The sequence below is a fragment of the Microbulbifer sp. Q7 genome (assembly GCF_001639145.1).
GTDB lineage: Bacteria > Pseudomonadota > Gammaproteobacteria > Pseudomonadales > Cellvibrionaceae > Microbulbifer.
In genome coordinates this window covers 2,303,331-2,416,768 of record NZ_LROY01000002.1, presented here as the reverse complement: position 1 = coordinate 2,416,768, position 113,438 = coordinate 2,303,331, and the positions used below count along the sequence as shown (strand labels likewise).

Below are 113,438 nucleotides of genomic sequence, written 5' to 3'. Positions count from 1 at the left end.
CTATTTCTGCCCTGAGGCTTCCATTCTAGTGTAGATGCTTGGGGTCATGGTGCAGCAAGAAAAGGCCGCGGGAATTCGCCGAAACCACCGCGCAGGAAAATATACCGCCAGCGGTTCCTGTACCGTCAGGCCGGCGCCGGTCTCACGAGGAGCAGCTGATCGGCAGGTGCTTGCCGGATTCCGCCGGTGCGGCAGCCCAGTCATCAAACCCGGGATGTTCCTCGAATGGGGACTGCAATAGCGTAAAGAAGGTGGCCAGGGGCTGGTAGTCGCCGGCCTGCGCTGCCTCAATCACGCGTTGCGCAAGATAGTTGCGCAGGATGAACTTGGGGTTGGTGCCCAGCATGGCGTGCCGGCGCGCTTCGGCGGGCCGGGTTTCTTTCTGCAGCCGCTGGTCGTAATGGTGCAGCCAGTCGGACAGGGCCTGGTGTTGTGCCGGAGCCACCAGTGCCGCCAGTGCGTCGGCCGGCCGCTCGCCGGTATAGCGGCTCAGCGCGCGAAAAAACAGCGAATAGTCTGCCTGTCCCTGCTCCAGTAACTGCAGCAGATCGGCGCACAGTTGCTGGTCGTTTTCGTCGTGTATTGCCAGGCCCAGCTTCGCGCGCATCAAGTTCGCATAGTGTGTGATCAGCAGAGGCTGGTACTCGCCGAGGCAATCTTTCAGTGTCTCGGTGTCCAGCAGAGAGGAAAACGCGTGCGCCAGCGCGTTCAGGTTCCACAGCACCACGCCGGGCTGCGCATCAAATGCGTAACGCCCGGTGTGATCTGAATGGTTGCAGATGAAGCCCGGCTCGTAGTCGTCGAGGAATCCGTAGGGGCCGAAGTCAAACGTATCACCGATGATCGACATATTGTCGGTGTTCAGTACGCCGTGGGCGAAGCCCACCGATTGCCAGCCCGCGGCCAGCTCGGCGCTGCGCTTTACGGTGAAGCGCAACAGGGCCTCGGCCTGCGCCGCCGTGGGCTGGTCACTCACCTCCGGCAAAAACTGTGCGCAGACGAACTGCACCAGCTGCTTCTGGGCTTCCAGCTGGCGCGTGTAGAACAGGTATTCAAAATGGCCGAAGCGGATATGGGTGCGGGCGACGCGAATCAGTGCGGCGCCGGTCTCCATGGTTTCCCGGGCCACAGGTTCGTCACTGCCTACGATGCACAGCGCACGGGTACTGCGGATCCCGAGCGCGGTTAACGCCTCGCCGGCCAGATACTCGCGAATGGTGGAGCGCAATACGGCGCGGCCATCGCCGAAGCGGGAGTAGGGCGTTTTACCGGCGCCTTTCAGGTGCAGGTCCCAGTGCTTGCCGTGATACTCGATTTCCCCGAGCAAAAGTGCACGGCCGTCGCCGAGGTCGGGGTTATAGCCGCCGAACTGGTGACCGGTATATTTCATGGCGAAGGGGGCGCTGCCCGCAAATAGTTGCGCGCCACTGGCGAGCTGCGCCCACTGGGCACTGTCTGCCTCGCGCGGGTCGATGCCCAGCAGTGCCAGTACCGACGGGTTCACGTGGATGGTGTGCGGCGCGCGCAGCGGGGTGGGCGCGGTGGGGGTGCCGAAGACCGCACCCAGGTCGGCGAAGCGGTGCTGCAGGTGCACTTTGTCGAGGGAGCGTGCATTGAGGGAAAGTGCATCGGGGTAAGTTGCGCTGGGGTCGGTTTTGCTCACGGGTCGCCTAAGTCTGTTTTACCGTCAGTTTGATTTGTTTGTCTTCCCAGCATTCCACCTCCAGCTCCAGCAGGTCCTCGATGGCGGGATACTGATACATCCAGTCTTCGGGAACGTGCAGGCGATAGCCGGGGCCGTCTGCCGACAGGCTAAGGCCTTCGATGCTGCGGTCTACATGGTCCCGGTGCACGATACAGGCCAGACGCAGGCACAGTAGCAGCTCTGTTCCGGGGTGGAAACCGTAGTGCTCTTTGACTTCTTTGATGTCGCCGCGCTGGTTGCGCACCAGGTACGCCAGGTTTTCCTGTTCGCTTTTACTGAACCCGGCCATGTCCGCATGCTCGATCATGTAGGCGCCGAGCTTGCGGAAGCTGCTGTGGGACAGCGCCAGGCCGAGTTCGTGCAGGTCGGCGGCCCAGCGCAGCAGGCGCCGCTGGGAAACCGGGGCATAGGGGTTTAACTGGCCGAGAAATTGCAACGCCGTATTGGCGACCCGCCTGGCCTGTTCGGGATCGACGGCACCGTGCTCCATCAGGGCCAGCACCGTATCGGCGCGACGATCGCCACCGGCGGCGCGACCCGCCAGGTCATGCACAATGCCCTCGCGGATGGCGTAAGGCGAAACCTGCATCTGCTGGATATCCAGCTCGCGAAAAATGCCGTGCAGAATTGCCAGCCCGGCGGCAAACACCGGGCGTCTTTCCGGGTTGAGATGGGGCAGGCCGATGGCGTCGACGGTTTTACAGCTCGCCACCTTGTCCGCGAGTCGATCGAGCGCGTCGCGCTGAATGGGCAGTAGCTCGCCGTCATTCAGTACCCGCGCTACGGATTTGACCGTGCCAGAGGCGCCCATAACCAGGGCATCGTCGGCCATATGCCGTAGCTCCTGCAGCTCCGCCTGCGCGGCGCGGCGCGCGCGGATAAAATTGTTGCGCTTGCCCGCATCGATTTTTCCGCTGTCGAAAAAGCGTCGGTTGAAGCCTACGCAGCCCATGTTCACGCTGTGCAGCTGGCGGGGATGTTCCACCCCGCGCACCAGTTCCGTCGAGCCGCCGCCAATATCCACCACACAGCGCAGCTGGGGGGCGCCCTCTGCCGCGGCCATGACCCCGGAATAGATCAGCCGCGCTTCTTCGATACCCGAGATGATTTCGATGGGGGCGCCCAGGATGGACTCGGCGGCTTCCAGAAACCCGTCCGCCCGGGAACTCGCAGCCCGCAGCGTATTGGTGCCCACCGCCCGCACGTTTTCCAGTGGCAGGTCCTGGATCACGGGCGCGAAACGGCGCAGGGCTTCCAGCGCGCGCTCCGCCACCGCCGGCGCCAGGTTGCACTCGCGATCAAGGCCTTCGGCGAGACGCACCATGGCGCGGTCGGTGTGCAGGCGCACCATGCGCTGCTCGCGAAATTCTGCCAGCAACAGATGAAAACTGTTGGAACCCAGGTCGAGGGCGGCGTAACGTTCGTGCGTGGCTTCGGTATCGGCGGTCATGGTTATGGTTGTCAAATTCTCGTAACAAAAATGTAGCAAACTATGCAGTCATCACCTATGGCTTTCTAAAGCACCGATGCCTTCGCAAGCGGCGACATGCTCTGCCAGCAGGCAACTGCCACCACGGCGTGAATCGCGCGGAATCCCTTTCCATGGAGAATGCAGTAGAGAGTATGGCAAACGACATTCCCCTGTACCCCAAGGAGCTCAGCTGGCTCTCCTTCAACGCCCGTGTCCTGCAGGAAGTTGAAGACGACAGCGTGCCCATTATTGAGCGGGTACGCTTTCTTGGCATCTTCTCCAACAATCTCGATGAGTTTTACCGGGTGCGGGTGGCCGATGTTCGCCGACTGGCCACGTTCACCAAGGGCAGCAAGAGGAAAGACCAATTCTCCGACCTGCTGGGGCAGATCAATGAAAAGGTGCTGCGCCTGCAGGCGCGCTTTGGCAATGCCTACAACAAGGTGCTGGAAGACCTGGGCCGAAACGACATTCATGTGATCAACGAACGCCAGCTTACCGACAATCAGCGCGCCTATGTAGAGGAATATTTCCACCGCGAGGTGTTGCCGGAGCTGGAGCCGTTTTTCATCGATGACCGGGATACCATGCCGCTGCTGAATGAAGCGAGTATTTACTTCGGGATCTATCTGGAGCTGGAAGACGGCAGTCTGCGCTTTGCCGGACTGGAGTTGCCTACGGATATCCTGCCGCGCTTCGTGGCCATCCCGCATCGGGACAAGCACCGCGAGAAGGTGTATATCGTCCTCGATAATGTGATCCGCGCGTGTCTGGTGGATGTGTTCCGCTATGTGCTGCCGATCGACAAGGCCGCCGCTTATACGTTCAAAATCAGTCGGGATGCAGAGCTCGAGCTGGGTGAGCACGTTACCCAGAATATTGTCGATCGGGTGGCGAAGTCCCTGAAGAAGCGCAGGCAGGCAGAGCCGGTACGCCTGGTTTACGACTCCACCATGCCGGAAGTACTGCTGCAGCTGATCAAGAAAAAGCTGAAAATGGGGCGCTACGACAGCTATACGCCCGGGGGGCGCTACCACAACTCCAAGGATTTCATGCGTTTCCCGGCCGACAGTCGGCAGCACACCTACCGCAAGATCAAACCACTGCCCACACTTCCGGATAGTGCCAACATTTTTGACTGGCTGCGTGAGGGCGACAGGCTGTGCTATTACCCGTACCACGACTTCCGTGTCATCACCAAGTTACTGGCGTCTGCGGCCATCGACCCCAGGGTGCGGGAAATCCGTATCAACCTGTACCGGGTTGCGCAGAATTCGCGCGTGGTAGCGGCGCTGGTCAATGCGGTGCGCAACCAGAAGCAGGTCACGGCGGTGGTGGAACTGCAGGCGCGGTTTGATGAGCAGGCCAACATTCACTGGTCCAACGAATTGAGCGATGCGGGCGTCGAGGTCATTTATGGGGTGCCGGGCCTGAAGGTGCACTGCAAGCTGATTTCTATCCTGCGTGAAGAGGGCGGGCGCGATCGCTATTACAGCCACTTTGGCACCGGTAATTTTAACGAGAGCACCGCGCGTTTTTACTGCGACTTCAGCCTGCTGACGAGCGATGACAAGCTGGGTGAAGATGCCTACCGGGTATTCGATTTCATCAAGCAGCCACATTTACAGCCGGACTATCACCACGTGTGGATGTCGCCCCATAGCAACCGGCCCAATATTCTGGCGTGTATCGAGCGGGAGATTACCGCGGCCGTAGCGGGTGAGCCCGCGGAAATTATTATCAAGTGCAATAACCTGGTGGATTCTGAGGTGATCGAGCACCTGTACCGCGCCGATGCGGCGGGGGTGCGTGTGAGAATCATTGTGCGCAGTATGTGCGCCCTGCTGTGCCAGACCCGGGGGCTGTCTGACAACATCCAGGTGTTGAGCCTGGTGGATAAATACCTGGAGCACGCGCGGGTCTATGCCTTTCACAACGGTGGGGATACCCAGGTGTATCTGTCATCGGCAGACCTGATGACCCGGAACCTGGACCACCGGGTGGAAGTCACTTTTCCTCTGTTGTGCGCAGCGCACCGGAAAACCGTGCTGGATATTCTCGAGCTGCAGTGGCAGGACAACCAGAAAGCGCGGGTACTGGATGCGGACCAGAGCAACAGCCGCATCGCCAATTCAAAAGCGAAGCGCAGCGTGCGTTCGCAGGATGCGATTTACCGATACCTGAAAAAAGCAGACGTGTGAGGCGCTCAGTTTCGGCTGAGCCCGACCAGCTTGCCGTTTTTGATGGACAGCCGATAGCGCTTGCCGATTTTCAGCTGGTCCTTGCAGCGGGATTCGATGGTAATGCGGGGGAACTGCGGTGTGACCACCCAGGTGGAAAAATCGTCTTCCGGCCCGCGTTTGATCATCCAGTAGTGGTCGCCGTGCTGGCAGTTGCCTTTTTGCAGGCAATTGTCGTAGCCCCACAGGTAGGCTTGCACGTCGTATGTATCCGGCAGGTTCTGCGCGGGGCGGAACGGCTCGCGGGGGTCCCCGGTGACCGTATAAAGGTCGTCAAAGTTGAGCAGCTTGAAGCCCTTGGCGCGGGTTTCGCAGTTGGCGGTGTGTACAACAACACCCGCGGCGGCCCCCGGTTCTGGTGACTTGCTGGTTTTGGCTCCTGCATCCATTTCACTGGGCAGGTAGCCGCAGCCACTCAGGGACAGGCTCCACATCGTCACGACGACGCTCAGGGCGCCACAGCCGAAATACCGCACTTCTTACCTCCATCGGTACCAAACCGCTCTTGTAACTATAGCCGGTGATTAGCTGCCGGCAGCAGGCGTGCCGCCCTCGTTGCCCCCGGGCGGCCTTTGCGTGTGCCCGCGTTTGATGGGAATGCGGTGAAAACGCACCTTGCGGCGGTAGGGGAAGGTGCTCTCCACGCGGCCTGCGCGAATCCGTTCCTGCAGGCGTTGCCAGTAGCGGTAGTCGTAAAGGTCGCTGTGCTGGGCTTCAAAGGCGTTGCGGGCCACCGGGTTGCCGGAGAAAAACAGGCGGAACTCCTCCGGGAAGACATCCGCCTCCGCTACCGTATACCAGGGGCGGTCGGCCAGTTCCTGCTCTGCCGTACGGGGCTCGGGAATCTTGCGAAAATTGCATTCGGTGAGCGGGCAGAGTTCATCGTAATCGTAAAACACCACGCGGCCGTGGCGCGTGACGCCGAAGTTCTTCAGCAGCATATCGCCGGGAAAGATATCCGCCGCGGCCAGCTGTTTGATGGCGTTGCCGTACTCTTCCATGGCATCGATGGTCTGCTGCTCATCCGCCTGGTCCAGATACAGGTTGAGGGGCTCCATGCGCCGCTCCACATACAGGTGCTTGATGATGACCCATTTGTCATCCATGTGGAGCTTGGAAGGCGCCAGCGTCTGTAGCTCGTGCAACAGCTCGTCACTGAAGCGGTTGCGGTAAAAAATGAAGTTGGTGTACTCCTGGGTATCGGCCATGCGCCCAACCCGGTCGGCACGGGATACAAATTTGTACTTTTCCCGGACGATTTCTTCGGTGACTGTCTTGGGGTTATCGAACTTGTCCTTGATGACCTTGAATACCACCGGGTAGGAGGGGAGGGTAAACACGCTCATCACCATGCCCTTGATCCCGGGTGCAATGATGAATTTGTCGTTACTCACCTTCATGTGCGCCAGAATATGGCGATAGAACTCGGTTTTGCCGTGCTTGTGGAAGCCGATGGAATTGTACAGCTCGGATTTTTCCTTCAGCGGCATGATGGTGGAAAGGAAGCGCACGAACCGCGAAGGGATGGGCGCATCCACCATAAAGTAGGAGCGCGTAAAACTGAAAATGATGCTGGCGGAATCGTTGTCGTGGATCAGCGTATCCACAAAAATGTTGCCGCGGCCATTGTTGAGGCAGGGCAGGATCAGCGGAATGACCTCCCCGGCGAACATAAGGCGTCCCACCAGGTAGGCGGCCTTGTTGCGATAAAAAACCGATTCCAGCATATCCACCCGCAGCCGCTGCTCGTCGTCTTCCTCGGTCAGTTTGTCGGCCAGTGGACCTTCGCGGAGGCTTGTGCAGATATTGGCTACATCCCGCGCCATATCTTCCCAGGGGATGGAAAAGCTGTAGTCGGCGAGGATGTCTTCGATCATCGCCGCCAGCCCATCGCGACCGCTGTAGCTGATGTAGATGCTGTAATCTCGCAGGGGTTTGTCGTCCAGTGCGCGAGAGGACTTCACAAAAATGTGGCTATCGTGAATATGTGCGTGCTGGAACTGGCTGCAGAACACCGAATTGAAAAATGTCTCGGCAATTTCGTAATTATTGTTGTTGGCGATCAATTGTGCGTAGGTGGCCTTGGCCTGCCCCCACAGCTCCAGCTGGGTCGTATCCTTGCTGGTCACCGAGTGCACCAGCTTCAGCACCTGGTTGACCTTGACCTTGTACAGGTCGATGCGCTCCTTGTTGGTTTCGCGCACCGCTGCCCAGGCGGCGGTTTCAAAGCGCGCCTTGGCACCGAGGGTAATGTTCTGGAAATCGGCAAAATAGGCATCAAAGCCATTGAGAATTGTTTTTGCGATACGCCGGGCCGTCGGGGAATGGTTTGTCATGCACTAGACTCTTGTGGATTCCTCTCCTTGCATATTGCCGATACTAGCACGGGCTTACAGGTTACCCATTGAACGATTGGATCAGTAGCTTTGTCTTTTTCTTTGCGGTGATTGACCCGGTGGGCACCCTGCCGGTGTTCATTGCGGTGACCAGCCGCCACAGCGAATGGCAGCGGCGCAAGATTGCATTTCTGGCGGTGATCGTTGCCACCGTGATTCTGATGCTGTTCCTGCTGGCGGGGCAGTATCTGCTCGAGGCCATCGGGGTGCCGCTCTCTGCCTTCCAGGTGGCGGGCGGGATTGTGCTGTTCCTGTTCGCGCTCACCATGATCTTTGGCGAAGGCAAACCCGAGCACGAGGTGGAGATTATTCGCGGCGGGCATGAGACCGCCATTTTTCCCTTGGCGGTGCCGTCGATCGCTTCCCCCGGCGCCATGCTGGCGGCGGTGGTGCTCACCGACAACCACCGGTTTGATCCGATTCACCAGGTGAATACCGCCACCGCCATGCTCGCGGTGCTGGGGATCGTTTTGGCGCTATTGCTGACTGCCAACTGGATTCACCGCTGGATTGGCGACGCCGGTGCCAGTATCGTCAGCCGGGTTATGGGGCTGATTCTCGCTTCCGTAGCAACCACCAATGTGCTCGTAGGGCTGCAGCAGTTTTTTATGACCTGACAACACTTTTTCATTGCGCTCATCGTGATTGGATCGCGCCTGCCGGTTCCCGATCGCGCATAAAAAAACGCCGGCAGTCCGGCGTTTTTCAGGGTACCCCGGGTTCCGGGGTGCGGCATATCGCTATGGTCCGCGGCCCCGTACCAGGCGCACAATCAGCAGTATTACCGCAATCACCAGCAATACGTGCAGAAAGCCACCCATGGTGTAAGAGCTCACGAGCCCTAGCAGCCAGAGCACGACGAGAATGACAATGATTGTCTCAAGCATGTTCGCTACCTCACTAGGCCAGTTGGGGGGTTGGCCGTGTTGGGCCAGGGACCACTGCTTCACGAAGAAGTGGCGGTGGAGTTAAAACATTAGCCTGCGAATGCCGATCCCACCAAGAAAAATGTTCCCCATTACAATTGGCAATAATCGTGAACGAACCTATCTAGAAAGGTTCTTAGAACCGCCAGTTAGCGTCTTGCCGGGCTAGTATCCGGCGAGCGTCGCGCGTGCCCTCGCCATGAATAATCCAGCGATGTGGGCTTTACGATGTGCGATGCGCGAAACCAAATACACCGCGCGGCCGTAGCAAGTGTAAGTCTGGTCCGGTTTCCGCGACTATAAATGCTATACCCCCCGTCTGGAGAGAACACGTGCTGATCAAGTCACCCAAGTCGCACACGCTGCGCGAAGCGCACATCACCCCTGAAACGGCGTATGTCTCCCGTCGCCGTGTCCTGGCCGGGCTGGGTGCCGGCATTGGCAGCCTGCTGCTGGCGCGTCACGCTCACGCCCTGGACCTGCTTGGCGGGGAGTCCCGGCAGGCAGCACCGCGCAAGCCGTTGACGTTTACCGCGGACAAACCGGCGCCGGAGCTGATCCTGACGCCGGAACCCAAGGTAATTACCTACAACAATTTTTACGAGTTTGGCACCGGCAAAACGGACCCGGCGGAAAACAGCCAGCACCTGAAAACAGAACCCTGGACCCTGCGCGTCGAGGGTGAGGTTGAAAAGCCCGCCACCGTAGACGTATGGAAACTGATGAATGAGATCGGGCTGGAAGAGCGCATCTATCGCATGCGCTGTGTCGAGGCCTGGTCCATGGTGATCCCTTGGGTGGGGTTTGAGTTGGGCAAGTTCCTGCAGCGGTTCGCCCCCACAAGCCGCGCCAAATACGTGGCATTTGAAACCCTGTACGATCCGGAACAAATGCCGGGCCAGCGCAATCGCTATGTGGGGGGCGGCGTGGATTATCCCTATGTTGAGGGGTTGCGTATGGACGAGGCGATGCATCCGCTGACCATTCTTTCTGTGGGGCTGTATGGCAAAACCCTGCCCCCCCAGAATGGCGCGCCCATTCGTCTTGTGGTGCCGTGGAAATACGGCTTCAAGGGCATCAAGTCCATCGTCAAAATCAAGCTGGTGGAGCGCATGCCGCCCACCAGCTGGAACAAGCTGGCGCCCCAGGAATACGGCTTTTATGCCAATGTAAACCCCGCCGTGGATCACCCGCGCTGGTCCCAGGCCAGCGAGCGCTTTATCGGCCCCGGCGGTCTGTTTTCGGTGAAGCGTCAGCCAACCCTGCCATTCAATGGCTACGGTGAAGAGGTCGCCGGCCTGTACTCGGGAATGAACCTGAAAAAGTTTTACTGATGACCCGCTCAGTACCGGGCGCCGGCTGGCGCAAACCACTGGCGACCACCTTACAGATAGGCGTGCACCTCGGGGCGCTGCTGCCCCTGCTGTGGCTGTTCGTGGCGATCAGTCAGGGGCGCCTCGGCGGCGACCCGGTGAAGGAGCTGATTCATTACCTCGGCATGGGTGCCATCCGTCTGCTGCTGCTTACCCTGCTGGTCTCTCCCCTGGCAAAGTCGCTGCACTTTGGCCAGCTAAACCGTCTGCGTAGGCCACTGGGGCTCTGGTGCTTCGCCTGGGCCACGCTGCATTTTCTTACCTGGCTGGCGCTGGATCTCGGTCTCGACTGGTCGCTGATCGGCGGTGAGCTGGTAAAGCGCACTTATATACTGCTGGGTTTTTCCGCCTGGCTGATGCTGCTGGCTCTGGCAATCACCTCATTTCCCGCCTTGCTCAAAAAAATGGGGCGCAACTGGAAGAAGTTGCACGGGCTGCTGTATATCGTGGTACTGCTCGCCTGCTGGCATTTCTGGTGGTCGGTGAAAAGCGGCTGGATAGAGCCCGCGGTTTACTTTGGTGTGGCGATTATTTTATTGGCGTGGCGCAGAGATTCGGTCCGTCGATGGCTCAAGTCCTGGTGAGGCTGGTAGCCACTACCGCAAGACATTTCTATCCGGCCCAACGACTTAACTACCCACGGCGCCGCCATCGGTACGACGGATGGCCAATACCGATGGCCGTGGCGGCAGCCGTGGGTCGTTGTCCGGCCAACGGTGCAGCGGGCTGTCAAACGTTGAGTTGTCTGCGTCCGCCGGGTGCTGTACCGAGACAAACAGGGTGTTGCCGTCCGGGGTGAATTCCGGGCCGCACAGCTCTCCGCCTTCGGGGCAACCAAAGAAGTGTTTGGGGGCCGCGCGCTGCTCTCCCTCGGTGGCCATCGCCCACAGTCCGTCGTGAAAGCCGAAGCGCTCGCAGCCATCGGTGGCAATCCACATATTGCCGCGCTGGTCGAAGGCTACATTGTCCGGGTTGGCAAACCAGCCGTGGGGCGAAATCGTGCCGCGCTGCGACTGGCCGTAAGCGCCGCGCTCCGCCGGGTCTTCCGCATTGGGATTACCACCGAGTAAAAAGGTATTCCAGCGAAAGGTGTCACTGACATGATCGCGGGCGCCGTTGCGACCCGGCGGCACGATTTCCAGTACGTGGCCCGCGGTATTGCGCGCGCGGGGATTGGCCGCGTTGACGTCCTCCGGTTTGCGCTGCTTGTTTTTGGTCAGCATCACATAGGTGCAGTCATTGACCGGATTGGTTTCCACATCCTCCGGACGATCCATCGGCGTCGCGCCCAGCAGTTTAGCCGCGCGGCGGGCATCCACCAGCACGTCTGCCTGATTGTGAAATCCGTTCTCTCCAGTGAGCGGCCCCTGGCCGTGTACCAGCGGTAACCAGCGTCCGCTGCCGCCTTCGGAAAACTGCGCGGCGTACAGGGTGCCCTCGCGCAACAGGGTGCGGTTGTGCCGGTTGTTCCCCGGGCGGTAAATATCGTGCGATACAAAGCGGTAGACAAACTGGTGTTCATCGTCGTCGCCGCCGTAGGCGACAACCGGCTGTCCCGGCTTGCTCACCAGGGTGAAGCCCTCGTGCTCGAAGCGTCCGAGGGCGGTGAGCTTGCGTGGCTCGGATTGCGGGTCGTAAGGGTCGTATTCCACCATCCAGCCAAACCGGTTGGGTTCGTTGGGCTCCACGGTGATGTCGAAGCGCTGATCGAAATCGCCCCAGTTGCGGTTGCCGGGCGAAATGCCAAAGGCATGGTGATTGCGGGCTTCGGTTTCATCCGCCACATTGTCCGGATCCCCCTGAAACGCGCCGCCAAAACCTTCCTCCGCAATCAGCACCGTGCCCCAGGGTGTCTTGCCTCCGGCGCAGTTACCCACAGTACCGAATACCCGTGTGCCACTGGGGTCGGCACCGGTCTGCAGGCGGCGGTCGCCGGCGGCGGGACCGACGATCGTCATCGGCGTGGTGAGCGACAGGCGACGGTTGTAGGGGCTGCCCGGTATCGGCTGCCAGCCGTGCCCGGTTTTTTCCACTTCCACAACCGTGTGACCACACGCCTGTTGCTCGATGGCCACATGCTCGTCTCGAGTGCCGCGATGGGCGCTGTCTTCGCTGTAGCCACTGAACATCAGGTGCGGCTGGGTGTATTCGTGATTGACGCACAACAGGCCGCGCTCGCTGTTGCGGCTCAGGCAGTGCTTGTCGCCCTCGCCGGGTCCGGCATTTTCGGCCAGGGGCATAAAGGCAATGAAATCATTGTTGTAGCCAAAGCGACGTGCCTGTTCCCGGGCGTCCAATTTCTCCGGAATAAAATCTCCGCCAAATGCATCCAGCGGGTCTCCCCAGCTCAATACCCGGTCGGCTACGTAGCCCTGCGGCACATGGTGGGTGAAATCAAGGCGGTGTGGTATTTCGGCGAAGCCCAGGTTCTCTTGCGCGCCTGACGCGGTTTTCCGCGTGCAGCCGGGCAACAGCGTGGCACCGGCGGTGGCCGCGGTGACTGCGCCGATTGCTTTGAACAGGGTGCGTCGTTCGGGGCTGCATGGTGATTGTGGCGATTGCGGCGAATGTGGTGAACGATCGGATGGTTTGTGGTCTGTCATAAGCATTCACCAATTATTCATTGTTGTAAGCGGCCTGCATCGGGTGTTTGGCGGTAGGCCGTTACCCATCAAGCCTAGCGCGGCAATGTGACAAATTTAAAAAAAGCGTAACCCAAGCTTCATATCCCAAGACTAGCCTGCGTCCACATAAACAGGTCGGGCGTGGCGTTTGATTTATCTCCGCGGTCCATCGGTCGGCCAATGGCGTTTGCCAGCAAAACCTCTGCTCAAACAGCACTACTCAAACAGCACTACTCAAAGGGAACGGGGATTTATGATGAAGTCAGGATTCAGCTTGAAAATGATGGCACCGCTTGCCGCCGCAATCATCAGCGTCAATAGCGCGGCACAACAGCCATCGGAACAGCATCGCGAGGCGATAGAGACCATCGAGGTCACGGCCCAGGCGGCCAATGCCCGCAGTGATATCCAGCGCCAGCGGGCATCGAATAAAGTGGTGGCGGTGCAAACCTCCGAGGCCATCGGCGAATTGCCCGACGCCAATGTGACCGAAGCCCTGCAGCGCATGCCCGGTGTGTTTATTGCCCGCGACCAGGGCGAGGGCCGCTTCGTCGGCGTGCGCGGTATCGATCCCAACCTGAATGCCGCCACCATCAATGGTGTGAGCCTGCCGGCACCGGAAACCGACAGTCGCGCGGTGGCCCTGGATGTGATTCCTTCCGATCTGTTGGCCAGTCTGGAGGTATTCAAGACCCTGACTCCGGACATGAGCGCCGATTCCATCGGCGGCGCCATCGAGATCAAGAGCATTAATGGACTGGATCACGACGGCCAGACCTACAAGGTGACCGTGGAAAACGGCTACGGCGAACTGCAGGGTGAGAACAGCCCGAAACTTGCCGCTACCTACACCAACCAATTTTCGCTCGCTGGCCGCACCCTGGGCGTCGCCGTTGCGGCGTCCCATCAGCAGCGCAACTTCGGTTCCGAAAATATCGAAACCGACGGTGTTTGGGAGCAATACACGGCGCTTGATGGCAGCGTCGGTGTCACCGCTGCGGAGATCGAGCAGCGCGACTACACCGTAACCCGCGAGCGCACCGGGCTGGCAGCGAATTTCGACCTGGAGCTTGTCGATGGCAGCCAACTCTATTTGCACACCCTGTACTCGGATTTTGCCGATGATGAAGAACGCCAGCGCAATTCCTTCAAGCTGGACGAGGAAAACGACAGCCCGGACACTATTTCTGCGAGCGGCGTGACCTGGTCTGACGCAGCGCTGGAAAAAGAGTTGAAAGATCGCTTCGAGGAACAGCAGGTCCTGTCGGTAGTGGCCGGTGGTTCCCACGACCTGGAAAGCTGGGGTGTGGAATACGCACTGGGTTTCTCTCGCGCGGAAGAGACCGAGCCTGATCGTCGCGACACTACATTCGTGCAGGAGGGGCTAGAGCTGGGCTATACCCGCGCGGGCAAGATCCCGAAGATGTTTGCCGCCGATGCCCGCGCAATGGATGCCGCCAGCTATGCGCTGGACGAACTGGTCGTCGAAAACAACTTCACCGACGACGAGGAGGTCAGCGTGCGTATCGACTTCCGCCGCGATATCGATGTGGCGGGCTACCCGTCTGAACTGAAATTTGGTGTGCACGAGCGTCGTCGGGAAAAGACCGGCGACCTGAATGCCACCGTATACGATGGCTTCGGCAGCGACTTCACCCTCGCCGACTTTGCCAATGGCGGGATTGACTACGGCCTGGGTGATTTCGGCCCGGGCGTGAACAAGGGCGCCCTGAATGCCTTTATCAACGCCAATCTGGACAGCTTCGACATCGACCAAACCAGCACCGCGCTGGACTCGGCGCGCGATTACGTGATGCACGAAGATATCTCCGCGCTCTACCTGATGAACGACATTGATTTCGGCCGCACTAACCTGACCTACGGTATGCGCTACGAGGCCACGGATTTCACTGCTGCGGGCTACCGCGTGGCGGAGTCGGGCGAAGCGATTCCGGGTTCTGAAGAAATCGCCGACGACGTGTATGTCTCAGCGGTGTCGTACCAGCGCGACTACCGCAACCTGTTCCCGAGCGTGAACGTCAAGTACGACTACAGCGACAACATCGTACTGCGGGCGGCGTACACCGAGTCCCTGTCCCGGCCTTCGTTCGGCGACCTGAATCCGTCAGCCGCCGAAATTGAATACGACGAGGGAGAGTTGGAGGTGGCCGCGGGCAATCCGGCGCTGGATCCGTACGAAGCGCGCAACTTCGATGTGTCCTTCGAGTACTACACCGACGCCCTGGGTATTCTCTCCCTGGGTGCTTTCCACAAGCAGATCGAAAACTTTGTGGTGACCGCAGACGTGGCCAGCACCGCCGACTACCGCCAGTATGTGGGCAGCCTGGCGGTGCAAGAGGCGGAAATTTTCCAGCCGATCAACGGCGACAACGCCTCCCTGAGCGGTGCCGAGCTGGCCTGGACCCGCGGTTTCGATAATGGCTTCCTGCTGCGTGCCAACGCCACCATGACGGACTCGGAAGCGGACCTGGGCCTGGGCGCAGACGCCGGGCGCGGCAACAAAATTTCCCTGCCGTCCCAGGCGGACCTGGTGGCCAATGTTGTTGTCGGCTACGAGCGCGACGCCCTGAGCCTGCGCCTGTCCGCCGCCTACAAGGGCGAGAGACTGCTGGAGGTAGACCTGGAAGATGACGTGTTTGACCTGTACGAAGACGCACACATGCAGCTGGATTTTTCCGCCAGATACCGTTTCGAAAATGGCATGCAAATGTTCTTCAGCGGGGTAAACCTTACCGACGAGCCGTTTTACGCCAACCGCCGCGGCTACAACGGCCAGTACGAAACGTACGGCCCGGCCTACGTGCTGGGCGTGACTTACTCGTCCTTCTGAGTGCGGGCCGGCCGCGCAAGCGATTCAGGAAAAAAGTAGGAGCGGATGGCCTGGCGCCGGTGGCAACCCAGGCTTTCTGCTATTTTTTAAAGAGGATTCATTGGTCATCGGTGTACCACTTTGCTGACCCGGGTGGCGGGTTTTTGCTCCCGCGTGCCGGCCGAGTGACAACAGATCAGTCAAAGAACGAACGTACTATGACGTATAAAACTTTTTTGTATGGCGCGCTGGTGTCGTCCCTTGTGGGGCTGATGAGCGCCTGTGGCCCCCAGATCGAGCAGGCGGCTGCCCCCAAACCCATCACCCCGCAGAATGCACTGGCGTTGCAGGATGTGGTCTCCAGCCAGCTGGCGCCATTGCAGTTGGGCGGTGGCGATTATCTGCTGCTGGCCAGCGAGAAGCGCGGCCTGGTTCTGGTCGATGACAGCGGTCGCGAGCGGCTTGCGCTGGACGGCGGCACGGTGGAGCGTTTTGCCCTGCAGCAGCTGGCGCAGGACAACTGGCTGATTGCGGTCTACGACGAAGACAATGGTGAGCTGCAATTGCGCCTGCTGGACCTGGAAGAGGGCAGCCCGCGTATTCGTTACCTGGCGGCCATGGCCACCAGCGCGCCACAGGTGGCCCTGTGCTTCTCCCGACAGGCGGGCCGCACTCATCTGTTTGCCATCGATGAAAGTGGCCTCGGCCACGAGTATGTGGTGCACCCCCGTGAGCAGGCGTGGCAGTTCACCGAGGTGCGTCCACTGTATTTCGGTGAGCAGGTCTCGTCCTGCGTGGTCGACGATCGCAGCGGCAAGTTGCTTGTGGCCCAGCCACCGCTGGGCATCTGGAGTCTGAATGCCGATGCGGAAATGGATGAGGCGCGGGAAGTCTTTGTTGCCGCCAGTGCGCTGCCTGGAGCAAGCTTTGGCGGTTTATGGCTGGATGCCGGCAGCAGCAACCTGTGGTTGACCGCGGACGACAAGGTTCTGGCATTTAACATCCATGCACCGGAGCAGGGGCCGCATTTTGTCGAGGCTCTGGCCGAGATCAAGCCTGTATCGGCTGCGGTGCAGCAGGGCGCCCTGCTGGCACTGGAAGAAGAGAGCGACCGCGTGCATCGCTTTGCGGTGACGCTGCCCGAGCCCGCCGCCGAGCTGCAGGCATTCCGCGGCCTGCTGGAAATCCCGCGGGTGCGTGCCAGCGCACAGACCGCACCGGTGACCTCCGGTGGCGACGCCGCGGATGACCCGGCGATCTGGGTCAATCCGGTCAATCCGTCCGCGAGTCTGATTCTCGGCACGGACAAGAAAAGCGGTCTCAATGTGTATGACCTGAACGGCAAACTGCTGGAGCACTTCGCCGTGGGCCGGGTCAACAATGTGGACCTGCGCCCGATGCAGCACGGCAAGTTTGTCGCCATCGCCGCCGCCACCAACCGCACGGACCCCGGCGTCAGCCTGTTCGGTATCAGCGCGGCCGGTGAGGTGGAGTACCTTGGCCTGCGGAATCTGGCCATGGAAGATCCCTATGGCCTGTGCGTCTACCGCAAGGGGGCCGACCTGATGGCCTGGGTGTCGGACAAGGAGGGCGCGGTGCAGCTGCTGCAGATTGTGCCCGGTGCCGGCAATGTGGACTGGAGCCTGCGGCAACTGGCGACCCTGGAGGTGGAAAGCCAGGTGGAAGGCTGTGTGGTAGATGACGAAATGCAGCTGCTGTTCTTTGGCGAGGAAGACGGCGGCATCTGGCGTCTGGATATTGCCGCCTTCCTCGGCGGCGAAGCCGGGCCACAGCTGATTGCGGCGGTGGACGGCGAACGCCTGGCGGCGGATGTGGAAGGCATGGGCTTCTACCACGCCGGTGACAAAAGTTATCTGGTGGTATCGAGCCAGGGCAACAACAGCTATGCGCTGTTCAGTCGCGATGGCAGCCAGTTTGTGGGGCACTTCAGGGTAGACATCAATCTGGACAAGAGCCTGGACGGCAGCTCGGAAACCGACGGCCTGGAAGTGTCCAGCGCGGCGCTGGGCAGTCAGTATCCGCAGGGTCTGCTGGTGGTGCAGGACGGTCGCAACCGCATGCCCAGCCAGTCGCAGAACTTCAAGCTGGTGTCCTGGGCCGATATTGCCGAGACACTGAATCTGCCGTAAGCCTGCTGCGGGGGAGGAGCACTGGACTCCCCGGCCGTGCGAGAATCCGCTGGTATCGTCTGAACCAGCGGATTTTTTTATGCAGCGCATCACTTCCCCTCTCGTCCCCGAACTGTCGCTTTCGCGTATTGCCTTTGGCCTGTGGCGATTGACCGACTGGGGCTACACCCCCGCCGAACGTCTGTCGCTGTTCGAGCAGATGCTGGACCTGGGGGTGACGACCTTTGATCTTGCAGATATATACGGCGACTACCGCTGCGAGCAGTTTTTTGGCGAGGCCCTGAAGCTGAAACCGCAGTTGCGCGCGCGCATGGAAATTGTCAGTAAGTGCAGCATCCGCCTTGCCGGCGAAGCGTCTGGTGCGCGGATCAATCACTACGATACCGGTGCGGCGCATGTACGCTCGGCGGTGGAGACCAGCCTGCGGGACATGGGTATTGAGCAGATGGACCTGCTGTTACTGCACCGCCCGGATCCGTTGATGGATGCGGACGCGCTGGCTGGTGTTCTTGAGACCCTGGTGCAGGAAGGCAAGGTAAAACACCTGGGCGTTTCCAATTTCCTCCCGCACCAGTTTGACCTGTTGCAGTCCCGCCTGTCTTCGCCGTTGGTTGCCAATCAGATCGAAGTTTCCCTGCTACATTCCCTGCCCATGTTTGATGGCCAGCTGGATCACTGTCAGCAACACAAGGTGATCCCCATGGCCTGGTCACCGTTTGCCGGAGGACGCCTGTTCAGTGGCGACGACGCAGATGCGATGCGGGTACAACAGGGGTTAGCTCGCTTGAGTAAATCCTTCGGGCTGGATTCTGAAAACGGGCCCATGCAGTTGGCGCTGGCATGGTTACTGAAACATCCCTCGCAAATGCTTCCGGTACTGGGAAGTGGTAATCCCAAGCGGCTGGTTGCTGCTCTGGCCGCGCTGGAAATGGAACTGGATCGAGAAACGTGGTTTGAGTTGCTACGTGCTGGGCGTGGCAGAGACGTGGATTAGTTTGAGTTTGGTGGTATTTCTTCTTACGGCCCCTCAGTGGCGCTGGAGCACTGGGGTGTTGTATTTGGAACCGCTGTGAATACATCCCTGTACGCTGCGTCGCAAACGTCCCTGTTTGCGACGCTTCCAAATACAACACCCCAGCACTCCAGCTTCAATTTGAACTGGTGTGCTTCGTAAGCGAATGTTGATTCGGGGTAATTTAGTCAGATGTGAAGGTGTCGACGGTGGGGGAAGTTCGCGAGACCTTCAAAAACAGGATGTTTTTGCAGAGCCCCCAGGGATGGGTTCACGGCGTGTCTCGCGAACTTTCACCGCCGGCGGCGCCGCCACTGGAAGTGCTACGAAGTAACGTAGCAAAAACCTCAGAGGGTTAAATCATCCTGCGTAAGCGTTATCTGGTACCAGATCGTAATTCACGTCGCCAAGGTCAAACTGCTCGAGCGGCGCCAGTTGCATGGGGACGCGGTAGCAGCGCAGTACGTCGCCGTTGCGGCAATCCATCACATCGAGGTCTTCCCCAGCAATGCTGTGCAGCAGGCGGTCGAATTCGGTGACCGCCGAGGCGATGACCGATTTGTATTCGAGCTCATCCCCCAGCTTGATGTAGCGGGCGTCGCCGTCGGCGGTCTCAATGCGCAGCCAACCGGGGCCGCGCTCTGCGCCGGCAACACCCAGTACCAGCGCACCCTGCTGATCCTGGCACAGGGGTGTCAGGTCGTGCACGCACGGCTCTGGGCTCACCTCATTGCCAACCCACACCCAGCCCGGCAGGCCAATACGGGTCAGGTGCCACTCGGAGAGCCATACCGTCTGGTCGTCGTCCACCCGGAACTCGCTGTACTCCTTCTGCCCGCCGCGGCTGGCGAGATTTACATTCGCATCCGGATTTTCCTTGCGGAAAATGTGCAGCTGCTGGGTCATTTCGTAATTCACTTCCCAGTGCTTGCACAGCCGCCATTGCATCGGGTAATCCCCCCATTCCACCAGGTACTCCTCGCGCTCGCGAATCGTCTCCGCAACGCGCCAGAAGGCACCATCAATCAGGATGCAGGTATCGCCCGGCTTGCTGCCGGGGGCAATGATGCTGTGTTCGGGGGAGGCCTCGGAGGCATTGACCACGTGCTCACTGCGGCCCTCGATCACCTCGTACCAGGGGAAGCCATGGCGCAGGGGTGGGGGGAAGGCGAGGGGAGGACGGCCGGCCAGCAGGCGGCGAAACAGCACCGACTTTTCTATTTCCAGGTCGGACAGGGTGTAGCCTTCCTTCTGGGTAATTTGTCCCCAGGCAAAAGCAGCCCGTACCAGTTGTTTTTCTCTATCTGAAAAGCTCATGCGGTGGTGTGTATTAATTATTCAAAAGCGCAGCGACCGCAAACCTTACCACTGTGTGGCACAGTGTGCTATCGCAATTCACGGGCGCGCAGCCGCGGAGCGGGGGCTGGCTAGAGCGGTGGCGTAAAAAGTTCGGTAGACTGCCGGGGATTGACGGAAAAATTCAGGAGTAGATTCGTGGAAGTAAGGAAACATCCAGGACGTGCACACTGGCGCCGACTGGCCGCCGTGCTGGCCCTGCCACTGGGGATGGTTGGCGCAGGCCTGGCGCAGGCGCAGTCGCCGCAGCCCACCCTGTCCGGAGGGGGCAGCGACATACCCGCGTCGAGCCCCTGCTATCTCGATGGCTGGTCGGAATCCCTGCACTGCTACCAGATTGCGGTGGAAGGCAATACCCGGCTCTCGGTCAGAGTTGCGTCGGCGCTGAGCGGCGGCCAGCGCGAGCCTCTGTACATGCTTGCTGGTGGGCCGGGGCAAGCGGCCAGCCAGCTGGCAAAACTGCTGAACCCCCTGCGCAAGCTCAATCGCGAGCGGGACATCGTGTTTGTGGATCGCCGGGGAGCCGGCTATTCCAACCCGTTCGATTGCGGTATGGACGAAGATATGCCAGCGCAGCTGCAGGACTTTGTCGAGCAGCTGGCCAGCTGTTACCAGGCGCACCCGGAGCGCCCCAAAACCCTCAACAGTCGCCAGACGGTGGAAGACCTGGAGGTGGTGCGCAAGGCGCTGGGGCACGGCCGCATTTCCCTGTGGGGTGGTTCCTGGGGCACGCGTACGGCGCTGCTGTATCAGCAGTGGTATCCGCAATCCCTGCAGAGCCTGGTGCTGGATGGTGTCGCCCCCATCGATACCAAGGTGTTCCTGACTGCGCAGGCGGCAGAGGCATCGCTGCAACAACTGGTGGAGGCCTGTGCGGTCGACCCGGTCTGCGCCGATTTCGGTGACTGGCGCGGCGAACTCGATGCGCTGCTCACGGAGTGGACGCCAGAGCAGGCGGCGCGCTTTCCGGATCCATTTACCGGGGTTCCGGGCGAGGAGCCCGTCGAGGCCTGGATGCTGGCCAGCGCGGTACGCACCGCACTGTACGATCCCGGGGCGGCTGCGCAGCTACCTTTTGCCGTACATGAAGCACGCCGCGGCAATCTGTTGCCGTTGTCGGGTATCTTTGGCCTGTTTGCGCAGCTCGAAGGCAGTATGTCCATGGGGCTCACGTTCTCGGTTGCCTGTGCGGAGGAAATGCACCGGGTGTCTGCGGATGAGATTGCCTCAGACAGTGCCGGGACCTTTATCGGTGAGGCCTTTGTGCGCACCTTTATTGAGGGCTGCAAGCGCTGGCCGGTGGCGCCACGCCCCTATGCCGAACCCGCGCCGCGGGATCACCCGGTGCTGCTGATTTCTGGTAGTGCCGATCCGATTACGCCCCCGGTTTATGCCGATACCCAGCTTGAATACCTCCCGCACAAGCAGCACCTGGTAGTTGCGGGTGGAGGGCATATCAATTCTGCGCGTGGCTGTATTCCGGACCTGATCCGTACGTTCCTCGATACGCCGGACACCACACTGGATGCATCCTGTGTGGCGGACATCGAGCGGCCGCCGTTTATGGCCGCCGCCTACGGTCCAGCCATTTCCCCGCCCACACTTACGGCTCAACAGGGAGGGGCAGAGCAATGATTCGAGTAGACAATGTGTGTAAGTCTTTCGCCGGTAAGCCAGTGCTACAGGCGCTGAGCTTCGACGTGCCGGATGGCAAAATTACCGCGCTGCTGGGGGCGAACGGCGCCGGTAAAACCAGCTGCCTGCGTATCATCTGTGGTCTGTTGCAGCCGGCATCCGGCCGCGTTCTCGTAGGCGGCATTGATCCTGCCGTGGACCCGCAGGGGGCGCGGCGTCAGCTCGGCGTTGTGGGAGACCGCGAGGGTCTGTACGAACGCCTTACCGTGGCGGAATACCTGAAGATTTTTTCTCAGATGCAGGGCCTCGGGGGGAAAGACCTGCAGGATGCCCTGACCTCGGTGCGCGAGGAGCTGGAGCTGGGGGCACTGTGGGATCGACGCATGGGCGGCTTTTCCCAGGGTGAGCGCATGAAGGTGTCCCTCGCCCGCGCTCTGGTGCATCGCCCGCCGCACCTGATACTGGATGAGCCCACCCGCGGACTGGATGTGCTGGCGGTACGCCTGTTGCGCAAGACCCTGCTGCGGCTGCGGGCGGCCGGCACCACCATCCTGTTTTCCAGCCATGTGATGCCGGAAGTGGCCGAACTGTCGGATACGGTACTGGTGATGTCGGCTGGGCGCATTGTCGGCCGCGGCACACCGGCGGAGCTCGGCCGTACCACCGGGTGTGAATCACTGGAAGACAGTTTTGTCGCCCTGGCCTATGGCCGCCAGCAGGCGCAACAGGAGATGGAACCCGCATGAATCAGTCTTCGTGGATAGGTAACCTGGGGCAAATATTGCCGCTGCTGAAAAAAGAATTTCTGGAGGCCTGGCGCGATCGCCGCGCGTTGCTGACGGCGGTGAGTTTCTCCCTGCTGTTCCCGGTGATGTTGGCCGGCGGGACGGTGATGATGGTCAAGAAACAGACCGAGGAAACCGCGCGGGTTGCCCTGATCGGTGCTGAAGCGGCGCCGCTGCTGGCGGAAAAGCTGGTGGCGCCGTCGCTGGAAGTGGAGCAGCGCGCGGAGGGGGATCCCAAGGTGCTGCTGCAGGAGGGCTTTGATCTGGTGCTGGTGGTGCCGGAAGATTTTGCCCGACGCTACCAGGATTTCCGTGCCCCGCGGCTCTATCTGTATGTGGACAGCTCGGATACCGGCGCCAGGCGCGCCGAGCGTCAGGTGCAGCAGCGCCTCGCGGCCATGCAGCAATTGGTGGTCAATCAGCGACTGGCGGCGCGTGGTGTGGCGCCGCAACTGTTGGCCCCGTGGCAGGTGGAGATGCGCGACGTGAGTACACCGTCCATGCGCGGTGCGCTGATTCTCGCCGCGGTGCCCGGTCTGCTGATCCTGACGTTGTTTGTGGCCAGCCTGGCCACCTCGGTGGATACGTCTGCCGGTGAGCGGGAGCGGCTGAGCCTGGAGACGTTACTGGTGCAGCCGTTGCCCGCATGGCAGGTCATCACCGCGAAAATGCTGGCGGTGGCCAGTCTTGGCTGGTTGGGTTCCCTGCTGGCGGTCACCGCGCTGGTGTTGATGATGCCGTTCATGCCACTGGCGGAGCTGGGCATACAGCAGGCCACCACGCTGGGTGGCGTGATTGCCATGGGGTTGGTGCTGTTGCCCCTGGCGCTGCTGGTGGCGGTGTTGCAGATCCTGTTGGCGCTGCGCTCGCAGTCGTTCAAGGATGCACAGACGCAGCTCAGTATTTTTCAGATCGCGCCACTGGCGTTGCTGGTGATCCTGGATGCCGCTCAGATCGAGCTGGCCGATACCTGGCAGCTGTTGCCGTTGATCGGCCAGCAGCAGTGGCTCAAGGGCTTACTGGTGGGCAGTGCGGTGTCACCGGCCTGGATGCTGGCGGGATCGCTGGTCACCCTGGGGCTGGTCGCGGCGGCGGTCCTGGTCGGTGCGCGGGCATTGCGCCGCGAAACTCTGCTTTCAGCGGCCTGAGGGAGTGAGACCCGTGGATGAAAGTGGTACCCCTTTGGCCCATGATGCGAGCGAAGGCCTGCTGATCATCGATACCGGTGCGCTGGTGGACAACTATCGTGTGTTGCGCGGGCGCCTGCGCGCTGGCAGCCGCTGTGGTGCGGTGGTCAAGGCGGATGCCTATGGCCTCGGTGTCGTCCGGGTGGTGCCGGCGCTCTACGCTGCAGGATGCCGAGACTTTTTCGTTGCCACCCTGGCCGAGGGGAAGGTTGTGCGGCCCCTGTTACCGGGCGATGCCCGTATCGTCTTGCTGACCGGCGTACGTCCCGGCTTGGAGCGCGCCTGTGCTGAGGCTGGGCTCGTGCCGGTGCTGGTGACCACCGCGCAGATTCAGTCCTGGGTGGAGGCTACTGCGCGTGACGGTGTGGCGGCGCCCTGTGCGCTCAAGTTGGATTCCGGAATGACCCGCTTGGGCATGGAGCCCGCTGAGTTTCGGCGGTTATTGCAGCTGCCACCGCTATTGCAGTCGGCGAATATTCAGTTGTTTCTCAGCCACCTGGCCTGCGCGGATGATGCACGACACCCGCAGAATCGGCAGCAGTTGCAGCACTTTAGCGACGCCTGCAGTGCGCTGCGGCAGGTCTGCCCGGAGGTGGAAACCAGTCTCGCCAACTCCTCCGGGATCTATCTCGGTGAGTCCTATCATTTCGATGTGGCGCGACCGGGCGCGGCGCTGTACGGCGTCAACCCTACTCCGGAGTTGCCCAACCCCATGCGCGCGGTGGTACGGCTGCAGCTGCCAGTGTTGCAGGTGCGGCAGGTAGAGTGTGATAGCGCGGTGGGCTACGGTGCTACTCAGCAGGCTCGCGCCGGCAGCTGGCTGGCGGTGGCCCGTGGTGGTTATGCGGATGGCGTTCTGCGTACCCAGAGCGGCCGCGGGCGCGGTGCCGCGGTGATCGGAGGGGCGGCTTGTGAGTCGGAGCAACGCGTCGTGGTGCCGATGATCGGTCGGGTTTCCATGGACAGCTGTGTGTTTGATGTCAGCGCTCTGAGCGAGGAGCAGCGCGGGCGGCTGCAGGCCATCGAGCTGCTCAATGATCAGCTTACGGTCGACCATATGGGTGCCGCTGCCGGTACCATCGGCTACGAAATTCTTACCAGTCTCGGCCGCCGATACGGCCGCTGCTATTTGTAAAAGGTGCGGGTTTTGCCTGATTACACATCGCCAGAAAGCAACGCTTTTACGCAATTGCGGCCACTGTTGTTGCTGTTGGCGGACGGTGCGGTCCATTCCGGTGAATTCCTGGGCGAGCGCCTCGGGGTAAGCCGCGCGGCCGTCTGGAAGCAGCTGCAGAAGCTGGAGCAACTGGGGGTGGAAGTCTCCTCGGTCAAGGGCCGCGGTTATCAATTGCCTGGCGGCCTCGAGTTGCTGGATGCGGATGCCATCGGCTTGGGGTTGTCGGATCCGGCGCGCATGCTGATCGGCGATCTGGACCTGTATGACCTGGTCGATTCGACAAATGCGCGCACACTGGAGGCGCTGGAAGCCGGACGCGGCCACGGCAAGGTGGTGCTGGCGGAGCAGCAGAGTGCCGGGCGTGGGCGCCGTGGGCGTCAATGGACCAGTCCGTTTGCCAGTGGCGTGAGTCTGTCTGTCGGCTGGCAGTTCAACGGTGGGGTGCCGTTGCTGGAGGGATTGAGCCTCGCGGTTGGTGTCGCGCTGGCCCGTGCGCTGGCGCAGTTTGATGTGCCGGGCGTGCGCCTCAAGTGGCCCAATGACGTGTGGTGCCGTGGACGCAAGCTGGCCGGTGTGCTGTTGGAGTTGAGTGGTGACCTTACAGACCGCTGTGCGGTGGTAGTGGGAATTGGCTTGAATATGCGACTGCCAGCGTCCGCCGCAGAAGCCATTGGGCAGCCGTGGATTGACCTTGAAGCGGTGCGGCCGGGTATCTCCCGCAACGCGCTGGTGGCGGCAATGCTGAATGAGCTTCTGCCGATGCTGGAGACCTACCCCGAGTCCGGGTTCGCCCGTTGGCGTGAAGCGTGGCTGGCGTTGGACCAGTTTGCCGGTGCCGAGGTGTGCCTGCAGTCGGCCCAGCAGCGCTGGTGTGGCATTGCGCGCGGCGTGGACCGTAGCGGTGCGCTGTTACTTGAAATCGATGGCGAGCCGAGGGTGTTTCACGGTGGAGAAGTGTCCTTGCGTCCGGCCAGTGGCGGTTAGAGAGCGCGAATATGACGATCCTCGAACTGGACCAGGGCAATACGCGCGCCAAGTGGCGCCTGATTACTGACGCCGGTGATGGCGCTGTCTCGGTAGTCGAGCGGGGAGTGCTGGGTCCCGGCGAGTGGTGGCTGGGGGATACCTTGCCGGCCGCGTGGCGGACGCATGCGCCGCAGCGGGTACGCGCGGCCAACGTGGCCGGCGCGGGTGTTGCGCAGGCGATCTCCGCGTGTCTCTATGACGCGCTGGGCCTGAATGTGGCGTTCGCCCGCGTGCGTGCCGAATGCGGAGGCGTCCGTTGCGCATACCGGGACATTTCCCGGCTCGGGGTGGACCGCTGGCTGGCGGTGCTCGCTGCGTATCGGCGCGCCCCGTCACCGGCACTGGTGGTGGATTGTGGCAGCGCGGTGACCCTCGATCTGTTGGGTGCCGGTGGCGAACACCTGGGGGGCTACATAGTCCCGGGGCTGGGTTTGATGCGGCGGGCGCTGTACGCCGATACCGACGCGGTGAAAGTAGCACCTCCGGCGAGTGCGATTAGTTCACTGGCGCCGGGGTGTGACACGGCCGAGGCGGTTAACCACGGCCTGCCGTTAATGGTACTGGGGGCCGTGGAGCGCGCCTACGACGGCCTTGTCCACCGCTGTGCGGTGGAGGGGCATTCTGCGCCGCGCCTGCTGTTCTGCGGGGGCGATGGGGCTGTGCTTGCCCGCTGGTGCGATCGCCCGAATGTAGTGATTGAAGACCTGGTGATGGAGGGGTTGGCGCTTACCAACCCGTAGCGATAATGCTCCCCGGCTGCCGCAATGGTGTTCAGTCGAGCCTTTTGGTGGCGTTGCCGCTACCGGGTGCGGTCTTGCGAGACACGCGGTAAACCCATCCATGGGGCTCTGCACCGCCATCCATGGCGGTGAAGGTCCCGCAAGACCGCACCCGGCATCGTCACCTTCGCCCGTGGCTGTGTTAGGTGAACACCACTACCCCGGTTACCGGTGTTTTTGCCTGTGGTGTGCGCCAGTAGCCGTCAGGGAATGGCGGCGGTTGGCTAGAATGCCCGTTATTTTGCCGAGGGGTGCGATGTCGCGCCCCTATTAACTGTTTGTTTCAGTGGCTCAGAGAAATTATGCGTTGGATTTTTATTCTATTGGTACTGGCTAACATCGGGCTCCTGGCCTGGTTTATGTCGAGTGGCGACCCTGCTCCGGTGCGGGTTGCCCCCGCCGCTCAGGACGAGCGTGCCGCCAGTATCACATTGCTAAGCGAAGCGGACCCCGCATCGCTGGTTGACGCCGACGAGGCGCCGACGTCTCCGAAAGTTTCCGAGCCGCCCCCTTCCTCCGATCAAACGGCTTCCGCTTCCGGCGGGTTGTGTACGCTGGTGGGCCCCTTTGAGCTCGCCTACCAGGGAGAAGACGTGGCGCAGCGCCTGAAGGCGCTGCAGCTGGAGGCTTCCCTCGAAGAAATAGAAATGCAGGGCCAGATGCGCTACTGGGTTTTTCTCGCGCCGCTAAACTCTTCGCAGGAGGCGTTTCGCAAGTTGAGGGAGTTGCAGGCCGCCGGCATCGATAGCTACGTCATACCCAAGGGTTCTCTGGAGAATGGGATATCCTTTGGCATCTTTTCCGAGATCGAGCGTGCCGAGGCGCTCAAGGAAGAGTTGAATGAGCGCGGATTCGCCGCCGAGTTTCGCGAAGAGCCGCAGACCTATCTCGAGCGCTGGGTGGTTCTCGGTGTCTCGGATGGCGGGCGTCTGGAGGATGTTGTCGCCGAGGGTTTCTGGGATCAGCTACAGCGCGACTACCCGGATGTCGAGCGCCGCCAGAACCTGTGTAGCGAGATTCGTCGCGGTTCCGAGGAGTAATTTAACGGCCGGATTCATCGGGGTGAAGAAAAGCGACAATCCCCTGTTGCGTGTCGCGGACACTTCCCCTAGAATCCCGCCTCCACTTAAGGGGGAGGTCAACAACCCCGGGTGGTCTTGCTGTCTTAACGGGCGGCAATATGGGGCGCTGGCGTAGCTCAGTTGGTAGAGCAGCTGACTTGTAATCAGCCGGTCGGGGGTTCGACTCCTCTCGCCAGCTCCATTCTTTCTCGCTTCATGTGCTTTTGAAGAATTTCAGGTAAGTATGTGAATTTGAAAGAAAAAATGTTGACATCGAAGAGGTTGCTGTAGAAAATACGCACCGCTTTCGAGCAGGGGTTCCCGAGTGGCCAAAGGGATCAGACTGTAAATCTGACGCGCAAGCTTCGGTGGTTCGAATCCACCCCCCTGCACCATTATTCAGATGCCTGTGTGCTGGCATCGAAGGTAGAAGAAGTTGTTTGGTCTTCTATCGTGGAGGTTTTCGCACGCGGTTCGCGGGCATAGTTCAATGGTAGAACCTCAGCCTTCCAAGCTGATGATGCGGGTTCGATTCCCGCTGCCCGCTCCATTCGCATGTGTGGAGCCCGGTTAGTTTGGTAGGAAGTCATTCGGCCCTGGGTTGAGTGCAAAGCAGGCGGCCCCGCCTGCGTCGGCAGCAAGCTGCTGGCACTGGAGTAAGCTCATGTAGCTCAGGGGTAGAGCACACCCTTGGTAAGGGTGAGGTCGGCGGTTCAAATCCGCCCATGAGCTCCATTATTCGTAGCCGCGGTGACCTGTGTCTCCGCGGTTATTTGTATCCGGCTTTTTTGCCTTTGGGCGGGTCTGGGTGCATTGGTTCCCGGGCAGGTTCCTGGCGGGAGCTGTTCTTGGGTAAAGTCGCTAGTTCGGCTCACGCTTATATTGGGAGGCCCGCAATGGGAAAAGAAAAGTTTGAACGTTCCAAGCCCCACGTAAACGTGGGCACCATCGGTCACGTTGACCACGGTAAAACCACCCTGACCGGTGCGCTGACTCGCGTATGTTCCGAAGTGTGGGGCGGCGCTGCCGTTGCCTTCGACGGTATCGACAATGCTCCGGAAGAGCGTGAGCGTGGTATCACCATCGCCACCTCTCACGTGGAATACGAGTCCCCGACCCGTCACTACGCGCACGTAGACTGCCCGGGACACGCCGACTACGTGAAGAACATGATCACCGGTGCTGCTCAGATGGACGGCGCTATCCTGGTATGTGGCGCGACCGACGGTCCTATGCCGCAGACTCGCGAGCACATCCTGCTGTCTCGTCAGGTGGGTGTACCTTACATCGTGGTATTCCTGAACAAGGCTGACCTGCTGGCAGAAGACTGCGGCGGCGTAGGCTCTGAAGAATACACCGAGATGCTGGAACTGGTTGAAATGGAGCTGCGCGAGCTGCTCGACCAGTACGAGTTCCCGGGTGACGACACTCCGATCATCGCTGGTTCTGCCCTGATGGCCCTGAACGGCGAAGACGACAACGAGCTGGGCACCTCTGCAGTTAAGAAGCTGGTAGAGACCCTGGACGAGTACATCCCGGAGCCGGAGCGTGCCATCGATCAGCCGTTCCTGATGCCGATCGAAGACGTATTCTCCATCTCTGGTCGCGGTACCGTAGTAACCGGTCGTGTAGAGCGTGGCATCATCAATACTGGCGACGAAATCGAAATCGTTGGTATCAAAGACACCACCAAGACCACCTGTACCGGTGTTGAGATGTTCCGCAAGCTGCTGGACGAAGGCCGTGCTGGTGAGAACATCGGTGCGCTGCTGCGTGGCACCAAGCGTGACGAAGTTGAGCGTGGTCAGGTCCTGGCGAAGCCGGGCTCCATCACCCCGCACACCAAGTTCGAAGGTGAGGTGTACATCCTGTCCAAGGACGAAGGTGGTCGTCACACCCCGTTCTTCAAAGGCTACCGTCCGCAGTTCTACTTCCGTACCACCGACGTAACTGGTGCGGTTGAGCTGCCGGAAGGTACTGAAATGGTAATGCCGGGCGACAACATTCAGATGTCTGTGACTCTGATCTGCCCGATCGCCATGGAAGAAGGTCTGCGCTTCGCGATCCGTGAAGGTGGCCGTACCGTTGGTGCTGGCGTTGTAGCCAAGATCATCGAGTAATCGTTGTATCAAGGGTGGCCGCCAGTGCGAATTGGTGGTCACGCTTGCAAACGTTGGGGTTGGTGGTATGATCCGCCCCTCGTTTTTTCCGGTACTGACATGTGTGTCATGTATCCGGGTGTTTCAGGCCAGTAGTTCAATTGGTAGAGCACCGGTCTCCAAAACCGGCTGTTGGGGGTTCGAGTCCCTCCTGGCCTGCCAACTTTCAGATGCCCGCAAGGGGCCTGCAGTTGGGCTATCCTGTACTGCTGTCGCTCTTTGTGGTCGTTGGCAATAAAGGCGCCTCGCAGTTTTGGCGCGCTAAAGGCTTCTTTGTATGAACGCTAAAGTAGAGGCGAAAACCTTTCGTCTTGATGGCCTCAAGTGGCTGCTGGTAGTGCTATTGGTTGGCGCTGCCGTTGCCGGCAATTCCTACTACGCCGAATTCCCCCTGCTGTATCGTGTGCTGGCAATCGTTGTGCTCTGCCTGGCGGCGGTGTTTGTTGCGGTCCAGACCGAGAAGGGCAATGCGCTCTGGACTCTGGTGCGGGAAGCGCAAAATGAAGTGCGCCGGGTGGTGTGGCCGACCCGTCAGGAGGCAACCCAGACCACTTTGATCGTGGTGGTGTTTGTGCTGCTGATGGCAGTCATTCTCTGGGCGCTGGACTCCGGTCTCGGTTGGGTCGCCTCCAAGATCATTGGCTAAAGGTTAAACCATGGCAAAGCATTGGTATGTAGTTCAGGCTTACTCCGGCTATGAGAAGCGTGTGAAAAACACTCTCAAGGAGCGCATTGAGCTGCACGAAATGGACCACCTCTTTGGTGAGGTGTTGGTTCCCACCGAAGAAGTGGTGGAAATGCGTGCCGGCCAGAAGCGTAAGAGTGAGCGCAAGTTCTTCCCTGGCTATGTGCTGGTGGAGATGGAGCTGAACGATGACACCTGGCACCTGGTGAAAGAGACCCCGCGTGTGCTGGGCTTTATCGGTGGCAAGGCAGACAAGCCGGCGCCGATTACCGATCGCGAAGCTCAGGCTATCCTGAATCGCATCGATGACTCTGTCGATAAGCCCAAACCCAAGACGCTGTTCGAGCCGGGTGAGATGGTGCGTGTTATCGACGGTCCGTTTAATGATTTCAACGGTGTGGTCGAAGAGGTCAACTACGAAAAGAGCCGTCTGCGTGTGGCGGTGTTGATCTTCGGTCGTTCTACACCGGTAGAGCTGGAATTCGGCCAGGTAGAAAAGAGCTGAGTTCGAGCTGAAAGGATTCGGCCCTCTTTCACTGTTTGTGGAAGGGGGCTTTCGCGTCCCTGAAAACCAAGTTGTGTGTTTTTCGGGCAAACAGGGGAGCTGAGCGTTGCACGTTTGTATGAGTGTACAGCGCAGGCGTTAGAACCCAGTTAAAGAGGAAGCTGTAATGGCTAAGAAAATCGAAGCTTACATCAAGCTGCAAGTAAAGGCCGGTCAGGCCAACCCGAGCCCTCCCGTTGGTCCTGCACTGGGTCAGCACGGCGTGAACATCATGGAGTTCTGTAAGGCGTTCAACGCACAGACCCAGAATCTGGAGCCGGGTCTGCCGGTGCCGGTTGTGATCTCTGTATACAGCGATCGCTCGTTCACCTTCATCATGAAGTCTCCGCCCGCCGCGGTTCTGCTGCGCAAGGCTGCCAAGATCAAGAGCGGTTCCGGCCGTCCGAACACTGAGAAGGTCGGTAAAGTGACCCGTGCTCAGATCGAAGAGATCGTGGAAATGAAAAAGGCAGACCTGACTGCATCGGATATGGATGCAGCTGTACGCACTATCGCTGGTTCCGCGCGCAGTGCCGGTATCGAAGTGGAGGGCGTGTAAGTGGCTAAATTGACCAAGCGTCAGCGCGCGATCGCTGAAAAAATTGAAGCTGGCAAGGCATACGGCATCGATGAAGCTGTTGCTCTGCTGAAGGAATTCTCCAACGTCAAGTTTGCGGAAACTGTTGATGCTGCCATCAACCTGGGCATTGACCCGCGCAAATCTGACCAAGCTGTACGTGGTGCGACCACCCTGCCACACGGCACCGGTAAAGAAGTACGCGTTGCCGTATTTACCCAGGGTGCTAACGCCGACGCCGCTAAAGAAGCAGGCGCCGACCTGGTGGGTATGGACGAACTGGCCGCTGAAGTGAAAGCCGGCAAAATGGATTTCGACGTGGTTGTGGCTTCCCCGGACGCCATGCGCGTTGTTGGCCAGCTGGGCCAGATCCTGGGCCCGCGCGGCCTGATGCCGAACCCGAAAACCGGCACCGTAACTCCTGATGTTGCGACTGCGGTTAAGAATGCCAAGGCCGGTCAGGTGCGTTTCCGCGCTGACAAAGGCGGCATCATTCACGGCGGTATCGGCAAGGTTGCCTTCGACGCAAACCTGCTGAAAGAAAACCTGGAAGCACTGGTTGCTGACCTGAAAAAGGCCAAGCCGGCTTCCGCGAAAGGCGTGTATCTGAAGAAGATCACCCTGAGCACTACCATGGGCCCGGGTCTGACCATCGACCAGGCCTCTCTGGACGTTAAGTAACTTTCCCGGAAAGTTACCGCGTTCAGTAAAAAGAACTTTGGGGTTCGCCACTTTGCTTGCAGGGTGGCGGGTCGTCAAAGACCGTAGGTGCGGTGTGTTTTTGAGGTTTAAATGCACCCCGCTTAATCCACTCTCTGGCCAGGCCGGCCGTTAAAGAGAGTGAGCCTACGCAGACGGTGTGCCCAAACCAGTATTTTTACTGGATTTGAGCTTTAAGCACCGGAACGGATCGGGTTCATGATGTCCCGATCTTTTTTCAAATCCAGGAGTGACACTATGGCTATTGGACTCGTAGACAAGAAAGCGATTGTCGCGGAAGTCCAGCAGGCTGCTGAGGGTGCTCTGTCTGCGGTTGTTGCGGATTCCCGTGGCGTAACCGTGAATGACATGACCACTCTGCGCAAAGAGGCTCGCGAGAACGGCGTTTGGTTGAAAGTCGTCCGCAATACTCTGGCGCGTCGCGCTCTGGCCGGTACCGAATTCGAATGTCTCATTGAGAAATTCGTCGGTCCCAGCATTATTGCCTTTTCCAACGAACATCCGGGTGCCGGCGCGCGTATCCTGAAAGAGTTCGCCAAGGGCAATGACAAGCTGGAGCTGAAAGGTGCCGCCTTCGAAGGCGTAGCGACTGACGTTGCACTGTTGGCAAGCCTGCCGACTTACGACGAAGCTATCGCCAAGCTGATGAGCGTTATGAAAGAAGCCTCTGCTGGCAAACTGGTTCGCACTATTGCGGCCGTTCGCGACCAAAAAGAGCAGGAAGCTGCGTAATTATTTCGCGAGAGCGAAACGACAGTTTTCATTTAACTCTTTTTTACATATGAATTTATGGGCAGTTTTCTGCTCACACGAAATCAGGTACTAACTCATGTCTCTGACTAAAGAAGATATCATCAATGCGATCGCTGAAATGTCCGTTAAGGACGTTGTTGAGCTGATCGAAGCTATGGAAGAGAAGTTCGGCGTAACTGCGGCTGCTGCTGTTGTTGCTGGCGGTGCTGCTGGTGGCGAAGCTGCTGCAGAAGCAAAAGACGAATTCGACGTAATTCTGACCTCTGCTGGCGACAAGAAAGTGAACGTGATCAAAGCTGTTCGCGGTCTCACCGGTCTGGGCCTGAAAGAAGCCAAAGCTCTGGTAGACGGCGCTCCGAGCCCGCTGAAAGAAGGCGTGTCCAAGGACGAAGCCGAAGCAGCGAAGAAAGAGCTGGAAGAAGCTGGCGCTTCCGTAGAACTGAAGTAATTCGGATCTACACACCACCGTCAGTGGCTGCGTAATCAACCACTGACGGCAAGGCTGGTGGACATGTGTCCGCCGGCCTTTTTGCCGTTTGCGGCATGGGGCTTTTTTACGCCAAAGGCGAAGAAAGTTACAGGCCGTAGTCGACACCGAAATCGAGAGGTTTGCGCACAGGGCGGTGCAGTTTTTAACCACCTGTTTTAAGCGTAGCGCAATGTGCAGAGACTTCTCGCCCGAATGGGCTGCGTATCGTCAGAAAACTGACCGCAGCTCTGATGAAGTCTTGTCACCGATCAAGCTGGGGAATATGAATGGCTTACTCATACACTGAGAAAAAACGTATCCGCAAGGATTTTGGCAAACTGCCTAAGGTCATGGACGTGCCTTTCCTGCTTGCGATACAGCTGGACTCGTATCGCAAATTTACTCAGGCCGACACGCGCCCGGATGAGCGCCTGGATATTGGCCTGCAGGCGGCGTTCAAGTCTGTATTTCCGATTGTCAGTTACTCTGGCAACGCCGCTCTGGAGTACGTGAGCTACACCCTCGGCAAACCTGCGTTCGATGTCAAGGAGTGTACTCTGCGCGGCGTGACTTACGCATGCCCGCTGCGGGTGCGTGTTCGCCTGATTATTTACGATAAGGAATCAGCGAATAAGTCCATCAAGGACATCAAGGAACAGGAAGTGTACATGGGCGAAATCCCGCTCATGACCGAGAACGGTACCTTCGTTATTAACGGTACCGAGCGTGTTATCGTGTCTCAGTTGCACCGCTCCCCGGGTGTATTCTTCGATCACGACAAAGGCAAGACCCACTCCTCCGGTAAGCTGTTGTACGCCGCGCGGGTGATTCCCTACCGCGGATCCTGGCTGGACTTCGAGTTCGACCCGAAAGACCTCGTGTACGTGCGTATCGACCGTCGTCGTAAGTTGCCAGCGACCATCCTGCTGCGCGCCCTGGGTTTCACCTCCCAGGAAATGCTGGACATGTTCTTCGAAACCAGCACGTTCACCCTCGAAGACGATACCGTCAGCCTGGAGCTGATTCCGTCGCGCCTGCGTGGTGACGTTGCCTTCTTCGACATCAAGGACGGCAAGGGCAAGGTGATCGTTGAAGAAGGTCGCCGCATTACCCCGCGCCACATTCGCCAGCTGGAAAAAGCCGGCGTGGAGAATCTGGAAGCGCCGCTGAATTACCTCAACGGCCGAGTGCTGGCGCACGACATCATTGACGAGACCACCGGTGAAGTGGCGGTGGAATGTAACACCGAAATCACCGATGAAGTTGTAGCCAAGCTGCGCCTCCTGAACGTCAAGACCATCCACACGTTGTACACCAACGACCTGGATTGTGGTCCGTTTATTTCCGACACCCTGCGTGCGGATCCGTCTCGCACCCAGCTGGAAGCTCTGGTAGAAATCTACCGCATGATGCGCCCGGGCGAGCCGCCCACCAAGGAATCAGCAGAGTCTCTGTTCGAGAACCTGTTCTTCTCCGACGAGCGCTACGACCTGTCTGCGGTTGGCCGCATGAAGTTCAACCGCCGTCTGGGCCGTGAAGACGAGACCGGACAGGGCACCCTGAGCAAGGACGACATCGTCGACGTGCTCAAGACCCTGATCGAGATTCGTAACGGCCGCGGCATGGTGGACGATATCGACCACCTGGGTAACCGTCGTGTGCGTTCCGTGGGCGAAATGGCCGAGAACCAGTTCCGTGTGGGCCTGGTGCGCGTCGAGCGTGCAGTGAAAGAGCGTCTGTCCATGGCAGAGTCCGAAGGCCTGATGCCGCAGGACCTGATCAATGCCAAGCCGGTGGCCGCGGCGGTGAAGGAATTCTTTGGTTCCTCCCAGCTGTCCCAGTTTATGGACCAGAACAACCCGCTGTCGGAAGTGACCCACAAGCGCCGCGTATCCGCGTTGGGCCCGGGTGGTCTGACCCGTGAGCGTGCCGGCTTTGAGGTGCGAGACGTACACCCGACCCACTACGGCCGTGTGTGTCCGATTGAAACCCCGGAAGGTCCGAACATTGGTCTGATCAACTCCCTGGCCACCTATGCCCGCGCCAACCACTACGGCTTCCTCGAAAGCCCGTATCGGAAGGTGATTGACGGTCAGCTGACCGATCAGATCGAATACCTGTCTGCAATCAACGAAGCCAACTACGTGGTTGCACAGGCGTCCGCCGCGGTGGATGAAAACGGTCGCTTTACCGATGACCTGGTCAGCGTGCGCTACCAGTACGAATTCACTCTGAAGACCCCGGATGAAATCCAGTACATGGACGTGTCCGCCCGTCAGGTGGTGTCTGTGGCTGCGGCAATGATTCCGTTCCTGGAACACGATGACGCCAACCGCGCACTCATGGGATCGAACATGCAGCGTCAGGCGGTTCCAACCCTGCGCGCTGAGAAGCCGCTGGTGGGTACCGGCATGGAGCGCACCGTAGCGCGCGACTCCGGTGTGTGTATCGTGGCCAAGCGTGGCGGTGTAATCGAGCGTGTGGATGCCAGCCGTGTGGTTGTGCGTGTGCACGATGACGAAGTAGAGGCCGGTGATGCGGGTGTGGATCTGTATGGTCTCACCAAGTACACCCGCTCCAACCAGAACACCTGCATCAACCAGCGCCCGATCGTGAAGACCGGAGACGTGGTTGCGCGCGGCGATATCCTCGCTGACGGCCCGTCTGTGGACCTGGGTGAGCTGGCGCTGGGCCAGAACATGCGCATCGCGTTCATGCCCTGGAACGGTTACAACTTCGAGGACTCCATCCTCGTCTCCGAGCGCGTGGTACAGGAAGACCGCTTCACCACCATCCACATTCAGGAACTGACCTGTATTGCCCGTGATACCAAACTGGGCAGTGAGGAAATCACCGCGGATATCCCCAACGTGGGTGAGTCTGCGCTGAACAAACTGGATGAGTCCGGCATCGTGTACATCGGTGCGGAAGTAGGTGCTGGCGACATTCTGGTGGGCAAGGTGACTCCGAAAGGCGAAGCCCAGCTGACACCGGAAGAAAAACTGCTGCGCGCAATCTTCGGTGAGAAGGCCTCCGACGTTAAAGACACCTCCCTGCGCGCGCCATCCGGCACCCGCGGTACCGTGATCGACGTACAGGTGTTCACCCGCGACGGTCTGCAGAAAGACCAGCGCTCTCTCGCTATCGAGAAAGCCCAGCTGGACGAAGTGCGCAAGGACCTGAACGAAGAGTACCGCATTGTTGAAGGCGCGACCTTTGAGCGTCTGGCGGCGGCACTGGACGGCCAGAAGGTTGCCGGTGGCAAGGGCGTGAAGAAAGGCGACGTACTGAACGCTGAAGTCCTCGCCGGCCTGCCGCGCGAAGACTGGTTCAAGCTGCGCATGGCCGAAGAGAGCCTGAACGAGCAGCTGGAAAAAGCCGAAGCCCAGCTGAAAGAGCGTCGCAAACTGCTCGACGAGCAGTTTGAAGACAAGAAGAAAAAGCTGGAGTCCGGCGACGACCTGGCACCGGGCGTGCTGAAAATCGTCAAGGTATACCTGGCGATCAAACGTCGCATCCAGCCGGGTGACAAAATGGCCGGCCGTCACGGTAACAAAGGTGTTATCTCCGTGATCAAGCCGGTGGAAGACATGCCGTACGACGAAAACGGTGAGCCGGTAGATGTGGTGCTTAACCCGCTGGGTGTACCGTCCCGTATGAACGTCGGTCAGGTGCTGGAAATGCACCTGGGTATGGCGGCGAAAGGCCTCGGTGTCAAAATCGATCGCATGATCAAGGAGAAACAGGAAGCAGCGAAGGTTCGTGGTTTCCTGGAAGAAGTCTACAACTCCACTGGCGGTCGCAAGGAAGAGCTGGACGAGCTGTCCGACGAGGAAGTTCTGGCCATGTCCGAAAACCTGCGTCGTGGTGTCCCCATGGCAACGCCGGTCTTCGACGGTGCCGCAGAGCCCGAGATCAAGAAGCTGCTGCGTCTGGCGGACATTCCGGATTCCGGCCAGATCACCCTGTTCGACGGCCGTACCGGTGACTCCTTCGAGCGTCCGGTCACCGTGGGCTACATGTACATGCTGAAGCTGAACCACCTGGTAGACGACAAGATGCACGCGCGTTCTACCGGTTCCTACAGCCTGGTTACCCAGCAGCCGCTGGGTGGTAAGGCGCAGTTCGGTGGTCAGCGGTTCGGTGAGATGGAGGTGTGGGCACTGGAAGCATACGGTGCCGCCTACACCCTGCAGGAAATGCTCACGGTCAAATCCGATGACGTGGAAGGTCGTACCAAGATGTACAAAAACATCGTGGATGGCGACCACCGCATGGAGCCGGGCATGCCCGAATCCTTCAACGTACTGGTCAAGGAAATCCGCTCGCTGGGTATGAACTTCGAGCTGGAAAACGAATAAGACTGGTAACAATCGGATTTAGTAGACAGAGACCGGTGGTGTCGATTCAGAAATCGCATGCCACCGGCGCTCCCGGCCCCGAAAGGCAGTTGGCCGGGTTGACTACCCCCTAGTGGAGGAAAGGCCTTGAAAGATTTGTTAAACCTGGTGAAAGCCCAGGATCAGCTGGAAGAATTTGACGCTATCCGTATCGGTCTGGCATCGCCGGAGATGATTCGTTCCTGGTCCTACGGCGAAGTGAAAAAGCCGGAGACCATCAACTACCGTACCTTCAAGCCGGAGCGCGAAGGCCTGTTCTGTGCCAAGATTTTTGGCCCGGTGAAGGACTACGAGTGCCTGTGCGGTAAGTACAAGCGCATGAAGCACCGCGGCATCATCTGTGAAAAGTGCGGCGTAGAAGTGACCAAGGCCAAGGTGCGTCGTGAGCGCATGGGCCACATCGAACTGGCGAGCCCGGTCGCGCATATCTGGTTCCTGAAGTCCCTGCCGTCCCGTATCGGCCTGCTGCTGGACATGACCCTGCGTGATATCGAGCGCGTGCTCTACTTCGAATCCTACGTGGTAACCGATCCGGGTATGACGACCCTGGAGCGCGGCCAGCTGCTGAACGATGAGCAGTACTTTGAAGCGATGGAAGAGTTCGCCGACGAGTTCGAAGCCAAGATGGGTGCCGAAGCCATCCAGGAGCTGATGAACGACATCGAGCTGCCGTCCGAAATCCAGCGCCTGCGCGAAGAGATTCCGGCGACCAATTCCGAGACCAAGATCAAGAAGCTGTCCAAGCGCCTGAAGTTGCTGGAAGCCTTCTACAAGTCCGGCAACAAGCCGGAGTGGATGATCATGCAGGCACTGCCGGTTCTGCCGCCGGATCTGCGTCCGCTGGTACCGCTGGACGGTGGCCGCTTTGCGACTTCCGATCTGAACGATCTGTACCGCCGGGTGATCAACCGTAACAACCGTCTGAAGCGCCTGCTCGAGCTGAACGCGCCGGACATCATTGTGCGCAACGAAAAGCGCATGCTGCAGGAATCTGTGGATGCACTGCTGGATAACGGCCGTCGCGGCCGTGCCATCACCGGTTCCAACAAGCGCCCGCTGAAATCCCTGGCAGACATGATCAAGGGTAAGCAGGGTCGTTTCCGTCAGAACCTGCTGGGTAAGCGTGTCGATTACTCCGGTCGTTCCGTGATCGTGGTTGGTCCGACCCTGCGTCTGCACCAGTGTGGTCTGCCCAAGAAAATGGCCCTCGAGCTGTTCAAGCCGTTCATTTTCGGCAAGCTGGAAGCCCGTGGCCTGGCCACCACCATCAAAGCCGCCAAGAAGATGGTTGAGCGTGAAGAAGCGGTGGTGTGGGACATCCTCGACGAAGTGATTCGCGAGCACCCGGTACTGCTGAACCGCGCCCCGACCCTGCACCGTCTGGGTATCCAGGCGTTTGAGCCGGTGCTGATTGAAGGTAAGGCCATCCAGCTGCACCCGCTGGTGTGTGCGGCGTACAACGCCGACTTCGACGGTGACCAGATGGCGGTACACGTACCGCTGACCATTGAAGCGCAGCTGGAATCCCGCGCGCTGATGATGTCCACCAACAACATCCTGTCTCCCGCCAACGGTGAGCCGATCATCGTACCTTCCCAGGACGTGGTACTGGGTCTGTACTGGATGACCCGTGAGCGTGTGAACGATAAAGGCGAAGGCATGTTCTTCTCCGATATCAAGGAAGTGAGCCGTGCCTTCTACGCCAAGCAGGTGGGTCTGCAGGCGAAGATCAAGGTGCGTATCGACGAAGTGTCCGTCGGTGAAGATGGCGAGAAGCAGGTGACTCGCACCATCTACGACACCACCGTCGGTCGTGCGCTGCTGTGGAACATCGTGCCTGAAGGCCTGCCCTTCGAGTACGTGAACCAGCCGATGAAGAAGAAGTCGATTTCTCGTGTGCTGAACGAGTGCTACCGCAAGGTGGGTCTGAAGGCGACCGTGATCTTCGCGGACCAGCTGATGTACACCGGTTTCGATTTCTCCACCAAGTCCGGTTCTTCGATTGGTGTGAACGACTTCGAGATCCCGGCGGCCAAGGCTGACCTGATCGCTTCCGCGGAAGAGGAAGTGAAAGAGATCGAGACCCAGTTTGCCTCCGGTCTGGTGACCGCGGGCGAGAAATACAACAAGGTCATCGACGTTTGGTCTCGTACCAACGATAAGGTGACCCAGGCGATGATGGCGGGCATCAAGAAAGAGCCGGTCATCGATCGTGACGGTAAAGAGACCGAACAGGACTCCTTCAACTCCGTCTACATGTACGCGGATTCCGGTGCTCGTGGTTCTGAGGCGCAGATTCGTCAGCTGGCCGGTATGCGTGGCCTGATGGCGCGTCCGGATGGCTCCATTATCGAAAACGCCATTACCGCGAACTTCCGTGAAGGTCTGAGCGTACTGCAGTACTTCATCTCGACCCACGGTGCACGTAAAGGTCTGGCGGATACCGCACTGAAAACCGCTAACTCCGGTTACCTGACCCGTCGTCTGGTAGACGTGGCGCAGGACGTGGTGATCACAGAAATCGACTGTGGCACCGACGACGGCCTGACCATGGCGCCGGTGATCGAGGGTGGTGACGTGATCGAGTCCCTGGGTGACCGTATCCTGGGTCGTGTAGTGGCCCGTGACGTCATCAAGCCTGGCAGCGACGAAATCGCCGTTCCCGCAGGCACCATGATCGACGAAGCCTGGGTAGAGCGCATCGAAGGCATGGGTATCGACGAAGTGATCGTACGCTCGCCGATCTCCTGTGAAACGGCGCACGGTATCTGTGCCCAGTGTTACGGCCGTGACCTGGCCCGCGGCCACCGCGCCAACCCCGGTGAGTCCGTGGGTGTTGTGGCGGCACAGTCCATTGGTGAGCCGGGCACTCAGCTGACCATGCGTACCTTCCACATCGGTGGTGCGGCGAGTCGTGCTTCTGCCGCGGACAGCATCCAGGTGAAACAGCCGGGTACTGTACGACTGCACAACCTGAAGACAGTTAAAACCGAGGGCGGCAACCTGGTAGCGGTGTCCCGTTCCGGTGAGCTGGCGGTAGCCGACCCCGCGGGCCGCGAGCGCGAGCGCTACAAGCTGCCTTACGGTGCGGTGATTACCGTCGATGAAGGTTCGACCATCGACGGCGGCCAGATCGTGGCCAAGTGGGATCCGCACACCCACCCGATCATTACCGAGGTGGCCGGTTGGGTGAAACTGTCCGGTATGGAAGATGGCCTGTCCATTCGCAAGCAGACCGACGAAATCACCGGTCTGTCTTCCATCGAAGTAATCGATCCGGCTGAGCGTCCGGCGGCGGGTAAAGACCTGCGTCCGGCGGTGACCCTGGTGGATGAAAATGGTGAAGAGCTGACCCTGGTCAACTCCAACGCACCGGCGCACTACGCGCTGCCGCCGCGCGCGATCCTCAGCCTGAAGGATGGCGACAAGGTGAACGTGGGTGACATCGTTGCACGTATTCCGCAGGAATCCGGCGGTACCAAGGACATCACCGGTGGTCTGCCGCGTGTTGCCGACCTGTTTGAAGCGCGTAAGCCGAAAGAGCCGTCCATCCTGGCGGAGATCTCCGGTACCGTTTCCTTCGGTAAAGAGACCAAAGGCAAGGTGCGCCTGCAGATCACCCCGAAAGACGGCAAGCCGCTGGCCAATGGCAAGGATCATTACGAAGTACTGATTCCGAAACACCGCCAGCTGACCGTGTTCGAAGGGGAAACCGTAGAGAAGGGTGAGGTCATCTCCGACGGGCCGTCCAACCCGCACGACATCCTGCGTCTGAAAGGCGTGGAAGAGTTGGCGCGCTACATCACCAACGAGATCCAGGAGGTTTACCGCCTCCAGGGTGTAGGCATCAACGATAAGCACATCGAGACCATCGTGCGTCAGATGCTGCGTAAAGTTGAAATCCTGGAGATGGGTGACTCTGAGTTCATCAAGGGTGACCAGGTGGAATACCAGCGCGTCGTGGAAGAGAACGAGCGCCTGCGTGCCGAAGGCAAGCAGCCGGCTCAGTTCGAGCGTCTGCTGCTGGGTATCACCAAGGCGTCTCTGGCGACCGAGTCCTTCCTGTCCGCGGCCTCCTTCCAGGAGACCACCCGTGTACTGACCGAAGCGGCGGTAACCGGCAAGGAAGACAGCCTGCGCGGCCTGAAGGAAAACGTGGTCGTTGGCCGCCTGATCCCGGCCGGTACCGGTCTGGCCTACCATGCCGAGCGCAAGCGCAGACGCACCCAGCAGTTGACCCAAGGCTATGCCGAAGGTCCTTCTGCAGAAGAGGTGGAAGCGGCGCTGACCGAAGCCCTGAAATCTTCCGGGGACTGAGGTCGAAGCGACGGAGTAGTCTGACCAGAGGTTTCTGCTCGTGAAAGAGGGGTCTTTGGTCTGTTCCGCATCGCAATTGCCTGTCGAGGTGAGTATTTACTTCGGCAGGTGATTGACTCGGGGTTGCCGCGCTTATAGAATGCGGCCCCCGCTAATGGGGTGCGATTGTCCGCTGATCCTCGGATTGGGTGGATGTCGCGCACTGACGATAGGCCCTCACTGCTGTCAAGGTGGGGGCGTTTTATTTTTGGAGTGATTTTTAATGGCAACGATCAACCAGTTGGTTCGTAAGCCGAGAAAACGCAAAGTTGAAAAAAGCGACGTGCCTGCACTGCAAGCTAGCCCGCAGCGTCGTGGAGTTTGTACTCGTGTGTATACCACTACACCGAAGAAGCCGAACTCTGCACTGCGTAAAGTTTGTCGTGTGCGCCTGACCAACGGCTACGAAGTAACTTCGTACATCGGCGGTGAAGGCCACAACCTGCAGGAGCACAGCGTGGTGCTGATTCGCGGCGGTCGTGTAAAAGACCTGCCGGGTGTGCGCTATCACACTGTGCGCGGTGCACTTGACTGTGCCGGCGTAAACGATCGCAAGCAGGGCCGTTCCAAGTACGGCGCCAAGCGTCCTAAGGCCTAATAGCTCTTAAGACAACATTGCGTTTCGGTTTAACGAATAACCGGAGTAAGGCTGAGCTCGCCGAGTTGTATTTGTTTACGGCGGCGTCTCGGAGTAACCCTGAAGAGAGGCAATCCCATGCCAAGAAGACGAGTAGTCGCCAAGCGCGAAGTGCTGCCCGATCCCAAGTTCGGGAACGTGACTCTGGCCAAGTTCATGAACCATGTCATGATCTCTGGTAAGAAGTCCGTGGCAGAGAGCATCGTATATGGTGCACTGGATCTGGTTTCAGAAAAGCTGAACAAAGATCCGATTGAGGTTTTTGAAGAGTCCCTGGAAAACATCGCCCCGATGGTGGAAGTAAAATCCCGTCGTGTTGGTGGTGCTACTTACCAGGTGCCGGTAGAAGTGCGTCCCGCACGTCGTACCGCGCTGGCAATGCGCTGGCTGGTAGATTTCTCCCGTAAGCGCGGTGAGAAGTCCATGGCCCAGCGCCTGGCCAATGAAATGATCGATGCGTCCCAGAACAAGGGCGGCGCGGTCAAGAAGCGTGAAGACGTGCACCGTATGGCGGAAGCCAACAAAGCGTTCTCTCACTATCGTTTCTAAGATAGTGACGCTTCTAAGTCTGATGATTATTTCCATCGGAAAATAAAATCGAAAGGCAGCAAGGAAGGTAAAACTCCGCGCTGCCTTTTGCCGTTATATCGAGGATACAACAGTGGCACGTAAAACGCCTATCGAACGCTATCGCAATATCGGTATCTGCGCCCACGTAGACGCCGGTAAAACCACGACTACCGAGCGCGTACTCTTCTACACCGGTCTGTCCCACAAAATTGGTGAGGTGCACGAAGGCGCAGCCACCATGGACTGGATGGAGCAGGAGCAGGAGCGTGGTATTACCATCACTTCCGCAGCAACCACCTGTTTCTGGGCTGGTATGCAGCAGCAGTTCCCGCAGCACCGCGTAAACATTATCGACACTCCCGGACACGTTGACTTCACCATTGAAGTAGAGCGTTCCCTGCGTGTACTGGACGGCGCCGTCGTCGTTCTGTGTGGCTCTTCCGGTGTGCAGCCGCAGACCGAAACTGTATGGCGTCAGGCCAACAAGTACGAAGTGCCGCGCATGGTATTCGTCAACAAAATGGACCGCGCCGGTGCAGACTTCCGCAAGGTAGTCGGCCAGCTGAAGACCCGTCTGAATGCGAACGCTGTTCCGCTGCAGATGACCATTGGCTCCGAAGACGAGTTCAAGGGTGTGGTCGACCTGGTCAAGATGAAGGCCATCCTGTGGAACGAAGAAGACATGGGTATGACCTTCGACTACGCCGACATCCCGGCTGACATGCAGGACGAGTGCGAAGAAATGCGCGAGTTCCTGGTGGAAGCTGCGGCGGAAGCGACCGAAGAGCTGATGGAAAAATACCTTGAAGAAGGTGAGCTGACCGAAGAAGAGATCAAGTCAGCCATTCGTCAGCGTACTCTGGCCAACGAAATCGTACCGGTTCTGGGCGGCTCTGCGTTCAAGAACAAGGGCGTACAGGCCATGCTGGACGCGGTCATCGAATACCTGCCGGCGCCGACCGAAGTTAAAGCGATCGAAGGTACTCTGCTGGACAAGGCTGAGACCGTTGAGACCCGTGAAGCGGACGACAACGCGCCGTTTGCTGCGCTGGCGTTCAAGATCGCAACCGACCCCTTCGTTGGTACCCTGACCTTCTTCCGTGTGTACTCCGGTAAGCTGGAAAGCGGCACTGCGGTGTACAACTCCGTGAAGGAGAAGAAAGAGCGTGTCGGCCGTATGGTGCAGATGCACTCCAATGATCGTAAAGAGATCAAGGAAGTACTGGCGGGTGATATCGCGGCCGCGATTGGCCTGAAAGATGTGACCACTGGTGACACCCTGTGTGCTGAAGACGCGAAAATCGTTCTCGAGCGCATGGAATTCCCTGAGCCGGTAATCTCCGTAGCGGTTGAGCCGAAGTCCAAGCCGGACCAGGAAAAAATGGGTATCGCTCTGGGCAAGCTGGCTCAGGAAGACCCGTCTTTCCGTGTGAAGACCGACGAAGAGACCGGCCAGACCATCATCTCCGGTATGGGTGAGCTGCACCTGGACATCATCGTTGACCGTATGCGTCGTGAATTCAACGTTGAAGCCAACATCGGTAAGCCGCAGGTGGCCTATCGTGAAACTATCCGTAACACCTCTGAGATCGAAGGCAAGTTCGTTCGTCAGTCCGGTGGTCGCGGTCAGTACGGTCACGTATGGGTCAAGTTCGAGCCGGCGGAAGACGAGTCTGGTGAAGGCCTGGTCTTCGAAAACGCGATCGTGGGTGGTGTGGTTCCGAAGGAATACATCCCGGCGGTACAGAAAGGTATCGAGGAGCAGATGCAGAACGGTGTTCTGGCTGGCTACCCGCTGCTGGGCCTGAAGGCTACCCTGTACGACGGCTCCTTCCACGATGTGGACTCCAACGAAATGGCATTCAAGATCGCTGGCTCCATGGCGACCAAGAAGCTGGCAGATGTTGGCGGTGCAGTACTGCTCGAGCCGATGATGAAAGTGGAAGTGGTTACCCCGGAAGAGAACATGGGTGACGTGGTTGGCGACCTGAACCGTCGTCGCGGTCTGATCCAGGGTATGGACGACAGCGCCTCAGGCAAAATCGTTAATGCCGAGGTGCCGCTGGCGGAAATGTTTGGTTACGCTACTGACCTGCGTTCTGCAACCCAGGGCCGTGCAACCTACACCATGGAATTCCTGAAGTACGCCGAAGCGCCGAAAAACGTCGCTGACGAAATTATCGCGAAAAACAAGGGTTAATTTCCTTATTTCTTTTAGCTAGAGGATATTGAAAATGGGAAAAGAAAAGTTTGAACGTTCCAAGCCCCACGTAAACGTGGGCACCATCGGTCACGTTGACCACGGTAAAACCACCCTGACCGCTGCGCTGACTCGCGTATGTTCCGAAGTGTGGGGCGGCGCTGCCGTTGCCTTCGACGGTATCGACAATGCTCCGGAAGAGCGTGAGCGTGGTATCACCATCGCCACCTCTCACGTGGAATACGAGTCCCCGACCCGTCACTACGCGCACGTAGACTGCCCGGGACACGCCGACTACGTGAAGAACATGATCACCGGTGCTGCTCAGATGGACGGCGCTATCCTGGTATGTGGCGCGACCGACGGTCCTATGCCGCAGACTCGCGAGCACATCCTGCTGTCTCGTCAGGTGGGTGTACCTTACATCGTGGTATTCCTGAACAAGGCTGACCTGCTGGCAGAAGACTGCGGCGGCGTAGGCTCTGAAGAATACACCGAGATGCTGGAACTGGTTGAAATGGAGCTGCGCGAGCTGCTCGACCAGTACGAGTTCCCGGGTGACGACACTCCGATCATCGCTGGTTCTGCCCTGATGGCCCTGAACGGCGAAGACGACAACGAGCTGGGCACCTCTGCAGTTAAGAAGCTGGTAGAGACCCTGGACGAGTACATCCCGGAGCCGGAGCGTGCCATCGATCAGCCGTTCCTGATGCCGATCGAAGACGTATTCTCCATCTCTGGTCGCGGTACCGTAGTAACCGGTCGTGTAGAGCGTGGCATCATCAATACTGGCGACGAAATCGAAATCGTTGGTATCAAAGACACCACCAAGACCACCTGTACCGGTGTTGAGATGTTCCGCAAGCTGCTGGACGAAGGCCGTGCTGGTGAGAACATCGGTGCGCTGCTGCGTGGCACCAAGCGTGACGAAGTTGAGCGTGGTCAGGTCCTGGCGAAGCCGGGCTCCATCACCCCGCACACCAAGTTCGAAGGTGAGGTGTACATCCTGTCCAAGGACGAAGGTGGCCGTCACACCCCGTTCTTCAAGGGCTACCGTCCGCAGTTCTACTTCCGTACCACCGACGTAACTGGTGCGGTTGAGCTGCCGGAAGGTACTGAAATGGTAATGCCGGGCGACAACATTCAGATGTCTGTGACTCTGATCTGCCCGATCGCCATGGAAGAAGGTCTGCGCTTCGCGATCCGTGAAGGTGGCCGTACCGTTGGTGCTGGCGTTGTAGCCAAGATCATCGAGTAATCGCTGGTCTCGTCGGTTCGGGCCTCGTGCCCGACCTGACACCAAAAAGCCGCAGCAGTCACTGTTGCGGCTTTTTTTGTGCGCCGCAGGTGCTGACCGACCGGACAGTGGTTGTCCGGTCAGTTCCGTGCTCTACCGGCTCGGCGGGGCCGCTGCGGCAACTGGTTAAAAAAATGCCAGTCTGCCTTGACAGCTACCCGGTCTGACCGTAGACTTCGCGCTCCTTTTCGCCCGCCCTCGGGGCTGCGTAAGAGGACGTTCTTTAGATTTAATTGGAGTTTGATTCCATGCAGGGTCAACGCATTCGAATTCGCCTGAAGGCGTTCGATCACAAACTGATCGACACGTCTACCCAGGAGATCGTAGAGACGGCTAAGCGCACTGGCGCCCAAGTACGCGGTCCCATTCCGCTGCCGACTCGCAAAGAGAAGTACACCGTACTGATCTCTCCGCACGTCAACAAAGACGCGCGCGACCAGTACGAAATCCGTACTCACAAGCGTTTGCTGGACATTGTTGAGCCCACCGAGAAAACCGTTGACGCGCTGATGAAGCTCGATCTGGCGGCCGGTGTTGAGGTTCAGATTAGTCTCGGCTAACACTTCAAATTAACTACCGAATCCCGAACGAAAAAGGTTCGGGTAGTGTAACGCTCTGAAATTGGGCGGCCGCAGTGGGTTAAAGCCCCGTGCACTGAGAGGTTGAAAAGATGACTATAGGTATTGTCGGCCGCAAGAGCGGCATGACTCGCATCTTCACTGAAGATGGCGCGTCTATCCCGGTAACTGTTATCGAGGTAGCTCCGAATCGCGTCACTCAGGTGAAAACTCCGGAAACTGACGGCTACTCCGCGGTTCAAGTAACTGTGGGTGCTCGTAAAGCTTCCCGTGTCTCCAAGCCCCAAGCGGGCCACTTCGCCAAAGCCAACACTGAGGCTGGCTCTGCTCTTTTCGAACTGCGTACTGACGGTTCTGAAGAGTCCTTCGAAATCGGTTCTGAGATCACTGTTGCCAGCTTTGAAGCTGGTCAGAAGATTGACGTAACCGGCACTTCCAAAGGTAAAGGTTTCCAGGGCGGTATCAAACGCTGGAACTTCCGTATGCAGGACGCTACCCACGGTAACTCTCTGTCTCACCGCGCACCTGGCTCTATCGGCCAGTGTCAGACCCCTGGTCGCGTGTGGAAAGGCAAGAAGATGGCCGGTCACATGGGTGCTGAGCGTGTTACCACGCAAAACCTGGAAGTCGTTCGTGTGGACGCTGAGCGTAATTTGCTGCTGGTCAAGGGCGCCGTACCTGGTGCACCCGGCGGTAACGTTATCGTTCGTCCGGCCGTTAAAGCCTAAGTCTGAGGGGAAATAGATATGGAACTGAATATCGCTACTCCCGAAGGCGCTAAAGGCACTGTTGCAGTCTCTGAAGTGGCTTTCGGTCGTGAATTCAATCAGGACCTGGTACACCAGGCAGTCGTCGCCTACATGGCTGGCGCGCGCCAAGGTACCAAGGCTCAGAAAAACCGCGCAGCGGTTTCCGGCGGCGGCAAAAAGCCGTGGCGCCAAAAAGGTACTGGCCGTGCTCGCGCCGGTACCATCCGCAGCCCGCTGTGGCGCTCTGGTGGTGTAACTTTCGCCGCTGAGCCGCGTGATCACAGTGTAAAGCTGAACAAGAAAATGTACCGCGCTGCACTGCGCTGCATTCTCTCCGAGCTGGCTCGTCAGGAGCGTCTGGTTGTAGTTGAGTCCTTCGACGTGGAAGCGCCGAAGACCAAGCAGCTGGTAACCAAGCTGGCACAGTACGACTTGTCCGAAGCGTTGATCGTGACCGAAGAGGTAAATGAAAACCTCTACCTGGCCGCGCGCAACCTGCACAAGATCGATGTTCGTGACGTCCAGGCTATCGATCCGGTAAGCCTGATTCGTTTTGACAAGGTCGTGGTTACCGTTTCTGCACTGAAGAAAATTGATGAGGTGCTGGGATGAACCAAGAGCGAATCTACAAAGTACTGCTGGGCCCGGTAATTTCCGAGAAAGCTGCTGTGCTGGCGGATGCCGCCAACCAGGTAGTGTTCAAGGTGACCACCGACGCTTCCAAAGCCGAAATCAAGGCCGCGGTCGAAAAGCTGTTCAATGTTTCTGTTGAGCAGGTTCGCACCGTGAACGTTAAAGGCAAAACCAAGCGCACCCGCTACGGCATGGGCGTGCGCAACGATTGGAAAAAAGCCTACGTTCGTCTGGCCGAAGGCAGCGACATTAACTTCGAAACTGCCGACGTTACGGCGTAAGCTAGGGGAAAGTTGCAATGGCTATTGTAAAAACAAAACCGACCTCTGCCGGCCGTCGTCACCTTGTAAAGGTTGTTAACTCCGACCTGCACAAAGGTGCGCCTTACGCGCCGCTGCTGGAGAAGAAGTCCAAGACCGGTGGTCGTAACAACAACGGTCGCATTACCACCCGTCATATCGGTGGTGGACATAAGCATCACTACCGCGTGGTGGATTTCAAGCGTAACAAAGATGGCATTCCGGCCACCGTTGAACGCCTGGAATACGATCCGAACCGCAGCGCGCATATCGCACTGGTGTGCTATGCCGACGGTGAGCGTCGTTACATCATTGCGCCGAAAGGCCTGAAAGCCGGTGCAAAAATCCAGTCTGGCGATGCTGCGCCGATCAGCGTGGGTAACACCCTGCCGCTGCGCAACATTCCGGTTGGTTCCGTGATTCACGGTATTGAGCTGAAGCCTGGTAAAGGTGCTCAGTTGGCCCGCTCCGCCGGTGCCTCTGTACAGCTGGTTGCCCGTGAAGGTCAGTACGCGACTATCCGTCTGCGCTCTGGCGAAATGCGCAAAGTTCTGACCGAGTGTCGCGCCACCCTGGGTGAAGTGAGCAACTCTGAGCACAGCCTGCGCAAGCTGGGTAAAGCTGGTGCCAAGCGCTGGCGCGGTGTTCGTCCTACCGTTCGCGGTGTGGCGATGAACCCGGTAGACCACCCGCACGGCGGTGGTGAAGGTCGTACCTCTGGTGGTCGTCACCCTGTGACGCCTTGGGGTGTGCCGACCAAGGGTAAGAAAACGCGTAAGAACAAGCGCACCGACAACATGATTGTACGTCGTCGCGGCAAGTAATTCTCAGTAGAGAATAGTCGCGCGATGTGTGAGCAGCTAAAGAGGAATCTAAAGTGCCACGCTCATTAAAGAAAGGTCCCTTTATTGATCTGCATCTGATCAAGAAGGTGGAGGCGGCGATCGAGAAAAATGATCGTCGACCGATTAAAACCTGGTCCCGCCGTTCCATGGTTATGCCGGAAATGGTTGGACTGACGATTGCCGTTCACAACGGTCGTCAACACGTGCCCGTGCTGGTCAACGAAGAAATGGTTGGTCACAAGCTGGGCGAATTCGCGGCTACCCGCACTTACCGCGGTCACGCTGCGGATAAGAAAGCGAAGAAGCGCTAAGCCGAGGTTATAGAGATGGAAGTACAAGCAAAATTACGCGGTGCTCGTCTGTCGGCACAAAAGGCGCGTCTGGTAGCTGATCAGATTCGCGGCAAAGGTGTCGAGGAAGCCCTGGATATCCTGGCTTTCAGCCACAAGAAGGGTGCTGCGATCGTTAAGAAGGTTCTGGAATCTGCCATCGCCAATGCCGAGCACAATGAAGGTGCCGACGTCGACGAGCTGAAGGTTTCCACAATCTTCGTGGATGAGGGTATGACCATGAAGCGCATTAAACCGCGTGCCAAAGGTCGTGCTGATCGTATTCTTAAGCGTACTTGTCACATTACTGTGAAAGTAGCCGAGAAATAAGAGAGCAGGCGAGAAAACCATGGGACAAAAAGTACATCCTACCGGCATTCGTCTGGGTATCGTTAAAAAGCATACCTCTGTTTGGTATGCCGGCAGCGACGAGTACGCAGACAAGCTGTACACGGATCTGAAAGTTCGCGAGTACATTCGCAAGAAGCTGGCCCACGCTTCCGTGAGCCGCATCGAGATCGAACGTCCGGCCAACACCGCTCGTGTGACCATTCACACTGCGCGTCCGGGCATCGTGATCGGTAAAAAAGGTGAAGACGTAGAGCGTCTGCGCAACGAGCTGACTTCCCAGATGGGTGTGCCCGTGCACATCGACATCGAAGAAGTACGCAAGCCCGATCTGGACGCCACTCTGGTAGCCCAGAACGTTGCTCAGCAGCTGGAGCGTCGCGTTATGTTCCGTCGCGCGATGAAGCGCGCCGTACAGAACGCCATGCGCCAGGGCGCTGAAGGTATCAAAATTCAGGTAAGTGGTCGTCTTGGCGGTGCCGAGATTGCCCGTACCGAATGGTACCGTGAAGGCCGTGTGCCGCTGCACACTCTGCGTGCCAACATCGACTACGGCACTTATGAAGCCAGTACTACGTACGGCATCATCGGTGTGAAAGTTTGGATCTTCAAAGGCGAAGTCATCGGTGACGAAATCCCCGAAGAGAAGCCAGCGAAGACTCGCAAAAAAGCTGCTAAATAAGGGGTGCGCAGATGCTACAACCGAAGCGTACAAAATTCCGCAAGGTACAGAAGGGTCGCAACCGCGGTCTTTCCCAGCGCGGCTCTAAAGTGAGCTTTGGCGAGTTCGGCCTTAAGGCCATCGGTCGTGGACGCATTACTGCGCGTCAGATCGAAGCGGCTCGTCGCGCAATGACTCGTCACGTTAAACGTGGCGGTAAGATCTGGATTCGTGTGTTTCCGGACAAGCCCATTTCCAGTAAGCCCCTCGAAGTTCGTATGGGTAAAGGTAAGGGTAACGTAGAATATTGGGTGGCTCAGATTCAGCCGGGTAAAGTCCTCTATGAAATGGAAGGCGTATCCGAAGAACTGGCTCGCGAAGCTTTCGAGCTCGCCGCAGCCAAGCTGCCTGTAAAGACAACTTTCGTTAAGCGTTCGGTGATGTAATGAAGACTGCAGATCTACGCTCAAAGTCAGTTGAGGAGTTGAACCAGGAACTGTTGAGCCAGCTCGAAGCACAATTCAAGCTGCGCATGCAAAAGTCTACTGGTCAGCTGACTCAGACTCATCTGCTGAAGCAGACTCGTCGCGACATTGCTCGCATTAAGACTGTGTTGACCGAGAAGGCAGGTAATTAATCATGGCTGAAGCAAAACTGAAGCGTACTCTGACCGGTAAGGTCGTGAGTGACAAGATGGATAAAACCATCACCGTTTTGATCGAGCGCCGTGTTAAGCACCCGATCTACGGCAAAATCGTGAGCAAGTCCACCAAGCTCAAGGCACATGACGAAAACAATGATTGCGGCATCGGCGATGTCGTAACCATTGAAGAGTCTCGTCCGCTGTCCAAGAGCAAGTCCTGGTCCTTGCAGACAATTGTTGAGCGAGCGGCGAAGGTTTAATCCTGGCCCATTGACTGTGAAGACCTAAACAGGTTTTCGGAGAGGAACAATGATTCAAGCAGAATCCTACTTAGAAGTAGCCGATAACAGTGGGGCTCGCCGTGTCATGTGCATCAAGGTGCTGGGCGGCTCCCACCGTCGCTACGCTGGCGTTGGCGACATTATCAAGGTAACCGTTAAGGAAGCGATTCCTCGCGGTAAAGTGAAAAAGGGTCAGGTAATGAACGCGGTTGTGGTTCGCACCAAAAAAGGTGTGCGTCGCCCCGATGGTTCCCTGATCAAGTTTGACGATAACGCAGCGGTGTTGCTGAACCAGAACCATGCTCCGGTTGGCACCCGTATTTTTGGCCCGGTAACTCGCGAGCTGCGCGGTGAGAAGTTCATGAAGATCATCTCACTGGCTCCCGAAGTTATCTAAGCCTCGAGCGGAGAAGAGTAATGCGCAAGATCAAGCGTGACGACGAAGTGATCGTTATCGCCGGTCGCGATAAGGGCAAGCGAGGCACCGTACGCAAGGTGCTGAACGATGGCCGCCTGATCGTGTCCGGTGTTCAGATGATCAAGAAACACCAGAAGCCGAACCCCCAGCTGGGCGTTGCCGGTGGAATCGTTGAGAAAGAAGCCGCTATCCAGGCTTCCAACGTTGCCATCTTCAACCCGAATACCCAGAAAGCTGACCGGGTAGGCTTCAAAGTACTGGAAGATGGCACTAAGATCCGCGTCTTCAAATCCAGCGGCGAAGCCGTTGACGCATAAGTCAGGTGGAAAAAATGGCAAGGCTTAAAGAGCTCTACACCAAAGAACTCGCGTCCAAGCTGAAAGAAGAGCTGGGACTTGAGAACGTAATGTCCGTGCCGCGCATCACCAAAATCACCGTCAACATGGGTGTCGGTGAAGCCATTGGTGATAAAAAGGTACTGGAACACGCAGTCAGTGACATGACTGCAATTACTGGTCAAAAACCCATTGTGACCAAGGCGCGTAAGTCTATCGCGGGCTTCAAAATCCGTGAGGACTGGCCGATCGGCTGTAAGGTAACTCTGCGCGGTGAGCGCATGTATGAGTTCCTGGAGCGTCTGGTAGGTATCGCGATTCCGCGTATCCGCGACTTCCGTGGCATCAGCCCGAAGCAGTTCGACGGTCGTGGTAACTTCTCGATGGGTGTAACAGAACAAATTATCTTCCCGGAAATTGACTACGACAAAGTAGACAAGATCCGCGGTCTGGATATTTGTATCACTACTACAGCAGCTAACGACGAACAAGGTCGTGCACTGCTGAAAGCATTCAACTTCCCTTTCAAGGGTTAAGAGGATTCCATGGCGAAGAAATCCATGATTGCGCGTGAGAACAAGCGCGCTCGAACCGCAGCTAAGTACGCCGAAAAGCGTCAAGAGCTGAAGGCGATCATCGCCAGTGCCAACGTTTCCGATGAGGAGCGTTGGGAGGCTCAACTCAAGCTGCAACAACTGCCGCGCGATGCAAGCCCGGTACGTCAGCAACGTCGCTGTCGTATCACTGGTCGCCCCCACGCTGTCTACCGTAAGTTCGGCCTGTGCCGTAACAAACTGCGTGAAGCAGCCATGCGTGGTGATGTCCCCGGCCTGGTTAAGTCCAGCTGGTAAAAGGCAGACTTGAGGAGTCTTAAGTAATGAGTATGCAAGATCCGTTGGCAGATATGCTGACCCGAGTCCGCAACGCTTTGGCGCGCGGCAAGGGCAGCGTTTCTATGCCTTCTTCAAAACTGAAAATCGCCGTAGCCAACGTTCTCAAGGACGAAGGTTATGTTACTGGTGTCGCGGTTAGCGAAGGCCCCAAGCCTGAGCTGACTATCGAGCTGAAATACTTCCAGGGCAAGCCGGTAATCGCCGAGCTGGATCGGGTTTCCCGTCCGGGCCTGCGTAACTACGCAGGTAAGAAAGCGTTGCCATCCGTTCGCGGCGGCCTGGGTATCGCCATCGTCTCCACCTCTCGGGGTGTGATGACTGATCGTGCGGCCCGTCAGGCTGGTGTCGGCGGCGAAGTGCTTTGCACCGTATTCTAAGCGGGGGTTGATATGTCTCGAGTAGCTAATAGTCCCGTAAGTATCCCCGCAGGCGTGTCCATTGACCTGAAAGGTCAGGATGTTGCTGTAAAAGGTGGTAACGGTAACCTGAACCTCAGCGTGCATTCCGACGTTGAAGTTAAGCAGGAAGAAAATCAGCTGACCTTTGCTGCACGCAACGGTTCCAAGCAGGCCCGTGCCCTCGCCGGCACTACCCGCGCGCTGGTAAACAATATGGTGGTCGGTGTCAGTCAGGGTTTCGAAAAGAAACTGCAGCTGAACGGTGTAGGTTACCGTGCGAAAGCATCTGGTAAGACCGTTAACCTGACTCTGGGTTTTTCTCATCCGGTAGATTACACGCTGCCTGAAGGTGTGACTGCTGAAACCCCGAGCCAGACTGAAATCGTACTGAAAAGCAGCGACAAGCAGCTGTTAGGTCAAGTGGCCGCAGAGATCCGCGCATTCCGTCCGCCGGAGCCCTACAAAGGTAAGGGTGTCCGTTACGCCGATGAGCGCGTGTATCGCAAAGAGGCCAAGAAGAAGTAAGGCATAGATATGAACGTTAAAAAGCAATCTCGCTTGCGTCGTGCACGTCGTGCCCGCGCCAAGTTCCGTGAGCTGGGCGCCGTTCGCCTGACAGTGAACCGCACTCCCCGCCACATTTACGCACAGATCCTGTCTGCCGACGGCGACAAGGTATTGGCCACTGCCTCTACTCTGGACAAGGACCTGCGTGAAAGCAAAACCGGTAACGTCGACGCTGCTAAGGCTGTTGGCACCCTGATCGCTGAGCGTGCTAAGGCCGCTGGCGTTGAAGCGGTAGCCTTCGATCGTAGCGGCTTCAAATACCACGGCCGTGTTAAGGCCCTGGCAGACGCTGCCCGTGAAGCCGGTCTGAAATTCTAAGGGTTGAGTTATGGCTAGAGATAAAGTCGAGAAGAGCAACGACGAAGGCCTCCAGGAAAAACTGGTCCAGGTCAATCGTGTTGCCAAAACCGTAAAAGGTGGTCGTATCTTCGCGTTCACCGCTCTGACCGTAGTTGGCGACGGCAATGGCCGTGTTGGCTTCGGTCGTGGTAAAGCGCGTGAAGTACCTGTTGCCATTCAAAAGGCAATGGAAGCTGCGCGTCGCAACATGATCCAGGTAGACCTGAACGGGGACACCCTTCAGTACGCTACCAACGGTCGCCACGGCGGTTCCAAGGTATACATGCAGCCCGCTTCCCAGGGTACCGGCGTAATTGCCGGCGGCGCTATGCGCTCCGTCCTGGAAATGGCTGGCGTCCACAACGTACTGGCCAAGTGCTACGGCTCTACCAATCCGGTAAATGTCGTTCGCGCTACCTTCAGTGCGCTGGGCAAAATGAGTAGCCCGGAAGACGTAGCCGCCAAGCGTGGCAAGTCTGTGGAAGAAATCCTGAACTGATTCGGTTTGGGTCGCGGCAGTACTATCGTTGCGACCCACTCTGAACTTGCTTTGAGTGAATGAGTCATGGCTAAGAAGACCATCAAAGTAACCCAGGTCAAAAGCATCAACGGTCGCCTGAAAAATCATCAGGCGTGTGTTGCTGGTCTGGGTCTGCGCCGCATTGGTCACACTGTGGAAGTGGAAGACACTCCCTCTGTGCGCGGCATGATCAACAAAGTGAACTACCTCGTAAAAGTAGAGGAGGCGTAACATGCGTTTGAACGAGTTGTCTCCCGCTGAGGGTCACAAGCAGAGCGCCAAGCGCGTTGGTCGCGGCATCGGTAGTGGCCTGGGTAAAACCGCTGGCCGCGGTCACAAGGGTCAAAAGGCCCGTTCCGGTGGTAGCGTTCGTCCGGGCTTCGAAGGCGGTCAGATGCCTTTGCAGAAGCGCCTGCCGAAGTACGGTTTCACCTCTCGCGTTGGCCGCTTCGTTGCGGAAGTGCGTCTGGCGGAGCTGGCGAAGGTAGAAGGTGACACGATTGATTTGGCAGCGCTGAAAAATGCCGATATTATCGGCGGCCACATTAAGCGCGCCAAAGTGTTCCTTTCAGGTGAGCTGACCAAAGCGGTTACCGTGAAAGGTCTTGGCGTAACCAAAGGTGCTAAAGCGGCCATCGAAGCTGCTGGCGGAAAAGTAGAAGACTAAATCGAGGCCCCAATGGCACGACCAGGATCTGGTGTTAACTCCCTGGGTAACGGCAAGGGATTAGGCGAGCTTTGGGCTCGCCTTCGTTTTCTGTTTCTCGCGATTCTCGTATATCGCATAGGGACTCATATTCCGGTGCCCGGTATTGATCCGGAAAAGCTGGCGAATCTGTTTAACCAGAACCAGGGAACCATCCTTGGTCTGTTCAACATGTTCTCTGGTGGCGCACTGGAGCGGATGAGTATTCTGGCTCTCGGTATCATGCCGTACATCTCCGCGTCCATCATCATGCAGTTGATGACCGCGGTGACGCCTTCTCTGGAGGCGTTGAAGAAGGAAGGTGATGCAGGGCGCCGCAAGATCAACCAGTACACCCGTTATTTGACGGTGGTGCTGGCCCTTATTCAGGGGATCGGCATGACCTTTGGTCTCGCTGGTCAGAATCTCGCGTACTCTGCTGAACCGGCATTCGGTTTCTACTTCGTGGCCGTTGTGTCACTGGTAACCGGTGCTGTCTTCATGATGTGGCTGGGTGAGCAGATCACTGAGCGGGGTGTTGGCAATGGTATTTCCATGCTGATCTTCGCCGGTATCGTCGCCGGCCTGCCGAGTGCTATTGGCCAGGCCTTTGAGCAGGCGCGTCAGGGTGAGTTGCATATCCTGATGCTGCTGGCGATCGGTTTTGTCGCGATAGCTGTTGTGTACTTCGTGGTGGTTATGGAGCGCGGCCAACGCCGTATCACCATCAATCACGCTCGGCGCCAGGCGGGTCGTTACTCGCAGGCGCCGGCTGCACAGTCCAGCCATCTGCCGCTGAAGGTCAATATGGCCGGTGTTATTCCGGTGATCTTTGCCAGCAGTATCCTGCTGTTCCCTGCGACTCTGGCGCAGTGGTTCGGTCAGGGCGGCGAAGGTGTCGGTGCGCAGATCCTGCAGTGGATGGCGCTCCAGCTGGGTCCCGGTCAGCCGCTGAACATTATTTTGTTCGCACTGTTGATTGGCTTCTTCTGCTTCTTCTATACGGCGTTGATGTTCAACCCGAATGAAGTTGCAGATAACCTGAAAAAATCCGGTGCTTATGTGCCCGGTATTCGCCCCGGCGAACAGACCGCTCGATATATCGACAGCGTGCTGACTCGTCTGACCCTGGTGGGTGCCTGTTACATCGCATTGGTATCCCTGCTGCCGCAGTTCCTGGTAGTTGGGCTGAACATTCCTTTCTACCTGGGAGGTACCTCGCTGCTGATCGTTGTGGTCGTAGTGATGGACTTCATGGCGCAAGTGCAGTCGCACCTGCTGTCCCACCAGTACGAAGGGTTGATGAAGAAGGCAAATCTGCAAGGTTACGGCCGCCGTTGATCGGTAGCCGTCGCAGCAGGATTGAATTGAGGTAAGGTCATGAAAGTACGCGCTTCTGTTAAAAAGATCTGCCGTAACTGCAAAATCGTACGTCGCAAAGGTGTTCTGCGGGTTATCTGCAGCGCCGAGCCCCGTCACAAGCAGCGGCAGGGCTAATCGACGCCCAGGCGTCGATTAGCGCGACTCACCAGGGACGGTGGGTCCGGTGACCGAATCATGGATCTGGCTGGTCACCAAATGATTGTGAAATTGTTTGCCTCTTTGCACCGCCCCGTGTAAAAAGGCGCACCGCAGCGCGATATGCATGCGGCGAAACCGAAACGTCACCTTTTAGGTGGCTGGAAGTTTCAAAAGGGGGCGTTGACTGTCGTCCGTTTCACCTTGGGTTCAGGCTCTGGGAAGGCGGGCTATTGCAATTTGGTGTATGAAAAGCTATTCTTGCGCGCCTTTTTGGTGGTGCTGGTGGCTTTTTATTCGCTGTCAGCGCCGAAATGAGAAATGAGCTGCGCCATTACCAAAGTTGCGCGGTTCTCAATACGTGGAGTACGCCTCTATGGCACGTATTGCTGGTGTAAACGTACCAGACCACAAGCACGCCGTGATCTCCCTGACCCATATCTATGGTGTCGGACGCACTACGGCCAAGTCTATTCTGGCAGCGGTAGGTATCGCTGAATCCACCAAACTTCGTGATCTGTCCGAAGACCAGATCGAAACCATCCGCGGTGAAGTTGCAAAACTGACCGTTGAAGGTGATCTGCGTCGTGAAGTGTCCATGAACATCAAACGTCTGATGGACCTGGGTTGCTTCCGCGGTCTGCGTCACCGTCGCAGCCTGCCGCTTCGCGGTCAGCGCACCAAGACTAACGCCCGCACCCGTAAGGGTCCGCGCAAGCCGATTCGCAAGTAAGCAATCGCGCAAGTCTTCACAAGTACAGGATTTAGGATACAGGTATGGCTAAGCCAAAAACTACTGTTCGCAAAAAGGTCAAAAAGACCGTTGTCGACGGTGTTGCCCACATCCACGCATCGTTCAACAACACGATCGTGACGATCACTGACCGTCAGGGCAACACTCTGAGCTGGGCTACCGCGGGTGGCTCCGGTTTCCGTGGTTCTCGTAAGAGCACCCCTTTCGCAGCCCAGGTTGCCGCTGAACGTGCAGGTACTGCCGCTCAGGAGTATGGCCTGAAAAACCTTGATGTCGAAGTAAAGGGCCCAGGCCCGGGTCGCGAATCTGCCGTTCGCGCCCTGAACAACTGCGGCTACAAGATCACCAACATCACCGACGTGACGCCGATCCCGCATAACGGTTGTCGTCCGCCCAAGAAACGTCGCGTGTAAGAGGGGGTTGACGAAATGGCACGTTATATTGGACCAAAATGTAAGCTTTCCCGTCGGGAAGGTACCGATCTTCAGCTGAAAAGTGGCGTTCGCCCGCACGAATCCAAGTGTCGCGCGGAAACCAAGCCTGGCGTTCATGGCGCCGGTCGCGGTCGTCTGTCCGACTACGGTGTTCAGCTGCGTGAAAAGCAAAAAGTACGCCGCATCTACGGTGTGCTGGAAAAGCAGTTCCGTAACTACTATAAGGAAGCGGCGCGTCTGAAAGGTGCAACCGGTGAAAACCTGTTGAAACTTCTGGAAAAACGCCTCGACAACGTGGTTTACCGCATGGGCTTCGGCTCTACTCGCTCTGAAGCGCGTCAGCTGGTATCTCACAAGGCGATCCTGGTAAACGGTAGCGCCGTCAACATTCCTTCCTATCAGGTTAAGGAAGGTGACGTGATTTCTATCCGTGAGAAAGCCAAGAAGCAGATGCGTATCCAGAACTCCGTTTCCCTCGCTGCACAGCGCGGTGACGTAGAGTGGGTAGACGTGAACGCGACCAAGCTCGAAGGTACCTTCAAGCGTGTTCCCGATCGCGTGGATCTGCCGGCAGAGATCAATGAAAACCTTATCGTGGAACTCTACTCCAAGTAAGGCTCTGTTCCATTTAAGGAATAAAACTGTAATACAGGTATGGCTATGCAGACTGCTGTCAACGAGTTTTTGACACCTCGTCGTATTGACGTCACCGAGTACAACCAGAACCACGCCAAAGTGGTTCTGGAACCGCTGGAGCGTGGCTTTGGCCACACTCTCGGCAACGCACTGCGCCGCATCCTGCTGTCCTCCATGCCAGGCTGCGCCGTCACTGAAGTTGAGATCGACGGTGTTGAGCACGAGTACAGCGCAATTGAAGGTGTGCAGGAAGACGTAATTGAAATCCTGCTGAACCTGAAGGAAATTGCGGTGGTGATGCACGGCAAGGACCAGGCAGTGCTGAGCCTGAGCAAGAAAGGCCCAGGTGCGGTAACCGCTGGCGATATCCAGGTGGACCACGACATCGAAATCGTGAACCCCGAGCACGTGATTGCCAACATTACCGGCGACGTGGAACTCAACCTGCGTCTGACCGTCGCGCGCGGCCGTGGCTACCAGCCCGCCGATGCCCGTCGTGAAGATGAGGAAGAGACCCGCTCAATCGGTCGCCTGCAACTGGATGCGTCCTTTGGCCCGGTTCGTCGCGTTTCCTACAGCGTGGAATCCGCGCGTGTAGAACAGCGCACCGACCTGGACAAGCTGGTTCTGGACCTGGAGACCAACGGTACTCTGGACCCGGAAGAAGCGATTCGTCGCGCCGCCACAATCCTCCAGCAGCAGCTGGCAGTGTTTGTGGACCTGGAAGGCGAGAAGGATGCCCAGCCGGAAGCGAAGGAAGAGGAAGTTGATCCGGTGCTGTTGCGTCCGGTGGACGACCTCGAGCTGACCGTGCGTTCGGCGAACTGTCTGAAGGCAGAGAACATCTACTACATCGGTGACCTTATTCAGCGCACCGAAGTAGAGCTGCTGAAGACCCCGAACCTGGGTAAAAAGTCCCTGACTGAAATCAAGGACGTGCTGGCTTCCCGTGGTCTTTCCCTGGGTATGCGTCTCGAGAACTGGCCGCCGGCCAGCCTCAAGGGCGACAGCAAGCTGAGCTCCCTGTAAAGCGTTTGTGGCGCGGGCGTGTTTTGCCCGCCCGCGTGAAGAAAACCGAGTGGTGCGCGTTTCCCGCTAGTGCCACTCCCAGACGACTTGCTGAGAAAGCAATCGAAGTCGTGAGGAATTGAGTTATGCGTCATCGTTATAGTGGCCGTAAATTCAGTCGTACCAGCTCTCACCGTAAAGCCATGTTCAAGAACATGACCGCTTCTCTGGTAGAGCACGAACTGATCAAAACCACACTGCCGAAAGCCAAGGAGCTGCGTCGCGTTGCCGAGCCGCTGATCACCCTGGCCAAGAAGGACAGTGTTGCCAACCGCCGTCTGGCTTTCGCTCGTATCCGTGATAAGGATGCCGTGCGCAAGCTGTTCGACGAACTGGGTCCCCGTTACGAAGCCCGTCCGGGCGGATACATCCGCATTCTGAAATGTGGTTTCCGCGCTGGCGACAAGGCGCCGATGGCCTACGTCGAGCTGGTGGATCGTCCGGTAGCGGACGAGACTGCAGAAGCTGCAGAAGCCTGAGGCAACTCGCTTTAGGTGATTTCGGTACCTTTCGGGGTCTCGAGCAAAGGAAGGCCGGTCTCTGACCGGCTTTTCTTGTTTCTAGTCCCTAACTTTCGCCCCTTTCGCTGTGAGGCCATTGGTAATGTTTGACTCTTTGGATGATTTGTTAAAAGCCTTGAATCCACAGATCGTTGGCAGCCTGAAGCGTGCCATCGAGCTGGGCAAGTGGCCGAACGGCGTCGCACTGACCGAGCAGCAGCGGTTGCTGTGTGGCGAAGCCGTTGCCTACTGGGAACAGCGCAATGCGATGCCGGAGTCGCGGGTCGGTTACGTACCGCCAAAAGCAACGCCCTGTGCCGACAAGCACGAAGACGAGGCCGTTACCTGGGTCGACGGCTGATCGCCGCCGCTTTCCCGGGCACTTATCTTGTGCTCAAGTAAAAAAGGCCGGAAATCTCCGGCCTTTTTTATGACCGCCAGTCTGGCTAGCGGTTGTAGTCAATGTCCACGTCGAAAAAGTGTTCTACACAACGGACATAGTCACCTTCGATAAAGGCGGAAAAGCGTGTCTGGTAGCCCACCAGTTTGCAGGCATAACTTTCGCCATTGGGATATTGCGGGTCCCAGCTCCAGTCCTGTTCCCAGTAGATCTCCATGGCGCCGGCCCCACCCACTGCGAACCGGCCCATACTCGCACAGCCCAGTACTTCGTTGGCGGGTAGCGGGACACTCAGGAATTCGGCGAAGTTGCGGTAATAGTCAATGCGGTTTTGCGATTGTGCGTGTTCGCTGCTGCCGCCGCATTCAATCCCGCCATTGATGATCATGGTGGTAACGCCAAACCCGGGTACCAGGCCACTGTTCAGGTCCTGGCTATTGGGCTGCCAGGTGCCATCAATAACGTGGAGCATGCTGGGCTTGGGCGGCTGTGGATAGACAAAGAAAAACACCGCACTGGCCAGGTTCAGCCAGGTGTCGGCCACCAGCTTCGGCTCCTGAAGCAGTACCTCCACATCGCCGAACATAGCGGCAGAAAAGGGACCGTAGTTGTAGTTGTAACTCAGCTGCTTTGCGCCGCGCCCGAAATAGCTTTTGTAGCTGCCGTCGGCAAAGGTGGCACAGGGCCATTGCTGCGCCTGCCAGGTGGACGGATCACACACGCCGTAGCCATTGGGCGTCCCCTCGCTCCATCCCTGCTCGCGAATGAAGTACAACCCCTGGCGCCATTCAGGCTCTGCCCAGTGCGGGGAATGCCCACCGGTTTCCTGGGTGAAGTGGGCGAACATCGTCGCCAGCGATTTTCGACAGATGGCTTCGGCGTTGCGGCCGTCGCTGTAGTTGCCGCAGAAAGCGGGGAACTTTGCTACCGCGCGCAGGAAATTGGTGTATGAGTATTCCACCGCGCGCACCGGAAACAGGAAACTCCAGTCCGCGTCGCTGATGATCGACTCCACGCGGCGAACATTGGCGGGGTTTTGAATTCTGCCCGGCACTACCGCTTCCACCTGCGGATTATCCAGCGTGACGATCGAAGCTTTTACCTGGGTGAATAGCGCACTGGACGTCAGTTCGGCTTCCCGAGTTGTCAGTGTAGTGAGTGGGATGCTGAAGCCACCGTTACTGCACTCTTGTTGCACGGTCACGGACTCGTTCATGCTGATCTCGCCATTCGTCACCTCGAACGCGAATTCGTAGGCAACACCAGTGCCAATGTCGGGGAGATTCACCGCTGTTGTGTCTGCATCCGGTGTGATGATCTCAGCGCTTGGGCCGCTCAGCTGTCGCCATTGGAACACGTAGCTCGCGCCGTCGGGATAGCTGGAGTCCGCCGCACTGAGGGTGATACTGCCCGGGCAGGCAGTGGTGCTGGTGGGGGCGGTGAGCACAATGGTCGGCAGCGGCGTGGTATCTGTCTCGGCGCGCTGTAGCACGGCAACCGTGGCGTAGGCCGTGTGCTCGGCATCCGCGACGCTCAGGCGGAATTCATACCCGGTATCGGCCTCCACCGGTGGCAGGTCCACCTGGGTGCCGCTGCTATTGGGGTTGAGGATACTGGCCTGTGGCGATGGCGGGGCAATCTGAGTCCACTGGAAGGTGAGGGGATCGTCTTCCGGATCGGAGGACAGGCTGCCGTCGAGTGCGATGCTGGCGGCACCGGTGACCTCTTTCGGGTTGGCAATGGCCCGGGCAACCGGGGCCAGATTGCCGGTGTCTGTCGCGCAGACTCCTGGGTCCTGAAGAAGCCAGGGGCTATCCCAACTGTTGGCGGCGGTATAGGCGGCCTCTGGCGAGTCGCTCGGCCCGGCCCACCACTGTGCGCGGAACAGGTCCCGCTGGAAGCAGACCTCACTCCCGCCAGCATAGCTCTGTCCGGCCTCGTAGGGCGCGGCAGGAGGGTTGGCCTGTGCCAAGGCTGGCCAGAGTAGCAACGCGCACAGGGTGGCACCCAGGGACCTCTGGAGCGGCTTTCTGGGGTTGACCCGGGGGTGATGCGATTCCATATGGGCCCTGACGGGCCATGACTGATGAGACATGTCTTCTCCAATTTCATTTATTGTTATTTGTTGTGCGCCAATGCAACTGCTTGACAGGGTGACAGCGTTGTCATTTGCGGGGTGAGAAGTTAGCGAAAGCTGTTGCGCTCGGGAAGGGGACCGCGCGCCAAATACCGGGTGCCGTTGATCGACGCGGACCAACTGTGAACTGGTGGCGTCGTTAACGCGAGCTTGCAGATTGGGAGGCGGTGGTCGCCACTGGAACGTTCACAGCAAGCCGGGAAGGTCCGCTAGCAGGCGCGACTTTTCTCTCAGAATCTGGTGGGCGGTGGCCTGCTCGACTTGCTCGAAATCCAGTCGTGCGCTGGCCGGCAGTTGGGCGAGGCGATGGAGGTCCGAACTGATGACATGGGCGATGCGCGGGTAACCGCCGATGGTCTGCCCCTCCACAAAACTGATAATGGGCAGGCCGTTGGGTGGCACCTGTACGGTACCGGGGCAGAGTGCCGCGGAAACCTGTTGCGGGAGTGTTTCCGTGGGCAAGGGTTCTCCTGCCAGGCGGATACCCATACGGTTGCTCTGGGGCGATACCGTGAAACCACCGGCATAGAACCGCGTCTTGGCATCACCGGTAAAGTAGGGCGACTCGAGCCCAGGCACGACCCGCAGCAGCGGCCGTGATCCGTAGTCGAGGCGGTACTGGGCGGGAAGCGCCCGGGTTGGCACGGTGCGGCAGTGTTGCAACGGGATCTGGTCACCGGCCTTGAGCGCCCGCCCCTGCCATCCGCCGAAACCGGCGATCACGTGGGTGGATAGACTGTCGAGGGTGGGCGCCAACTGGAAATCGGCGGCAAGCGTGATATATGCGCGGGCGCCAGACCTGAGGGGCCCGAAGCGTAGCCGGTCACCTGGTCGCATTTGCAGTACTTCGTCGTTGTTCGCCGGCCTGTCGTTGTGCGCCAGATCAAAACGGGCGCCGGTAACGGCGACGGAGGTCGCCGCGGAGAATTCGATTTCCGGGCCGGTGATGGCGACCTCGAGGCATGGATGCTTGGGTGAATTGCCCAGCAGCAAGTTGCCCAGAGCCATGGCGAAGGTATCGCCGGCGCCGCCACGGGAGAGCCCCCAGCGCAGGTTGCCGGGCCGTCCACCGTCCTGAATAGTGGTCTGCAGGCCTGGCTTGATGATACGCAGGCTCATTGATTTTTCTCCACGTCTGCAACGGGCATTTTTTGCGGAACGCAATCAGGCTCCGTGTGTTGGAATTCCTCCGCGCTGATGGCCACAAATTGAATCCTGTCCAGGGGCCGGGCGACAAACGGGAAGTCCCGCTCCGGCTGAAACAGGGCGAGTGGCGTGCGCCCGATGATCTGCCAACCGCCGGGGGTGGCCTGGGGATATATCCCGGTCTGGGCTCCGCCGATGCCCACCGATCCCGCGGGTACGCTGAGTGCCGGACGCGCCTTGCGCGGGCAATGCAGCCGGGTGTCGAGCCCGCCCAGGTAGAGAAACCCCGGGGTAAATCCGAGCATATGCACCAGGTACTGCGGTGCGGTATGCCGGGCAATAATATCGTCCGGGGTGAGCCCGGAATGTGCGCTCAGGGCTTGCATGTCCAGCGCAAATGCCGCGTCGTAACACACCGGTATCTGAATCAGGTAGTGCTCGCGCTCCGCTGTTGGCTGCTGGACCGCCGGGCTCTGTGCGAGCATTCCGAGCACTTGCTCCAGTTCCGATGTGTCCGGCCGCCCTGTCCCGGAATCGGGCAGCTGCAACGGATCGAAACACACGGTAAGACACTGATAGGCGGGCACCAGCTCAGTGACCGCAGGCAATGCGGCGGCCTCGATGGATTCGGCGAGAGCGATGATGGATTCACTCAGTTGCTGACCCGGTTCCTCTGCAAAGCGAATATCCAGAGCGGCATCGCCATTTGCGGAAATGGTAAAGCGTGGGTCTAGCGGCATAGGGTGATACCTGCTCTGAGCAATGCGTGATGTAGCGCTTGTGCGATGGATTCCGCCTGGGGGTTGTCGCCATGCAGGCAGAGGCTGTCCACGGAGAACTGAAGCGGGTGCTCCTCGATGCCGGTAAAGGGCTGGCCGGTGGCGAGGGCCGTAACCTGCTTCAGGCACTGGGTAAAATCCTCGATAACCGCACCGGGCATGCTGCGGGGCGCAAGTTGGTGGTCGTTGAGGTAGCGGCGATCCATAAATCCTTCGCGCAACAACGGTTGCCGGTATTTTTTGGCCGCGCGTTCCATGGCCCCGTTGGCCAGCCCAAGTATGGTTAATCCGGGGAAGGCCTGCGCGATCAATCCCACCAGATCTTCCGCGAGGCGATCATCGGCTTCCGCGTCATTGTACAGAGCGCCGTGCAGCTTGATATGGGTGAGCGGCACTTGCTCCACTGCAGCAATTGCCTGCAGGTCATGTATTTGTTCGTACACAGAGTGGAGTAATTCCTCCCTGGGCAGCGCGAGGGTTGAGCGGCCGAAGTTCTCACGATCCGGGTAACCCGGGTGTGCGCCGGCGGCAATGCCGGCTTTGCGCGCATTTTGCAACGACAGCGACATGGTTGTCGCATTACCCGCATGGCCACCGCAGGCGATATTGCAGCGGGAGATATAGCGCATCAGTCGCGCGTCACGCGCGCAATCGTCCTCGTTATTGCCTTCGCCCAGGTCGCAATTGATATCGATTGCGACCGCGGGGGAGGTTGTGCCGGAATGCATCATTCTTTTCTCTTGCGCGTTTCTCTTGCGGGTTTCTGTCGAGTGTTCACAACCAGCCAAATGCCGAAGCCAGGCTGCGCCCTCCCAGGGCAACGGCAATCATTAGAACCACTAGCCCCAGCAGGTTCTGCCACCAGTTGTTGCGGTGCTCACCCAGTGCGTGGGTATTCATGGCCCACAGTAAAAACAGAGTGACGATCGGCAGCAGCAGGCCGTTGGCAATTTGCGCAAACCAGATCAGACGGATGGGGCGGATGTCCTGGGTCGCCAGCAGGGCACCGATCACGATGATACTGAGCCAGATGGTGCGAAACTGCAGTGCGTTGAGATCCGCCGGTTTGCCCAGCACGCCGCTCAGTGCGTAGGCCGATGCCAGCGGCGCGGTCAGCGCAGAAGAAATGCCCGCGGCGAACAGGCCAATGCCCATGCAGTACACCGCGGATTTGCCAAACAGCGGCTGCAGCGCCTGTGCCATATCCCCGGCACTGGCGATGCTCAGCTGGTGGCTGAAAAATGCGGCGGCACTGGTGGACACAATGGCAATGGAAATCAACCCGCCCACGGGAATCGAGAAAAAGATATCCCGGCGCGCCGCCGGCAAGTCGTCGGCGGAGTGCCATTTTTTACTGGCACTGGAGCTGTGTAAAAACAGGTTATAGGGCACCACCGTGGTGCCGATCAGTGCGATGACGGTGAGTGCCGCACCACTGGGTACGGACGGGGTCAGCAGGCCTCGAAACAGCGCCGACAGATCCGGGCGGGTGAGGATAAAAGTGAGCAGAAACGCGAGGCTCATCAGCGCCACCAGCACGATGAGGACGCGCTCGATAAGGCGGTAGTTGCCGCTCCACAACAGGGCGGCGGCGAGGGCGGCGACCACCATGGGCCACAGGGAGGTCGTGCCCGCGGCCAGCTCAGTATCGGTGAGCAGCTTCAGGCCGAGGCTGGCGCCGGCCAGGTTACCGCCTTCGTACGCGGCGTTGCCGATCACGATCGCGCCAATCACCAGGCCCAGGGCGGGCCAGCGCAGCAGTGGGTGGCGGAGAAACTGGCGAATGTTTTCCCCCAGCCCAGCGCCGGTAACCACGCCGAGGCGCGCGGCCATTTCCTGCAAAATGATGCTCGCGAGAATGGCAAACAGCAGCGCCCACAGCAGCGCATAACCGTACTGGGCACCGGCCAGGCTGGCAGTGATGACCGTGCCCGGCCCGATAAACGCGGCGGCGACCATGGTCGCCGGGCCGATACTGAGGGAAGGGTTTATTTTTTTCATTGAAGTTCCCGGGTGTAGTGTCGCTTCGGTATCAGCGTCGGCGTCTGGGGTCTATTTTTTCAGCATCGGCTTGAGGAAACGCCCGGTGTGCGAACCCTTGATTTTGGCCACCTGCTCCGGTGTGCCGGAAGCGATGATTTCACCTCCGCCGGAGCCGCCTTCCGGACCGAGGTCCACAATCCAGTCCGCGGTTTTGATCACGTCCAGGTTGTGTTCGATCACCACGATGGTGTTGCCATGGTCGCGCAGCCGGTGCAGTACATCCAGCAGCAGCTGGATATCGGCAAAGTGCAGGCCGGTGGTGGGCTCGTCGAGAATATACAGGGTCTGGCCGGTGTCGCGCTTGGATAATTCGCGGGACAGCTTGACCCGCTGTGCTTCACCGCCGGACAGGGTAGTCGCGGCCTGGCCGAGCTTGATGTAAGACAGGCCGACATCCATCAGGGTCTGCAGTTTTTTGGCGATGGATGGCACCGGGTCAAAAAACTCCCGCGCATCTTCCACGGTCATTTCCAGTACTTCGTGGATGTTCTTGCCCTTGTAATGTACTTCCAGGGTTTCCCGGTTGTAGCGTTTGCCCTTGCAAGTGTCGCAGGGCACATAAATATCCGGCAGGAAGTGCATTTCCACCTTGATCACGCCATCGCCCTGGCAGGCTTCGCAGCGGCCACCCTTCACATTGAAGCTGAAACGACCGGGCTTGTAGCCCCGCGAGCGGGCTTCCTGGGTGCCGGAAAACAGTTCGCGGATGGGCGTGAATATGCCGGTGTAGGTGGCCGGGTTTGAGCGCGGTGTGCGGCCGATCGGACTCTGGTCGATGTCGACACATTTGTCGAAATGCTCCAGGCCCAGAATGGCTTTGTGGGGCGAAGCGCGCAGGGTGGTGGCCTTGTTCAGCGCAGTGGCCGCCAGCGGGTACAGGGTGGTGTTGATCAGGGTGGACTTGCCCGAGCCGGAGACACCGGTGACGCAGGTGAACAGCCCCACAGGAATTTCCAGGTCGACATTTTTCAGGTTGTTGCCGGTGGCTCCCTCGATACGCAGTACCTCGCCGGTGGCGGGGTGGCGTTTTTTGGGCACGGCAATCTGCTTGACGCCGGACAGGTACTGCCCGGTGAGTGAGCGCTCGCAGGCGGCAATCTCGGCGTGGTTGCCGGCAGCCACTACTTCACCTCCGTGCACCCCGGCGCCGGGGCCGATATCGACGATGAAGTCGGCCGCGCGAATGGCGTCCTCGTCGTGTTCCACCACGATCACCGTGTTGCCGATATCCCGCAGGTGGGTCAGGGTGTTCAGCAGGCGCTCGTTGTCGCGCTGGTGCAGGCCGATGGAAGGTTCATCGAGGATGTACATGACCCCCACAAGGCCGGCGCCGATCTGGCTGGCCAGGCGGATGCGCTGGGCCTCGCCACCGGACAGGGTTTCGGCGCTGCGGTTGAGGGTCAGGTAGTTCAGGCCCACATCCACCAGGAAACGGAAGCGATCGCGCAGCTCCTTGAGGATCTTGTCGGCGATCTCTTTCTGCGCGCCCTTGAACTTGAGCTGGTGCGCAAAGTACTCGAAGGCGTCGCCTACGGGCAGTTCGGTGATCTGAGAGAGTGTCTGGTTGTCCACAAACACGTTGCGCGCTTCCCGGCGCAGACGAGTACCACTACAGTCCGGACATTTCTGGGTGCTCAGGTACTTGGCCAGCTCTTCACGCACGGACTGGGACTCGGTGTCCCGGTAGCGGCGCTGGAAATTGGGGATGATGCCCTCGAAGGTGTGGCGGCGCACGGTGACATCGCCGCGATCATTCACATAGCTGAAGTCGATGGGGGTATCGCCACTGCCGTGCAGGATGACCTCCCGGTCCCGCTTGCGCAATTTCTTCCACGGCTTGTCCAGGTCGAAATCGTAGTGTTCCGCCAGGGAATCCAGCATGTGGTAGTAATAGATGTTGCGGCGATCCCAGCCGCGGATGGCGCCCTCGGAGATACTGCTCTCCGGGTCCAGGATGACCTTGTCTTCATCGAAGAACTGCTTGACCCCCAGGCCATCGCAGGCCGGGCAGGCGCCGGCGGGGTTGTTGAACGAGAACAGGCGCGGTTCCAGCTCATCCAGTGAGTAATCACATACCGGGCAGGCGTGGCGGGCGGAGAACAGCCGGTCTTCCTGATCGCCGTCCATAAAGCTGATGGAGGCGATGCCATCGGTCAGGTTGAGTGCGGTCTCGAAGGATTCCGCCAGGCGCAGTTGCAGGTCGTCACGCACCTTGAAGCGGTCCACCACCACTTCGACGGTATGTTTCTTGCGTTTATCCAGCTTGGGGGTGTCGTCCAGGTCGCACACGGTGCCATCGATGCGCGCGCGTACAAAGCCATCCCGGCGCAGCTGTTCAAACACATGCAGGTGTTCCCCCTTGCGGTCGCGGATCACCGGGGCCAGCAACATGATCTTGCTGCCTTCCGGCAGGGTCAGCACCTGATCCACCATCTGGCTGATGGTCTGGGCCTGCAGCGGTTCGTGATGGTCCGGGCAGCGGGGCTCACCCACGCGGGCAAACAGCAGGCGCAGGTAGTCGTAGATCTCGGTGATGGTGCCCACGGTGGAGCGCGGGTTGTGGGAGGTGGATTTCTGCTCGATGGAGATGGCCGGTGACAGCCCCTCCACGGTGTCGACATCCGGCTTTTCCATCATCGACAGGAACTGGCGGGCGTAGGTGGACAGCGACTCGACATAGCGGCGCTGCCCCTCCGCATACAGGGTGTCGAAGGCGAGTGAGGACTTACCAGATCCCGACAGGCCGGTAATCACGATCAGCTTGTCGCGGGGAATATCCAGATCGATATTCTTCAGGTTGTGGGTGCGCGCACCTCTGACGTAAATCGTGTCCACTGGGCGTCCTGTTGTGTTGCTGGCTGCGGTGTTGCCAACCAGGCCCGGATGGAACCGGGCGGGGGAAAACGGTCAAGTATAATCTGGCGCGCCAGTGTGCGAAAATGCCGGGCGCCCTGTCGAGGGAATAATCCCCAATGAATAACCCTGTGTGGATACGGAAATCATGATCCCTGTCATTCTCTGCGGTGGTACCGGCTCGCGTCTGTGGCCACTGTCCCGCGAAGCTTACCCGAAACAGTTCCTGCCTCTGACGGGCAACCAGACCATGTTGCAGGCCACTGCGCTAAGACTGGACGGTCTGACGGGTGTACAGCCGCCGATACTGGTGTGCAACGAGAATCACCGCTTTGCTGCCGCCGAGCAGCTGCTGGAAGTGGATCGCACGCCCCAGTCAATCCTGCTGGAGCCCTGCGCGCGCAACACCGCCCCCGCCATTGCCCTGGCGGCCCTGGCCGCGGCCGAACAGGGTGGCGATCCCTTGCTGCTGGTGCTGCCGGCGGACCACGTGGTCGCCGACGCCGAGGGCTTCCGCAAGGCGGTAACCGCGGCCACGGCGCTGGCGGAGAATGGCCACCTGGTGACCTTCGGTATCGTGCCCACCAGCCCGGAAACAGGCTATGGCTATATCCGCAGCGGCGACGCGGTGGCCGAGGGGTGGAAAGTCGCAGAATTTGTCGAAAAACCGGACCTGCCCACTGCAGAACAATACCTGGCCAGTGGCGAGTACAACTGGAACAGCGGCATGTTCCTGTTCCGTGCCTCCCGCTACCTGGAAGAGCTGGCCCAGCATCATCCGCAGATGCTTGAAGCCTGCCGTGCGGCCTTTGCCGGCGCAGTGCGGGATCTCGATTTCACCCGCATCGATGGTGATGCTTTCAGCCGCTGTCCGGCGGATTCTGTGGACTATGCGGTGATGGAAAAGACAGAGTCCGCTGCGGTGGTACCCATGCAGGCCGGCTGGAGCGATGTGGGCTCCTGGTCCGCCCTGTGGGAGCTGGCAGAGCGGGACGAGAGTGACAACCTGCTGCGCGGCGATGTACTGGCCGAAGACGCATCCGGTTGCCTGGTGCACGGCGGCGATCGCCTTGTGGGTATTCTCGGCGTACGGGACCTGGTGGTCGTCGACACCGACGATGCGCTGATGGTGGCAGACAAAAGCCGCGTGCAGGAAGTGAAAACACTGGTGCAGCGGCTCAAGCAGGGCAAGCGCAGCGAGGCGGAAAACCACCGCAAGGTGTTTCGCCCCTGGGGCTACTATGACTCCATCGATGGCGGCCCCCGCTTTCAGGTGAAACGCATTGTGGTCAAACCGGGTTGCCAGCTGTCCCTGCAGATGCACCACCACCGCGCCGAACACTGGATTGTGGTGCGGGGTACCGCCAAGGTGACGCGTGGTGACGACCAGATTCTGCTGACAGAGAACGAGTCCACCTTTATCCCGCTGGGCGTGGTGCACCGCCTGGAAAACCCCGGCACCATTCCCCTGGAGTTGATCGAGGTGCAGTCCGGCAGTTATCTGGGTGAAGACGATATCGTGCGCTTCGAGGACCAGTACGGGCGCAACTGAGGCGATACCTGCCATAGCCTTGCACTATCTTGCGATCGGGCAATGGGGGATCAACCTCCGTTGCCTGCGCTGTTACAATGCGGCCCGTTTTTTCGCCGTGTCCGGAATTTTGCATGAACCCCACTGAACGCCGCGCGCTCGCCGGCCTCGCCTCCCTGTACGTCTTCCGCATGCTGGGCCTGTTTATGGTGCTGCCGGTACTGTCCCTGTACGGCACAGAATACAGCGGGAGTACGCCGGCATTGCTGGGGTTGGCACTGGGCGCCTACGGCCTGAGCCAGGCCATTCTGCAGATTCCCCTGGGGGTGCTCAGTGACCGCTGGGGGCGCAAGCCGGTGATCTTCCTCGGCCTTGGGATTTTTGCCCTGGGCTCGGTGGTGGCGGCGCTGACCGATTCCGTGTGGGGGCTGATCGCCGGGCGTATTCTGCAGGGGGCCGGTGCCATCGCCGCGGCGACCATGGCCCTGGCCGCAGACCTGACGCGGGACGAGAACCGCGGCAAAGCGATGGCCGTGATTGGTGCATCCATCGGCGTGGCCTTTGTGCTCGCGGTGGTACTTGGGCCACTGGTGGCGGGGTTTGGCGGTCTGTCGGCAATTTTCTGGCTGACCGCGCTGCTGGCGCTCTGCGGCATAGTGCTGGTGTGGCGACTGGTGCCGAACCCCCAGGTGTCCGCGCGTCGCGCCCCGCAAAAGGGCGATTTTGCCCGCCTGTTGGCCCAGGGCGACGTGTGGCGACTGGTGTGCGGGGTGTTTTTCCTGCACCTGCTGCTGACCATGTTGTTTGTGCCGCTGCCACTGCAGCTTGTGGACAAGTTGCACCTCGCCAGTGAGCAGCACTGGAAGTTGTACGGCCCGCTGATGCTCGGGGCATTTGTGATCATGCTGCCGCTGATGCGGTTGGCCGAAAAGCGTCACAAGGTGCCTGCGACCATGCGCCTGGCGCTGCTGGGGCTGGTGTTTGGCGGTGTGGCGTTGATGCCCCAGGTCGAGGGGCGCTGGACGGTTCTGTGTCTGGGCATGTTCTTTGTTGCCTTCAACTTGCTGGAGGCTCTGCTTCCGGCGCAGTTGACCCGCATTGCGCCGGCGGAATGCCGCGGCGCGGCCACCGGTCTGTATGCAACCCTGCAGTTTCTCGGCGCCTTTGTTGGCGGCAGTCTCGGCGGGCTGGTGTTCGGGCTCGGCGGCGCCGGTGCGGTGGCCACCCTGGCACTGGGGGTACTGGTCCTCTGGTCACTGGCCTGGTGGCAGATGCGCGCGCAGCGGGTTTCGCTGGCGGGTAGCTGAGGCGGGACCACCGGTCCGAAACCAGCGCGCCTGGTGGCGGTGACGCCTCCGGGTGAGTGTTGTATGCTGCTGGATATAAATACACTGTTGGCGGTGCTGGGCCGGTCGCAAGGCTGGCCCAGCACCGCCTTCCCAATTTTGAACTTTTGAAGACTGATCGGGCCTCCGCCTTACCCGGGAGAGGCCTTCGGAGAGGAGAGGCTTATGGCCAGGGGCGTAAACAAAGTAATCCTGATTGGCAACCTGGGCGGCGACCCGGAAACCCGCTACATGCCCAGCGGTGGTGCGGTGACCAATGTCACCCTGGCGACCTCGGAAACCTGGAAAGACAAGCAGTCCGGCCAGCAACAGGAGCGCACCGAGTGGCACCGCGTGGTGTTCTTCAACCGCCTTGCCGAAATTGCCGGCGAGTATCTGCGCAAAGGCAGCAAGGTCTATCTCGAAGGCTCGCTGCGCACACGCAAGTGGCAGGACAAGCAGTCTGGCCAGGATCGCTACACCACTGAAATCGTCGCCAGCGAAATGCAAATGCTGGATGGCCGCGGTGAGCAGGGCGGCGGTGGCTTCCAGCAGGGCGGCCAGGGCGGCGGTTATGCTCCGCAGGGTCAGCAAGGCGGTGGTTTTGCTCAGGGTGGCCAGCAGGGTGGCGGTTATCAGGATGAGTTCTCCCAGGGCCGCTCCGCACCGTCCCCCATGGCCCCCGCGCAGCAGCCGGCGAACAAGCCAGCGGGCAACCAGCCGCCGGCAGGTGGATTCGACAACAGCTTTGACGACGATATTCCCTTCTAAGTAGCAGAGCGGGGAGCGTGAGCGCCATGCATCATACGGGGTACCAGCCGGATACGGTGGCGCTGATCGGTGCCGGCAACGCCATTGACAGCGCCCTGCAGAAGGGGCTCCAGAAAGTGGGGTTTCGTGTGCAGCTGCTCAACCGAGAGCAGTTGCAGGCGGACCATTTCCCGGCTCGTTCCGGCGCCATCGTGATCAATGCCGCCAGTTGCGGTGGGGGCGCCCGTATGGATGAGGCGCGCGCAGTGTGCGAAGCGTTGCCGGGTTTGCCCTACACCGCGCTGCTGCACCTTTCCTCCTACGGCGTATACGGCCGTTCCCGGCGCAAAAAGATTGATGAGGACGAGGAGCCGTCTCCGACCACGGGGCGAGGTCGCGACTGGCTCGCCTGCGAGGAGGCTCTGTCCGCAGCTGACAACGTGAGTATTCTGCGCCTAGGGTGGCAGGTCGATCGCAGCGAAGATGCGCTGCTCGGGCGTATCCTGCGCAGCCTGCTGGACGGCAAGCCGGTGATTCTCGACGATAACAGCAAGGGCAACCCGGTGACGGTGTCAGACCTTGTGCGGGTGACGGTTGCCATCGCGCAACAGCTGGCCAGTGGCGGTCCGCGCTCGGGCCTGTATCACTACGGTTCGGCGGATAGCTGTACCGCGATGGCGTTTGGCAGCGAAGTGGTTGACCGTGTGCGATCCCTCTACGGTGAGGACTTTGCCGCGGAGCTGACCACATTGCTGCCGGCCGAGGAGGACCGCACCTTCGTGCTGGAATGTGAGCGGCTGCGGGATGTATTCGGTATCCAGCAGCGCAGCTGGCGCCAGGGGCTTACCCGCCAGGTGGAGTTATGGCTGGAGCGCTTGCAGAAAGCCGAGCCCTGAGGCTCAGACCAGAAGTCCGTGCATAAAAAAGGGCGAGTCGCAGTGCGACTCGCCCTTTTTTGTGCCTGCCAGACGGCGTTGATAAAGTCGATCAGACCTTGTCGAACACCAGGCTGGCATTGGTACCACCGAAGCCGAAGCTGTTGGAGAGGGCACGGCGCACCTCGGTCTCCCGCAGCTCGGTCACCAGATCCAGGCCCTCGGCCGCTTCATCCACGGTCTCCACGTTGGCGGAGGCGGCGATAAAGCTGTTCTGCATCATCAGCAGACTGTAAATGGCTTCCTGCACACCGGCGGCACCCAGAGAGTGACCGGTCAGGGACTTGGTGGAGGCGAATGCCGGCACCGCGTTACCGAACACTTCCTTCATGGCGCGCAACTCGGCCACATCGCCCACGGGAGTAGAGGTACCGTGGGTATTGATGTAGTCGACGCCACCTTCCAGGCCCTTGCCATCCATACCGGCCAGTGCCTGCTGCATGCAGCGTGCTGCACCTTCACCGCTCGGCGCCACCATGTCGTAACCGTCGGAGGTGGCACCGTAGCCCACCAGTTCGGCAATGATGTTCGCACCGCGCGCCTTGGCGTGCTCGTATTCCTCCAGCACCACGCAGCCGCCGCCACCGGCGATAACAAAGCCATCGCGATTGGCGTCGTAGGGGCGGGATGCGGTGGTCGGGGCGTCGTTGTACTTGGAAGACAGCGCACCCATGGCGTCAAACAGGTGAGTCAGGCTCCAGGCCAGCTCTTCGCCGCCACCGGCAAATACCACATCCTGTTTGCCCATCTGGATCAGCTCTGCACCGTTGCCGATGCAGTGCGCAGAAGTGGCACAGGCGGAGGAGATGGAGTAGTTCACGCCCTTGATCTTGAACGGCGTGGCCAGGCAAGCGGAGACGGTGCTGCCCATCACCTGGGGCACGCGGTAGGCGCCAACGCGGCGCACACCCTTGGTTTTCAGGATATTGGCGGACTCGATAATGGCGGCGGTAGAGGTGCCGCCAGAGCCCATCACCAGGCCGGTGCGTGGGTTGGAAACATCCGATTCTTCCAGGCCAGACATTGCGATGGCTTCGGCCATGGAAATGTAGGCGTAGGCAGCGGAGTCGCCCATAAACCGCAGATGTTTGCGGTCGATATGTTCCTTGAAGTCGATATCGACCACACCGGCGATCTGGCTGCGCAGACCCAGTTCGGCGTACTCGTCCATAGAGCGGATGCCGCTGCGGCCGGCTTTCAGGGAGGCCAGCACTTCTTGCGTGTTGTTACCGATGCAGGAAGTGATGCCCATTCCGGTAATGACTACCCGGCGCATAGTGATCTCCAATAAAACTTGTAGAGTGGATTGTTATTGTTCTAAGTGACAGTGCTTTTATGTAACAGAGTCTACCGTGTCACGCAAACCGCTCAGAAATTGTCGGTGCGGGTGAACAGGCCAACACGCAGGTCTTTGGCGGTGTAGATTTCACGGCCGTCGACGGAAACGGAACCGTTGCCAATGCCCATAACCAGCTTGCGCTCTACCAGGCGGCTCATCTGGATGTGGTAAGTGACTTTCTTGTTGGTGGGCAGGATCTGGCCGGTGAATTTCACCTCGCCGCAACCCAGTGCGCGGCCGCGGCCGGGGTTGCCTTTCCAGGCGAGGAAGTAGCCGAGTAGCTGCCACATGGCATCCAGGCCCAGGCAGCCAGGCATAACCGGGTCACCGGGAAAATGGCAGTCAAAGAACCACAGGTCCGGTGTGATATCCAGTTCGGCAATCAGCTCCCCTTTGCCGAATTCACCGCCGTCTTTGGCAATGTGCGTGATGCGATCCAGCATCAGCATGTTGGGAGCAGGCAGCTGTGCATTGCCGGGGCCGAACATTTCTCCCTGGCTGCAAGCCAGAAGTTCTTCACGGGTGTAGCTGCTTTTTTGAACAAAATTACTCATTGGGTCCCCGATTCTGGGTATTTCTTACACGAGCCGGCATTCTAAGGGCTAAGGATAGCTTGTCCAGTCGGTCATAACTCTTTTTGTGACCGGAACTGTCCCAATTTGCCCTTGACCCGTCTGCGGGGCTTGTCAGCAGGTGGTTTTCACTGGCTGGCGTAACCGGCCAGACTGGACTGATTCTTGCCACATTTTTGTGATAACTTGCCGCAATTCGTCGCAGGAGAGCGCCGAAGCCGTATTCTAACGAGGGGGTGTAATGCTCAAAAAATGTCTTTTCCCTGTGGCCGGGTATGGAACCCGCTTTCTGCCGGCAACCAAGGCGATGCCCAAAGAAATGTTGCCACTGGTCAACAAGCCGCTGGTTCAGTATGGGGTGGAGGAGGCCATAGAGGCCGGCCTGACCGAGATCGGGTTCGTGACCGGACGTGGCAAGCGCGCGATTGAGGATCACTTCGACACCAACTTTGAGCTGGAGCAGCAGATTGCCGGGACAGGCAAAGAGCGTTACCTGGATTGTGTGCGCCAGGTTATCGATAGTGCCAGCTTTTCCTACACCCGCCAGGGGGAGATGCGCGGGCTGGGTGATGCCATTCTGCAGGGGCAGCGGCTCATCGGCGATGAAGCCTTCGCCGTGGTGCTGGCCGACGACCTGTGCCTGAATGAAGAGCTCGGTGTGTTGGGGCAGATGGTGCAGCTGTATCAACAGTTTCGCTGCAGCATCGTCGCGGTGGAAGAAGTGCCGAAAGAGCAGATCCACAAGTTTGGTGTGATTGCGGGCAATGAAATCAAGCCGGACCTGTTTCAGGTGACCGACATGGTGGAAAAGCCCGCGGCCGAGGAAGCGCCGAGCAATATGGCGATTATTGGTCGCTATATCCTGACGCCCGATATTTTCGATCTCATTCGCGAGACGCCACCGGGCAAGAACGGTGAAGTGCAGATCACCGATGCTCTGCTCACCCAGGCCAAGCGCGGTTGCGTGCTCGCCTACCGCTTCAAGGGGCGCCGCTTTGATTGCGGTTCCGTCGATGGCTTTGTCGAAGCCACCAATTATGTTTACAAGAATATTTATTTGCCGGGGGAGAAGGGCTGAAATGTCAGAATTAACCTGTTTTAAAGCGTACGATTTGCGTGGCCGTGTGCCGGATGAGTTGAACACGGACGTGGCGTATCGCGTGGGACGCGCGTTTGCCCAGTTTCTGGATGCCCGCCGTGTGGTGGTGGGGCACGATATCCGCCTCACCAGTGCCGAGCTGACCGATGCGCTGGTCAATGGTCTGCGTGATGCCGGTGCCGACGTGTTTCACATTGGGGAATGCGGCACGGAAGAAATTTATTTCTCGACCTTCCATGGGGATTTTGACGGTGGCATCTGTGTAACCGCGAGCCACAACCCGATGGACTACAACGGCATGAAGTTTGTGCGTGCGGGTAGTCGCCCCATCAGCGGCGATACCGGCCTGCTGGATATCAAGAAGCTCGCGGAAGTCAACAACTTTCCTGCAGTGGAAAAGCGTGGTGACCTGCACACCTTTGCCCACCGCGATGACTTTGTGAAACACCTGCTGGGTTACGTCGATGTGTCCGAGCTGAAGCCGCTGAAGTTGGTGGTCAATGCCGGTAACGGCGGAGCCGGCTCCGTGGTGGATGCGCTGGCGCCGAGCCTGCCGTTTGAATTTGTGCGCGTGCACCACGAGCCCGATGGCAATTTCCCCAACGGTATCCCCAACCCGATCCTGCCGGAAAACCGTGAATCCACCGCGGCCGCCGTGCGTGAGAGCGGCGCTGATTTCGGTATCGCATGGGATGGTGACTTCGACCGCTGTTTCTTCTTTGATGAAAACGGTGAATTCATCGAAGGCTACTATGTGGTGGGCCTGCTGGCAGAGGCATTCCTTGTCAAGCACCCGGGCGCCAACGTGGTGCACGATCCGCGCCTCACCTGGAACACGGAAGCCATTGTCAAGGCGGCCGGCGGTGAACCGGTGCAGAGTAAAACCGGGCATGCGTTCATCAAGGAGCGCATGCGTAAGGAAGACGCCATTTACGGTGGTGAAATGAGCGCGCACCATTACTTCCGCGATTTTGCCTACTGCGACAGCGGCATGATCCCGTGGCTGCTGGTGGCCGAGCTGGTAAGTCGCAGTGGCAAGCCGCTGTCGAAGCTGGTGGGCGAGCGCATGGCGGCGTTCCCTTGCAGCGGCGAAATCAATTCCAAAGTGGCAGACCCCAAGGCCCTGCTGCAGGCCGCGGAAGACAAGTACGCTGCGAGCGCCAACAGCGTTGAGCACGTCGACGGGCTCAGCGTTGCGTTCGACGAGTGGCGCTTTAACCTGCGTATGTCCAATACCGAGCCGGTAGTGCGTCTGAATGTGGAGTCCCGTGGGGATGAAGCGCTGATGAAGGCCAAGACGGAAGAGTTGCTTGGCCTGATTCGGGGCTAACCGTTGCTGTTTGGGGAGCGCGTCTGCGCTCCCTGTTCTCTCTCAATGCTTCCTGCTTCACCGGTCGGATTCACTGGTCGGTAGTGCCGCACGGTTTTCAGTTCTCCGCCAGTCTGCGCCGAAATTCATCGTGGTATTCCTGCTGGATTTTCTTCAGTTCTTCCAGTTGCTCCGCGTTCAGAATTTTCACCATTTCGACGCGGGTAGCGGCGCGCACCGCAACGATTTTCGCATCCAGTTCTTCTTTCTGTTCCCGGGTAAGCTTCGGCATTTTGCCGCGCTCGAAACCGTAGTCCTCCAGGATCGCAAGCTTTAGCTCAAAGTTTTTCTGCATCAGCGGCAGGGCTTTTTCTTCCTGTTCCGGGGTCAGCTTCAGTCGCAGCGTGATCCAGTCGGTGATGTCGTCGTACTTCTCCCAGAAGTCGTCGCCGAGCCCCCCTGCAGCCGCCTTGCCGGTGGAGATGGCGGCAACCAGTAGCAAGGCGAAAATCGCAGCGGAAAGCGATGACCAGAACGGGGCGTGGCAATCCCGAGACATATTTGGCGCTCCAATCTACCTGTTAGTACCAGCTTAGTAGAGGATTTTGGTGCCGCAAGGCATACCCGGCAGTCAGTGCTCTGTTATGTTGGGGGGCGAGCTCATCCGCTCAGAACGGTATTGCCGCAGGGGCAAACCGGAGTAGAATCCGCGCTTTTCGCACGCCCGGTCACAGAACAGGAGAGTCAGGGGTCATGGCAGTAAGCATCGCAATCACAGGATTTGGTGGCCGCATGGGCCGGGTACTGGCAGAAGCCGTGGCTTACGCGGAGAAAGACGGCAAGGCCAGGCTGAGTGCGGCGATCGTGCGGCCAGGTTCCAGCCTGGTGGGTGCGGACGCCGGGGAAGTGGCGGGCCTGGGGCGCAATGGTTTGGCCGTGGTGGACAGCCTGGCGCAAGCGGACTTTGATGTGCTGATCGATTTCACCTCACCCGAGGCCACGCTGGAGAACGCCGCCTACTGTGCCGAGCACGGTAAGGCCATTGTGATCGGTACCACCGGCTTTACGCCGGACCAGAAGGCGACCATGTTGAGTGCCGGCGACAAAATCCCGCTGTGTTTTGCCACCAATTTTTCCACCGGGGTGAATCTATGCTTTAACCTGCTGGAGACGGCCGCCCGCGTGCTGGGTGACGATGTGGATATCGAGATTGTCGAGGCCCACCACCGGCACAAGGTGGATGCCCCTTCTGGTACGGCGCTCAGTATGGGGGAGGTGATCGCCGACACCCTCGGTCGCGACCTGTCGAAGGTGGCGGTCTACGGGCGCGAAGGCCAGACCGGTGCCCGTGAGCGCGAAACCATTGGCTTTGCCACAGTGCGCGGCGGCGACGTGGTCGGCGAGCACACGGTATCGTTTCTTGCCGATGGCGAACGTATTGAGATTACCCACAAGGCCAGCAGCCGCCTGGCATTTGCCCGTGGCGCAGTGCGCGCTGCCGGGTGGTTAACTGGTTGTGCTGCCGGACAGTACGATATGCGCGACGTTTTGGGGTTGAAATAACTCCGCAAAGAATACGCTTTTAAGGAGCGACACTTGGATAAGAAGATCATTGTTGGCAGCGAAGAGTGGTGTGCCTTTCCGGGGCTTGGTATTCCCGCGATCAAGGCACGGGTAGACTCCGGTGCCAAAACGTCGTGCCTGCACGCCTACAACATTCAGCAATTCAATCGCGGCGGCGAGCCGTGGGTGAGCTTTGAGGCGCACCCCCTGCAGAACCAACGTCGGCCGCGGGTACGTTGTGAGGCGCGGGTGCTCGACCGGCGCACGGTGCGCAGTTCCTCCGGCGACTCGGAAAAGCGCCTGGTGATCAGAACCAGTATGAGTATCGGCGGAAGCGTGTGGGATATCGAGCTCACCCTCACCAACCGCGACTCCATGGGCTATCGCATGTTGCTGGGCCGCGAGGCGATGATGGGGCGCATGCTGGTAGACCCGTCCGAGAGTTTCTGCCTGGGGGAGATGCCTCCCAGCCAGCTGGAAGAATACTACCGGGACGAGCACCACATGTCGGGCACCGGCCTGCGTATTGGCGTGCTCGCCTCCAACCCGGACCTGTACAGTAACCAGCGGATCATGGAAGCCGGTGCCGAGCGTGGCCACCGCATGACCTTTTTGAATATCCGCCAGTGCTATATGAAACTGGATTCGGCGGATCCGGAGGTGCATTACCGGGATGGGCGCATTCTCAACAACCTCGATGCGATTATTCCGCGCATTCGCCCCAGTATGACGTTTTATGGCTGCGCCCTGACCCGTCACTTTGAGAGCATGGGGGTGTACGCACTCAATGGCGCGGCTGCAATCAGCCAGTCCCGCGACAAGCTTTACTCACTGCAGTTGCTGCAGGAGGGTGGCTTGAATATCCCGATTTCCGGGTTCGCCCACTCGCCCATGGATACCAACGAGCTGATTGATATGGTCGGCGGCGCGCCGCTGATCGTGAAGTTGCTCGAGGGGACTCAGGGGCGCGGTGTGGTGCTGGCGGAAACCCGCAAGGCGGCAGAGTCGGTGATCAATGCCTTCAAGTCGCTGAAAGTGAATCTGCTGGTGCAGGAGTTTATCCGCGAGGCCCAGGGCAAAGACCTGCGCCTGTTCGTGGTGGATGGCAAGGTGTTCGCCGCCATTCAGCGGGAGGCTGCACCGGGTGAGTTCCGCGCCAACATCCATCAGGGGGGCACGGCCTCCGTGGTGAAGATCCTGCCGGAGGAGCGCAAGCTGGCGATCAAGGCGGCCAAAACCCTGGGCTTGAAAGTGGCCGGTGTGGATATCATCCGCTCCAAAAAGGGGCCGCTGCTGCTGGAGGTGAACTCCTCGCCGGGCCTTGAGGGGATCGAAAGCGCCACGCGCAAGGATGTTGCTGGCTCCATGATTCTGGCCATTGAAAAAGCACTGAAGTGGCGCCCGGCCATCACTCCGGTTGATGCCGGGGATGAAGGTTAACCCGGCACTCGAGTAACCTCGCAGGCGCCGTGTTTTGACGGTGCCGCCTCCCCAGCGTCTCTTTCCTCAGAGCCTGTTCCCTCAAAGTCTGAGGGTTCGGGTTTTTGGCGCTCGGCTCGCGCTTCACCCGTGGTGGGCGCCTGCTGCCGAGACTAGTCTTTAGGGGTGCCCTGCGACTGGTCGGTTCGTATGCGGGGCGTTTAATTGCCCCGGTGCCCCAACGATGCCCCAGACAAAGCTCCATGCCATCTCGCCGCGACCATTCCATTGGCTGCTGTGCCAGCTGTTACTGGTGGTGGCGGTGGCCGTCCCTCCGGCGCGTGCGGAGCTCCTCTCGGATACCGATCTCGGGCGCAAGGTTATGGTGGATTACATCGTCCACTTCGCCCATCACTTCCAGTGGCCCATCGAGGTCTTCAATGGTTCCGGTGCACCGTTTCGCATTTGCGTGATGGGGGAGGAGGCACTGGTGGCTCCGCTTACAGCCCGTTTTCACCGCCACCGGATTCAGGGGCGAATGGTTGCCCTGGAGACGGTCAACGATGGAGAGACCATGCGCGCACGCCGCTGCCAGATTGTGGTGATGGGCGACGGTCTGGAGGCCGGCCATATGGCCGAAGCCGTTGGTGCCCTGGAATTCTTCCCGGTGCTCACCGTCAGTGACGTCAGTCGCTTTACCCATATCGGTGGCATGGTGGCCTTTGCTGGCACAGGCAACAACATGGCACTGCGCCTGAACAAGACCCGGCTCGACCGCGCCGACCTGGATATGGGCAATAGCGTGTTCCGGCTGACCCGCACGGTCAAATAAGCCGCCTGACCTGGCGGCGACGGTTGTCCGGTTGGCGTAAATTTGTACTGGCAGTTGCCGGCGTTTTCCCGTAGAATCTGCGCCCGGCTTGGAAAGGTCCCACCGTAGTCGCCCGCGCCAAATTATGGCTTTATCGGCTCTCAGTAGAGAGCGATGGAGCAGGTCGCAGAGCCCGTGGCTTTCCTGCCCCAAATTTGCGCCGGTGCTGGCGGTTTTTCCGCCCACTTAACCACCGAAACTGGTTGCCGGCCACACAGTGAGAGCCCAGGTGAAAGCCTCAGTGAGCGCCCGAGAAGAACTCTATAACCAAGCGAGATGAAGCAGACGTTTCATCTCGCTTTTTTATAAAGGGCTCAGGGTAAAAAGTTGCAGCTGAAACTTCACCTGGCAAGGCGCATAAAGTGCCCCCTCTCGCCCCGCCCGGAAGCTGTTCTGACGATTGGAGATTGAATTGAACAACGCCGTTCCCACGCCGGAATCCCTGATGCCCAGCACTACCCCGGCACTGCTGGTGCTTGCCGATGGCAGTGTCTTTCGCGGTCGTGCCATTGGCGCGGAAGGCTCAACCGTTGGTGAGGTGGTTTTCAACACCTCCATGACTGGTTATCAGGAAATCCTGACGGATCCATCTTACGCCCGCCAGATCGTTACCCTGACCTACCCGCATATCGGCAACACCGGCACCAACTCGGAAGACGAAGAGTGTGCTGAAATCTGGTCAGCGGGCCTGGTGATTCGCGACCTGCCGTTGCTGGCTTCCAGTTTCCGCAGCGAGCAGTCCCTGGAGGACTACCTCAAGGCGCGCAATATCGTCGGCATCGCCGACATCGATACCCGCCGCCTGACCCGTATCCTGCGCGACAAGGGTGCACAGAGCGGCTGCATCGTCGCCGGTGCTCCGGAAGGTGAGAGCATCGACGAAGCGGAAGCCCTGAAAAAAGCTCAGGAGTTTGCCGGCCTGAAGGGCATGGACCTGGCCAAGGTGGTTTCCACCAAGCAACCGTACGACTTCAACGAGGGCAGTTGGGAACTCGGTACCGGCCACAAGCCGGCACCGGCGGCGCAGCCTTACAAAGTGGTTGCCTACGACTTCGGTGTGAAGCGCAATATCCTGCGCATGCTGGTGGACCGCGGCTGTAGCATCACCGTGGTGCCGGCGGAAACCCCGGCTTCTGACGTGCTGGCAATGAATCCGGACGGTGTTTTCCTGTCCAACGGCCCCGGCGACCCCGAGCCCTGCGATTACGCGATCAAGGCGATTCGGGAAATCCTCGACACTGGCCTGCCCACCTACGGCATTTGCCTGGGGCACCAGTTGCTGGGCTTGGCGGTTGGCGCCAAGACCGCAAAAATGAAATTCGGCCATCACGGGGGTAACCACCCGGTGCAGGACCTGAACAGCACCAAGGTGATGATTACGGCGCAGAACCACGGTTTTGCGGTGGACATGGACTCCCTGCCGGAGAATGTGGAAATCACCCACAAGTCCCTGTTCGACGGCACCTTGCAGGGCATTCGCCTCAAGGACAAGCCGGCGTTCAGTTTCCAGGGGCACCCGGAAGCGAGCCCCGGCCCGCACGATGTGGCACCGCTGTTTGACCAGTTTATCGAGATGATGGAAGCGCGCCGCTAGGCGCCTCTCCTGTAGCAGCGAAACTCTCGCAGCGAAATCAGCGAAGACCAGAATTTTATCCACCGGCCGCGGCCGGCTAGATACGGAAGAAAGATGCCAAAACGCACAGACATTAAAAGCATTCTGATCATCGGCGCGGGCCCCATCGTCATCGGTCAGGCCTGTGAATTTGATTACTCCGGTGCCCAGGCCTGTAAGGCCCTGCGCGAAGAGGGTTTCCGGGTGATCCTGGTGAACTCCAACCCGGCCACCATCATGACCGACCCCTCGATGGCGGATGCCACTTACATCGAGCCGGTAGAGTGGAAGACCGTAGCCAAGATCATCGAGAAAGAGCGCCCAGACGCAATCCTGCCCACTATGGGCGGCCAGACCGCACTGAACTGTGCCCTGGCACTGGACAAGCACGGCGTGCTGAAAGAATTTGGTTGTGAGCTGATTGGTGCGGACAAAAACGCCATCGAAAAAGCGGAAGACCGCGACCTGTTCGACAAGGCGATGAAGGCTATCGGCCTCGAAACCCCGCGAGCCAAGATCGTGCACACCATGGACGAGGCAAAAAAGGTACCGGAAGAGTTCGGTTTCCCGGTGATTATTCGTCCGTCGTTCACCATGGGTGGCTCCGGTGGCGGTGTGGCCTACAACTGGCCGGAGTTCGAGGAAATCTGCAAACGCGGCCTCGACCTGTCGCCCACCAATGAACTGTTGATCGACGAATCCCTGCTTGGCTGGAAAGAGTACGAGATGGAAGTTGTGCGTGACAAAAACGACAACTGCATCATCGTGTGTGCCATCGAGAACTTCGACCCCATGGGCGTGCACACCGGTGACTCCATCACCGTGGCCCCGGCCCAGACCCTCACCGACAAGGAATACCAGCTGATGCGGAATGCATCCATTGCGGTATTGCGTGAAATCGGTGTGGAAACCGGTGGCTCCAACGTGCAGTTCGGTATGGACCCGAAAACCGGCCGCATGGTGGTGATCGAGATGAACCCGCGGGTGTCCCGCTCCTCCGCGCTGGCCTCCAAGGCCACCGGCTTCCCGATCGCCAAAGTGGCGGCCAAGCTGGCGGTGGGTTACACCCTGGATGAACTGCAGAACGATATCACCGGCGGTGCAACCCCGGCGTCCTTCGAGCCGTCCATCGACTACGTGGTGACCAAGATCCCGCGCTTCACCTTTGAAAAGTTTGGTGAAGCGGATGCGCGCCTGACTACCCAGATGAAATCCGTGGGTGAAGTCATGGCCATCGGCCGCAACTTCCAAGAGTCCCTGCAAAAGGCCCTGCGCGGTCTGGAAGTGGGCTCTTTCGGTTTTGAGCCAAAGATTGATCCGGCGGAAGTGGGCTCCATGGAACGCCTGCGCCGCGAGCTGTCGGTGCCCGGTGCCGAGCGTATCTGGTACGTGGGCGATGCCTTCCGTGTGGGCATGAGCATCGACGAAGTGTACGAGCTCTCCGGCATCGACCCCTGGTTCCTGGTACAGATCAAGGAGCTGGTGGATATCGAGCAGCCGCTGAAGTCCATGCCGACTTCCGCGCTGAATGCCGAGACCATGCGCTTCCTCAAGCGCAAGGGCTTCTCCGACCGCCGCCTTGCCGACCTGCTTGGCGTTAGCCAGAAAACCGTGCGTGAATTCCGCCACAAAATGGGCGTCTTCCCAGCCTACAAGCGGGTGGACACCTGTGCTGCAGAATTTGCCACCAGCACCGCCTACATGTACTCCACCTACGATGAGGAGTGCGAAGCGGAGCCGTCGGACAAGAAAAAAATCATGGTACTCGGCGGTGGCCCCAACCGTATCGGCCAGGGCATCGAGTTCGACTACTGTTGTGTACACGCCGCGCTGGCCATGCGCGAAGATGGTTACGAGACCATCATGGTCAACTGTAACCCGGAGACGGTTTCCACCGATTACGACACCTCCGATCGCCTCTACTTCGAGCCGGTGACCCTGGAAGATGTACTGGAAATCGTGCGCAAGGAAAAACCGGTGGGCGTGATCGTACAGTTTGGCGGCCAGACTCCGCTGAACCTGGCGCGCTACCTGGCCAATGAAGGGGTGCCCATTATTGGCACCACCCCGGAACAGATTGACCGCGCGGAAGACCGTGAACGTTTCCAGCAGATGATCATGCGCCTGGGGCTCAAGCAGCCGCAAAACGCGATCGTGCGCTCCGAGTACGAAGCCATTCAGAAGGCCAAGGAAGTGGGCTACCCGCTGGTAGTGCGCCCCTCCTATGTACTCGGCGGCCGCGCCATGGAGATCGTCTACAAGGAAGACGAACTCAAGACCTACATGAAGGAAGCGGTGGAAGTTTCCGAGGATGCGCCGGTACTGCTGGATCACTTCCTGCACTCTGCCATCGAGGTGGATATCGATGCGGTATCCGACGGACAGGACGTGGTGATCGGCGCGATCATGCAGCACATTGAGCAGTGTGGTGTGCACTCCGGTGATTCCGCCTGCTCCCTGCCGCCCTACAGCCTGCCGGCAGACGTGCAGGACAAAATGCGCGAGCAGGTCAAGGCCATGGCCCGCGAACTGGGCGTAGTGGGCCTGATGAACACCCAGCTGGCCTACCAGGGCGGCGAGATCTACGTGATCGAGGTGAACCCGCGCGCGTCCCGTACCGTGCCGTTTGTTTCCAAGTGCATCGGTACTTCCCTGGCGAAAATCGCCGCGCGCTGCCAGGCGGGTACCAGCCTGGCGGAGCAGGGCTTCACCACAGAAATTGTGCCGGATTACTACTCGGTGAAAGAGTCTGTATTCCCGTTCAACAAGTTCCCGAAGGTCGACCCGATTCTCGGCCCGGAGATGAAATCCACCGGTGAGGTCATGGGTGTGGGCGAAACCTTCGCCGAGGCCTTCGACAAGGGCCTGATCGGTGCTGGTGATGCGCTGCCAGAGTCCGGTAAGGTGTTCATCTCGGTGCGCGATGTCGACAAGCCCGGGGTGGTGGACGTAGCTCGCGAGCTGGTGGGCCTCGGCTTTGACCTGGTCGCAACACGCGGTACTGCCAAGGTCTTGCAAGAAGCGGATATTCCCGTTAAAACGGTAAACAAGATGAGCGAAGGGCGCCCGCATATCGTCGATATGATCAAAAACGACGAGATTGCCCTGGTGGTGAATACCACCGAAGGCCGTCAGGCCATTCGCGACTCCGCGGATATCCGCCGCAGCGCCGAAAACCATCAGGTTTGCTACACCACCACCCTGGCGGCAGCCCGCGCCATGGCCATGGCCATGCAGATTGCGGAGCCACACAAGGTGCGCAGCCTGCAGGAGCTGCACCAGCGGGTTATTCGTCTGCAGGACTGATCGAGCATTGATACGGGTGGCCCGCAAGGGTCACCGCTTTTGAAAGCTCCGCCGCCTGGTGGAGCTTTTTCGTTAAGAATTAACCTAAAAACGCATCGCAACGCATTGCGAAATGTGAAGATTCTGGAGGTTCCCATGAACCGCGTACCCATGACCGTTGAGGGCGCAGAGGCTCTGCGCACAGAGCTGGACGACCTGAAGAAAGTACAGCGTCCGGCTGTTGTTCAGGCCATCGCCGAGGCCCGTGAACACGGTGACCTGAAAGAAAACGCCGAGTACCACGCGGCGCGGGAAAAGCAGGGATTTATTGAAGGCCGTATTCAGGAAATCGAAGCCAAGTTGTCGATGGCCCAGGTCATTGATGTTCATTCCATCGAGCCTTCCGGCAAGGTGATTTTTGGCACCACCGTGACCATCATTCACATGGAAAATGATTCGGAAGTAACCTACAAAATTGTGGGTGACGATGAGGCGGATGTAAAACAGAAAAAGATCTCTGTGAATTCGCCCATTGCGCGAGCGCTGATCGGCAAAGAAGAGGGAGACATTGTCGTGGTGAACACACCTTCTGGATCGGTGGAATACGAGATTGATACGGTTGAGCATCTGTAAAAAAGATCGCGTTTGAACAACGAAACAGGGCGGCCATTGGCCGCCCTGTTTCGTTCCGGGGTGTTCTGGTTTAAGCCTTCTCGGCAATCGCCGTATCTACCGTATTGGGTATCGCGCTGTGGTCCTTGACTCCGTCAGCCTTGCGCATATTGAGGAAGGGCTTTTCCACGTACAGGTGTGCCAACACGGAAAAGGCCATGGTCAGCAGGACCGCCCAGAAAAAGATGGAGAATACCTGCCAGACGTGGACCACAGCGATGGAGTCTCGGTCGACGGTCCAGAAAGTAAGTAGTGCACCAATCACGATAAACGGGAAGTGAAACAGGTAAATCGGGAAGATCAATTGCGCCACCGGGTGCCAGACTTTCCATGACAATACCCAGTTGACCGCGCGCCCAAGCCCGGCGGGACAGAGGGCGGAGAGTAGTAAAAAGCACAGTCCGGTGGTATAGGTATAGCGGCTGAGTACCAGGTGCCAGAGGTTGAAATTCGGATCGAAGTTTTCGTAGAAGGGATGATATTTATTTTCCATGGGGAAATACAAAGCCCCGACAATCATTGCGGCTCCGGCAATTACCACCAGGGCGCTGACAAGCAAATGCCGTTCAAAAAATGCTTGTATCTGTTTGCCGTGGTAGTAGTGCAAATACGCCACAATCATGCCGGCGAAAAAGCAGCCGATACGTACATCAAGATCGTAGTAGAGCTGGTCCGCCAGCAACCTGCCGAAGGTGCTGTCGTAAAAAATCTGGTAAAAGGGCGTTTGCCAAATCTCGGGATTGCGTGCGACGATAAAATACCGCCATGCGATGCTCGCCACAAACAGCCCCACCAGAAAACCGATACGGAAAGGCAGTTTGTACATCAATAAAAGTAGAAATGGTAGCAACAGATAGAAGTGCATCTGCACATCTAGGGACCAGCCGACCGGAATCACCGTACGCTGCCCCGAAATATAATTGCTCATGAATATCAGATTGCTGAGTACAAATTCGATATTATCTTTATCTGTGGGCAGGTAGATCAGTAGTGCAAGTAAAAACAGTGGCATGATTCGCATCAGGCGGCGCCGGTAAAAGCGCGGTATATCAATGCTGCCCTGCTTGTCGTATTCCCGAAACAGGGTGTAGGCCACAAGCAATCCGCACATCACGAACAGTGGGTCTGACCCCTGGCTTTGCCATAACCATCCCAGTTGACGAGGGAAGTTGGCAATAAAGTTATCGAGGTTGGCAATATTTTCCCTGAGTAGTACCGCGACGCCGAACATGACGTGAAACAGCACCATGAGTAGTATGGTAATGGCGCGTGCACCATCTAGCGTTGCATGGCGTGCATGGGGGCGAATAAAGATGGCACGCAAATCATTTTTTACATCAATGGCGCGTTTATACCGGGAAAGAAAGGACTGGAATGATCGAGTCAGATCAGGCATAAGCAGTTCTTTTTATTTTAATGAGGTAACAAAGCTTGCCGTACTTCAGTCCATCAATACTCGCATTTAAAGCCTGCAAGCGCCAGTTCGAAAATGGCTCTGGATCATGCCGAAAATTTCCCGGATAGAAACTAACAGGGCGGCCATCGGCCGCCCTGTTAGTTTCTGAAAAGCAGAAAGCTTACTGCAGAACCGTTGCCTGGTTGCCAATCCCGATCTGGGTCACGATGGCTGTTTCGTTCAAGCCACTCTGAACTACGTTCGCATTGTTCAGGCCGCCAATCTGGGTGACCACGGCCGTGTGGCCGCCAAAGCCAAGCTGTAACACGTTGGCATTGTTCAGCAAGCCGTCCTGCGAAATGGACGCTGCGTTAAACCATCCCGTCTGGGTAATGAGTGCGTCGTTACCAAACCCAGTCTGGATGATATTCGCGTCATTGAAAAATCCTGTTTGTACGATACCGGCATCGTTCGCCACACCCGATTGGGTAATGCTCGCCGTATGGCCAACACCGCCCTGAAGGATACCCGCATCGTTTCCTATCCCGTCCTGGAATATATAAGCCTGCGAGCCGGCACTGAAAAACTGGCCGATATATGCATTGTGCACCAGTCCGGTCTGCTCGATGACGGCCACGTTATCGGTGCCGGCAACCTGGTCAATACGCGCGTCGTTATTCAAGCCCTGCTGAATTACGATCGTTGTACTGTTGGCTGAGCCCAGCTGGAAGGTAGATGCGGTGTTCGCAAACCCCAGCTGCTGAACGTTGCTTACATTGTTTGAACCTCCGGACTGCAATGCGTAAGCGTCATTGAACCCTCCGTTCTGCGTCTGAAAGATGGCGCTGTCAGTCTCGGCAACCTGGGTGGCGTTCGCCTGGTTGAAAAATCCAGATTGTGTCTGCTGGATCAGATTGCCCACAGCTCCGGCATCGGTCTGGTCGACACTTGCCGTATTTGCTACCCCGGTTTGGGTAAGAATTGCTGTATTTTCGTCGGCCAGGGCGAATCCGCTTATGGCGAATAGCACAGAGGCGCTGACATGAGCTAGGTACTTCACTGGAACTCCTTCACTTCACACTACGAAAGGAATTTTTCTGAAATAGCTGGAGTGGGTTGGTTAGGAGAAGAGACGGGCAACGAGCGGCTGGGTAAGCCGCTCGCTGCATCAACCGCTGCTACAGGATTACTGCAGGATCAGGCCGTTGTTGCCGAAACCAATCTGCAGGGAGGTTGCGGTATCACCCAGGCCGATCTGGCCTACCAGTACATTGTTGGCGCCACCGATCTGGGTAGTGGTGGCAGTCAGGCCAACACCTACCTGGCCGATATAGCTGTCGTTCAGGAAGCCGAACTGTGCAGTGGTGCCAGAGTTGGCTGCGCCCAGCTGAGAAACGTCCGCTTCGTTGGCAACACCAACTTGCAGAATGTCTGCTTCATTGAACAGGCCGATCTGACGGGTGTCCGCGTCGTTGCCCAGGCCAACTTGCGTCATGCTGGAAGACTGCAGAATGCCAGACTGGAAAGAGTCCGCGTTGTTCGCAACACCCAGCTGGTTGATATCGGAGGAGTTCAACAGGCTCAAAACCTGAACCGCGGAGGCGGTGTTGGCGATGCCGGTTTGGGTAATGGATGCTGAGCTCAGCAGGCTCACCGCTTGCAGCACAGACGCGCCGTTGAACAAGCCTGCTTGCGTGATTGAGGCGGAAGAAAGACCGGATGCAACCTGAATGGTCGCTGCACCGTTTGCCGCCCCCACTTGCAGAATGGCCGCGCTGTTCGCGATACCACCAGTCTGCAGTGAGAAAGCACCGTTAGCGACACCAAACTGGGTCTGGCTGATCAGGCTGTTACTTTCGCCGTCTTGTTCCGCGTAAGCGCCGTTGAAGAAACCTACCTGTACCTGGTTAATGGTGTTGTCATCGGTGGTCGGGCCGGTCTGGTCCGCGATGGCGCCGTTACCGACACCAACCTGAGTCAGGTTTGCGGTATTGTTTGCAGCGAAGGCAGAACCACTTACAGCCAGCAGAATGGCAGCGGCAATAGGGGAAAACGTCTTCATGAGTTGCTCCTTTACTTCGGACGTTAAGTACAACCAGCCCCGTGGGTGCTGATTAGTTATGGCACGGAAAAAAGAAGTGCCATATTGGGTCAGGTGCGGGCGGCGCGACTGTGGGCGTTGATCCGTGCCTCTGCGCGGGGCCTCATCACCGAATTCTTCATGACTCGTAATATTTCCAGCGAGCCCACGATTGCCAGCTCAGCGAGCGATATCCGCATCCGCATTTGGCGACGGGCTGTTACGAGTTCTCAGGTGCCAATAAGTTTGAAAAATAACCGGTAAGATCAAAAAATGATCATCTTGTTATTGAGTGTTGCTGGTATCAGGGGGGGGCGCTATAGGAGGGAAGTGGTGAAAAAGTAGGAAGAAAGTATAATTTTTAATCGATAATGAGTCCGGAATACGGGGTTTCATAACCAAACATCGGTTTTTTGGCGCCTGAGACATTCTGCGGCGTCCGAACCGTCAGGGCGGCTCTGTGAAAATAGGCGGGGAGTCCATTGGCGGGGCGGGTAAACGGAATGAGTGATTAATCCCAGTGACTGGATAATGAGAGCGCCGCATCGCTGGGCCGGAAGGCCCTGATATCAATGGGACAGGGAAACCGAGTTGCCGGTGCCGAACTGGGTCACGGTGGCACTGGCGGAAATGCCGGTTTGCGAGATCGCGGTGGCGTTGAATGTACCAACCTGGCTCACTACTGACCGGTGGCTGCCACCCAGCCCTACAGCGCCCGATTGACGGATCACCAGCTGGTTGAAGTTCCCGTTCTGGTCACTGCTGGCCTGGTTGCCGTCATCATCCTGAATCAGATAGGCCTGGTTGGCCAGCCCGTCCTGCAACAGTTCAGCTTCCTGCAGGGCACCAGATTGCTGTACGGTGCTCTTATTGAATCCCCCCTGTTGCACCACCGCGGAAAAATGGTCGACGCCGCTTTGCTGCACAGACGCCGTGTTGTCGTTCCCCTGCTGTTCAGTCGTGCTTTTCAGATGAAAACCGGTGTTCTGCAGCGTGTCGGCGACATTGCCGATACCGGACTGACTAATGCGGGCATCGTTGAAATTCCCATTCAGCTGAACCGTGCCCGCTTCGTTGCCGAAACCGATCTGGCGAGTTCTGGCGAGGTTACCGTAGGTTGCGGATTGCAGGCTGGTTGCGCGATTTTCTGCGCCCATCTGCACGTTGTATATCTTGTTGCCGCTGCCGTATTGCTGTTGCACCAGGGCCTCGTTGAACGCCCCGTTTTGCTGTTGGTAAATGGCGCTGTCCGCTTCCTGTTCCTGGGTGGCTTCCGCCGTATTCTGCGCGCCGGCCTGTTCCTGCACCAGCGTGTTCTCGCGGGTGCCGTCGAACTGCTGTTGGATGGCCGCAAAATTATCCAGTCCCTCCTGATACTGGTAGGCGGAATTTTGCTGTGCGCTGGCATTCATCGGCAACGCCGCAACAAGCGGGAGCAAAGCGTGACGGATGTATCGACCGAGAACATCTGGCCGGCGAGTAGCAGGTACAACGGGTAACCGTGTCAGTAACCGTATCCGTATCTGCAGAGAGGCGATTAGTGGCGACAGTGGCATGGCAGACCCGTTAGCTGGAATTGTGAAAAAGGGGAAGTCGGTGGCGCTTTCAATCGTACTGATTGATCGTGGTCGTCATGGAGACGCCGGTCTGGGTGACCGCTGTGCTTAAACCGCTACCGCGCTGGTTGATTGTGACATTGTGATAGAGGCCAATCTGTTCGACGGATGCGGAATTTCGCATGCCGTATTGGCTGATGTCAGCCTTGTGTGCGTAACCTACCTGTTCAAGCAGGATGAAATTTTCATAGCCGGCCTGCAGTAGCGCGGCGATATTGCTATCCCCGGACTGGCTGGCAATGGTGCTGTTGCCTTCACCGGCCTGATGGCTGATCAGTAGATTCTTGAAGCCCACCTGATCCACCGACAGAAAGTTCACCGTGCCGAGTTGTTGCGCGGACACGTGGTTGAAATTGCCGACCTGGTAGATATTCGCCGCATTTGCCACCGAGTATCCAAACAGCGGAAGATCCAGTTCACTGGTTGCGGCAAGCTCGCCGGCACTGCCGTCGATCTCCTGAGCCGCGGCGAGCCCGGTTGCCAGAAGGGCAACCGCGAGGGTGAACAAGCGCAATGAATAGCCAGGGCTGGCGGGCCGTGAAAGCATGAATCGTCTCTCTTAAAATTGTCCTTGTGAGGGGACCGTGCGCTGTATCCGCCATCCTAGAGAATGGCGGTGCCTTCGTTCAGGTAATACTGCAAAACCGGATTATTGATATCGTCCGGGTTATCGAGAGCCCATGAATTCGCAACAATCCCCTGGCTGATCAGGTGAATTACGGCGGATTCCATCGCCGAGAGCATGGCCAGCTGCGCGGGCTCATTGGTGGTGGTGCCCACCTCGATTTCCAGCAGTCGCTTGAACTTCACAAAGCGAAATACGTCGGCACTGATGGCTTTGGAATAGACCATTTTTGAGGTGAGCACCGAGTGCAGCACCCGGCCGGAACGGATATCCACCGCCCGCAGGTTCACGGTAACCTGATCTACCCGGTACTGCTCATCGGCACCAATGCCAAAATAGCGCGCACCGGCACCCCCGGTACGGATATTCGTGTCGTAGGCAACGATGCCGCCCTCGATGAGAATATTTGCGGCAACCAGCGACGGCAGCATGGCATTGTTTTCCGGCGCGTTGGGTTTTGCCAGAGCGGCACGAACAATCTTGCGCTCCGTGAGCAGGTTCTGCAGCCCCTCGCGTTCCAGGGGAATAAACCAGCCGGATTCGTTCAGCACATTCATCAGCATTGAGGCCGCGCCCTGGGTTACCGCCGTGGAAAAGCTGCTGGAGGGTGCAGGTTTGTACTGGCCTGTCTGGTCACGGAAGTTGTACACCGCCGCCAGTATTTTCCCCTTGGGCTGTGGGAGCCCCAGTAGATCGCGGTAGGTATTGTTGCGAGGTGTCAATTGTGCCTCTTGCAGGCCAGGGCCAAACAGGGCATCACCGGTTTTCTTGACAGCGGTACAGCCACTTATGGCGAGCATAAATGACAGGGCGGTGACAAGTTTGGAACCTCTTGTAAACATCACGCTAGTCTCCAGTATTATTCGCGATTATTCGGGATTGCGGATCAGTCCATGGTGCTGCTAGTGGGATCTGATAAAACTGCTTCCTTTTTTGGTTTTCAGTGTCTTCTGTTTACAGGTATCGGGTTAATTGGTGGGATTGAGACCGCTGACGATGATTTCACTTTTATCGCCGGTGGCCCGATCGGTGATCAGGACGGTCAACACGCCATCGTTGTCGACGATCTGGACGATAAAATCGTCAGTAATCAGCTCTCCGCTGTTGCCATCACCCACATCGGTGAGCAGCTGGTTGAGCAGCCGGGTTTCCAGTGAGTCGGTGAAGCGGTCCAGCGCACTGGGCTGTTGGTACAGATCGGCGGGATTGTCCGGATCTTCGTGGTCGTCCTGGGACTGGGCGTTTTGCATCAGGTAGCCGCCATTTAGCGGGTTGCCGCCAAAATTTGGATTGCGCGGCTCGTACACCAGCTCGGTGGCGAGTGCCAGGTTACTGCAGAGAACAAGGCCCGGAGCGAGGAGCAGGCTCGCCGATTTTATGGTTTTCATCAGAGTTCATCCTTGCCTAGGTCAAAGTGGTCGGTAAACGCTGCGCGGACTTTTTCCTGGAGCACCATCTCGTGAATCATTTTTGATGCTTCCTCCGCCAGCTGGCGAATATTGTTGGTGCTGGGACTGATAAAGCGCCGAAACACGGTTTTGTTGTTGTAGGTAATCCAGATCAGGTTGCCCCAGCGGGCCGACGGTCTTTCCTGGATCGTCAGGTTGTAATCACTGTCTGGATAATTCAGGTTGCGATATTCACTCATGAACCGGGCAAAATCGTGACCGGTGCGGGTAATGGTCTGGTCAATATTGAACCCGCTGATTTCATCCTCGATACCGGCGCTGGTTGCTGCCGTGGTCGATTCTTCCAGGGTGCCGCTGTCCTCCTGCGCGACCGCGGTCGCCGACAGCAACATACACAGCAGCACGCCTGTTCGCAGGGGATTCATATGCGCTCGGCTTCCAGGTGCAGCTTCGCCCAGTTGCTCGCCTGCAGGCGGTTTTTTACACCGATCTTGCGGAATATGTTGTACATATGGTTTTTGACCGTGTGCTCGCTGAGGTGCAGGCGCGAGGCGATGATACTGTTGGGTTCACCGGTGGTGAGCTGGGCGAGGATTTCCTGCTCGCGCTTGGTCAGAAGTAGCCGCGAGCGGGATTCCGTATCACCGGGCTGGCGCGAGTTCTGAATGCCCAGGGAGAGTTTTTTAAGCAGTTCCTGCTGCCCGGTGCGGTTGTCGCAAAGAAACACAAACTTGCGCTCTTCCAGCGGCTTGCTGATATGTGACGGCATGTCATTGGGAAGGTTGATCAGGAGCACTCGGGGATGGTCGATACTTCTCAGGTGCTGAAGTTCGGTGCCGGGCGAGGATTGGGTGTTGAGCCCGAAGCAGTTGACGATGATCGCATCGTAGGTTTTAAGACAGTGTTTTTGCTTGCCAAATTCGGCTTTTTCCCAGCTGTTTGGCAATGATTCAGATACGAGTGAGAACAGCAAGTCCCCGTGCAGGCCGGAATCGCTCAAAAAGAGAATCGGCATATATGACCCCATAATTAGTCAAGGACGCTTGCGGAATGAGGTAAAACCGGGCGCTGGCGCTTTAGCCCCAAAGAATGCTCCTCCTGTGACTTCTTGTTTGGGAAGTTTCCTGGTCATTCCCAGCTGGAGGAATTTGCGTCAGCCCGCTTAAGTGGAAAATCTCATTCCTTGAGAAATTTGTATGGAGTGTAGACGGGAACCGGGTAACTACTGCTAAATAAGGTGACAGTCATTTCAGAATATTTTTTGTTAAAAACGCAGTTTTTAATAATTTTTTTTCCCGGTTTTTTATTTTTTATGAGTTCTGGGAATGTGTTCCCCGAGAATGGAACATCCTAGGATGCTATTGCTGACCCTAGCCAACTTGCGATGGGGTTACTGATTTCTAGCCGCGTCCAGTTGCCGCTCCAGACCATGCAAATGACGATCTTCGCCTTCCTGCCTTCCATTGCCCGTTTCCGCAAGCGGCTTGATTGACACTTTGGCGCATAAAGCCTCTTGCTCTGCACTTCCTGCGCCGCGCGGTCTTCCGCTTGCGGGCAAATGGCGGTTCACGATGCCGCTTCTGCCCGTATTTGTGACACCATAAAGGAAACTGCCGCCCGCTCTTGATAGGATGTTGCGGTCAATTTACTTTTTCGGGTGCAAATAAGCGCCACCCGTTCGCTACAAGACTGAGGTCGGGTCTGTACACACGTTAACGTTTGCTGGTTATCAGCAAGGGAGGAAGCTGTACCATGACCGAAATCTTCCAGAGCCTGCCACCCTGGCTGTGGTTCGTGATTGCCCTGATTGCTCTGTTTCTCGCTCGCAGACCGGTGCATCAGGGCATCTACGCGCTGGCGCGCTTTTTTCACCAATCCCTGCGCCTGGGCGGCAATGCGGTGGCGGCTGCGGAGCACCGTTTGCAGTTGCGCAATCGCGAGGTACTGCTGGCGGCCGGTCGTGAGGCGGCGGAGCGGCATATTGAACGGGAATTCGAGCGTATCGAAGGGGCCATGAAAAAGGAGCTGGCCCAGTACCCGGCGCTGCACCGCAAATTGTGTGAGCAGCTCACGGCGATCGACGAAGACTATGTGCGCAGTGCGGAGGTGCCACCGGAGCCCACCAGCTGGGCGAAGGCCATCCAGGCGGTGGCGGAAATCCCGGCCAAGCAGGATTCGGTGGTCGGCGATGTGCTGGAAACCATCCACGGTTCCATGCGCAAGGCGGAAGGCAAGGCACTGGAAGCCTATCGGGAGTCGGCGCGGGAGCGCCACCTGTTACTGAAGCGCATGATGCCGGCGTGGCGCTCCATCCTGAAAAGCCTGGGCGCGGTCAACAAGACGGTGAGCACCGTCCAGCAGCGCGCAAAAACGGTGGACGGGCACATGGCGCGCTACGAGGAGATTCTCCAGGGTAGCGACCGCGCGCAGCGCATGCTGTCTTCTTCCTCCCTCAGCCAGTTTTTCATTTCCGCGTTTGTGCTCGCCATTGCCGTTGGCGGTGCGCTGATCAACTTCCATCTGATTGCCCGCCCCATGACCGAGATGGTGGGCGGGACGAGTTATATCGGCAATTTCAAAATTGCCGATATTTCTGCGCTGGTGATTATCCTGGTGGAAATCACCATGGGGCTCTTTGTAATGGAGTGCCTGCGGATCACGCGGCTGTTTCCGGTGATCGGCGCGCTCAGCGACAAACTGCGCATGCGTATGATGTGGGCCGCCTTTGGTTTACTGTTTTTCCTTGCCACCATTGAAGCGGGGCTCGCGTTTATGCGTGAAATCCTGATGCAGGAAGATCTGGCGGTCAGCGCACAATTGCGTGGTGCCGAGGTTGCCAGTGTGGAAGGTGGAGTCTTCTGGATTACCACCGCGGCACAGATGGGAATGGGGTTTATCCTGCCGTTCGCGCTGACGTTTGTTGCCATTCCCCTGGAAAACTTTATCGCGTCCACCCGCACCGTCATCGGACTGGTCGCGGCGTTTATCCTGCGCGTGCTGTCGGTGGTGTTACGTCTTGCCGGCACTGCTATTCTGCGTAGCGGAACCCTGCTGGTTCGCGCCTACGATATCGTGATCTTTTTCCCGCTGTGGCTGGAAGCGCGTATTTTGCAGTGGCGTGAGCGGATGGCAGTGACAGCGGGTGGTGCCGCGGCGGAGAAGAAAAGCGCTACCAGTGCCAGGTCCGCAACCAAGTCCTCAGCCAAGCCCTCAGCAAAGCCCGCTGCAAAAACCTCTGTGGGGTCATCGTTACAGGAGCAGCCGTCATGAAGACTGTCCTCAGTACCCTGTTGATCGGACTATGTCTGGGCGCCATGTTATCCAGTTGCGGTGAGCCCGTGGCGCGTAATCAGGGTGTATACATGCTGGTCGATACCTCCGGCACCTATACCGAAGAGCTAGGTAAGGCGCAGCAGGTCATCAATTTTACCCTGGCGCGACTGAATCCTGGCGACACCTTCGCCGTGGCCAGCATCAATACCGGCAGCTTCAGTGAGAAAAATATTCATGCCAAGGTGACCTTTGACGATCGGCCGAGCGTCGCCAATCGCCAGAAACAGGCGTTCCAGCAACGTATTGATGCCTTTGTGGAAAATGCGCAGCCGGCGGCGTACACGGATATTACCGGCGGCCTGTTGCAGGCGGTGGAGTTCCTGAATGAAAAGCAGCCGGGTCGCAAAACCATCCTGATTTTTTCCGACCTGAAGGAAGAAATAAAAGAGGGCTACAACCGCGACCTCGCGCTGGCATTAAATGGATTTGACCTGGTGGCCCTGAATGTTACCAAGTTGAATAGCGACAACGTCGACCCCAGCGAATATCTCGGGCGCCTGCAGCAGTGGCAGGAAAAGGTAGAGCAGGGCGGTGGTAGCTGGCGCGTGGTCAACGACCTGGAGCGGCTGGAAAAAATCCTGCCGTAAATGCATTTGAACCCTTCTGATTGCTGGCCCCGGATCAAGCCGCGCCCCCTGGTCATTGCCCATGGGGATGAAGGCGGGCGTGGCCTTTACCCGGGGAATACCCTGTTGTACCTGCGCGAGATGCTGGCGCTGGGGGTGGATGCGCTGGAAATTGACCTGAACCTCACCGCTGACGGTCACCTGGTATTACTGCATGACCCGACGCTGGAGCGCACCACCGATGGCCGCGGTGCGGTCACCGACCAAACCCTGGTGGAACTGAAAAACCTGAACGCCGCTTACCACTGGTCACCGGATGGAAAAGCCTATCCTTATCGCAGTAACCCGCAACCGCTGGTCACCATCGATGAAGTGTTCGCTGAATTCCCCAACGTGCGCATGATCATCGAGCTGAAAAACAAGGACCACCGTGCGGCCAGCGCTTTGCAGCGGGCCATCGTTCGCGCGGGATGTGAGGCGCGGGTGATCGTGTCGTCCTTTCACCGCGGAGTGATTCGTGAATTTCGCAGGCTGTGCCCGCAGGTAAACACCGGGGCCACGCTGCCAGAAGCGCTGCAGTTTTACGCGGCGCAGCTGGTGGCTGCCGAGCGATGGCTCACGCCCGCCTACCAATCCATGCAGCTGCCATTCCGTTATTACGGGCTGCCGGTGTTTACGCGGCGGTTTGTACGGGCAGCGCGCCGCTGTGGTCTGCATCTTTCGGTGTGGACCGTGAACGAGCCCGCGTCCATGCGGCACTTTATCGACCTGGGCCTGGACGGTATCGTGACCGATCGCCCGGACAGACTGTTATCCATCCTGGAAGAATGAATGATCAAGCGTCTACTGCTGCTCCTGATGCTCGCCCTGCTGATTTTTGTGGGCTGGCGCTATCTTGCGGCGCGCCCTGCGCCCGACACGGGTTTGCAATTCCCGTCCCATCCGAGCAAAGGTTTTCACCGGCCGCTGGTGATCGCCCATGCGGATGATTCTGGTCACGGCCTGTATCCGGGTAATACCGCCATATTCCTGCAGAAGATGGCGGAGATGAAGGTGGATGTTCTGGAGATGGACGTACACGCCACCGCCGACGATGCGCTGGTGCTGATGCACGATGCAACGGTGGACCGTACCACCGACGGGCAGGGGCCCATCCGCGACAAAACCCTGGCGGAGCTGCAGAAGTTGAACGTCGCCTTCCACTGGAGCCAGGACGGTACGCGTTATCCCTATCGCGACAACCCGCAGCGTATTCTCACGGTGGATGAGGTGTTCCAGCGTTATCCCCGCTACCCGATGATCGTCGAGTTGAAAACGCCCGACCCTGAGGCGGCGCGCGCCCTGTGTCGCAAGCTCAACGCGTATGACAAAACCAACCTGGTGATTGTATCGTCCTTCCATCAGCAGGCGGTAGACGAGATGCGGGAGGTATGCCCACAGGTGGCAACCGGAGCCGGCTCCGACGAAGTCAAGATATTCGCCGCGGCGTCCTGGCTGCGGCTGTTTCACCTGCTGAGCCCCCGTTACCAGGCCCTGCATATCCCCCCGGACTACGAAGGCATCGCGCTGGTGGGCCCGAGTTCCGTGCGACAGGTCCAAAATCACGGTGTGCGCGTAGATGTGTGGACCGTCAATGAAGAAGCGGATATGCGCCGCCTGATTGGGCATGGTGTAGATGGGATAATGACCGACAGGCCCGACCGCCTGATCAACCTAATAAAAGAACTGGAAGAGTTTGAGGAGATGAACCAATGAACACGCCCTTACTGAAACGAATACTGGCCGCGGGCCTGCTGGCGCTGAGCGCCATGCCCGTGCATGCGCAGCGGGATTTCTCCAACGTGGAAATCAAGCCGCAGACGGTATCCGACAACCTGTATATGTTGACCGGAGCCGGTGGCAACATGGCGCTGTTCGTGGGAGACGATGGTGCCTTTCTGGTGGACGACCAGTTTGCGCCCCTGAGTGAGAAAATTCTCGCCGAGGTCACCAAGCTGACGGACAAGCCACTGCGTTTTGTGGTCAACACCCACTGGCACGGGGATCACACCGGCGGCAACGAAAATATGGGTAAGGCCGGCGCCCTGGTTGTGGCTCATGAAAATGTCCGCAAGCGCATGAGTACCGAGCAGTTCACCAAGCTGTGGAATCGCACCACACCGGCCGCCCCGCCGGAAGCCCTGCCGGTGATCACCTTTACCGATGCCACCACCTTTCACTGGAACGGCGATGAAGTGCGGGTACAGCATGTGGGGCCGGCGCACACCGATGGAGATTCAATCATCCACTTCAAGAATGCCAACGTCATCCACATGGGCGACACCTTCTTTAACGGCAGTTACCCTTACATCGATATCTCGGCCGGTGGCAATGTCGATGGTGTGATTGAAAATGCCCGTAAGGTGCTGGAGCTGGCCGATGGGAATACCAAGATCATCCCCGGCCACGGCCCGCTGACCGACAAGCAGGGCCTGCAGCAATATCACGATCTGCTGGTGCGCCTGCGCAACAAAATCAAGACGCTGGTGGATGCTGGAAATACCAAGGAGCAGGTGATTGCCGCCAAGCCCACCAAAGAGTTTGACGAGAAGTATGGCCAGGGGTTTATGAAGCCGGACATCTGGACCGGTCTCGTCTACGAATCGCTCACGCAAAAGTAGTACGCACCGAGCGTGAAAAAAAGGCAAAGCACCGCAGGTGCTTTGCCTTTTTTTATACAAGCTCGTTAGGTTTGCAGAGTCAAGCGCTCGCGGCCGCGGGCGACGGTTCACCCTCCGGTGTCTCACCCGGCGCCTCGGTCGGGGCCTTTACCCGGAACCAGGCTGCATACAGCGCCGGCAAAAACAGCAGCGTCAGCGCGGTTGCCACAATCAGACCGCCCATAATGGCAACGGCCATGGGGCCGAAAAAGTCACTGCGGGACAGCGGGATCATCGCCAGCACCGCCGTGAGTGCGGTCAATACAATCGGGCGGAAACGGCGCACCGTAGACTCGACAATGGCCTCCCAGGGCGTGAGCCCCTGGGCTTTATCCTGCTCGATCTGATCCACCAGAATCACCGAATTGCGCATGATCATTCCGGCCAGTGCAATGGTGCCGAGCATGGCCACAAAGCCGAATGGCTGGTTGAACAGCAGCAGGAACAGGGTGACGCCGATGATGCCCAGCGGCGCGGTGAGGAACACCATGGTCGACAGGGCAAAGCTGCGCAGTTGCAGCATCAGCAGGGTAAACACCACCAGCAGGAACAGCGGCATACCGGCATTGACCGATGCCTGTCCCCGTGCGGATTCTTCTACGCTGCCGCCCACCTCCAGCAGATAACCCGGCGGCAGCGCATCGCGCAGCGCCTGTAGCTGTGGCCAGATGGCGGCGACCACGGTGGCCGGCTGCTGGGTACCGTAAATGTCTGCGCGCACCGTGACCGTGGGCAGGCGGTTGCGGTGCCAGATCACCCCTTCTTCAAATCCGTATTTGAGGGTGGCCACCTGGTTCAGTGGCAGGGCGCCCCCCTTGTCTGTTTGCACCGCGAGGTTGCCCAGCTGTGCCAGCGCCTGGCGCTCCTGCGCCTGTCCGCGCACCGCCACGGTGATCAGCTCGTTGTCCTCGCGGTACTGGCCCACCGGGGTGCCAGACAGGGAACCCTGCAGCGCGCGGGACAGTGATGCGCTGGTGACGCCCATTGCACGTGCGCGCGCCTGGTCCACAGCCAGGTTCACCACTTTGCTGGGTTCCTCCCAGTCCAGGTGCACGTTGGCCACATCGCTGTTGCCGCGCACAACCTGCGCCACTTCCCGGGCGATCCGGCGAACCTCGGGGATATGCTCACCGGACACGCGGAACTGCACCGGGTAACCCACCGGTGGGCCATTTTCGAGGCGGGAGACCCGTGAGCGCACCGCCGGGAACTGTTCCCGCAACACGGAAATCAGCCACTGGCGTACCTGTTCCCGCTCTTCCACGCTGCGGGTCAGCACCACAAACTGGGCGAGGCTGGCAGCGGGCAGCTGTTGATCCAGTGGCAGGTAGAAGCGCGGCGAGCCGGTGCCCACATAGGCCACATAATTCTGCACCAGCGGATGCTGCGACAGCAGTGTTTCCAGCCGCAAAGCTTGCTCCTCGGTAGCATGCAGCGAGGAGCCCTCGTTCAGCTTCAGGTCTACCATCAACTCCAGGCGCGCGGAGGAGGGGAAAAACTGCTGGGGCACGAAGCGGAACAGAAAAATGGAACCGATAAAAATCGCCAGCGTCAGCAACAGCACGGTTTTACGGTAGCGCAGGCACACGTTCAAAACGCGCCGGAACCGCTGGTAAAACGGTTTGCTGTAGGGGTCATTACGGGAGTGGCCCGCCGCTGACGAGGCATTGTGTGCGGGTAACAGGCGGTTACCGAGGTAAGGCACAAACACCACCGCGGCCACCCAGGAGGCGAGCAGGGAAAGTGTGACCACCTGGAAAATAGAGCGGGTGTATTCGCCGGTGCCGGATTGCGCGGTGGCAATGGGCAGGAACCCGGCCGCGGTGATCAGGGTGCCGGTCAGCATCGGGAAGGCGGTGCTGGTCCAGGCAAAGCCTGCGGCTTTGAGGCGGCTGAGACCCTGCTCCATTTTGATCGCCATCATTTCCACGGCGATGATCGCATCGTCCACCATCAACCCCAGCGCGAGCACCAGTGCGCCCAGGGAAATCTTGTGCAGGCCGATGTCGAAATAATGCATCAGGGCAAAGGTCATCGCCAGCACCAGCGGAATCGACAGCGCGACCACCATGCCGGTGCGGAAGCCCAGTGAGAAAAAACTCACCAGCATGACGATCACCAGGGCCTCAATCAGCACCTTTACGAATTCGCCCACACTGTGTTTTACCGCGGCCGGCTGATCCGAGACTTTCTCCAGTGACAGGCCGATGGGCAGTTCCTGCCGCAGCGACGTCACGGCGGCATCCAGCCGTTCCCCCAGCTGCAGGATATCCCCACCGGCTTTCATGGACACGGCGAGCCCGATTGCGTCCTCCCCCATAAAGCGCATGCGCGGCTGGGGCGGGTCACTGAAGCCGCGCTGTACATTGGCGATGTCGCCGAGGGTCAGGGTGTGTCCATTGGCGTGGATGGGGAACTGGCGGATTTCATCCACGCTGCGGAACTGGCCACTTACGCGGATACGCACGCGGTCGCTGACCGCTTCCACGATGCCGGCGTCGGCGGTCTGGTTTTGTGCCTGCAGGACCGACTGCACGGCGGAGAGCGGAATCCCTAAGGATGCCAGCTTGGCGTTGGCGATTTCCACCCAGATTTTTTCATCCTGCAGGCCCAGCAGTTCCACTTTGCCCACATCGTCCACCCGCTGTAGTGCCAGCTGCAGGCGGTCGGCGTAGTCTTTCATCAATGCGTAGTCAAAACCCTGGCCGGTCAGGGCGTAGATATTGCCGAAGGTGGTGCCGAACTCATCGTTGAAGAAGGGGCCCTGCACATCGGGCGGCAGGGTGTGGCGAATATCGCCCACTTTCTTGCGCACCTGATACCAGAGGTCGGGAATGTCTGCGGAGTGCATGCTGTCGCGGGCCACAAACATTACCTGTGACTGTCCCGGGCGCGAGAAGGAGGTAATGCGCTGATAGTCGCCGGTTTCCATCAGCTTTTTTTCAATCCGCTCGGTCACCTGGCGGGACACTTCCTCCGCGCTGGCACCCGGCCACAGGGTGTTAACCACCATCACCTTGAAGGTGAAGGGCGGGTCTTCACTCTGGCCCAGTTGGGTATAGGAAATGGCTCCGATCAGGCCGAGCAGCAGTATGGAATAGAGCACCAGGGGCCGGTTTTTCAGCGCCCATTCGGAAAGGTTGAATCGCATAGGGGGTTTCCGGATCGTCTGCCACTTGGGCGAGGTTCACAGGGAAAGCGTTGCTGATTGTGCGCAGGCGGCTTAAAGCGGCTGCAAGCTGCTATAGGCGCTGGGCCAGCGCCTTGTCGGTTTCAATGGGCCGGTTCTGACGATCCACCGGTCGTACCCGCTGGCCTTCCTGAACCAGCTGGGTGCCGGCGGACAGGATCCAGTCGTCCGGGCTCAGGCTGGAGATCACCTCGGCGGTTTCGTGGCCATAACGGGCCACGGTCACTGCGACTTTGTGCAGGGTGAAATTTTCCGGGTCCATGCGCCACACATAAGCCTCCGCGCCATCGGCGGTAATCGCGGACATGGGCAGGCGCTGGGTGGGACGCTGGTGCTCGCCGCTGGGGGTGGTGCGCGCATAGACGCGCGCGCTTTGCCCCAGCTGGGGGCCACTGCTGGCGCCATCGGCTGGGAAGCTGACCCGCGCTTCAAAAGTGCGCAGGCCGGACTCCGCTGCCGGGGCGAGCTCGCGTACCTGGCCGTGGATCGGGTTGCCCGGCTGCGACCAGAGTTCGATCGTGACCGGCTGTCCTACAGCGAAGCGGGACACTTCGTGCTCTGGCAGGTCGATACGCACTTCGCGCTCGCCGTCGGCCGCCATGGAAAATACCGTCTGACCGGCGCTGACCACCTGCCCCGCGTCGATAGAGCGCTGGGTGATCACACCGTCGCCGGGAGCCCTGAGCACCGCGTATGCGGCCTGGTTTTCCGCCACCTGCCACTGGGCGCGGGCGCGCTCCAGTTGCGCGACACTGCTGTCATAGCGACTTTTCACCGCATCAAACTGAGATTCGCCAATCAGCTTGCGTTCCAGCAGCGTGCGGTAGCGGGCGAGTTCGCTGCTGGCATTGCGGTTGTCCGACTGTGCCGCCTCCAGCTGCGCGCGGGCGGCGTCACTCTGCAGTTGCAGATCCTGCGCATCCAGTTCCGCCAGTGGCTGTCCCTGCTTGACCCGGTCACCCACCTCCACCAGGCGGCGGGTGACCGCACCGGCGACACGAAATGCCAGCGCTGGCTCGTGGCGCGCGCGCACCTCCCCGGGATAGACCGCAAGCTGGCTGCCGGCGGCCTCAGGGTGTACCACAATAGCCGGCCGTGGCGGCGTGGCATTGTCGTTTTGGGGTCCGGAGCAGGCGCTAAGGAGCAGAGCGGCCAGTAGGCCACTGGAAAAACGGAGAAGCGGCGCGTTGAGGAGGCGTAAGCGGGGCATGGTTACCTCATTCCTTGTGGTTCGCGAGCTGAGGGTGACTTTCTTAAGATGACTCTTAGGTCGGGTAAGCCGGCAGAAACTGGTACAGTTGTCTGCCATACTGCGCCGGACCCAATTCTGTACTGGCGAGTATAGTAAGTATATTAAACTCGTGAGTCCACTAATTCAGTGGCGGCGAGCGTGTGCTTCAACATTCCCTGTTTGAAGTGCGGGACGGAAGTGCGGAACAGCCACGATGACGAGCATGAGCCAAGCAAATTCAACCACCAGCGCCCCCGCCAGCCGGGGCCGCCCGAAAGACCCGGCCAAGCGGCACGCGATTCTGGAGGCGGCCAAAGACCTGTTCCTCACCCACGGGTTTACCGGCACCAGCATGGATGCCGTAGCCAGTGAGGCGGGGGTGTCCAAGCTGACGGTGTACAGCCACTTCTCCGACAAGGAGACCCTGTTTACCGCCGCGGTTGAGGCCCGCTGTTGCAGCCAGATGCCGGTGGTGATGTTTACCCTGGAGCCGGGGATGCCGGTGGCGGCGATGCTGCACAAGATCGGTGAGGCTTTCCTGGAGATGCTCTACCACGAGCATTCGCTGCAGCTGATGCGGCTGATCAGCGCCGTGGGCAACCAGGACCAGACCATGGCCAACCTGTTTTACGAGGCGGGCCCCATGCGTACCCGCAATGAAATGACCCGTTTCCTGAACCGCGCCTGTGAGCTGGGCCAGCTACAGATTCCGGATACCGAGCGCGCGTCAGAATTGTTTTTTGGCATGTTGCAGGGTGGCTGCCGACATATCCAGATCATGCTCGGCTGCACCGAGCCGCCGGGCCCCCGGGAGATTGCCGAGCATGTAAAGGAAGTGGTTCGGGTATTTACCCGCGCCTACCAGCCGGGCTAGGGAAGCGCTTTACTGACACAAAAAAAGCCCGCGAGCGCAGACGCTCGCGGGCTTTTTTTGTGGCTCAATTCTGCTCAGGCGCGGATTTTGTAGCCGGTGCGGAAAATCCACCAGATCGCGGTCATGCACAGCAGCAGGAAAAATATCGTCATCCCCAGGCTTATGCCCATATGGACATCGGAGACCCCGTAGAACGCCCAGCGGAAACCGCTGATCAGGTACACCACCGGATTAAACAGGGTCACCTTCTGCCAGAATTCCGGCAGCATATTGATGGAGTAAAAGGCCCCGCCGAGAAATGTCAGTGGGGTGATGACCATGAGTGGAATGATTTGCAGTTTCTGGAAGTCGTCCGCCCAGATGCCGATGATAAAACCGAACATACTGAACGTGACGGCGGTGAGAATCAGGAAGCCGATCATCCAGAACGGGTGGGCGATCTCGTAGTCCACAAAGAATCGTGCCGTGATGAGAATCAAAATGCCGATGACCACAGATTTGGACGCCGCCGCCCCCACGTACCCGGCGACAATTTCAAATGCGGATACCGGTGCCGACAGGACTTCGTAAATTGTGCCGGAGAACTTCGGGAAGAAAATACCGAAGGACGCATTGGAAATACTTTCCGACAGCAGCGACAGCATAATCAGCCCGGGAATGATGAACGCCCCGTAACTGACCCCTTCGATCTCTCCCAGGCGGCTGCCGATGGCGGTGCCGAATACAATAAAATACAGGCAGGTGGAAATCACCGGCCAGGCGATACTCTGCATCAGAGTGCGTGCGGTGCGGGCCATTTCAAACTTGTAGATGGCGCGGATGCCGTACAGATTCATCGGTGCTTTTCCTTTTTCATCCGGCCTGCTGGCGCGCGTGCTGGTTCTGGTGTACCAGGTTAACGAAGATTTCCTCCAGCGAGCTCTCACTGGAATGCAGATCCTTGAACTCGATACCCTGCTGATTCAGGGCACGTAACAACTCGGCGATGCCGGTATGCTCGCGCTGGGTGTCAAAGGTATAAACCAGTTGGTTGCCTTCGTCCGCCAGGTCGAGGCCAAATTCGTCGAGCCCCTGGGGCAGTGTGTCGATCGGGTTTTGCAGATGGATCGTTAATTGCTTTTTGCCGAGCTTCTGCATCAGTGCGTGCTTTTCTTCCACCAGTACCAGCTCACCGTGATTGATCACGCCGATGCGGTCGGCCATCTCCTCGGCTTCTTCGATGTAGTGGGTAGTGAGAATCACGGTCACGCCATTGTCCCGCAGGCCGCGCACCATTTCCCACATATCTCGGCGCAATTCCACATCCACACCGGCGGTGGGTTCATCGAGAAACAGGATGGCCGGTTCGTGGGAGAGGGCCTTGGCGATCATCACCCGTCGCTTCATGCCGCCGGACAGGGCCATGATGCGGCTGTCTTTCTTATCCCACAGGGAAAGCTGGCGCAGGATCTTCTCGATATGCTCGGGGTTGGGCGCCTTGCCAAACAGGCCGCGGCTGAAGGTGACGGTGTTCCACACGCTCTCGAAGGAGTCGGTCGAAAGTTCCTGGGGCACCAGGCCAATTTTGCTGCGCGCAGCGCGGAATTCCCGCTGGATATTGTGGCCGTCGGCGAGCACGGTACCACTGGTGGGGTTGGTGATGCCGCACACGATACTGATGAGGGTGGTTTTACCGGCGCCATTGGGACCGAGCAGGGCGAAGATCTCGCCGCGCTGGATGTCTAGGTCCACAGACTTCAGTGCGGTAAAACCGCCGGCGTAGGTTTTACCCACGTTCTGTATGGAAATAATAGATTGCACGCGGCCCCCTTCAGGCATTCACTGACACCGGCCATTCTGCCTCGAAGGCGGCGGCCGGTGCCACTGGGTATCGACAGTAGCGGCTGGTTTGGCTTGCTTAGAAGTCGAATATTTTGTTGTAGAAGGCGATGGCACCTTCGTAGGCGTCATTGGCGGCGTCTTCGTTGTAGGCGAGGGGAATGCCAAATTTTTCACCGCGCCCGGTGGCGGCGGGGTTGGTAAAGCCGTGCTTCACACCCGGGTAGCTGCTCACATCGAAGCGGACACCGGCGCTCTGCATTTCCAGAACAAAGTTGGCGACCTGCTCGGCGGGGATCATGTCGTCGTCGCCGCCGGTGTAAACCTGTATCTGTGCCTTGACGTCGCCGGGCTTAATTTGCACCTCGGTTTCCAACGCACCGTGGAAGCTGACCACGCCTTTCAATGGCAGGCCGAGGCGCGCCATGGTGAGCGCGACGGCACCACCGAAACAGTAGCCCTGGGCGGCAACTTCACCGGCTTCGACGGTTTCGTGACCGTTGATGAGATCGAGCGCCGCTTGGAAGCGTTTAAGGGGCGCGCCCTCGGTTTCGAGGGTTTTGTTCATAAGGGCGGCGGCGTCGCTGGGGTTGTCGGCGCCCAGGCCGCTACCGTACATGTCGAGGGCGAAGGCGGTAAAGCCTTCAGCGGCGAGGCGCTCGGCTTCCTCGCGGGTAAAATCGTTGAGTCCCCACCACTCATGCAGCAGCAGAATGGCGGGACGTTTGCCTTCGATGGTTTCGTCGTAGGCCAGGTAGCCGGTAAAGGATTCGCCATCGACGGTGTATTCGATTTCTTCGGTGTGCATTGTTTCCTCCCTGGAGAGTGGTCTTGTAAAAGTTGTGCCAAGGGTAGATGGGTGCTGGACCGGGCGCAACGGGCGGCGGTACTTGGGTAGTGTGGTGCTTTGCCACTTCGCTACTTATTGCACTACTGATTAGGTCGGCGGTACTTTAAGTCCTTCGGCGGAATAATATCCCCATCCTCATCCAGCTCCGGAAATGGCAGCCCGTGTTGTTCGCAGTATCTGACCATTTTCGGATGCATCCAGCGAAACAGAATATCTTTTATTTCCGGATGTTCTTCGTCGAGTTCTTTATTCTCATACATCCCCGCCCTGGTCCGCTGATACATCGCTTCCTGCAAAATAATCGCGGCGGCGACGCTGACATTGTAGCTTTCCACCATGCCAATAATCGGGATGGTCACATGGTCGTCGGCGTGTTCTGCGGCATATTCGCTGAGGCCATCTTTCTCGGCGCCCATGATGAGGGCGAACGGCTTGGTGTAATCGGCTTCACGAAAGTCGATGGCGCGGTCGGACCAGTGGGCCGCGTAGAGGTGCATACCGCGGCTTTTGAGTTCGGCTATGCCGGACTGTATATCGGGGTAAACACTGTTACCCGTGAAGCGGCCGCTACCGCCGGCGGTGTTGTGGTAAATCCGGTGGCCATAGCTGGGCTGTACCATGTGGATTTCGGGGATGCCGACCGCGTCGGCGGTGCGCAGCATGGCGGAGATGTTTTGGCCTTTGTGCACCTGGTCGGTGAGGATGGTCATATCGTGCTGGCGCTGGCGGAGCACCTGCTTGAATTTCTCGTAGCGGCTGCGGCTCATGGTACTTCTATCTTGTTCGGTCTTCGGGGTGCGCCGGATTATAGCATTGTGGTTTGGTGTGGGCTTTGTGGTACTTGCTTGGGTGGTTCGGTGGCGGCCAAGCGCCGGGTATGGGGTTTCAGGACCACTGTAAACCCATCCCTGGGAATTTCGGCGCAAACATCCTGTTTGCGACGATCCTGAAACCCCCTACCCGGCACTTGGCCTTCGCATCGCGGTTTTACAGTTCGACGAGTGAGTAGTGCTCGACTTCGGGGAATGGGTCGTAAAAGTGATGGAGGAGGGCTTTCCAGTTTTGGTATTCGGAAGATTTACGGAAGCCCTGCGTGTGGTCTTCTAGTTTTTCCCAATTCACCAATAGGATGTAGCGGCCTTCTTTTTCAAGACACTTTTGAAGTTGGTGATTTATGTAGCCTGGCATCGAGGAAATGATGCTTTGTGCCTTTTGGAAGGCACTTTCAAAATCTTCATTCTGGTCTGGCTTTACGTCCAGAATCGCTACTTCAAGAATCACGCTAGTTCCTTGTTCAGAGGGAAATGTCAAATGCGAAGGTAAAGTGCTGGGTGTAGCTTTTCGAAAGCGTGTGCGACAGGGACGTCGCTCACGCAGCGTACAGGGACGTATTTACAGCGGTTTCGAGAAGCTACACCCGGTGCTTTGCCGCCAAAAAAATCGCTTACTCGGGACCCCGAACCAAGAACTACGCGAGAGGCGCGGTAAAGGGCTCCACAGTAACCCAATCCCCAGTCTCGCAATCCTCGCCTTCCCGAGGCAAAACAACAAAACAGTTGGCCGCCGCAAAGCCGGAGAGAATATGGCTTCCCTGGATGCCGCGAGTCTCCACCACCTGAATTCCATCTTCATCGCGATAGGTAAAACCACGCTGGTAGTCCGTGCGGCCGGGTTTTTTGCGGATATTGTTTAGTAGGCGCGCGCGCACCTGAAGTGGCGGCTGGCGGAATGGTGCAGCGGTGCCCCGCATTTTTTCCAGCGCGGGAACAACCAGTTGGTGAAGTGTGACAATCGCGGAGACCGGGTTGCCGGGGAGGCCGAAGAACAGGGTTTCACCGTCGGATTTGGGCAGGCGGCCGAAGGCAAACGGTTTGCCGGGTTTGATGGCGAGTTTCCAGAAGTCGATTTCCCCGAGTTCCTGCAAAACGGTTTTGGTGAAGTCTGCCTCGCCTACAGAAACCCCGCCGCTGGTAACCACAAAATCCGCATTATCGCGGGCTTTAAGAAACGCCTCGCGAATCTTGTCCGGTTGGTCCGGCCAACAGCCAAGGTCGAGGATATCTACGTTCAGTTGCTCCAGTGCCGCCTGCAGCGCAATACGGTTGCTATCGTAAATATCACCACTGCCCAAAGCCGCGGGCGGCGTGCCGATGGGTTTCAGCTCGTCACCGATGGAGAGCAACGCCGCCTTGAGTTTGCGTACCACCGTCACTTCCGCCACGCCCGCGCCAGCGAGCAGGGCAATGTGCGGGACTTTGATTTTGGAGCCCAGCGGGATCAGGCTCTGGCCGGTGTGCACGTCTTCGCCGCGGCGGCGAATGTTCTCGCCGGGTTTGGCGGGGCGGCTCATGGTGAGCTGCTCGCCATCCAGGCTGCAGTTTTCCTGCATCTGCACTCTATCTGCACCAGAGGGGACGGCGGCGCCGGTGGTGATGCGAATGGCCTGTCCCGGTTCCAGGGCCCCGGTAAACGGGTGGCCGGCGAGGCTTTTGCCGATGATGGTGTAACTGTCGTGTGCACCACACAGAGCGTAACCGTCCATAGCGGAGTTGTCGCAGGGAGGCAGGTCCAGTGCCGCCA

The 113,438-nt window shown here is 58.7% G+C and carries 108 protein-coding genes, 5 tRNA genes and 1 pseudogene (1 of these 114 only partly in view); 81 read left to right on the top strand and 33 right to left on the bottom strand.

The features are described from left to right. Positions 1–142 precede the first annotated feature (142 nt). Together AU182_RS15700 and AU182_RS15695 are read right to left on the bottom strand one after the other, a co-directional pair. Positions 143–1,663, bottom strand: coding sequence for a YdiU family protein (locus AU182_RS15700; RefSeq protein WP_066967303.1), 1,521 nt, complete (start codon positions 1,661–1,663; stop codon positions 143–145). A 7-nt stretch (positions 1,664–1,670) separates the two neighbouring features. After that, entirely contained in the window at positions 1,671–3,155 is a 1,485-nt protein-coding gene (locus tag AU182_RS15695) for a Ppx/GppA phosphatase family protein (protein ID WP_066967299.1), read from the bottom strand. 152 nt (positions 3,156–3,307) lie between these two features. Here AU182_RS15695 and ppk1 point away from each other — a divergent pair, with 152 nt between their 5' ends. Beyond that, positions 3,308–5,377, top strand: a complete 2,070-nt coding sequence (ppk1, locus tag AU182_RS15690; protein WP_227718297.1) for a polyphosphate kinase 1 — start codon at positions 3,308–3,310, stop codon at positions 5,375–5,377. 5 nt (positions 5,378–5,382) lie between these two features. Here the strand turns inward: ppk1 and AU182_RS15685 are convergent, their stop codons facing one another. Both AU182_RS15685 and aceK read right to left on the bottom strand, forming a co-directional pair. Further along, complete coding sequence (locus AU182_RS15685; protein WP_066967297.1) at positions 5,383–5,892, bottom strand: hypothetical protein; 510 nt, start codon at positions 5,890–5,892, stop codon at positions 5,383–5,385. A gap of 48 nt (positions 5,893–5,940) precedes the next feature. Continuing rightward, positions 5,941–7,752: a bifunctional isocitrate dehydrogenase kinase/phosphatase gene (gene aceK / locus AU182_RS15680; RefSeq protein WP_066967294.1), complete on the bottom strand. Its 1,812-nt coding sequence runs from the start codon at positions 7,750–7,752 to the stop codon at positions 5,941–5,943. A 68-nt stretch (positions 7,753–7,820) separates the two neighbouring features. On the opposite strand from aceK, the gene AU182_RS15675 reads away from it, so the two are divergent. Then, positions 7,821–8,429 carry a MarC family protein gene (locus AU182_RS15675; protein ID WP_066967290.1) on the top strand — a complete coding sequence of 203 codons (609 nt, stop codon included), beginning with the start codon at positions 7,821–7,823 and terminating at the stop codon, positions 8,427–8,429. 123 nt (positions 8,430–8,552) lie between these two features. Here the strand turns inward: AU182_RS15675 and AU182_RS16585 are convergent, their stop codons facing one another. Further along, complete coding sequence (locus AU182_RS16585; protein ID WP_153039253.1) at positions 8,553–8,699, bottom strand: lmo0937 family membrane protein; 147 nt, start codon at positions 8,697–8,699, stop codon at positions 8,553–8,555. A gap of 371 nt (positions 8,700–9,070) precedes the next feature. Between AU182_RS16585 and msrP the strand changes: the two genes are divergently transcribed. After that, a complete protein-coding gene (msrP, locus tag AU182_RS15670) occupies positions 9,071–10,072 on the top strand; it encodes a protein-methionine-sulfoxide reductase catalytic subunit MsrP (RefSeq protein WP_066967287.1) in 1,002 nt (333 codons plus the stop codon). Further along, complete coding sequence (locus AU182_RS15665) at positions 10,072–10,695, top strand: sulfite oxidase heme-binding subunit YedZ (protein WP_066967284.1); 624 nt, start codon at positions 10,072–10,074, stop codon at positions 10,693–10,695. Before msrP ends, AU182_RS15665 begins: the two co-directional genes overlap by 1 nt. A gap of 45 nt (positions 10,696–10,740) precedes the next feature. On the opposite strand, the gene AU182_RS15660 is transcribed toward AU182_RS15665, so the two are convergent. Further along, complete coding sequence (locus AU182_RS15660) at positions 10,741–12,714, bottom strand: PhoX family phosphatase (RefSeq protein WP_066967281.1); 1,974 nt, start codon at positions 12,712–12,714, stop codon at positions 10,741–10,743. Positions 12,715–12,988: 274 nt separating this feature from the next. Between AU182_RS15660 and AU182_RS15655 the strand changes: the two genes are divergently transcribed. The 3 genes from AU182_RS15655 to AU182_RS15645 all read left to right on the top strand — a co-directional run bounded on the left by AU182_RS15655 (position 12,989) and on the right by AU182_RS15645 (position 18,709). Next, the gene (locus AU182_RS15655) at positions 12,989–15,586 is read left to right on the top strand and encodes a TonB-dependent receptor (protein ID WP_066967279.1); all 2,598 of its coding nucleotides are present in this window, start codon (positions 12,989–12,991) and stop codon (positions 15,584–15,586) included. 197 nt (positions 15,587–15,783) lie between these two features. Continuing rightward, on the top strand, positions 15,784–17,715 hold the full coding sequence (locus AU182_RS15650) for a phytase (RefSeq protein ID WP_066967275.1): 1,932 nt from the start codon (positions 15,784–15,786) through the stop codon (positions 17,713–17,715). 79 nt (positions 17,716–17,794) lie between these two features. Then, the gene (locus tag AU182_RS15645) at positions 17,795–18,709 is read left to right on the top strand and encodes an aldo/keto reductase family oxidoreductase (RefSeq protein ID WP_066967272.1); all 915 of its coding nucleotides are present in this window, start codon (positions 17,795–17,797) and stop codon (positions 18,707–18,709) included. A gap of 378 nt (positions 18,710–19,087) precedes the next feature. Here the strand turns inward: AU182_RS15645 and AU182_RS15640 are convergent, their stop codons facing one another. After that, positions 19,088–20,044 (bottom strand): hypothetical protein, encoded by a 957-nt coding sequence (locus tag AU182_RS15640; RefSeq protein ID WP_066967269.1) that lies wholly within the window; start codon positions 20,042–20,044, stop codon positions 19,088–19,090. Between the two features lie 177 nt (positions 20,045–20,221). Between AU182_RS15640 and AU182_RS15635 the strand changes: the two genes are divergently transcribed. The 55 genes from AU182_RS15635 to AU182_RS15370 all read left to right on the top strand — a co-directional run bounded on the left by AU182_RS15635 (position 20,222) and on the right by AU182_RS15370 (position 61,892). Continuing rightward, entirely contained in the window at positions 20,222–21,718 is a 1,497-nt protein-coding gene (locus tag AU182_RS15635) for an alpha/beta fold hydrolase (protein WP_227718296.1), read from the top strand. Beyond that, positions 21,715–22,464, top strand: coding sequence for an ATP-binding cassette domain-containing protein (locus AU182_RS15630; RefSeq protein WP_066967265.1), 750 nt, complete (start codon positions 21,715–21,717; stop codon positions 22,462–22,464). The genes AU182_RS15635 and AU182_RS15630 overlap by 4 nt, the downstream gene beginning before the upstream one ends. Beyond that, positions 22,461–23,651 (top strand): ABC transporter permease, encoded by a 1,191-nt coding sequence (locus tag AU182_RS15625; protein WP_066967262.1) that lies wholly within the window; start codon positions 22,461–22,463, stop codon positions 23,649–23,651. The genes AU182_RS15630 and AU182_RS15625 overlap by 4 nt, the downstream gene beginning before the upstream one ends. Positions 23,652–23,664: 13 nt before the next feature. Continuing rightward, the gene (gene alr / locus AU182_RS15620) at positions 23,665–24,825 is read left to right on the top strand and encodes an alanine racemase (RefSeq protein ID WP_227718295.1); all 1,161 of its coding nucleotides are present in this window, start codon (positions 23,665–23,667) and stop codon (positions 24,823–24,825) included. Between the two features lie 12 nt (positions 24,826–24,837). After that, entirely contained in the window at positions 24,838–25,851 is a 1,014-nt protein-coding gene (gene birA, locus AU182_RS15615) for a bifunctional biotin--[acetyl-CoA-carboxylase] ligase/biotin operon repressor BirA (protein ID WP_153039252.1), read from the top strand. A gap of 11 nt (positions 25,852–25,862) precedes the next feature. Then, positions 25,863–26,633 carry a type III pantothenate kinase gene (locus AU182_RS15610; RefSeq protein ID WP_066967257.1) on the top strand — a complete coding sequence of 257 codons (771 nt, stop codon included), beginning with the start codon at positions 25,863–25,865 and terminating at the stop codon, positions 26,631–26,633. A 341-nt stretch (positions 26,634–26,974) separates the two neighbouring features. Beyond that, a complete protein-coding gene (locus tag AU182_RS15605; RefSeq protein ID WP_066967254.1) occupies positions 26,975–27,712 on the top strand; it encodes an SPOR domain-containing protein in 738 nt (245 codons plus the stop codon). Positions 27,713–27,859: 147 nt separating this feature from the next. Further along, positions 27,860–27,935: transfer RNA gene (locus tag AU182_RS15600), tRNA-Thr, on the top strand. 109 nt (positions 27,936–28,044) lie between these two features. After that, positions 28,045–28,128: transfer RNA gene (locus AU182_RS15595), tRNA-Tyr, on the top strand. A gap of 81 nt (positions 28,129–28,209) precedes the next feature. Further along, positions 28,210–28,283, top strand: a tRNA-Gly gene (locus AU182_RS15590). A gap of 110 nt (positions 28,284–28,393) precedes the next feature. After that, a tRNA-Thr gene (locus tag AU182_RS15585) sits at positions 28,394–28,468 on the top strand. Between the two features lie 161 nt (positions 28,469–28,629). Beyond that, positions 28,630–29,853, top strand: a complete 1,224-nt coding sequence (gene tuf, locus AU182_RS15580) for an elongation factor Tu (RefSeq protein WP_066967251.1) — start codon at positions 28,630–28,632, stop codon at positions 29,851–29,853. A gap of 125 nt (positions 29,854–29,978) precedes the next feature. Then, positions 29,979–30,054: transfer RNA gene (locus AU182_RS15575), tRNA-Trp, on the top strand. A 115-nt stretch (positions 30,055–30,169) separates the two neighbouring features. Beyond that, positions 30,170–30,538, top strand: coding sequence for a preprotein translocase subunit SecE (secE, locus tag AU182_RS15570; RefSeq protein WP_066967247.1), 369 nt, complete (start codon positions 30,170–30,172; stop codon positions 30,536–30,538). Positions 30,539–30,548: 10 nt separating this feature from the next. Further along, entirely contained in the window at positions 30,549–31,082 is a 534-nt protein-coding gene (nusG, locus tag AU182_RS15565; protein WP_066967245.1) for a transcription termination/antitermination protein NusG, read from the top strand. Between the two features lie 166 nt (positions 31,083–31,248). Then, positions 31,249–31,680 (top strand): 50S ribosomal protein L11, encoded by a 432-nt coding sequence (gene rplK, locus AU182_RS15560; protein WP_066967242.1) that lies wholly within the window; start codon positions 31,249–31,251, stop codon positions 31,678–31,680. Continuing rightward, the gene (gene rplA / locus AU182_RS15555) at positions 31,681–32,379 is read left to right on the top strand and encodes a 50S ribosomal protein L1 (protein ID WP_066967239.1); all 699 of its coding nucleotides are present in this window, start codon (positions 31,681–31,683) and stop codon (positions 32,377–32,379) included. It abuts the gene before it with no gap. A 276-nt stretch (positions 32,380–32,655) separates the two neighbouring features. Then, positions 32,656–33,150 carry a 50S ribosomal protein L10 gene (gene rplJ / locus AU182_RS15550; RefSeq protein ID WP_066967236.1) on the top strand — a complete coding sequence of 165 codons (495 nt, stop codon included), beginning with the start codon at positions 32,656–32,658 and terminating at the stop codon, positions 33,148–33,150. 97 nt (positions 33,151–33,247) lie between these two features. Beyond that, positions 33,248–33,619: a 50S ribosomal protein L7/L12 gene (gene rplL / locus AU182_RS15545; RefSeq protein WP_066967233.1), complete on the top strand. Its 372-nt coding sequence runs from the start codon at positions 33,248–33,250 to the stop codon at positions 33,617–33,619. 308 nt (positions 33,620–33,927) lie between these two features. Continuing rightward, the gene (gene rpoB / locus AU182_RS15540; protein WP_066967228.1) at positions 33,928–38,001 is read left to right on the top strand and encodes a DNA-directed RNA polymerase subunit beta; all 4,074 of its coding nucleotides are present in this window, start codon (positions 33,928–33,930) and stop codon (positions 37,999–38,001) included. A 126-nt stretch (positions 38,002–38,127) separates the two neighbouring features. Further along, positions 38,128–42,357, top strand: a complete 4,230-nt coding sequence (gene rpoC, locus AU182_RS15535; protein ID WP_066967225.1) for a DNA-directed RNA polymerase subunit beta' — start codon at positions 38,128–38,130, stop codon at positions 42,355–42,357. A gap of 262 nt (positions 42,358–42,619) precedes the next feature. Further along, on the top strand, positions 42,620–42,994 hold the full coding sequence (gene rpsL, locus AU182_RS15530; RefSeq protein WP_066967222.1) for a 30S ribosomal protein S12: 375 nt from the start codon (positions 42,620–42,622) through the stop codon (positions 42,992–42,994). Positions 42,995–43,111: 117 nt separating this feature from the next. Further along, positions 43,112–43,582, top strand: a complete 471-nt coding sequence (gene rpsG / locus AU182_RS15525) for a 30S ribosomal protein S7 (RefSeq protein WP_066967219.1) — start codon at positions 43,112–43,114, stop codon at positions 43,580–43,582. A 112-nt stretch (positions 43,583–43,694) separates the two neighbouring features. Beyond that, positions 43,695–45,803 carry an elongation factor G gene (gene fusA, locus AU182_RS15520; protein ID WP_066967216.1) on the top strand — a complete coding sequence of 703 codons (2,109 nt, stop codon included), beginning with the start codon at positions 43,695–43,697 and terminating at the stop codon, positions 45,801–45,803. 34 nt (positions 45,804–45,837) lie between these two features. Next, the gene (gene tuf, locus AU182_RS15515; RefSeq protein ID WP_066967213.1) at positions 45,838–47,061 is read left to right on the top strand and encodes an elongation factor Tu; all 1,224 of its coding nucleotides are present in this window, start codon (positions 45,838–45,840) and stop codon (positions 47,059–47,061) included. 287 nt (positions 47,062–47,348) lie between these two features. Continuing rightward, a complete protein-coding gene (gene rpsJ / locus AU182_RS15510) occupies positions 47,349–47,660 on the top strand; it encodes a 30S ribosomal protein S10 (RefSeq protein WP_066967210.1) in 312 nt (103 codons plus the stop codon). A 110-nt stretch (positions 47,661–47,770) separates the two neighbouring features. Then, positions 47,771–48,406 carry a 50S ribosomal protein L3 gene (gene rplC / locus AU182_RS15505; RefSeq protein WP_066967207.1) on the top strand — a complete coding sequence of 212 codons (636 nt, stop codon included), beginning with the start codon at positions 47,771–47,773 and terminating at the stop codon, positions 48,404–48,406. An 18-nt stretch (positions 48,407–48,424) separates the two neighbouring features. After that, positions 48,425–49,039 (top strand): 50S ribosomal protein L4, encoded by a 615-nt coding sequence (gene rplD, locus AU182_RS15500; protein ID WP_066967204.1) that lies wholly within the window; start codon positions 48,425–48,427, stop codon positions 49,037–49,039. After that, positions 49,036–49,341: a 50S ribosomal protein L23 gene (gene rplW / locus AU182_RS15495; protein WP_066967201.1), complete on the top strand. Its 306-nt coding sequence runs from the start codon at positions 49,036–49,038 to the stop codon at positions 49,339–49,341. The genes rplD and rplW overlap by 4 nt, the downstream gene beginning before the upstream one ends. A 17-nt stretch (positions 49,342–49,358) precedes the next feature. Then, on the top strand, positions 49,359–50,183 hold the full coding sequence (rplB, locus tag AU182_RS15490; protein WP_066967198.1) for a 50S ribosomal protein L2: 825 nt from the start codon (positions 49,359–49,361) through the stop codon (positions 50,181–50,183). Positions 50,184–50,236: 53 nt separating this feature from the next. Then, entirely contained in the window at positions 50,237–50,515 is a 279-nt protein-coding gene (gene rpsS / locus AU182_RS15485) for a 30S ribosomal protein S19 (protein WP_010133844.1), read from the top strand. Positions 50,516–50,530: 15 nt separating this feature from the next. Then, positions 50,531–50,863: a 50S ribosomal protein L22 gene (gene rplV / locus AU182_RS15480; RefSeq protein WP_043320801.1), complete on the top strand. Its 333-nt coding sequence runs from the start codon at positions 50,531–50,533 to the stop codon at positions 50,861–50,863. A 19-nt stretch (positions 50,864–50,882) separates the two neighbouring features. Then, positions 50,883–51,563 (top strand): 30S ribosomal protein S3, encoded by a 681-nt coding sequence (gene rpsC / locus AU182_RS15475; RefSeq protein ID WP_066967195.1) that lies wholly within the window; start codon positions 50,883–50,885, stop codon positions 51,561–51,563. 11 nt (positions 51,564–51,574) lie between these two features. Then, on the top strand, positions 51,575–51,988 hold the full coding sequence (rplP, locus tag AU182_RS15470; protein WP_066967193.1) for a 50S ribosomal protein L16: 414 nt from the start codon (positions 51,575–51,577) through the stop codon (positions 51,986–51,988). Then, positions 51,988–52,179, top strand: coding sequence for a 50S ribosomal protein L29 (gene rpmC, locus AU182_RS15465; protein ID WP_043320803.1), 192 nt, complete (start codon positions 51,988–51,990; stop codon positions 52,177–52,179). Before rplP ends, rpmC begins: the two co-directional genes overlap by 1 nt. Before the next feature lie 2 nt (positions 52,180–52,181). Next, positions 52,182–52,445 (top strand): 30S ribosomal protein S17, encoded by a 264-nt coding sequence (gene rpsQ, locus AU182_RS15460; protein WP_066967190.1) that lies wholly within the window; start codon positions 52,182–52,184, stop codon positions 52,443–52,445. Between the two features lie 49 nt (positions 52,446–52,494). Beyond that, positions 52,495–52,863, top strand: a complete 369-nt coding sequence (gene rplN / locus AU182_RS15455) for a 50S ribosomal protein L14 (RefSeq protein ID WP_043320805.1) — start codon at positions 52,495–52,497, stop codon at positions 52,861–52,863. Between the two features lie 20 nt (positions 52,864–52,883). Further along, on the top strand, positions 52,884–53,201 hold the full coding sequence (gene rplX / locus AU182_RS15450; RefSeq protein ID WP_066967187.1) for a 50S ribosomal protein L24: 318 nt from the start codon (positions 52,884–52,886) through the stop codon (positions 53,199–53,201). Between the two features lie 14 nt (positions 53,202–53,215). Beyond that, a complete protein-coding gene (rplE, locus tag AU182_RS15445; RefSeq protein ID WP_066967184.1) occupies positions 53,216–53,755 on the top strand; it encodes a 50S ribosomal protein L5 in 540 nt (179 codons plus the stop codon). A 9-nt stretch (positions 53,756–53,764) separates the two neighbouring features. Further along, positions 53,765–54,070, top strand: a complete 306-nt coding sequence (gene rpsN, locus AU182_RS15440; protein ID WP_066967181.1) for a 30S ribosomal protein S14 — start codon at positions 53,765–53,767, stop codon at positions 54,068–54,070. 26 nt (positions 54,071–54,096) lie between these two features. Then, positions 54,097–54,489: a 30S ribosomal protein S8 gene (gene rpsH, locus AU182_RS15435; RefSeq protein ID WP_066967178.1), complete on the top strand. Its 393-nt coding sequence runs from the start codon at positions 54,097–54,099 to the stop codon at positions 54,487–54,489. Positions 54,490–54,501: 12 nt separating this feature from the next. Beyond that, positions 54,502–55,035 carry a 50S ribosomal protein L6 gene (gene rplF / locus AU182_RS15430; RefSeq protein ID WP_066967175.1) on the top strand — a complete coding sequence of 178 codons (534 nt, stop codon included), beginning with the start codon at positions 54,502–54,504 and terminating at the stop codon, positions 55,033–55,035. A gap of 9 nt (positions 55,036–55,044) precedes the next feature. Further along, positions 55,045–55,395: a 50S ribosomal protein L18 gene (gene rplR / locus AU182_RS15425; RefSeq protein WP_066967172.1), complete on the top strand. Its 351-nt coding sequence runs from the start codon at positions 55,045–55,047 to the stop codon at positions 55,393–55,395. Between the two features lie 10 nt (positions 55,396–55,405). Next, a complete protein-coding gene (rpsE, locus tag AU182_RS15420) occupies positions 55,406–55,915 on the top strand; it encodes a 30S ribosomal protein S5 (RefSeq protein ID WP_043320817.1) in 510 nt (169 codons plus the stop codon). A 66-nt stretch (positions 55,916–55,981) separates the two neighbouring features. Next, positions 55,982–56,167: a 50S ribosomal protein L30 gene (rpmD, locus tag AU182_RS15415; protein ID WP_010133829.1), complete on the top strand. Its 186-nt coding sequence runs from the start codon at positions 55,982–55,984 to the stop codon at positions 56,165–56,167. Between the two features lies 1 nt (position 56,168). After that, on the top strand, positions 56,169–56,603 hold the full coding sequence (gene rplO, locus AU182_RS15410) for a 50S ribosomal protein L15 (protein WP_066967169.1): 435 nt from the start codon (positions 56,169–56,171) through the stop codon (positions 56,601–56,603). A gap of 12 nt (positions 56,604–56,615) precedes the next feature. After that, positions 56,616–57,962 (top strand): preprotein translocase subunit SecY, encoded by a 1,347-nt coding sequence (gene secY, locus AU182_RS15405; RefSeq protein ID WP_066967167.1) that lies wholly within the window; start codon positions 56,616–56,618, stop codon positions 57,960–57,962. A gap of 39 nt (positions 57,963–58,001) precedes the next feature. Continuing rightward, entirely contained in the window at positions 58,002–58,118 is a 117-nt protein-coding gene (gene rpmJ / locus AU182_RS16345; protein WP_010133825.1) for a 50S ribosomal protein L36, read from the top strand. Positions 58,119–58,262: 144 nt separating this feature from the next. Beyond that, the gene (locus AU182_RS15400; RefSeq protein WP_066967164.1) at positions 58,263–58,457 is read left to right on the top strand and encodes a hypothetical protein; all 195 of its coding nucleotides are present in this window, start codon (positions 58,263–58,265) and stop codon (positions 58,455–58,457) included. Positions 58,458–58,515: 58 nt separating this feature from the next. Further along, positions 58,516–58,872 carry a 30S ribosomal protein S13 gene (gene rpsM / locus AU182_RS15395; RefSeq protein ID WP_010133823.1) on the top strand — a complete coding sequence of 119 codons (357 nt, stop codon included), beginning with the start codon at positions 58,516–58,518 and terminating at the stop codon, positions 58,870–58,872. A gap of 44 nt (positions 58,873–58,916) precedes the next feature. Continuing rightward, positions 58,917–59,306, top strand: coding sequence for a 30S ribosomal protein S11 (gene rpsK / locus AU182_RS15390; RefSeq protein ID WP_043320820.1), 390 nt, complete (start codon positions 58,917–58,919; stop codon positions 59,304–59,306). A 15-nt stretch (positions 59,307–59,321) separates the two neighbouring features. Continuing rightward, the gene (gene rpsD, locus AU182_RS15385; RefSeq protein ID WP_066967161.1) at positions 59,322–59,942 is read left to right on the top strand and encodes a 30S ribosomal protein S4; all 621 of its coding nucleotides are present in this window, start codon (positions 59,322–59,324) and stop codon (positions 59,940–59,942) included. Positions 59,943–59,987: 45 nt separating this feature from the next. After that, positions 59,988–60,992 (top strand): DNA-directed RNA polymerase subunit alpha, encoded by a 1,005-nt coding sequence (gene rpoA, locus AU182_RS15380; protein WP_066967158.1) that lies wholly within the window; start codon positions 59,988–59,990, stop codon positions 60,990–60,992. A 125-nt stretch (positions 60,993–61,117) separates the two neighbouring features. Further along, positions 61,118–61,510: a 50S ribosomal protein L17 gene (rplQ, locus tag AU182_RS15375; RefSeq protein ID WP_010133817.1), complete on the top strand. Its 393-nt coding sequence runs from the start codon at positions 61,118–61,120 to the stop codon at positions 61,508–61,510. 124 nt (positions 61,511–61,634) lie between these two features. Continuing rightward, the gene (locus AU182_RS15370; RefSeq protein WP_066967156.1) at positions 61,635–61,892 is read left to right on the top strand and encodes a DUF1315 family protein; all 258 of its coding nucleotides are present in this window, start codon (positions 61,635–61,637) and stop codon (positions 61,890–61,892) included. 85 nt (positions 61,893–61,977) lie between these two features. Here AU182_RS15370 and AU182_RS16825 read toward each other — a convergent pair whose 3' ends face one another. The 6 genes from AU182_RS16825 to uvrA all read right to left on the bottom strand — a co-directional run bounded on the left by AU182_RS16825 (position 61,978) and on the right by uvrA (position 70,871). Then, on the bottom strand, positions 61,978–64,026 hold the full coding sequence (locus AU182_RS16825) for a chitinase (protein ID WP_227718294.1): 2,049 nt from the start codon (positions 64,024–64,026) through the stop codon (positions 61,978–61,980). Between the two features lie 228 nt (positions 64,027–64,254). Next, positions 64,255–65,187: a biotin-dependent carboxyltransferase family protein gene (locus AU182_RS15360; protein WP_066967150.1), complete on the bottom strand. Its 933-nt coding sequence runs from the start codon at positions 65,185–65,187 to the stop codon at positions 64,255–64,257. Then, complete coding sequence (gene pxpB, locus AU182_RS15355) at positions 65,184–65,954, bottom strand: 5-oxoprolinase subunit PxpB (RefSeq protein ID WP_066967147.1); 771 nt, start codon at positions 65,952–65,954, stop codon at positions 65,184–65,186. Before pxpB ends, AU182_RS15360 begins: the two co-directional genes overlap by 4 nt. After that, complete coding sequence (pxpA, locus tag AU182_RS15350; protein ID WP_066967144.1) at positions 65,945–66,724, bottom strand: 5-oxoprolinase subunit PxpA; 780 nt, start codon at positions 66,722–66,724, stop codon at positions 65,945–65,947. Before pxpA ends, pxpB begins: the two co-directional genes overlap by 10 nt. Before the next feature lie 43 nt (positions 66,725–66,767). After that, on the bottom strand, positions 66,768–67,994 hold the full coding sequence (locus AU182_RS15345) for an Nramp family divalent metal transporter (RefSeq protein WP_066967141.1): 1,227 nt from the start codon (positions 67,992–67,994) through the stop codon (positions 66,768–66,770). Between the two features lie 51 nt (positions 67,995–68,045). Continuing rightward, on the bottom strand, positions 68,046–70,871 hold the full coding sequence (gene uvrA, locus AU182_RS15340) for an excinuclease ABC subunit UvrA (RefSeq protein ID WP_066967138.1): 2,826 nt from the start codon (positions 70,869–70,871) through the stop codon (positions 68,046–68,048). Between the two features lie 166 nt (positions 70,872–71,037). Between uvrA and AU182_RS15335 the strand changes: the two genes are divergently transcribed. The 4 genes from AU182_RS15335 (at position 71,038) to AU182_RS15320 (ending at position 75,391) form a co-directional block, all read left to right on the top strand. Then, positions 71,038–72,441, top strand: a complete 1,404-nt coding sequence (locus tag AU182_RS15335) for a mannose-1-phosphate guanylyltransferase/mannose-6-phosphate isomerase (RefSeq protein WP_193754360.1) — start codon at positions 71,038–71,040, stop codon at positions 72,439–72,441. 113 nt (positions 72,442–72,554) lie between these two features. Beyond that, on the top strand, positions 72,555–73,727 hold the full coding sequence (locus tag AU182_RS15330; protein ID WP_066967136.1) for an MFS transporter: 1,173 nt from the start codon (positions 72,555–72,557) through the stop codon (positions 73,725–73,727). A gap of 204 nt (positions 73,728–73,931) precedes the next feature. Further along, on the top strand, positions 73,932–74,516 hold the full coding sequence (gene ssb, locus AU182_RS15325; RefSeq protein ID WP_066967134.1) for a single-stranded DNA-binding protein: 585 nt from the start codon (positions 73,932–73,934) through the stop codon (positions 74,514–74,516). Positions 74,517–74,542: 26 nt separating this feature from the next. Then, positions 74,543–75,391 (top strand): sugar nucleotide-binding protein, encoded by an 849-nt coding sequence (locus tag AU182_RS15320; protein ID WP_066967132.1) that lies wholly within the window; start codon positions 74,543–74,545, stop codon positions 75,389–75,391. A 91-nt stretch (positions 75,392–75,482) separates the two neighbouring features. Here AU182_RS15320 and fabB read toward each other — a convergent pair whose 3' ends face one another. Together fabB and fabA are read right to left on the bottom strand one after the other, a co-directional pair. Continuing rightward, the gene (fabB, locus tag AU182_RS15315) at positions 75,483–76,706 is read right to left on the bottom strand and encodes a beta-ketoacyl-ACP synthase I (protein ID WP_066967129.1); all 1,224 of its coding nucleotides are present in this window, start codon (positions 76,704–76,706) and stop codon (positions 75,483–75,485) included. A gap of 92 nt (positions 76,707–76,798) precedes the next feature. Next, entirely contained in the window at positions 76,799–77,323 is a 525-nt protein-coding gene (fabA, locus tag AU182_RS15310) for a 3-hydroxyacyl-[acyl-carrier-protein] dehydratase FabA (RefSeq protein ID WP_066967125.1), read from the bottom strand. A 259-nt stretch (positions 77,324–77,582) separates the two neighbouring features. Here fabA and galU point away from each other — a divergent pair, with 259 nt between their 5' ends. Next, the gene (galU, locus tag AU182_RS15305) at positions 77,583–78,419 is read left to right on the top strand and encodes a UTP--glucose-1-phosphate uridylyltransferase GalU (RefSeq protein WP_066967122.1); all 837 of its coding nucleotides are present in this window, start codon (positions 77,583–77,585) and stop codon (positions 78,417–78,419) included. Position 78,420: 1 nt separating this feature from the next. Further along, positions 78,421–79,770, top strand: coding sequence for a phosphomannomutase/phosphoglucomutase (locus AU182_RS15300; protein ID WP_066967119.1), 1,350 nt, complete (start codon positions 78,421–78,423; stop codon positions 79,768–79,770). A 97-nt stretch (positions 79,771–79,867) separates the two neighbouring features. Here AU182_RS15300 and AU182_RS15295 read toward each other — a convergent pair whose 3' ends face one another. Further along, the gene (locus AU182_RS15295; protein WP_153039251.1) at positions 79,868–80,308 is read right to left on the bottom strand and encodes a hypothetical protein; all 441 of its coding nucleotides are present in this window, start codon (positions 80,306–80,308) and stop codon (positions 79,868–79,870) included. Between the two features lie 194 nt (positions 80,309–80,502). Between AU182_RS15295 and dapB the strand changes: the two genes are divergently transcribed. From dapB to greA, 7 genes and pseudogenes are all read left to right on the top strand, one after another. Next, the gene (gene dapB / locus AU182_RS15290) at positions 80,503–81,312 is read left to right on the top strand and encodes a 4-hydroxy-tetrahydrodipicolinate reductase (protein WP_066967113.1); all 810 of its coding nucleotides are present in this window, start codon (positions 80,503–80,505) and stop codon (positions 81,310–81,312) included. A 33-nt stretch (positions 81,313–81,345) separates the two neighbouring features. Further along, positions 81,346–81,747, top strand: a pseudogene (locus AU182_RS16820) (ATP-dependent zinc protease); the annotation flags it as partial. An 84-nt stretch (positions 81,748–81,831) separates the two neighbouring features. Beyond that, complete coding sequence (rimK, locus tag AU182_RS15285; RefSeq protein WP_227718324.1) at positions 81,832–82,752, top strand: 30S ribosomal protein S6--L-glutamate ligase; 921 nt, start codon at positions 81,832–81,834, stop codon at positions 82,750–82,752. Positions 82,753–82,975: 223 nt separating this feature from the next. Continuing rightward, positions 82,976–83,563, top strand: coding sequence for a YfiR family protein (locus tag AU182_RS15280; protein ID WP_153039250.1), 588 nt, complete (start codon positions 82,976–82,978; stop codon positions 83,561–83,563). A 484-nt stretch (positions 83,564–84,047) separates the two neighbouring features. Then, positions 84,048–85,196 carry a glutamine-hydrolyzing carbamoyl-phosphate synthase small subunit gene (carA, locus tag AU182_RS15275; protein WP_066968258.1) on the top strand — a complete coding sequence of 383 codons (1,149 nt, stop codon included), beginning with the start codon at positions 84,048–84,050 and terminating at the stop codon, positions 85,194–85,196. Positions 85,197–85,289: 93 nt separating this feature from the next. Then, a complete protein-coding gene (gene carB, locus AU182_RS15270) occupies positions 85,290–88,520 on the top strand; it encodes a carbamoyl-phosphate synthase large subunit (RefSeq protein ID WP_066967107.1) in 3,231 nt (1,076 codons plus the stop codon). A gap of 135 nt (positions 88,521–88,655) precedes the next feature. Continuing rightward, the gene (gene greA / locus AU182_RS15265; protein ID WP_066967104.1) at positions 88,656–89,132 is read left to right on the top strand and encodes a transcription elongation factor GreA; all 477 of its coding nucleotides are present in this window, start codon (positions 88,656–88,658) and stop codon (positions 89,130–89,132) included. A gap of 70 nt (positions 89,133–89,202) precedes the next feature. Here the strand turns inward: greA and AU182_RS15260 are convergent, their stop codons facing one another. The 9 genes from AU182_RS15260 to AU182_RS16815 all read right to left on the bottom strand — a co-directional run bounded on the left by AU182_RS15260 (position 89,203) and on the right by AU182_RS16815 (position 97,312). Further along, a complete protein-coding gene (locus AU182_RS15260; RefSeq protein ID WP_066967101.1) occupies positions 89,203–90,567 on the bottom strand; it encodes an acyltransferase in 1,365 nt (454 codons plus the stop codon). A gap of 181 nt (positions 90,568–90,748) precedes the next feature. Further along, positions 90,749–91,627: a hypothetical protein gene (locus tag AU182_RS15255; RefSeq protein ID WP_066967098.1), complete on the bottom strand. Its 879-nt coding sequence runs from the start codon at positions 91,625–91,627 to the stop codon at positions 90,749–90,751. A 126-nt stretch (positions 91,628–91,753) separates the two neighbouring features. After that, on the bottom strand, positions 91,754–92,629 hold the full coding sequence (locus AU182_RS15250; RefSeq protein ID WP_066967095.1) for a hypothetical protein: 876 nt from the start codon (positions 92,627–92,629) through the stop codon (positions 91,754–91,756). 587 nt (positions 92,630–93,216) lie between these two features. Next, a complete protein-coding gene (locus AU182_RS15245; RefSeq protein WP_066967091.1) occupies positions 93,217–94,059 on the bottom strand; it encodes a hypothetical protein in 843 nt (280 codons plus the stop codon). 193 nt (positions 94,060–94,252) lie between these two features. Then, positions 94,253–94,810 carry a hypothetical protein gene (locus tag AU182_RS15240; RefSeq protein WP_082859470.1) on the bottom strand — a complete coding sequence of 186 codons (558 nt, stop codon included), beginning with the start codon at positions 94,808–94,810 and terminating at the stop codon, positions 94,253–94,255. A gap of 56 nt (positions 94,811–94,866) precedes the next feature. Further along, complete coding sequence (locus AU182_RS15235) at positions 94,867–95,730, bottom strand: CsgG/HfaB family protein (protein WP_066967085.1); 864 nt, start codon at positions 95,728–95,730, stop codon at positions 94,867–94,869. Positions 95,731–95,856: 126 nt separating this feature from the next. Further along, positions 95,857–96,276 carry a curli assembly protein CsgF gene (locus AU182_RS15230; protein WP_082859469.1) on the bottom strand — a complete coding sequence of 140 codons (420 nt, stop codon included), beginning with the start codon at positions 96,274–96,276 and terminating at the stop codon, positions 95,857–95,859. Further along, positions 96,276–96,722 (bottom strand): curli production assembly/transport protein CsgE, encoded by a 447-nt coding sequence (locus AU182_RS15225; RefSeq protein WP_227718293.1) that lies wholly within the window; start codon positions 96,720–96,722, stop codon positions 96,276–96,278. The genes AU182_RS15230 and AU182_RS15225 overlap by 1 nt, the downstream gene beginning before the upstream one ends. Next, positions 96,719–97,312, bottom strand: a complete 594-nt coding sequence (locus AU182_RS16815; RefSeq protein WP_066967081.1) for a helix-turn-helix transcriptional regulator — start codon at positions 97,310–97,312, stop codon at positions 96,719–96,721. Before AU182_RS16815 ends, AU182_RS15225 begins: the two co-directional genes overlap by 4 nt. 737 nt (positions 97,313–98,049) lie before the next feature. On the opposite strand from AU182_RS16815, the gene AU182_RS15215 reads away from it, so the two are divergent. From AU182_RS15215 to AU182_RS15195, 5 genes are read left to right on the top strand one after another with little or no spacing between them, the layout of a single operon-like run. Continuing rightward, positions 98,050–99,567, top strand: coding sequence for a hypothetical protein (locus AU182_RS15215; protein ID WP_066967078.1), 1,518 nt, complete (start codon positions 98,050–98,052; stop codon positions 99,565–99,567). Further along, complete coding sequence (locus AU182_RS15210) at positions 99,564–100,217, top strand: VWA domain-containing protein (RefSeq protein WP_193754359.1); 654 nt, start codon at positions 99,564–99,566, stop codon at positions 100,215–100,217. Before AU182_RS15215 ends, AU182_RS15210 begins: the two co-directional genes overlap by 4 nt. Continuing rightward, the gene (locus AU182_RS15205) at positions 100,218–101,027 is read left to right on the top strand and encodes a glycerophosphodiester phosphodiesterase (protein ID WP_082859468.1); all 810 of its coding nucleotides are present in this window, start codon (positions 100,218–100,220) and stop codon (positions 101,025–101,027) included. Then, positions 101,028–101,951 carry a glycerophosphodiester phosphodiesterase gene (locus AU182_RS15200; RefSeq protein WP_066967075.1) on the top strand — a complete coding sequence of 308 codons (924 nt, stop codon included), beginning with the start codon at positions 101,028–101,030 and terminating at the stop codon, positions 101,949–101,951. It abuts the gene before it with no gap. Continuing rightward, a complete protein-coding gene (locus tag AU182_RS15195) occupies positions 101,948–102,856 on the top strand; it encodes an MBL fold metallo-hydrolase (protein WP_066967072.1) in 909 nt (302 codons plus the stop codon). Before AU182_RS15200 ends, AU182_RS15195 begins: the two co-directional genes overlap by 4 nt. 79 nt (positions 102,857–102,935) lie before the next feature. Here AU182_RS15195 and AU182_RS15190 read toward each other — a convergent pair whose 3' ends face one another. Further along, positions 102,936–106,046 (bottom strand): efflux RND transporter permease subunit, encoded by a 3,111-nt coding sequence (locus tag AU182_RS15190; RefSeq protein WP_066967069.1) that lies wholly within the window; start codon positions 106,044–106,046, stop codon positions 102,936–102,938. Between the two features lie 91 nt (positions 106,047–106,137). Continuing rightward, the gene (locus tag AU182_RS15185; protein WP_066967066.1) at positions 106,138–107,295 is read right to left on the bottom strand and encodes an efflux RND transporter periplasmic adaptor subunit; all 1,158 of its coding nucleotides are present in this window, start codon (positions 107,293–107,295) and stop codon (positions 106,138–106,140) included. Positions 107,296–107,539: 244 nt separating this feature from the next. Between AU182_RS15185 and AU182_RS15180 the strand changes: the two genes are divergently transcribed. Next, complete coding sequence (locus AU182_RS15180) at positions 107,540–108,190, top strand: TetR/AcrR family transcriptional regulator (RefSeq protein WP_066967063.1); 651 nt, start codon at positions 107,540–107,542, stop codon at positions 108,188–108,190. A 74-nt stretch (positions 108,191–108,264) separates the two neighbouring features. Here the strand turns inward: AU182_RS15180 and AU182_RS15175 are convergent, their stop codons facing one another. The 6 genes from AU182_RS15175 to glp form a co-directional block, all read right to left on the bottom strand. Further along, positions 108,265–109,026, bottom strand: coding sequence for an ABC transporter permease (locus tag AU182_RS15175; protein WP_066967060.1), 762 nt, complete (start codon positions 109,024–109,026; stop codon positions 108,265–108,267). Positions 109,027–109,042: 16 nt separating this feature from the next. Further along, positions 109,043–109,990, bottom strand: coding sequence for an ABC transporter ATP-binding protein (locus AU182_RS15170; protein ID WP_153039248.1), 948 nt, complete (start codon positions 109,988–109,990; stop codon positions 109,043–109,045). Positions 109,991–110,087: 97 nt separating this feature from the next. Further along, a complete protein-coding gene (locus AU182_RS15165) occupies positions 110,088–110,816 on the bottom strand; it encodes a dienelactone hydrolase family protein (RefSeq protein WP_066967054.1) in 729 nt (242 codons plus the stop codon). Between the two features lie 122 nt (positions 110,817–110,938). Beyond that, the gene (trmH, locus tag AU182_RS15160; protein WP_066967051.1) at positions 110,939–111,625 is read right to left on the bottom strand and encodes a tRNA (guanosine(18)-2'-O)-methyltransferase TrmH; all 687 of its coding nucleotides are present in this window, start codon (positions 111,623–111,625) and stop codon (positions 110,939–110,941) included. A gap of 220 nt (positions 111,626–111,845) precedes the next feature. Further along, complete coding sequence (locus tag AU182_RS15155) at positions 111,846–112,139, bottom strand: antibiotic biosynthesis monooxygenase (RefSeq protein ID WP_066967049.1); 294 nt, start codon at positions 112,137–112,139, stop codon at positions 111,846–111,848. A gap of 187 nt (positions 112,140–112,326) precedes the next feature. Then, positions 112,327–113,438 carry the 3' portion of a gephyrin-like molybdotransferase Glp gene (glp, locus tag AU182_RS15150; RefSeq protein WP_066967046.1) on the bottom strand. 142 nt of this gene lie beyond the right edge of the window, so 1,112 of the gene's 1,254 nt are visible here — the last part of the coding sequence; its start codon lies off the right edge, out of view — the gene reads right to left on this strand; the stop codon is at positions 112,327–112,329.

Bases quoted from the DNA above. Each gene is read 5' to 3' on its own strand.
- aceK (WP_066967294.1), bottom strand. From the start codon at position 7,752: ATGACAAACCATTCCCCGACGGCCCGGCGTATCGCAAAAACAATTCTC.
- rplQ (WP_010133817.1), top strand. From the start codon at position 61,118: ATGCGTCATCGTTATAGTGGCCGTAAATTCAGTCGTACCAGCTCTCAC.
- AU182_RS15640 (WP_066967269.1), bottom strand. From the start codon at position 20,044: ATGAGCTTTTCAGATAGAGAAAAACAACTGGTACGGGCTGCTTTTGCC.
- rplD (WP_066967204.1), top strand. From the start codon at position 48,425: ATGGAACTGAATATCGCTACTCCCGAAGGCGCTAAAGGCACTGTTGCA.
- AU182_RS15210 (WP_193754359.1), top strand. From the start codon at position 99,564: ATGAAGACTGTCCTCAGTACCCTGTTGATCGGACTATGTCTGGGCGCC.
- AU182_RS15190 (WP_066967069.1), bottom strand. From the start codon at position 106,046: ATGCGATTCAACCTTTCCGAATGGGCGCTGAAAAACCGGCCCCTGGTG.
- AU182_RS15630 (WP_066967265.1), top strand. From the start codon at position 21,715: ATGATTCGAGTAGACAATGTGTGTAAGTCTTTCGCCGGTAAGCCAGTG.
- rpmJ (WP_010133825.1), top strand. From the start codon at position 58,002: ATGAAAGTACGCGCTTCTGTTAAAAAGATCTGCCGTAACTGCAAAATC.
- AU182_RS15235 (WP_066967085.1), bottom strand. From the start codon at position 95,730: ATGTTTACAAGAGGTTCCAAACTTGTCACCGCCCTGTCATTTATGCTC.
- AU182_RS15655 (WP_066967279.1), top strand. From the start codon at position 12,989: ATGATGAAGTCAGGATTCAGCTTGAAAATGATGGCACCGCTTGCCGCC.
- carA (WP_066968258.1), top strand. From the start codon at position 84,048: ATGCCCAGCACTACCCCGGCACTGCTGGTGCTTGCCGATGGCAGTGTC.
- rpsG (WP_066967219.1), top strand. From the start codon at position 43,112: ATGCCAAGAAGACGAGTAGTCGCCAAGCGCGAAGTGCTGCCCGATCCC.
- AU182_RS15240 (WP_082859470.1), bottom strand. From the start codon at position 94,810: ATGCTTTCACGGCCCGCCAGCCCTGGCTATTCATTGCGCTTGTTCACC.
- AU182_RS15230 (WP_082859469.1), bottom strand. From the start codon at position 96,276: ATGAAAACCATAAAATCGGCGAGCCTGCTCCTCGCTCCGGGCCTTGTT.
- AU182_RS16825 (WP_227718294.1), bottom strand. From the start codon at position 64,026: ATGTCTCATCAGTCATGGCCCGTCAGGGCCCATATGGAATCGCATCAC.
- rplB (WP_066967198.1), top strand. From the start codon at position 49,359: ATGGCTATTGTAAAAACAAAACCGACCTCTGCCGGCCGTCGTCACCTT.
- rplN (WP_043320805.1), top strand. From the start codon at position 52,495: ATGATTCAAGCAGAATCCTACTTAGAAGTAGCCGATAACAGTGGGGCT.
- fabA (WP_066967125.1), bottom strand. From the start codon at position 77,323: ATGAGTAATTTTGTTCAAAAAAGCAGCTACACCCGTGAAGAACTTCTG.
- pxpA (WP_066967144.1), bottom strand. From the start codon at position 66,724: ATGATGCATTCCGGCACAACCTCCCCCGCGGTCGCAATCGATATCAAT.
- secE (WP_066967247.1), top strand. From the start codon at position 30,170: ATGAACGCTAAAGTAGAGGCGAAAACCTTTCGTCTTGATGGCCTCAAG.
- AU182_RS15280 (WP_153039250.1), top strand. From the start codon at position 82,976: ATGCCCCAGACAAAGCTCCATGCCATCTCGCCGCGACCATTCCATTGG.
- AU182_RS15245 (WP_066967091.1), bottom strand. From the start codon at position 94,059: ATGAATGCCAGCGCACAGCAAAATTCCGCCTACCAGTATCAGGAGGGA.
- AU182_RS15660 (WP_066967281.1), bottom strand. From the start codon at position 12,714: ATGACAGACCACAAACCATCCGATCGTTCACCACATTCGCCGCAATCG.
- pxpB (WP_066967147.1), bottom strand. From the start codon at position 65,954: ATGCCGCTAGACCCACGCTTTACCATTTCCGCAAATGGCGATGCCGCT.
- tuf (WP_066967251.1), top strand. From the start codon at position 28,630: ATGGGAAAAGAAAAGTTTGAACGTTCCAAGCCCCACGTAAACGTGGGC.
- AU182_RS15165 (WP_066967054.1), bottom strand. From the start codon at position 110,816: ATGCACACCGAAGAAATCGAATACACCGTCGATGGCGAATCCTTTACC.
- AU182_RS15295 (WP_153039251.1), bottom strand. From the start codon at position 80,308: ATGTCTCGGGATTGCCACGCCCCGTTCTGGTCATCGCTTTCCGCTGCG.
- AU182_RS15335 (WP_193754360.1), top strand. From the start codon at position 71,038: ATGATCCCTGTCATTCTCTGCGGTGGTACCGGCTCGCGTCTGTGGCCA.
- AU182_RS16815 (WP_066967081.1), bottom strand. From the start codon at position 97,312: ATGCCGATTCTCTTTTTGAGCGATTCCGGCCTGCACGGGGACTTGCTG.
- rpsE (WP_043320817.1), top strand. From the start codon at position 55,406: ATGGCTAGAGATAAAGTCGAGAAGAGCAACGACGAAGGCCTCCAGGAA.
- dapB (WP_066967113.1), top strand. From the start codon at position 80,503: ATGGCAGTAAGCATCGCAATCACAGGATTTGGTGGCCGCATGGGCCGG.
- AU182_RS15225 (WP_227718293.1), bottom strand. From the start codon at position 96,722: ATGAATCCCCTGCGAACAGGCGTGCTGCTGTGTATGTTGCTGTCGGCG.
- rpsL (WP_066967222.1), top strand. From the start codon at position 42,620: ATGGCAACGATCAACCAGTTGGTTCGTAAGCCGAGAAAACGCAAAGTT.
- ppk1 (WP_227718297.1), top strand. From the start codon at position 3,308: ATGGAGAATGCAGTAGAGAGTATGGCAAACGACATTCCCCTGTACCCC.
- rplV (WP_043320801.1), top strand. From the start codon at position 50,531: ATGGAAGTACAAGCAAAATTACGCGGTGCTCGTCTGTCGGCACAAAAG.
- rplK (WP_066967242.1), top strand. From the start codon at position 31,249: ATGGCTAAGAAAATCGAAGCTTACATCAAGCTGCAAGTAAAGGCCGGT.
- AU182_RS15195 (WP_066967072.1), top strand. From the start codon at position 101,948: ATGAACACGCCCTTACTGAAACGAATACTGGCCGCGGGCCTGCTGGCG.
- AU182_RS15250 (WP_066967095.1), bottom strand. From the start codon at position 92,629: ATGAAGACGTTTTCCCCTATTGCCGCTGCCATTCTGCTGGCTGTAAGT.
- rpoA (WP_066967158.1), top strand. From the start codon at position 59,988: ATGCAGACTGCTGTCAACGAGTTTTTGACACCTCGTCGTATTGACGTC.
- rpsD (WP_066967161.1), top strand. From the start codon at position 59,322: ATGGCACGTTATATTGGACCAAAATGTAAGCTTTCCCGTCGGGAAGGT.
- rpsQ (WP_066967190.1), top strand. From the start codon at position 52,182: ATGGCTGAAGCAAAACTGAAGCGTACTCTGACCGGTAAGGTCGTGAGT.
- rpsM (WP_010133823.1), top strand. From the start codon at position 58,516: ATGGCACGTATTGCTGGTGTAAACGTACCAGACCACAAGCACGCCGTG.
- greA (WP_066967104.1), top strand. From the start codon at position 88,656: ATGAACCGCGTACCCATGACCGTTGAGGGCGCAGAGGCTCTGCGCACA.
- rplW (WP_066967201.1), top strand. From the start codon at position 49,036: ATGAACCAAGAGCGAATCTACAAAGTACTGCTGGGCCCGGTAATTTCC.
- nusG (WP_066967245.1), top strand. From the start codon at position 30,549: ATGGCAAAGCATTGGTATGTAGTTCAGGCTTACTCCGGCTATGAGAAG.
- rplP (WP_066967193.1), top strand. From the start codon at position 51,575: ATGCTACAACCGAAGCGTACAAAATTCCGCAAGGTACAGAAGGGTCGC.
- rplC (WP_066967207.1), top strand. From the start codon at position 47,771: ATGACTATAGGTATTGTCGGCCGCAAGAGCGGCATGACTCGCATCTTC.
- rpoB (WP_066967228.1), top strand. From the start codon at position 33,928: ATGGCTTACTCATACACTGAGAAAAAACGTATCCGCAAGGATTTTGGC.
- rpmD (WP_010133829.1), top strand. From the start codon at position 55,982: ATGGCTAAGAAGACCATCAAAGTAACCCAGGTCAAAAGCATCAACGGT.
- AU182_RS15205 (WP_082859468.1), top strand. From the start codon at position 100,218: ATGCATTTGAACCCTTCTGATTGCTGGCCCCGGATCAAGCCGCGCCCC.
- AU182_RS15625 (WP_066967262.1), top strand. From the start codon at position 22,461: ATGAATCAGTCTTCGTGGATAGGTAACCTGGGGCAAATATTGCCGCTG.
- AU182_RS15185 (WP_066967066.1), bottom strand. From the start codon at position 107,295: ATGCCCCGCTTACGCCTCCTCAACGCGCCGCTTCTCCGTTTTTCCAGT.
- AU182_RS15320 (WP_066967132.1), top strand. From the start codon at position 74,543: ATGCATCATACGGGGTACCAGCCGGATACGGTGGCGCTGATCGGTGCC.
- rplO (WP_066967169.1), top strand. From the start codon at position 56,169: ATGCGTTTGAACGAGTTGTCTCCCGCTGAGGGTCACAAGCAGAGCGCC.
- carB (WP_066967107.1), top strand. From the start codon at position 85,290: ATGCCAAAACGCACAGACATTAAAAGCATTCTGATCATCGGCGCGGGC.
- AU182_RS15175 (WP_066967060.1), bottom strand. From the start codon at position 109,026: ATGAATCTGTACGGCATCCGCGCCATCTACAAGTTTGAAATGGCCCGC.
- AU182_RS15180 (WP_066967063.1), top strand. From the start codon at position 107,540: ATGAGCCAAGCAAATTCAACCACCAGCGCCCCCGCCAGCCGGGGCCGC.
- rplF (WP_066967175.1), top strand. From the start codon at position 54,502: ATGTCTCGAGTAGCTAATAGTCCCGTAAGTATCCCCGCAGGCGTGTCC.
- AU182_RS15645 (WP_066967272.1), top strand. From the start codon at position 17,795: ATGCAGCGCATCACTTCCCCTCTCGTCCCCGAACTGTCGCTTTCGCGT.
- AU182_RS15370 (WP_066967156.1), top strand. From the start codon at position 61,635: ATGTTTGACTCTTTGGATGATTTGTTAAAAGCCTTGAATCCACAGATC.
- tuf (WP_066967213.1), top strand. From the start codon at position 45,838: ATGGGAAAAGAAAAGTTTGAACGTTCCAAGCCCCACGTAAACGTGGGC.
- AU182_RS15695 (WP_066967299.1), bottom strand. From the start codon at position 3,155: ATGACCGCCGATACCGAAGCCACGCACGAACGTTACGCCGCCCTCGAC.
- fabB (WP_066967129.1), bottom strand. From the start codon at position 76,706: ATGCGCCGGGTAGTCATTACCGGAATGGGCATCACTTCCTGCATCGGT.
- rplR (WP_066967172.1), top strand. From the start codon at position 55,045: ATGAACGTTAAAAAGCAATCTCGCTTGCGTCGTGCACGTCGTGCCCGC.
- AU182_RS15650 (WP_066967275.1), top strand. From the start codon at position 15,784: ATGACGTATAAAACTTTTTTGTATGGCGCGCTGGTGTCGTCCCTTGTG.
- AU182_RS15330 (WP_066967136.1), top strand. From the start codon at position 72,555: ATGAACCCCACTGAACGCCGCGCGCTCGCCGGCCTCGCCTCCCTGTAC.
- trmH (WP_066967051.1), bottom strand. From the start codon at position 111,625: ATGAGCCGCAGCCGCTACGAGAAATTCAAGCAGGTGCTCCGCCAGCGC.
- AU182_RS15200 (WP_066967075.1), top strand. From the start codon at position 101,028: ATGATCAAGCGTCTACTGCTGCTCCTGATGCTCGCCCTGCTGATTTTT.
- rpsH (WP_066967178.1), top strand. From the start codon at position 54,097: ATGAGTATGCAAGATCCGTTGGCAGATATGCTGACCCGAGTCCGCAAC.
- galU (WP_066967122.1), top strand. From the start codon at position 77,583: ATGCTCAAAAAATGTCTTTTCCCTGTGGCCGGGTATGGAACCCGCTTT.
- AU182_RS15300 (WP_066967119.1), top strand. From the start codon at position 78,421: ATGTCAGAATTAACCTGTTTTAAAGCGTACGATTTGCGTGGCCGTGTG.
- AU182_RS15605 (WP_066967254.1), top strand. From the start codon at position 26,975: ATGCGTTGGATTTTTATTCTATTGGTACTGGCTAACATCGGGCTCCTG.
- rplE (WP_066967184.1), top strand. From the start codon at position 53,216: ATGGCAAGGCTTAAAGAGCTCTACACCAAAGAACTCGCGTCCAAGCTG.
- ssb (WP_066967134.1), top strand. From the start codon at position 73,932: ATGGCCAGGGGCGTAAACAAAGTAATCCTGATTGGCAACCTGGGCGGC.
- rpsN (WP_066967181.1), top strand. From the start codon at position 53,765: ATGGCGAAGAAATCCATGATTGCGCGTGAGAACAAGCGCGCTCGAACC.
- AU182_RS15665 (WP_066967284.1), top strand. From the start codon at position 10,072: ATGACCCGCTCAGTACCGGGCGCCGGCTGGCGCAAACCACTGGCGACC.
- AU182_RS15400 (WP_066967164.1), top strand. From the start codon at position 58,263: ATGCATGCGGCGAAACCGAAACGTCACCTTTTAGGTGGCTGGAAGTTT.
- AU182_RS16585 (WP_153039253.1), bottom strand. From the start codon at position 8,699: ATGCTTGAGACAATCATTGTCATTCTCGTCGTGCTCTGGCTGCTAGGG.
- AU182_RS15360 (WP_066967150.1), bottom strand. From the start codon at position 65,187: ATGAGCCTGCGTATCATCAAGCCAGGCCTGCAGACCACTATTCAGGAC.
- rpsC (WP_066967195.1), top strand. From the start codon at position 50,883: ATGGGACAAAAAGTACATCCTACCGGCATTCGTCTGGGTATCGTTAAA.
- AU182_RS15345 (WP_066967141.1), bottom strand. From the start codon at position 67,994: ATGAAAAAAATAAACCCTTCCCTCAGTATCGGCCCGGCGACCATGGTC.
- rpsK (WP_043320820.1), top strand. From the start codon at position 58,917: ATGGCTAAGCCAAAAACTACTGTTCGCAAAAAGGTCAAAAAGACCGTT.
- rpsJ (WP_066967210.1), top strand. From the start codon at position 47,349: ATGCAGGGTCAACGCATTCGAATTCGCCTGAAGGCGTTCGATCACAAA.
- rplX (WP_066967187.1), top strand. From the start codon at position 52,884: ATGCGCAAGATCAAGCGTGACGACGAAGTGATCGTTATCGCCGGTCGC.
- secY (WP_066967167.1), top strand. From the start codon at position 56,616: ATGGCACGACCAGGATCTGGTGTTAACTCCCTGGGTAACGGCAAGGGA.
- AU182_RS15260 (WP_066967101.1), bottom strand. From the start codon at position 90,567: ATGCCTGATCTGACTCGATCATTCCAGTCCTTTCTTTCCCGGTATAAA.
- AU182_RS15610 (WP_066967257.1), top strand. From the start codon at position 25,863: ATGACGATCCTCGAACTGGACCAGGGCAATACGCGCGCCAAGTGGCGC.
- rplL (WP_066967233.1), top strand. From the start codon at position 33,248: ATGTCTCTGACTAAAGAAGATATCATCAATGCGATCGCTGAAATGTCC.
- rpmC (WP_043320803.1), top strand. From the start codon at position 51,988: ATGAAGACTGCAGATCTACGCTCAAAGTCAGTTGAGGAGTTGAACCAG.
- rplJ (WP_066967236.1), top strand. From the start codon at position 32,656: ATGGCTATTGGACTCGTAGACAAGAAAGCGATTGTCGCGGAAGTCCAG.
- AU182_RS15215 (WP_066967078.1), top strand. From the start codon at position 98,050: ATGACCGAAATCTTCCAGAGCCTGCCACCCTGGCTGTGGTTCGTGATT.